The organism is Glaciibacter kafniensis (assembly GCF_039538945.1).
GTDB classification, from domain to species: Bacteria; Actinomycetota; Actinomycetes; order Actinomycetales; family Microbacteriaceae; genus Cryobacterium; species Cryobacterium kafniensis.
Genome location: NZ_BAABCN010000002.1, coordinates 1,532,270 through 1,625,208 on the forward strand (window position 1 = coordinate 1,532,270; position 92,939 = coordinate 1,625,208).

General features: G+C 65.4%; 80 protein-coding genes and 2 tRNA genes (1 of these 82 cut by a window edge). 24 read left to right on the forward strand and 58 right to left on the reverse strand.

Going from position 1 to position 92,939, the window contains the following annotated elements:
- From xseA to ABD791_RS07680, 5 genes are all read left to right on the forward strand, one after another.
- On the forward strand, positions 1–669 hold the 3' portion of the coding sequence (xseA, locus tag ABD791_RS07660) for an exodeoxyribonuclease VII large subunit (protein ID WP_345064182.1). 576 nt of this gene lie to the left of the window's left edge; the window shows 669 of its 1,245 coding nt (coding positions 577–1,245); its start codon lies off the left edge, out of view; the stop codon is at positions 667–669.
- A gap of 9 nt (positions 670–678) precedes the next feature.
- The gene (locus ABD791_RS07665; RefSeq protein ID WP_345064185.1) at positions 679–948 is read left to right on the forward strand and encodes an exodeoxyribonuclease VII small subunit; all 270 of its coding nucleotides are present in this window, start codon (positions 679–681) and stop codon (positions 946–948) included.
- Positions 945–1,595 (forward strand): DUF4245 domain-containing protein, encoded by a 651-nt coding sequence (locus tag ABD791_RS07670; protein ID WP_345064188.1) that lies wholly within the window; start codon positions 945–947, stop codon positions 1,593–1,595. Before ABD791_RS07665 ends, ABD791_RS07670 begins: the two co-directional genes overlap by 4 nt.
- Positions 1,595–2,251, forward strand: coding sequence for a carbonic anhydrase (locus ABD791_RS07675; protein WP_345064191.1), 657 nt, complete (start codon positions 1,595–1,597; stop codon positions 2,249–2,251). Before ABD791_RS07670 ends, ABD791_RS07675 begins: the two co-directional genes overlap by 1 nt.
- A gap of 114 nt (positions 2,252–2,365) precedes the next feature.
- Entirely contained in the window at positions 2,366–3,781 is a 1,416-nt protein-coding gene (locus tag ABD791_RS07680) for a class II fumarate hydratase (RefSeq protein ID WP_345064194.1), read from the forward strand.
- A gap of 203 nt (positions 3,782–3,984) precedes the next feature.
- On the opposite strand, the gene phoH2 is transcribed toward ABD791_RS07680, so the two are convergent.
- The 3 genes from phoH2 to ABD791_RS07695 form a co-directional block, all read right to left on the reverse strand.
- On the reverse strand, positions 3,985–5,283 hold the full coding sequence (gene phoH2 / locus ABD791_RS07685; protein ID WP_345064578.1) for an RNA 5'-3' helicase PhoH2: 1,299 nt from the start codon (positions 5,281–5,283) through the stop codon (positions 3,985–3,987).
- Between the two features lie 357 nt (positions 5,284–5,640).
- Positions 5,641–6,762 carry an aminotransferase class V-fold PLP-dependent enzyme gene (locus ABD791_RS07690; protein ID WP_345064197.1) on the reverse strand — a complete coding sequence of 374 codons (1,122 nt, stop codon included), beginning with the start codon at positions 6,760–6,762 and terminating at the stop codon, positions 5,641–5,643.
- Between the two features lie 12 nt (positions 6,763–6,774).
- Positions 6,775–7,560: an isoprenyl transferase gene (locus tag ABD791_RS07695; RefSeq protein ID WP_345064199.1), complete on the reverse strand. Its 786-nt coding sequence runs from the start codon at positions 7,558–7,560 to the stop codon at positions 6,775–6,777.
- 70 nt (positions 7,561–7,630) lie between these two features.
- Between ABD791_RS07695 and trhA the strand changes: the two genes are divergently transcribed.
- Positions 7,631–8,332 (forward strand): PAQR family membrane homeostasis protein TrhA, encoded by a 702-nt coding sequence (trhA, locus tag ABD791_RS07700; protein ID WP_345064202.1) that lies wholly within the window; start codon positions 7,631–7,633, stop codon positions 8,330–8,332.
- Between the two features lie 8 nt (positions 8,333–8,340).
- On the opposite strand, the gene ABD791_RS07705 is transcribed toward trhA, so the two are convergent.
- Both ABD791_RS07705 and mca read right to left on the reverse strand, forming a co-directional pair.
- Positions 8,341–8,655 carry a hypothetical protein gene (locus ABD791_RS07705; protein WP_345064205.1) on the reverse strand — a complete coding sequence of 105 codons (315 nt, stop codon included), beginning with the start codon at positions 8,653–8,655 and terminating at the stop codon, positions 8,341–8,343.
- Positions 8,652–9,515 carry a mycothiol conjugate amidase Mca gene (gene mca, locus ABD791_RS07710; RefSeq protein ID WP_345064207.1) on the reverse strand — a complete coding sequence of 288 codons (864 nt, stop codon included), beginning with the start codon at positions 9,513–9,515 and terminating at the stop codon, positions 8,652–8,654. The genes ABD791_RS07705 and mca overlap by 4 nt, the downstream gene beginning before the upstream one ends.
- A gap of 72 nt (positions 9,516–9,587) precedes the next feature.
- Between mca and ABD791_RS07715 the strand changes: the two genes are divergently transcribed.
- The gene (locus ABD791_RS07715; RefSeq protein ID WP_345064210.1) at positions 9,588–9,989 is read left to right on the forward strand and encodes a DUF4307 domain-containing protein; all 402 of its coding nucleotides are present in this window, start codon (positions 9,588–9,590) and stop codon (positions 9,987–9,989) included.
- Positions 9,990–10,077: 88 nt separating this feature from the next.
- Positions 10,078–10,569: a transcription elongation factor GreA gene (gene greA, locus ABD791_RS07720; protein WP_345064212.1), complete on the forward strand. Its 492-nt coding sequence runs from the start codon at positions 10,078–10,080 to the stop codon at positions 10,567–10,569.
- A gap of 102 nt (positions 10,570–10,671) precedes the next feature.
- On the opposite strand, the gene ABD791_RS07725 is transcribed toward greA, so the two are convergent.
- The 3 genes from ABD791_RS07725 to ABD791_RS07735 form a co-directional block, all read right to left on the reverse strand.
- Positions 10,672–11,112 (reverse strand): VOC family protein, encoded by a 441-nt coding sequence (locus ABD791_RS07725; RefSeq protein WP_345064216.1) that lies wholly within the window; start codon positions 11,110–11,112, stop codon positions 10,672–10,674.
- Between the two features lie 90 nt (positions 11,113–11,202).
- On the reverse strand, positions 11,203–12,444 hold the full coding sequence (ilvA, locus tag ABD791_RS07730; protein ID WP_345064219.1) for a threonine ammonia-lyase: 1,242 nt from the start codon (positions 12,442–12,444) through the stop codon (positions 11,203–11,205).
- Positions 12,441–13,709, reverse strand: coding sequence for an AI-2E family transporter (locus ABD791_RS07735; protein ID WP_345064222.1), 1,269 nt, complete (start codon positions 13,707–13,709; stop codon positions 12,441–12,443). The genes ilvA and ABD791_RS07735 overlap by 4 nt, the downstream gene beginning before the upstream one ends.
- A 62-nt stretch (positions 13,710–13,771) precedes the next feature.
- Between ABD791_RS07735 and ABD791_RS07740 the strand changes: the two genes are divergently transcribed.
- Positions 13,772–15,010, forward strand: coding sequence for a winged helix-turn-helix domain-containing protein (locus tag ABD791_RS07740; RefSeq protein WP_345064225.1), 1,239 nt, complete (start codon positions 13,772–13,774; stop codon positions 15,008–15,010).
- Between the two features lie 745 nt (positions 15,011–15,755).
- Here the strand turns inward: ABD791_RS07740 and ABD791_RS07745 are convergent.
- Positions 15,756–16,640 (reverse strand): M48 family metallopeptidase, encoded by an 885-nt coding sequence (locus ABD791_RS07745; RefSeq protein ID WP_345064228.1) that lies wholly within the window; start codon positions 16,638–16,640, stop codon positions 15,756–15,758.
- 12 nt (positions 16,641–16,652) lie between these two features.
- Positions 16,653–17,219, reverse strand: a complete 567-nt coding sequence (locus ABD791_RS07750) for a LemA family protein (protein WP_345064231.1) — start codon at positions 17,217–17,219, stop codon at positions 16,653–16,655.
- Positions 17,220–17,382: 163 nt separating this feature from the next.
- Between ABD791_RS07750 and ABD791_RS07755 the strand changes: the two genes are divergently transcribed.
- From ABD791_RS07755 to ABD791_RS07770, 4 genes are all read left to right on the forward strand, one after another.
- Positions 17,383–18,105, forward strand: coding sequence for a TetR/AcrR family transcriptional regulator (locus tag ABD791_RS07755; RefSeq protein WP_345064234.1), 723 nt, complete (start codon positions 17,383–17,385; stop codon positions 18,103–18,105).
- Positions 18,095–18,892 (forward strand): ABC transporter ATP-binding protein, encoded by a 798-nt coding sequence (locus tag ABD791_RS07760; RefSeq protein WP_345064237.1) that lies wholly within the window; start codon positions 18,095–18,097, stop codon positions 18,890–18,892. The genes ABD791_RS07755 and ABD791_RS07760 overlap by 11 nt, the downstream gene beginning before the upstream one ends.
- On the forward strand, positions 18,889–19,623 hold the full coding sequence (locus ABD791_RS07765) for an ABC transporter permease (protein WP_345064240.1): 735 nt from the start codon (positions 18,889–18,891) through the stop codon (positions 19,621–19,623). Before ABD791_RS07760 ends, ABD791_RS07765 begins: the two co-directional genes overlap by 4 nt.
- Positions 19,624–20,084: 461 nt before the next feature.
- The gene (locus ABD791_RS07770; protein WP_345064243.1) at positions 20,085–20,348 is read left to right on the forward strand and encodes a hypothetical protein; all 264 of its coding nucleotides are present in this window, start codon (positions 20,085–20,087) and stop codon (positions 20,346–20,348) included.
- A 109-nt stretch (positions 20,349–20,457) separates the two neighbouring features.
- On the opposite strand, the gene ABD791_RS07775 is transcribed toward ABD791_RS07770, so the two are convergent.
- Genes ABD791_RS07775 through ABD791_RS07795 form a run of 5 tightly spaced genes read right to left on the reverse strand, consistent with a single transcriptional unit; the run spans position 20,458 to position 26,387 of the window.
- Positions 20,458–21,933, reverse strand: a complete 1,476-nt coding sequence (locus tag ABD791_RS07775; protein WP_345064246.1) for a glycoside hydrolase family 1 protein — start codon at positions 21,931–21,933, stop codon at positions 20,458–20,460.
- A complete protein-coding gene (locus ABD791_RS07780; protein ID WP_345064249.1) occupies positions 21,930–23,243 on the reverse strand; it encodes a D-arabinono-1,4-lactone oxidase in 1,314 nt (437 codons plus the stop codon). The genes ABD791_RS07775 and ABD791_RS07780 overlap by 4 nt, the downstream gene beginning before the upstream one ends.
- Positions 23,240–24,475 carry an alanine racemase gene (locus ABD791_RS07785; protein ID WP_345064252.1) on the reverse strand — a complete coding sequence of 412 codons (1,236 nt, stop codon included), beginning with the start codon at positions 24,473–24,475 and terminating at the stop codon, positions 23,240–23,242. The genes ABD791_RS07780 and ABD791_RS07785 overlap by 4 nt, the downstream gene beginning before the upstream one ends.
- Before the next feature lie 2 nt (positions 24,476–24,477).
- The gene (locus ABD791_RS07790; protein ID WP_345064255.1) at positions 24,478–25,791 is read right to left on the reverse strand and encodes an MFS transporter; all 1,314 of its coding nucleotides are present in this window, start codon (positions 25,789–25,791) and stop codon (positions 24,478–24,480) included.
- A complete protein-coding gene (locus tag ABD791_RS07795; RefSeq protein ID WP_345064258.1) occupies positions 25,788–26,387 on the reverse strand; it encodes a TetR/AcrR family transcriptional regulator in 600 nt (199 codons plus the stop codon). The genes ABD791_RS07790 and ABD791_RS07795 overlap by 4 nt, the downstream gene beginning before the upstream one ends.
- A gap of 240 nt (positions 26,388–26,627) precedes the next feature.
- Between ABD791_RS07795 and ABD791_RS07800 the strand changes: the two genes are divergently transcribed.
- Positions 26,628–27,551 (forward strand): Ppx/GppA family phosphatase, encoded by a 924-nt coding sequence (locus ABD791_RS07800; RefSeq protein ID WP_345064261.1) that lies wholly within the window; start codon positions 26,628–26,630, stop codon positions 27,549–27,551.
- 13 nt (positions 27,552–27,564) lie between these two features.
- Here the strand turns inward: ABD791_RS07800 and cls are convergent, their stop codons facing one another.
- The 3 genes from cls to ABD791_RS07815 form a co-directional block, all read right to left on the reverse strand.
- Complete coding sequence (gene cls, locus ABD791_RS07805; protein ID WP_345064264.1) at positions 27,565–29,022, reverse strand: cardiolipin synthase; 1,458 nt, start codon at positions 29,020–29,022, stop codon at positions 27,565–27,567.
- Complete coding sequence (locus ABD791_RS07810; protein ID WP_345064267.1) at positions 29,019–30,578, reverse strand: SLC13 family permease; 1,560 nt, start codon at positions 30,576–30,578, stop codon at positions 29,019–29,021. The genes cls and ABD791_RS07810 overlap by 4 nt, the downstream gene beginning before the upstream one ends.
- Positions 30,579–30,717: 139 nt before the next feature.
- Positions 30,718–31,188 carry an Lrp/AsnC family transcriptional regulator gene (locus ABD791_RS07815; RefSeq protein WP_345064270.1) on the reverse strand — a complete coding sequence of 157 codons (471 nt, stop codon included), beginning with the start codon at positions 31,186–31,188 and terminating at the stop codon, positions 30,718–30,720.
- A gap of 253 nt (positions 31,189–31,441) precedes the next feature.
- On the opposite strand from ABD791_RS07815, the gene ABD791_RS07820 reads away from it, so the two are divergent.
- Positions 31,442–33,844: a transketolase-like TK C-terminal-containing protein gene (locus ABD791_RS07820; RefSeq protein WP_345064273.1), complete on the forward strand. Its 2,403-nt coding sequence runs from the start codon at positions 31,442–31,444 to the stop codon at positions 33,842–33,844.
- Between the two features lie 60 nt (positions 33,845–33,904).
- Here the strand turns inward: ABD791_RS07820 and ABD791_RS07825 are convergent, their stop codons facing one another.
- The 13 genes from ABD791_RS07825 to ABD791_RS07885 all read right to left on the reverse strand — a co-directional run bounded on the left by ABD791_RS07825 (position 33,905) and on the right by ABD791_RS07885 (position 48,222).
- Positions 33,905–34,414, reverse strand: a complete 510-nt coding sequence (locus ABD791_RS07825) for a hypothetical protein (RefSeq protein WP_345064276.1) — start codon at positions 34,412–34,414, stop codon at positions 33,905–33,907.
- 183 nt (positions 34,415–34,597) lie between these two features.
- Positions 34,598–34,674: transfer RNA gene (locus ABD791_RS07830), tRNA-Leu, on the reverse strand.
- A 53-nt stretch (positions 34,675–34,727) separates the two neighbouring features.
- The gene (locus ABD791_RS07835) at positions 34,728–36,314 is read right to left on the reverse strand and encodes an NAD(P)/FAD-dependent oxidoreductase (protein ID WP_345064278.1); all 1,587 of its coding nucleotides are present in this window, start codon (positions 36,312–36,314) and stop codon (positions 34,728–34,730) included.
- A gap of 46 nt (positions 36,315–36,360) precedes the next feature.
- Positions 36,361–37,632, reverse strand: a complete 1,272-nt coding sequence (locus ABD791_RS07840) for a S8 family peptidase (protein ID WP_345064281.1) — start codon at positions 37,630–37,632, stop codon at positions 36,361–36,363.
- Positions 37,629–38,189, reverse strand: a complete 561-nt coding sequence (locus tag ABD791_RS07845; protein ID WP_345064284.1) for a DUF501 domain-containing protein — start codon at positions 38,187–38,189, stop codon at positions 37,629–37,631. The genes ABD791_RS07840 and ABD791_RS07845 overlap by 4 nt, the downstream gene beginning before the upstream one ends.
- On the reverse strand, positions 38,186–38,668 hold the full coding sequence (locus ABD791_RS07850) for an FtsB family cell division protein (RefSeq protein ID WP_345064287.1): 483 nt from the start codon (positions 38,666–38,668) through the stop codon (positions 38,186–38,188). Before ABD791_RS07850 ends, ABD791_RS07845 begins: the two co-directional genes overlap by 4 nt.
- A 147-nt stretch (positions 38,669–38,815) precedes the next feature.
- A complete protein-coding gene (gene eno, locus ABD791_RS07855) occupies positions 38,816–40,096 on the reverse strand; it encodes a phosphopyruvate hydratase (RefSeq protein WP_345064290.1) in 1,281 nt (426 codons plus the stop codon).
- 92 nt (positions 40,097–40,188) lie between these two features.
- The gene (hisS, locus tag ABD791_RS07860; protein WP_345064293.1) at positions 40,189–41,526 is read right to left on the reverse strand and encodes a histidine--tRNA ligase; all 1,338 of its coding nucleotides are present in this window, start codon (positions 41,524–41,526) and stop codon (positions 40,189–40,191) included.
- Positions 41,527–41,723: 197 nt separating this feature from the next.
- Positions 41,724–42,257, reverse strand: coding sequence for a ferritin (locus ABD791_RS07865; protein ID WP_345064295.1), 534 nt, complete (start codon positions 42,255–42,257; stop codon positions 41,724–41,726).
- A gap of 114 nt (positions 42,258–42,371) precedes the next feature.
- Positions 42,372–44,138 (reverse strand): alkaline phosphatase family protein, encoded by a 1,767-nt coding sequence (locus tag ABD791_RS07870; RefSeq protein WP_345064298.1) that lies wholly within the window; start codon positions 44,136–44,138, stop codon positions 42,372–42,374.
- A gap of 66 nt (positions 44,139–44,204) precedes the next feature.
- Entirely contained in the window at positions 44,205–45,749 is a 1,545-nt protein-coding gene (locus tag ABD791_RS07875) for a hydantoinase/oxoprolinase N-terminal domain-containing protein (RefSeq protein ID WP_345064300.1), read from the reverse strand.
- Entirely contained in the window at positions 45,749–46,885 is a 1,137-nt protein-coding gene (locus tag ABD791_RS07880) for an S-methyl thiohydantoin desulfurase family protein (RefSeq protein WP_345064302.1), read from the reverse strand. Before ABD791_RS07880 ends, ABD791_RS07875 begins: the two co-directional genes overlap by 1 nt.
- Positions 46,882–48,222, reverse strand: coding sequence for a cytosine permease (locus ABD791_RS07885; protein ID WP_345064305.1), 1,341 nt, complete (start codon positions 48,220–48,222; stop codon positions 46,882–46,884). Before ABD791_RS07885 ends, ABD791_RS07880 begins: the two co-directional genes overlap by 4 nt.
- A 150-nt stretch (positions 48,223–48,372) precedes the next feature.
- On the opposite strand from ABD791_RS07885, the gene ABD791_RS07890 reads away from it, so the two are divergent.
- Genes ABD791_RS07890 through ABD791_RS07900 form a run of 3 tightly spaced genes read left to right on the forward strand, consistent with a single transcriptional unit; the run spans position 48,373 to position 52,611 of the window.
- Positions 48,373–49,860, forward strand: a complete 1,488-nt coding sequence (locus ABD791_RS07890; protein ID WP_345064308.1) for a PucR family transcriptional regulator — start codon at positions 48,373–48,375, stop codon at positions 49,858–49,860.
- Positions 49,857–50,948: an S-methyl thiohydantoin desulfurase family protein gene (locus tag ABD791_RS07895; RefSeq protein WP_345064311.1), complete on the forward strand. Its 1,092-nt coding sequence runs from the start codon at positions 49,857–49,859 to the stop codon at positions 50,946–50,948. The genes ABD791_RS07890 and ABD791_RS07895 overlap by 4 nt, the downstream gene beginning before the upstream one ends.
- Positions 50,941–52,611 (forward strand): hydantoinase/oxoprolinase family protein, encoded by a 1,671-nt coding sequence (locus tag ABD791_RS07900; RefSeq protein ID WP_345064313.1) that lies wholly within the window; start codon positions 50,941–50,943, stop codon positions 52,609–52,611. Before ABD791_RS07895 ends, ABD791_RS07900 begins: the two co-directional genes overlap by 8 nt.
- 110 nt (positions 52,612–52,721) lie before the next feature.
- Here ABD791_RS07900 and ABD791_RS07905 read toward each other — a convergent pair whose 3' ends face one another.
- Positions 52,722–53,627, reverse strand: a complete 906-nt coding sequence (locus tag ABD791_RS07905; protein ID WP_345064316.1) for a nucleoside triphosphate pyrophosphohydrolase — start codon at positions 53,625–53,627, stop codon at positions 52,722–52,724.
- Positions 53,628–53,784: 157 nt separating this feature from the next.
- Between ABD791_RS07905 and ABD791_RS07910 the strand changes: the two genes are divergently transcribed.
- The gene (locus ABD791_RS07910) at positions 53,785–54,978 is read left to right on the forward strand and encodes a Na+/H+ antiporter NhaA (protein ID WP_345064319.1); all 1,194 of its coding nucleotides are present in this window, start codon (positions 53,785–53,787) and stop codon (positions 54,976–54,978) included.
- Between the two features lie 158 nt (positions 54,979–55,136).
- Here the strand turns inward: ABD791_RS07910 and ABD791_RS07915 are convergent, their stop codons facing one another.
- From ABD791_RS07915 to ABD791_RS07995, 17 genes are all read right to left on the reverse strand, one after another.
- On the reverse strand, positions 55,137–56,279 hold the full coding sequence (locus ABD791_RS07915) for a DUF1648 domain-containing protein (RefSeq protein WP_345064321.1): 1,143 nt from the start codon (positions 56,277–56,279) through the stop codon (positions 55,137–55,139).
- Positions 56,276–56,710 carry a GntR family transcriptional regulator gene (locus ABD791_RS07920; protein WP_345064324.1) on the reverse strand — a complete coding sequence of 145 codons (435 nt, stop codon included), beginning with the start codon at positions 56,708–56,710 and terminating at the stop codon, positions 56,276–56,278. Before ABD791_RS07920 ends, ABD791_RS07915 begins: the two co-directional genes overlap by 4 nt.
- A gap of 93 nt (positions 56,711–56,803) precedes the next feature.
- The gene (gene mfd / locus ABD791_RS07925; protein WP_345064327.1) at positions 56,804–60,457 is read right to left on the reverse strand and encodes a transcription-repair coupling factor; all 3,654 of its coding nucleotides are present in this window, start codon (positions 60,455–60,457) and stop codon (positions 56,804–56,806) included.
- A gap of 165 nt (positions 60,458–60,622) precedes the next feature.
- Positions 60,623–61,333, reverse strand: a complete 711-nt coding sequence (locus tag ABD791_RS07930; RefSeq protein ID WP_345064329.1) for an alpha/beta fold hydrolase — start codon at positions 61,331–61,333, stop codon at positions 60,623–60,625.
- 91 nt (positions 61,334–61,424) lie between these two features.
- Entirely contained in the window at positions 61,425–62,027 is a 603-nt protein-coding gene (locus ABD791_RS07935) for a gluconokinase (protein WP_345064332.1), read from the reverse strand.
- Positions 62,028–62,043: 16 nt separating this feature from the next.
- On the reverse strand, positions 62,044–63,282 hold the full coding sequence (gene manD / locus ABD791_RS07940; protein WP_345064335.1) for a D-mannonate dehydratase ManD: 1,239 nt from the start codon (positions 63,280–63,282) through the stop codon (positions 62,044–62,046).
- A 44-nt stretch (positions 63,283–63,326) separates the two neighbouring features.
- Positions 63,327–64,829, reverse strand: coding sequence for a glucuronide transporter (uidB, locus tag ABD791_RS07945; RefSeq protein WP_345064338.1), 1,503 nt, complete (start codon positions 64,827–64,829; stop codon positions 63,327–63,329).
- 465 nt (positions 64,830–65,294) lie between these two features.
- Complete coding sequence (locus tag ABD791_RS07950; protein ID WP_345064341.1) at positions 65,295–66,833, reverse strand: mannitol dehydrogenase family protein; 1,539 nt, start codon at positions 66,831–66,833, stop codon at positions 65,295–65,297.
- Positions 66,830–68,248 carry a glucuronate isomerase gene (gene uxaC / locus ABD791_RS07955; protein WP_345064344.1) on the reverse strand — a complete coding sequence of 473 codons (1,419 nt, stop codon included), beginning with the start codon at positions 68,246–68,248 and terminating at the stop codon, positions 66,830–66,832. The genes ABD791_RS07950 and uxaC overlap by 4 nt, the downstream gene beginning before the upstream one ends.
- Positions 68,249–68,425: 177 nt before the next feature.
- On the reverse strand, positions 68,426–69,478 hold the full coding sequence (locus ABD791_RS07960) for a LacI family DNA-binding transcriptional regulator (RefSeq protein WP_345064347.1): 1,053 nt from the start codon (positions 69,476–69,478) through the stop codon (positions 68,426–68,428).
- Between the two features lie 77 nt (positions 69,479–69,555).
- Positions 69,556–70,458, reverse strand: coding sequence for an ATP-binding cassette domain-containing protein (locus ABD791_RS07965; protein WP_345064350.1), 903 nt, complete (start codon positions 70,456–70,458; stop codon positions 69,556–69,558).
- The gene (locus ABD791_RS07970) at positions 70,455–72,299 is read right to left on the reverse strand and encodes a dipeptide/oligopeptide/nickel ABC transporter permease/ATP-binding protein (protein WP_345064352.1); all 1,845 of its coding nucleotides are present in this window, start codon (positions 72,297–72,299) and stop codon (positions 70,455–70,457) included. Before ABD791_RS07970 ends, ABD791_RS07965 begins: the two co-directional genes overlap by 4 nt.
- The gene (locus ABD791_RS07975) at positions 72,296–73,237 is read right to left on the reverse strand and encodes an ABC transporter permease (protein ID WP_345064355.1); all 942 of its coding nucleotides are present in this window, start codon (positions 73,235–73,237) and stop codon (positions 72,296–72,298) included. The genes ABD791_RS07970 and ABD791_RS07975 overlap by 4 nt, the downstream gene beginning before the upstream one ends.
- 72 nt (positions 73,238–73,309) lie before the next feature.
- A complete protein-coding gene (locus ABD791_RS07980; RefSeq protein ID WP_345064357.1) occupies positions 73,310–74,851 on the reverse strand; it encodes an ABC transporter substrate-binding protein in 1,542 nt (513 codons plus the stop codon).
- A gap of 492 nt (positions 74,852–75,343) precedes the next feature.
- On the reverse strand, positions 75,344–76,510 hold the full coding sequence (locus tag ABD791_RS07985; protein WP_345064359.1) for a Gfo/Idh/MocA family protein: 1,167 nt from the start codon (positions 76,508–76,510) through the stop codon (positions 75,344–75,346).
- A complete protein-coding gene (locus tag ABD791_RS07990) occupies positions 76,507–77,550 on the reverse strand; it encodes a Gfo/Idh/MocA family protein (RefSeq protein WP_345064362.1) in 1,044 nt (347 codons plus the stop codon). The genes ABD791_RS07985 and ABD791_RS07990 overlap by 4 nt, the downstream gene beginning before the upstream one ends.
- Positions 77,547–78,428, reverse strand: a complete 882-nt coding sequence (locus ABD791_RS07995; RefSeq protein WP_345064365.1) for a sugar phosphate isomerase/epimerase family protein — start codon at positions 78,426–78,428, stop codon at positions 77,547–77,549. Before ABD791_RS07995 ends, ABD791_RS07990 begins: the two co-directional genes overlap by 4 nt.
- A 200-nt stretch (positions 78,429–78,628) precedes the next feature.
- Here ABD791_RS07995 and ABD791_RS08000 point away from each other — a divergent pair, with 200 nt between their 5' ends.
- On the forward strand, positions 78,629–80,365 hold the full coding sequence (locus ABD791_RS08000; protein ID WP_345064366.1) for a glycoside hydrolase family 3 protein: 1,737 nt from the start codon (positions 78,629–78,631) through the stop codon (positions 80,363–80,365).
- Between the two features lie 87 nt (positions 80,366–80,452).
- The gene (locus ABD791_RS08005; RefSeq protein WP_345064368.1) at positions 80,453–81,310 is read left to right on the forward strand and encodes a sugar phosphate isomerase/epimerase family protein; all 858 of its coding nucleotides are present in this window, start codon (positions 80,453–80,455) and stop codon (positions 81,308–81,310) included.
- 67 nt (positions 81,311–81,377) lie between these two features.
- On the opposite strand, the gene pth is transcribed toward ABD791_RS08005, so the two are convergent.
- The gene (gene pth / locus ABD791_RS08010) at positions 81,378–81,959 is read right to left on the reverse strand and encodes an aminoacyl-tRNA hydrolase (protein WP_345064581.1); all 582 of its coding nucleotides are present in this window, start codon (positions 81,957–81,959) and stop codon (positions 81,378–81,380) included.
- 38 nt (positions 81,960–81,997) lie between these two features.
- Positions 81,998–82,573 carry a 50S ribosomal protein L25/general stress protein Ctc gene (locus tag ABD791_RS08015; RefSeq protein ID WP_345064370.1) on the reverse strand — a complete coding sequence of 192 codons (576 nt, stop codon included), beginning with the start codon at positions 82,571–82,573 and terminating at the stop codon, positions 81,998–82,000.
- A gap of 309 nt (positions 82,574–82,882) precedes the next feature.
- On the opposite strand from ABD791_RS08015, the gene ABD791_RS08020 reads away from it, so the two are divergent.
- Positions 82,883–83,599, forward strand: a complete 717-nt coding sequence (locus ABD791_RS08020; RefSeq protein WP_345064373.1) for a FadR/GntR family transcriptional regulator — start codon at positions 82,883–82,885, stop codon at positions 83,597–83,599.
- 45 nt (positions 83,600–83,644) lie between these two features.
- On the opposite strand, the gene ABD791_RS08025 is transcribed toward ABD791_RS08020, so the two are convergent.
- The 4 genes from ABD791_RS08025 to ABD791_RS08040 all read right to left on the reverse strand — a co-directional run bounded on the left by ABD791_RS08025 (position 83,645) and on the right by ABD791_RS08040 (position 87,608).
- A complete protein-coding gene (locus ABD791_RS08025; RefSeq protein WP_345064376.1) occupies positions 83,645–84,685 on the reverse strand; it encodes an L-idonate 5-dehydrogenase in 1,041 nt (346 codons plus the stop codon).
- A 61-nt stretch (positions 84,686–84,746) separates the two neighbouring features.
- Entirely contained in the window at positions 84,747–85,520 is a 774-nt protein-coding gene (locus ABD791_RS08030; RefSeq protein WP_345064378.1) for an SDR family oxidoreductase, read from the reverse strand.
- Positions 85,521–85,695: 175 nt separating this feature from the next.
- On the reverse strand, positions 85,696–87,096 hold the full coding sequence (locus ABD791_RS08035; protein ID WP_345064381.1) for a GntP family permease: 1,401 nt from the start codon (positions 87,094–87,096) through the stop codon (positions 85,696–85,698).
- Positions 87,096–87,608, reverse strand: coding sequence for a gluconokinase (locus ABD791_RS08040; protein WP_345064384.1), 513 nt, complete (start codon positions 87,606–87,608; stop codon positions 87,096–87,098). Before ABD791_RS08040 ends, ABD791_RS08035 begins: the two co-directional genes overlap by 1 nt.
- A 257-nt stretch (positions 87,609–87,865) precedes the next feature.
- Between ABD791_RS08040 and gndA the strand changes: the two genes are divergently transcribed.
- On the forward strand, positions 87,866–89,269 hold the full coding sequence (gene gndA / locus ABD791_RS08045; RefSeq protein WP_425562240.1) for an NADP-dependent phosphogluconate dehydrogenase: 1,404 nt from the start codon (positions 87,866–87,868) through the stop codon (positions 89,267–89,269).
- A gap of 228 nt (positions 89,270–89,497) precedes the next feature.
- Here the strand turns inward: gndA and ABD791_RS08050 are convergent, their stop codons facing one another.
- From ABD791_RS08050 to ABD791_RS08060, 3 genes are all read right to left on the reverse strand, one after another.
- Positions 89,498–90,475: a ribose-phosphate diphosphokinase gene (locus tag ABD791_RS08050; RefSeq protein WP_345064390.1), complete on the reverse strand. Its 978-nt coding sequence runs from the start codon at positions 90,473–90,475 to the stop codon at positions 89,498–89,500.
- Positions 90,475–91,899, reverse strand: a complete 1,425-nt coding sequence (glmU, locus tag ABD791_RS08055; RefSeq protein ID WP_345064392.1) for a bifunctional UDP-N-acetylglucosamine diphosphorylase/glucosamine-1-phosphate N-acetyltransferase GlmU — start codon at positions 91,897–91,899, stop codon at positions 90,475–90,477. The genes ABD791_RS08050 and glmU overlap by 1 nt, the downstream gene beginning before the upstream one ends.
- Positions 91,900–92,055: 156 nt before the next feature.
- Positions 92,056–92,127: transfer RNA gene (locus tag ABD791_RS08060), tRNA-Gln, on the reverse strand.
- A gap of 212 nt (positions 92,128–92,339) precedes the next feature.
- Between ABD791_RS08060 and ABD791_RS08065 the strand changes: the two genes are divergently transcribed.
- Positions 92,340–92,831, forward strand: a complete 492-nt coding sequence (locus ABD791_RS08065; protein ID WP_345064395.1) for a MarR family winged helix-turn-helix transcriptional regulator — start codon at positions 92,340–92,342, stop codon at positions 92,829–92,831.
- Positions 92,832–92,939: the final 108 nt, after the last annotated feature.

The window sequence follows — 92,939 nt, forward strand, 5'->3', positions numbered from 1 at the left end:
ACCGCGGCCATCCAGCGCCTCGACGCCGACCCGGAGGTCGATGTGATCATCGTCGCCCGCGGCGGCGGCGACTTTCAGAACCTGCTCGCGTTCAGCGACGAGTCGCTCGTGCGCGCCGCGGCCGCCTGCAGCACTCCCCTGGTCAGCGCCATCGGCCACGAAGCCGACCGGCCCCTGCTCGACGACGTCGCCGACCTGCGTGCGTCGACGCCGACGGATGCCGCCAAACGGGTGGTTCCCGACGTGTCAGACGAGCTCAACCGGGTGCAGCAGGCCAGGGCGCGCCTGAGCAGCCGGCTCACCGGCATCCTCTCCCACGAGGTGGACCGCATCGGCCAGCTGCGCTCCCGCCCGGTACTCAGCGGAGCGGACTGGATCGTCGACTCGCGTTCGGAAGATCTCACCCGCTCTGTCGCGCGTGGTGTGGAACTCACCGGCCGCCTGCTCGAACGATCGGGCTCACAGCTCGCCGAACTGCGCAGCCAACTGCGCGCGCTCTCGCCCCAGGGCACGCTTGACCGTGGCTATGCCATCGCTCAACTGCCTGGTGGCGCCGTGCTGCGCTCGGCCGCCGACGCTCCCGATGGAACGGCGCTGGTGCTCACGGTGGCCGAGGGCCGTCTCGGCGCCGTGAGCTCGGGTCCCACCGCCACCGCGTCCTCAAAATAGCGAAATAGAATGGACACCATGACGACGCCCGCAAACTCCATTGCCGCCCTCAGCTACGAGCAGGCGCGTGACGAGCTCGTGCGTGTGGTTAACGAACTCGAACAGGGCTCGTCGACGCTCGAAGACTCGTTGGCGCTCTGGGAGCGTGGCGAAGCGTTGGCCAGGCGCTGTGAGGAATGGTTGATCGGGGCCAAGGCCCGCCTCGATGCCGCGCGCGCCGGACACAGTGCCGGCTCCGAACACAGTGCAGGCAACGACCAGGCGGCCACCGCCGAATGAGTCGCGCACCTCGCCCGCCCCGTGTCGTCGCCGAACTCGGTCGGCCCGAAACCCCGCAGGAAACCGCGGACCGCAAGGCCGCGAACTCCCGCAAGTACCGGTCGAGTAAGACAGTCAACAACCTGATCTACTCCCTCCTGGCGACGCTGGCCGTTGTGGTTCTGATGGTGCTGATCGTGCCCCGCAGCGACACCCCGCTCGACCGCACCGTCGACCTGAACCAGGTCGCCACCCAGGCACAGGTCGGTGTTGACCAGAAGCTGGTGAACCCCGAGCTGCCACAGGGTTGGCGCGCCAACGCTGCCACCTGGTCCTCCGGCGGCAGCGACAAGATCCCCTCCTGGTACATCGGCCTGCTCACGCCCTCGAACCAGTTCATCGGCGTCACCCAGGCGATGGATGCGAACCCCACCTGGTTGGCGGCTCAGCTGAAGAATCAGGCGGCCAGTGACACAGTCACTATTGACGGAGTCACCTGGGACGTCTACCGCAACACGGCTCCCGCGAAAGATCGCGGCAACTTCGACTACGCCCTCGCGACGGAGTCCGGCACCAGCACCTATGTGCTGATCGGCACGGCATCCGACGCTGAATTCTCCGACCTCGCCACTTTGCTCGCCCCGCAGATCCAATCGAACGGAAACTGATGAACGGTAGCCAGACAGACCCTCGACCGAGCCCGGCCAAAGCGTGGAGCGAGATGGTGCGCGGCAACGAGCGATTCGTCAACGGCGAACCGCAGCACCCCCGTCAAGACGTTGACCGGCGTGCCGAGCTTGCCGGATCGCAGACCCCACATGCCGCACTGTTCGGCTGCAGCGACTCACGCCTAGCCGCCGAGATCATCTTCGACAAGGGACTCGGCGACCTCTTCGTCATCCGCAACGCCGGCCAGGTCATCTCCTCGTCGGTACTCGGATCCCTCGAGTACGCCGTCGGCGTGTTGAACGTTCCCCTCATCGTCGTGCTCGGGCACGACAAGTGCGGCGCCGTCGCCGCGGCCATCGAATCACAGGCCGCCGACGCTCCTCAGCTGCCGCCGCACATCAATCGACTGATCCAGAAGATCGTGCCCGCCGTGCGCCGGGTCAGCCCCCATGCGGATGCCGCCCCGCTCGACCCGCAGGCCGTCGACGCGTCAGCGGTCGGCCGGGAACACCTGCGCGACACCGTCACCGAGATGCTCGAACGCTCAGAGATGATCAGTGACGCGGTGGCAGCCGGTACCCTGGCTATCGTCGGCGCGAACTACAAGCTGCTTGAAGGGCGCGCCGAACCCGACATTGTCGTTGGGGCTGTCTAACCGCCAGATTTTGCGCACACCGCGCACGCAACACCAGCACGACAACACCAGCACGACACCAATACACAGCACACGCACGTCAACACACTGAACAGAATTGAAAGGGATCACACCGTGGTGGAGAACTCCGCAGAGACCGGCTACCGGATCGAGCACGACACGATGGGCGAGGTACGCGTGCCCATCAATGCGCTGTACAGCGCACAGACCCAGCGAGCCGTCGAGAACTTTCCGATCTCCGGCAGCGTGCTGGAGTCGGCTCAGATCGCTGCTCTCGCCCGGATCAAGAAGTCAGCGGCCCTGGCCAACGCGCGTCTCGGCGTGCTCGACGGCGCCATCGCCAATGCGATCTCCGCTGCCGCCGACGAGGTCATCTCCGGCCGTTACGACTCGCAGTTTCCGATCGACGTCTACCAGACCGGCAGCGGAACCTCCTCGAACATGAACATGAACGAGGTTCTCGCGACCCTCGCCACGCAGAGCCTCGGCTCACCGGTACACCCGAACGACCACGTCAACGCCTCGCAGTCCTCGAACGACGTCTTCCCGACATCCGTTCACATCGCCGTCACCAGCGCGCTCATCGACGACCTCATCCCGGCCCTCGACCACCTGGCCGTCTCGCTCGAGGCCAAGGCGAGCCTGTGGGCCGAGGTCGTCAAGGCCGGCCGCACCCACCTGATGGATGCGACGCCCGTCACGCTCGGCCAGGAGTTCGGCGGCTACGCCCGCCAGATTCGCCTCGGCATCGAGCGCGTGCAGTCGGCTCTCCCCCGCGTCGCCGAGGTTCCGCTCGGCGGCACCGCGGTCGGCACCGGCATCAACACGCCGGCCGGATTCCCGCAGCTCGTCATCGAACTGCTCGTCACCGAGACCGAGCTGCCGATCACCGAAGCCAAGGACCACTTCGAGGCTCAGGCGAACCGTGACGGCCTCGTCGACGCATCCGGTGCGCTGCGCACCATCGCGGTCAGCCTGACCAAGATCTGCAACGACCTGCGCTGGATGGGTTCCGGCCCGAACACCGGCCTCGGCGAACTGTCGATCCCCGACCTGCAGCCGGGCTCCTCGATCATGCCAGGCAAGGTCAACCCGGTCATCCCGGAGGCCGTGCTCATGGTCTGCTCGCGCGTGATCGGCAACGACGCCACCATCGCCTGGTCCGGCGCCTCAGGCTCGTTCGAGCTGAACGTCGCCATCCCGGTGATGGGCACCGCGCTGCTCGAGTCGATCCGCCTGCTCACCAACGCCTCGCGCGTGCTCGCCGACAAGACAGTCGACGGCCTCGAGGCCAACGTCGAGCGTGCCCGCGCGCTGGCCGAGTCGTCGCCGTCGATCGTGACCCCGCTCAACCGAGTCATCGGCTATGAAGCCGCGGCGAAGGTCGCCAAGCACTCGGTCAAGCAGAGCATGACGGTGCGCGAGGCCGTCATCGACCTCGGTTTCGTTGAGCGTGGCGAGGTCACCCTCGAGCAGCTCGACGTCGCGCTCGACGTGCTGAGCATGACGCGTCCGCCGCAGGCCAAGTAGCACCTGCTTCACCTCACGAAACAGCGCCGCGTGTGACCATTGGTCGCACGCGGCGCTGTGTCGTGTGCCGCCCCTGCTTCCCTCCCATTCGACGGAGATTTCACGCTTTTCAGGTCAATCCAGGGCGAAAACACTGTTTTCAGGCAAAATCTCCGTCGAATGGGGAAGTCTATGCAGGCCGATCGTGGGGCGAGGCGCGAACGCTAGGCCAGCTCGTTGCCCTCCAGCATCTCGGTGACGAGGGCCGCGATCGCACTGCGCTCCGAGCGGGTGAGGGTCATGTGGGCGAAGAGCGGATGCCCCTTCAACGTCTCGATCACCGAGGCCACGCCGTCGAAGCGCCCGACCCGCAGGTTGTCACGCTGAGCCACGTCGTGGGTGAGCACGACCCGTGAGTTCTGACCGATGCGGCTGAGCACCGTGAGCAGCACGTTGCGCTCAAGCGACTGCGCCTCGTCGACGATCACAAAGGCATCGTGCAGAGACCGCCCGCGGATGTGAGTCAGCGGCAGCACCTCGAGGAGGCCGCGCTCAATCACCTCCTCGAGCACATTCTCGGAGACGACCGAGCCGAGCGTGTCGAACACGGCCTGCCCCCACGGGTTCATCTTCTCGCCCTGGTCACCGGGCAGGAAGCCGAGTTCTTGGCCGCCGACGGCGTACAGCGGGCGGAACACCATGATCTTGCGATGCTGCTGGCGTTCCAACACGGCTTCCAGACCAGCGCACAGGGCGAGCGCAGACTTCCCCGTCCCGGCTCGACCTCCCAACGACAGGATGCCGATCTCCGGGTCGAGCAGCAGGTCGATCGCCAGGCGCTGTTCGGCCGAACGGCCGCGGAGCCCGAAAACCTCCCGGTCGCCGCGCACCAACTTGAGTTCGCCCCTGGCAACAACCCGACCGAGCGCCGAACCACGCTCGGAGTGGATCACCAGCCCAGTGTTGATCGGCATGTCCTGCACGAGCCGGGTCTGCAGTTTCTCGGCGTCATAGAGTTCATTAATCTGTTGGCCGTTCAGGGTGATCTCGTCCAGCCCGGTCCAGCCGGAGTCGACGGCGAGTTCGTGCCGGTATTCGTCGGCGGCCAGACCGATTGACGACGCCTTGACCCGCAGTGGGAGATCCTTCGACACCACCGTCACGTCCAGCCCATCGCTGGCGAGGTTCATCGCAACGGCCAGGATGCGCGAATCATTGTCGCCGAGCTGCAGGCCGGAGGGCAACGCCGCCATGCTCGAGTGATTCAGTTCCACCCGCAACGTGCCGCCCTCGCCGACCGGAATCGGAAAGTCGAGTCGTTCGTGCTTCACCCGAAGCTCGTCGAGCAGCCGCAGTGCCTGCCTGGCGAAGTATCCGAGCTCCGGGTCGTTGCGTTTGGCCTCGAGCTCCGCGATGACGACGACGGGAAGCACCACTGCATGCTCGGCGAAGCAGAAGATCGCCTTCGGATCAGACAACAGAACCGAGGTGTCGAGCACGTAGGTGCGTTCACCCTGGTGCACCCGCCGGCCGCTGTGTGGGCTGGGGTTCGAGCTGGAACTGACGTTCGTGCTGGAGCCGGAGCTGGCGCTAGCGCTCCCGCCCGAGCTGCCGTCAGTGCTGGCCTGGTTCGAGAACTCATGGCCGGTTCGGTTCAGATTCACGACGACTCCCACCCCGCACCCGCAGGCGCGGATTTGGCTGGCGAGCTGACCACTTCTGGCTTCGGGCCGTCTGAAAGTGGCCGTCCCGATCAGGCGGTGTACCTGATGTGCATGACGCTACGACTCGTCGCCGTGAAAATGGTGCACGACACGCCAGCGTTAACCGGAGCGACTCCCCGCGCGACCTCCGCATGACGTGCGCCGGAGCCGGAGCGCCTAGAACGAGGCGGCGCTTGAATACGAAGTGAAGGCCCCGCGCACCATGTCGAGCGTCTCGGGAGCGAGCGCCGCATGCACGCTCAGGCGAACCGTTCCCTGACGTGTCGTCGAGCTCACGCCGTGGTTGTGCAGCGATGCGGTGAGCAGAGTGAGCTGCTCGACCGGCGGTTCGAGCACGATGATTCCGGCCCGCTCTCGAACGTCGCGCGAGGATGCGACAGGCACGGTGAACTCGTCGGCCAGATCGATCAGCTCGGTCACGTTGTCGGCCACTGCCGCCTCGATCGTCGCCACCCCCACCGCGTCGATGTCCTCTAGCGCGGCGGAGAACCGGGCAAGCGCGATCGCATCGGGGTTGCTCACCTGAAAAGCCCTGGCCGTACCGCTCGGCGCGATCACCTCATCCCAGACCTCGTCCTCGTCGGTGCCGGCGAAGCCGGAGAACACGGGCGTGAGCTGTTCCCTGGCCCGGTCGCTCAGCGCCAGGAACCCGGTTCCCCAGCCGGCACGTGCCCATTTCTGGCCTCCGGAGGCGACAACATCCGCCAGCTCGAACGGGGCGTCGACCACGCCAAAACCCTGGATCGCGTCGACGATGAGCAGACGGTCACCGATCACCTGACGGATGCCTTCCAGGTCGGCCACATACCCGGTGCGGGCGTCGACGAGGCAGACGGCCACAGCGGCCGTGGTGGGAGTGAGCTGCTTCTTGATCTGCCCGGGAGTGACACGGCCGTGATCGGTCTCGAGCCAGACCGGTTTCACGACACGCAGCGCCTCGGCGGCGCGCACCGCCGCGAACGGACCGCTCGGAAAGTCGCCGGGTGAGATCAGCACTCCGCCGGTGAGACCGAACATGGTGTGCATCAGACCCGTCGTGGTGTTCGGCTGGAACACGATCTGGTCGGTGCGAAAGCCGGTGGTCAGCGCGACGGCCTGCTGAAACCGTTCGGTTTGATTGAACAGTGACGCGAGGCTGCCGTAGCGACCACGGGAGAGAAGCTCGGACTGTGCGGCGGATTCGCTGACGACGTTGGCGGAGAGTGGGCCGACACGGGCGAAATCGAGGTAGCCGGGTTCTTCAAGAAAGCCTGCAGCAAACTGCTCAATGGCGCTCATCTGGGCCTCTCCCTATCCGCCGAAGCGGCGCTGTCGTTTGGCGAAGTCACGCAGGGCGCGCAGAAAGTCGACCTGGCGCAGGTCTGGCCCGAGCGCCTCAACGAAATAGAACTCGCTGTGCGCACTCTGCCAGAGCATGAAGTCACTCAGGCGCTGCTCCCCCGAGGTGCGGATGACCAGATCGGGGTCTGGCTGTCCGCCCGTGTAGAGATGTTGGCCGATCAGTTCGGGGGTGAGCGTCTCGGCGAGGTCTTCGAGTGTTCCACCGTGGGCGTGATGCGTGGCAACGATGCTCCGCATGGCGTCGGTGATTTCGGTACGCCCGCCGTAGCCGACGGCGAGGTTGATGTGCAGACCCTTCTTGCCGGCCGTGCGCGCTTCGGCGCCGTTCAGGGCGGCGACGAGCGGTTCGGGCAGCCCGGTCTTCGAGCCCACCTGCTGCACTGTCCAGTCCCGGTAGTGCGACAGCTCCTCGGCCAGGTCGGCGATGATCTCGAAGAGTGCATTGAGCTCTTCGCTGTCGCGCTGGGTGAGATTGTCGGAGGACAGCAGGTAGAGGGTGACCACCGAGATGCCCAGGTCGTCACACCACTCCAGAAACTCGCGCATTTTCGCGGCTCCGGCACGATGACCGTGGGCGGCTGAATCGTAGCCGAGCTGTTTGGCCCAGCGGCGGTTGCCGTCAATGATCATTGCCACGTGGCGCGGAACGACATCCGGCGTCAGCCCTCGGCGAAGTCGGCGCTGGTATACCTGGTAAAGGATGCCGCGCCCCGAAGGAACCTGCCGTTTCTGCACACATTTACGCTAGTCCACTCTTGCTTTGAATCCGATCAGTACAGCGGTGCGCCGGGCGTAGGGTTGCTTCATGGCCACTGCCGACACTCCACCGATTCTGCCTCTTCTCGAGACTGAAACACCGCGCCCCGAAGACCTGAAGCCCACCTGGCGCGGCTGGATTCACGCGGCAACGTTTCCGCTCACGATCATTCTCGGGATCATCCTGCTCGTGCTTGCCGACGGTGCGGCGGCGAAATGGAGTTCGGCTGTTTTCGTGGCGAGTTCCATGCTGTTGTTCGGAATCTCAGCGCTCTACCACCGCTTCAACTGGAAGCCGCGCACGAAGCTCATGCTCAAGCGGTTCGACCACGCCAATATCTTTCTGCTGATCGCCGGATCGTATACGCCGATCTCGGTCTTGGCGCTTCCGCCGAGCAAGTCGGTGTTTCTGCTCTCACTCGTCTGGGGTGGCGCGATTCTCGGTATTGCGTTCCGGGTATTCTGGATCGGCGCGCCGCGCTGGCTCTACGTTCCGCTCTACCTGGCCCTCGGCTGGGGAGCGCTGATGTACATCGTCGACTTCTTCGAGGCGAACGCCGCGATGATGACGCTCATCATGATCGGCGGACTCTGCTACTCGGTCGGCGCCGTCGTCTACGCGCTGAAGAAGCCCAACCCGGTTCCCGGTGTGTTCGGGTTCCATGAGATCTTTCACGCCCTCACCCTGGTGGCGTTCCTCTGCCACTGGACGGCCATCCTGTTGATCGCCACACACCCGCTCTACCCGTAGGGGTTGCGTTACTTCTCCGGAGTACCAGGCTTCTCGCTCGGCTCGACCGACTCAGTCGGTTCGCCCTGCTCGCCCTGCCCGTCCTGCCCGTCGTGCTCAGCCGCCTCAGCCTCGAGACGCTCCCGGATCTGCTCACGGTAGGTGGTGCGACGGATGCGACGCACCAGGTCGAAGCCGAGAAAGACGGTGGCGACGGCAACCGCGAAGATCGCGAAGAATCCGATGACACCGGGAGTGACTAGGTCGTCCGGCGGCGGAGTCTGGTCGTCGGCGGCAGAGAGTACGGTCAACACGGTCAGAACGGTGCTCGCAACTACGCTCATGCCGTGTGCTCCACGCCGGCGAAGAGGTCGGATTCAGGCATGACGGTGTCAACTTTCGATTCAATGAGCTGGAAATCTTCAAACGGCCAGGCCTTGCGAATGAGATCGTTCGGCCAGAAGAAGAAGCTGCTGTTCGGCGACACCTGGCTGGCGTGGGCGCGCAGCGCAGCATCGCGAGCCTCGAGAAACTCACCGACCGGAACGTGCGTCGTCGCCAGGGCCGGGTAATCCTTCATCCATTCGCGGGCCGCGCCGAGTGGTTCGAGCAGGTCGGAATCGGGCTCGGTCACGCTCAGCTCGAGATACATGGCGTCGATGCGTTCGAGGTTGAAGATGCGGTCGTAGTACAGCTTGTCGACCTGCCACGGCTCGCCGGCGTCGGGATATTTGTCGGCATCCGCTGCGTCGCGGAAAGCGGCAATCGACACCTCATGCGTGCGGATGTGGTCTGGGTGCGGGTAGCCGCCCTTTTCGTCATAAGTGACGAGCACGTGCGGGCGAAACTCACGGATCACGCGCACGAGCGGCTCGGCCGAAATCTCGACGGGGATCGAGGCAAAGGAGTTCGGCGGCACGGTGCCGTCTTCATCCATGCCCGAGTCGCGGTAGCCGAGCCAGCGGTGTTCGATGTCGAGGATGCGCTGAGCCGTCTCCATTTCGAGACGCCGGAGGCCCGCCAAATCGCGGTGGGCCATTCCGTTGTCGGCGAGTGCCTCGTTCAGGATGCTGCCGCGTTCGCCGCCTGTGCAGCTCACGACGAGCACCTGGTCGCCCAAACTGCGGTAGTACGCGTAGGTTGCCGCACCCTTGCTCGACTCATCATCAGGATGTGCGTGCACTGCCAGTAGACGCCGTGTCACGAAACTCCTCCAGAATGCCAGATAACCTTAGGTGTAAGCCTAATCGTTGAACCTGAAGTGTGGAGTCGCCCCGTGACCGTGAACCCCGGAATCGACGAACGCTATGGGCGAACCCCCACCCGTCGTCTGCGTGACCGCCGCCTGTTGTGGGTGTTCGGCGGTATTTTCGCCGTCGTGCTGGTCGCCTGGGTGGTCTGGGCCGGATTCGACGCGCCGTCCTCGGTGATTGAAACGCGAGACACGCGTCACGAGATCCTCGATGCGAACAGCGTGAAAGTGACATTTGAGGTGTCGTTGCCGGCCAACACGGCGGCCAGCTGCGCCGTCGAAGCCCTCAACGAGGGATTCACGATCGTCGGCTGGAAAGTCATCGACCTTCCGCCGTCTGACTCCTACACCCGGTCATTCACCGAGGTTGTGCGCACCACCGAGTTGAGCAACACGGGATTGATTTACCGCTGCTGGCTGACCTAGACTGGCGTATTCGCCCCGGTTCTCGCCGGGGCGTCGACTATATCTGCGGGGCACGGGAGACCGGCCTTGGCAATAGAGGAGAGTACCCATGACTACCGACACAACGGTGACCTGGTTGACCCAGGAGGCCTTTGACCGTCTGACGACGGAACTGGGCACCCTCAGCACCACTGGCCGCGAGGAGATCACGAAGAAGATCGAGTCGGCCCGTGAGGAAGGTGACCTCAAGGAGAACAGCGGTTACCACGCTGCGAAAGACGAGCAGGGAAAGATGGAGGCGCGCATCCGCACCCTCACCCAGCTGCTGCGCACCGCCGAGGTCGGCGATGCACCCCAGAGCCACGGCGTCGTTCAGCCCGGAACCGTCATCACCGCGACGATCGCCGGCGATGAGAGTCGATTCTTGATTGGCAGCCGTGAGATCGCCGGCAACAGCGACCTCGACGTCTACAGCGAGCAGAGCCCGCTCGGTGCTGCGATCATCGGTCTCAAGATCGGCGGGTCGACGAGCTATACCGCCCCGAACGGCAAGGAGATCACCGTGCTGATCTCCAAGGTGGAGACCTTCACCGGCAACTAGTGCTGGTCAACACCTCGACGTCATGACCCAAACGGGTCGGGATCCTGCGCTGGAGCAGGATCCCGACCCGTTTGTCATATCGTGAGTCGGCTAGCTTGCCGGCTAGCTCTCGGCCATCCGCTCCATCACGTTTGTGCCATCGGAGAGAACGGGCGAGATCAGCCCGAAGACGTTGCCGTCTGGATCGAGCAAGTAGCCGACCCGGCCGATCCCCTGCATGTCGTCGAGCGGAAGCGCCTCACTCGCGCCCAGCTCCAGTCCCTTCGCGAACAGGGCGTCGATGTCGTCGACTCCGACCACGATGTTGCACCCGTTCACCGGTGCCCCGGTCTCGGGACGCGGGCCTCGACGCTCGGTCAAACCGCCGTTGATCCCGCGCCCTGGCGCACCCGTGTTGTTGATGGATCCCTCACCGGTGTCGATCGACCAATACGGCATCTCGCCGAACTGGCTGAAGGTCCAGCCGAGCAACTCGGAATAGAAGGCGATGAGCTTCGACGGTTCTGAGGCGTGGATTTCGAAGTGGACGACGAGGTTGGCCATGAGTTCCTCCGTTGCTGACGTGGTGACCGCTGAAGCGGATGCGCGCTCAGACTACGCCGCGCATCTCACTCCTTCAAGGCACCGACTGGCCTACTCGGTGTCGATGTGCGGGTCGTAACCAGCTGCGCGCAGCACGTCAACAACCTGCTGGCGGTGCTCCGGCCCCCGGGTCTCGACGCTCACATCGAGCTCAACCTCGCTGATCTGGAGTCCGACGCCGTGCCGGGTGTGCAGCACCTCGATGACGTTGGCGTGTGCTTCGGCGAGAAGCTCTGAGATGCGGGCGAGCTGGCCGGGACGGTCGGGCAGCATGATGCGCAGCGTCAGGTAGCGGCCGGACGCGGCCAGCCCGTGACTGATCACGCGCTGCATCAGCAACGGGTCGATGTTTCCGCCGGAGAGAATGGCGACCGTCGGACCCGATGCGGTGATCTTGCCGGCGAGGATTGCGGCGACCGAGACGGCACCGGCCGGTTCGACGACCAGCTTCGCGCGCTCCAGCAGCACGAGCAGCGCGCGGGCGATGTCGTCTTCGGTGACGGTGACGATCTCGTCGACGAGCTCTTTGATGATCTCGAAGTTCAGCAGGCCGGGCTTCGCGACGGCGATGCCGTCGGCGATGGTCGGCTGGATGACGATCTCGGTCACCTCGCCGGCGGCGATCGACAGCGGGTAGGGCGCGGCGTTGGCCGCCTGCACGCCGATGATGCGGATGCTGCGCCCCTCGCGCGCCGCACGCTGCTTGAGCGCTCCGGCGACACCCGAGATCAGGCCACCGCCGCCGATGGGAACGATGACGGTCTCGACATCCGGAACCTGCTCGGCAATCTCGAGACCGACGGTGCCCTGACCCGTGATCACGTCGACGTGGTCGAACGGCGGGATGAGAATGGCGCCGGTTTCCGCGGCGAACTCGGCCGCAGCCTGCAGGGGCTCAGCCACGGTGTGACCGCGGAGGATCACATGCGCGCCGTAGTCGCGGGTGGCCTGCAGCTTCGGCAATGCGACACCGACGGGCATAAAAATGGTGGCTGCGATGCCGAGCTCGCGGGCAGCGAAGGCGACACCCTGGGCGTGGTTGCCGGCTGATGCGGCGACGACGCCGCGCGCCTTCTCTTCGTCGGTGAGCTGCGACATCCGGTTGTAGGCGCCACGAATCTTGTAGGAGCCGGTGCGTTGCAAGTTCTCGCACTTCAAATGCACGTTCTGGCCCAATACATCGGTGAGATAGCGCGACGTCTCCATCGGAGTCAGTCGAGCTACTCGTGCGACAACCGGCCGTGCTGCTTCGAAATCAGCCAGGCTGGGGCCGACGAGGGTGGTGTCTGTCATTCGTTCTTCTCTTCCAGATTGCGGCGGAATGTGGGGCGGCTCTGCGGAACGGTCTGCCAGAGCGGAGAACTGGGAACCAGACCGGGCGACAGTGGGGATGACCGCCAGACCCCGCTTGAAATGTAGTTCGTCATCACGTTCAGCACCGCGGCGATCGGAACGGCGAACAGGGCGCCGGGGATGCCTGCCACAAGTGATCCGGCCGCGACGACGAGCACGACGGCGAGTGGATGCACCTTCACCGCGCTGCCCATAATCAGCGGTTGCAGCACATGTCCCTCGATCTGTTGAACCAGCAGCACGACGCCGAGCATGATCACGGCAATCAATGGACCGTTGAAGATCAAGGCGATCACGACAGCGACAGCGCCCGTTGCGACCGCACCGACGATGGGGATGAATGAGCCGAGGAACACGAGCACGGCGATCGGGATGGCCATCGGCACTCCGAGCAGGGCGGCACCGACCCCGATGCCGACAGCGTCGATGGAGGCGACGAGAATCTGAACCTTGACGAAGTTGCCCAGCGTCGCCCAACCGGCGATACCCGCGCCGTTCACTGCGGCCCGCGCGCGGCGGGGGAAAATGCGAACGATCCACGACCAGATGCCCTTGCCGTCGATCAGGATGAAAAGCAGGCTGAACAAGGCCAGCAGCACACCGGTGAGGAGATGCCCCAGCGAGCTGCCCACACTCAGTGCACCGCTGACGAAGATCTGAGTGTCGCCTTGAAGTGCCGTCCAGATCTGCTGCATATAGTCGCTGATTTGCGCATCGGTCAGATGCAGCGGCGACATGAGCAGAAACTCTTTCAGATTGCTGTACGACGTCGCCAAGCGCGTGCTGAGCCCCGTCGATCCGTCAATGATCTGGGTGGTAGCGAGCGTAATCAGCCCGCCCACGGCGAGGAGAGCCGCAACCATCGCGGTCGCGACGGCCAGGCCGCGCGGCCAGCGGTGCTTGACCAGAAAAGTGACCACCGGAATGAGCAGCGCCGAGATCAGAACCGCAATCAGCAGAGGAATGACAATGAGCCGCAGCTGCACGATGAGGAAACCGAACAGGGCAATCGCCCCGGCGATCACGAGGATGCGCCACGACCAGGCACCGGCCAGCCGAACGCCGCCGGGAATCGACCTGTCGATGTCGGCCGCCGCCGTCGTCTCTGCAGCACTGGGCGGTGGCGTGAGGAGCTCCGGGTCGACCTGCCGGTTTCGACCGCGAAACAACGTGCCCCAGCCCGATTTCCCCGTGGATTCACTCACGCACTAAGTCTAGGACCGAGCATTGCCCCTCTCTGTCGGTGGCAGGAGTTAGTGTCGACTCGATGACCGATACACTCTCCCCCGCGCTCGCCCGCCGAGTGGCCCTGGCCGCCCAAGGTTTCGGCCGCGCTCCGACGCAGACACAGAGTCCGACGCGGGCACCGGGCATCCGTCAGCTCGACGCACTCGTGAACCGGCTGCAGCTGCTGCAGATCGACTCGGTCAACGTTTTCGAGCGCAGCCACTATCTTCCGGTGTTCAGTCGTCTGGGCGTCTACGACAAAACGGTTCTCGACCGGCTCACTGCGGCGAAGACCGGGCGCTACACCGAGTATTGGGCGCATGAGGCGTCGATTCTGCCGCTGGACACCTGGCCGCTTTTTCGCTGGCGGATGCAGGCCTACCGCGCGCACGCCGACACCGACGCGTCGCATTGGTCGCATGCCAACCGACCCATGCTCGAGTGGCTGCGCGCGGAACTGGCCGAGAAGGGCCCGCTGCCGGCCAGCGAGATCGAGCACGACGCGAACAAGCGCAGCGGCCCGTGGTGGGGCTGGTCAGATGTGAAGACCGGCCTCGAGGTGCTGTTTCGGTGGGGCGAGGTGGTGAGCGGCGGGCGCAGCCGGTTCGAGCGGGTCTATGGCTTGCCGGAGCAGGTGCTGCCCGCCGAGCTTCTCGGGCGCGAGATCAGCCGCACGGATGCCCACCGCGCGTTGATCGCGCGGGCGGCACAGGCGCACGGCGTCGGCACGGTGAAAGACTTCGCCGACTACTTTCGGCTGAAAACCGCCCCTGCCCGTGTGGCAATCCAGGAGCTCGAAGATGCCGGCGAGTTGATTCCCGTCACCGTGCCCGGCTGGGGTTCTGGTGCTGGTTCTGGCGGCGCGGCCGGCGCCGCCTGGCTGCACCGCGATGCCCGGCTCCCCCGCTCAATCGATGCAGCAACCGTTCTGTCGCCCTTCGACCCGGTGGTCTGGGAGCGCGCCCGCGCCCTGCGACTGTTCGATTTTCACTACCGGATCGAGATCTACACGCCGAAGCATCTACGGGTGTTCGGCTACTACGTGCTGCCGGTGTTGGTCGGCGACACCATCGTGGGGCGTGTCGACCTCAAGAACGACAGGCAGGCCGGCGTCCTGCGGGTGCAGGCCGCCTGGGCCGAACCCGGTGCACCGGCCGACACCGCCGCTCGGCTCGCCGCGGTCCTCCGCGATGCCGCCGACTGGCAGGGTCTGGGCGAGATCGTCGTCGCGCCGAACGGCACGCTGGCTGCCGCGTTGGCTGCTGAGCTGCAGAGCTGACCCGAAGCCGAAGAGCGAGCCCGAGCCAGCCCGCACGTCGGGACGTCCGCCGGACGACCCTCGTTCGCAACCCGCGTCAATAAGGTAGATGACCATTCCGTTGGTCGAGGAGCACGCGACGGAGGAGCGCGCTTTTATTAGGTAGATGGGCCATTTCGTTGATCGAGGAGCGCGCGAGCTTGCGAGCACGCGTCTCGAGATCTCGCGAGCCAATCCTTGAACTCGGGTTGCGTTTGAACGTCGGCTCGCGAGGTCTCGAGACACTCGCTGGCGCTCGCTCCTCGACCAACGAAATGGTGATATTCGTCCACCACCATGCCGTGCAGCGGCCCGGAAGCTCGAGACCCCGCGAGCCGATCTCCGGACTTGGGTCTCGTGTGAATATCGGCTCACCTGGTTTCGACAAGCTCAACCAACGAGAACCTGCGCCGCGCGGGTCGGGTGCCGCTGCGCGGGTCAGAGCCCAGCCATGCATTCGTCGCGCGGGCCCGGCGCCGCCACGCGGGCCGGCGCCAACGCGCGCAGCGGCACCCAACCCGCGCAACCCACATCCCGCCCGTCGATGCTACTGTCGCACATCCGTCGCGCGGGTCGGATGCCGTCGCGCGGGTCAGGTGCCGTCGCGCGGGTCGGATGCCGTCGCGCGGGTCAGATGCCGTGGCGCAGGTCAGGTGCCGAGCCGGTTGCACCACGCGGGTCGAAAACGGCCACGCCCGCCGGGTCTCGGCAAGCCCGACCACGGGTCTTAGAAGGTGCGACCCATCGTCTCCAGACGCTCCACCCGTTCGGCGATCGGCGGGTGGGTGCTGAACAGCTTGTTCATCATGCCCGGCTTCAACGGGTTCGAGATCCACAGGTGCGACATCGACGAGTTCTGACGCTGCATCGGACGCCCATAGGCTTCCAGCTTGAGCAGGGCGCTGGCCAGGGCATCGGGGTGCCGAGTTGTCATTGCGCTCGTCGCATCCGCCAGGTATTCGCGCTGACGTGACACGGCAAGCTGCACCATGGTTGCGACCAAGGGGGCCACGAGCATGGCCACCAGGCCGAAGACCATCACAACGGGGTTGCCATTGTTGTTGTTATTGCGGCCGAAGAACGCCATCCGCAAGAACATGTCGGAGATGAAGCCGACGGCGACGACGAGTCCGAAAACGATCATCGAGACACGAATATCGTAGTTCTGCACGTGGCCGAGCTCGTGAGCCATCACGCCTTCGAGCTCCGAGTCATCCATGATGTCGAGCAGTCCGGTCGTTGCGGCGACCATCGCATGCTCTGGATCACGGCCCGTGGCGAACGCGTTCGGCGCCGGGTCGTTGATGATGTAAATCTCGGGCATCGGGGTGCCGGTGGTGATCGACAGGTTCTCGACGGTGTTCCACAGGCGCGGGTGATCGGCCTTGCTGTTGACCCGGATGCCGCCGCTCATGGAGATGGCCTGACGGCCGGCCATGAAGTACTGGAACACGGCGTAGAGCGTCGCGATCACGATCGTCATGATCAGGATCGAGTAGCTGCCCCGCCCGTACACGGCGTTCGCCAACCAGCCGAGCCCACCGATGATGATGAGAAAAAACAGGATGATGAAAACTGTGTTGCGCTTGTTTCGCGCAATCGCGCTATACATTGACGCCTGCCGTTAGAACTGAACGCGCGGCGGCTCCGCAATGGCTGCGGAGTCGGCGACCTCGAAGAATTCACGCTGCGTGAAGCCGAGGTTCTTGGCGATGAGGTTGTTCGGAAAGACCTGAATCTTGGTGTTGAACTCGCGCACGCCGCCGTTGAAGAAACGGCGCGATGCCTGAATCTTGTCTTCGGTGTCAACCAGCTCAGACTGCAGCTGGAGGTAGTTCTGGCTCGCCTGCAGCTGCGGGTAGGCCTCTGCAACGGCAAAGATGCTCTTCAGAGCGGTCTGCATGTGGTTCTCAGCAGCGGATGCCTCGGCCGGGCTCTGTGCAGACAGAGTCTCGGCGCGCGCCTTGGTCACGTTCTCAAAGACGCCACGCTCGTGTGCCGCATATCCCTTGACCGATTCGATCAAGTTGGGGATCAAGTCGGCACGCCGCTTGAGCTGCACCGTGATGTCGCTCCACGCCTCATCAACACGAACCTTCAGCGTGACGAGAGAGTTGTAGGTTGCCCAGAAGTAGATGCCGATAATGACGACAAGTACGACGACGATGAGAACCGGGATGAGCCATTCCATGGCAGCGACTCCTTGTGATTGTGCGGGCAGACACGCCCGTAAATGGTGCAAATCCATACTATCTGCGGCTCTGCCCGCTCCCATGCGCTTCCCATGACTCTCCAAGGTAAGTGGGGGCGCACTCCCACTCCCCCGGCGGCCGAACGGGCCGTATGCTCACTGCATGAGTGAGTCGCCGGAGGTCAGCGCGCAAGGTCGCGGGCGTCCCCGTGGCCGCCCACGCGGGCGTCCCCGTGCGAGTGCGGCAACCGACACGCGCTCGCTCATTCTGCGCGCTGCCGGAGTCGAATTCACCGACAAGGGTTATGAGGCGGCCTCGCTGCGGGCGATTGCCCGCCTGGCGGGCGTCGACCCGGCCCTGGTGCACCACTATTTCGCCGACAAGGCCGATCTCTTCGCCGAGACGATCCAGGCGCCGTTTCGACCAGACATCGTCGTGCCGAGAATTCTCGCCGGCCCGCGCGATCGCATCGGCGAGACCCTCGCCCGGTTCGTGCTGACCGCGCTCTCCTCACCCGCCGCGGAAGCCAAGGCTGTTCTGGTGTTGCGCACCGCGATCGGGCACAACGCAGCAAGCCGAATGCTGCGCGAATTTCTTGTGCGTGAGGTGTTCCACCGCATCGCTGCCGGTGTCGACGCCCCTGACGCGGAGTTACGGGCAGCCCTCGCCGCCTCGCAGGTCGTTGGCACCATCGTGGCCCGGCACGTTCTGAAAATCGAGCCGTTGGCCAGCGCCCCGATCGAGGATGTGGTGGCGCGAATCGGGCCAGTTCTGCAGTGGCATCTGGTCGACTACATGCCAGCGGCAAAGCTCGGATCAGAGGGACAAGCGACCCCCTTGACAGCGCCGGAAGCACAAGCGAATAATTCATCACATGGTGAATAACGAGGGGCCAGCCATCCTCATCGACAACCTCGTGGTACGTCGAGGCCGAAATCCTGTGCTTCACGGGTTGAACCTGGAGATCGCACGCGGTGGGGTCGTCGGCCTGCTCGGCCCCAGCGGATGCGGCAAGACCACGTTGATGCGCGCGATCGTCGGCGTACAGGTGGTGAAGTCCGGCACCGTCACGGTGCTCGGTCAGAGCGCGGGTGCGGCGTCCCTCCGCCGTCGCATCGGCTACGTCACTCAGTCGTCCAGCGTCTATGACGATCTCACCGTGCGACAGAATCTGCAGTATTTTCGCGCGGTGCTGAAGGCTCCGAAATCCGACATCGACCGCGTGCTCGAGCAGACCGATCTCAACGCGCAGGCCGGGCAGCTCGTGTCGTCGCTGTCTGGTGGTCAGCGCAGCCGAGTCTCGCTGGCCGGCGCCCTACTCGGCAGGCCAGAGCTTCTCGTGCTCGATGAGCCGACGGTCGGTCTCGACCCGGTGCTGCGCGTCGAACTCTGGGCTCTCTTTCACCGCTTGGCGGATGCGGGAACGACGCTGCTGGTGTCGAGTCACGTCATGGATGAGGCCACGCGGTGCGACCGGCTGCTTCTGATGCGCGACGGCGAGATTCTGGCGGACGACACCCCGGCCGGACTCCTCACTTCGACCGGGGCTGCCGACACCGAGACGGCATTCCTGACGCTGATCGGGCGGCCTCCCAGCGAGCAGCCGTCGTCGAGCGAGCAGCCGTCGTCGACCGAGCAGCCGTCGTCGACCGATGACCGGAGCGCCTCGTGAACCCGCAGCGCACGCTGGCCACCGCCGGCCGCATCCTCAGTCAGATTCGTCACGACCCGCGCACAATCGGGCTGTTGCTCATCGTGCCTAGCCTGCTGATCGGACTCGTCGCCTGGATCTTCTCGGACACCGACAGCTTTTCGGTGATCGGCCCGTCAATGATCGCGCTATTCCCGTTCATCGTGATGTTTCTGGTCACGAGCATCACCACCCTGCGGGAACGCCGCACCGGTACCCTCGAGCGGCTACTGTCGATGCCGCTCGGCAAAGGCGACCTGATCCTGGGCTACACCCTCGCCTTCGGGCTGCTGGCCGTGCTTCAATCGGCGATCGCCGTTGGCTTCGCGGTCTGGGTCTGCGGGCTCACCATCGAAGGTTCGATCTGGCTCCTGCTCGCGGTCGCGGTGGCCGACGCCATCCTCGGCACCACGCTGGGGTTGCTCGCCAGTGCGTTCGCCAACACCGAGTTTCAGGTTGTGCAGTTCATGCCGGTGATCGTGTTTCCGCAGATTCTGCTCGGCGGCATTTTCATCGCCCGCTCGCAGCTGCCCGACGGGCTGCGTCAAATCAGCGATTGGCTGCCGCTCTCGCATGCGATCGATGCGATGCAGGCGGTGGCGACCAACTCGCACGATGCCGCCTACGTCGGCGGCGAGTTGCTGATTCTCGGCGCCTGGATCGTCGGAGCCATCGTGGTCGGTTCGGTGACGCTGCGACGTCGCACGCCGTAGCTCCCGCCGAACATTGACCCGCCGAACAATTGACCCGCCGAACATTTGACCCGGCGAATGTGGCGCGGTGGGTTGCGCTGCGGCAAAAGGTCCCACTACGGTAATTGATACGCCATCTGACGAAAGGAGCCGCATCGTGATTACTTCAACTCATGCAATCGCATCTCGTACCACCGCCGGCTTCGTCGGCGTCTTCACCGCCTGATCGGCCAGTAGATAGCCCACCGGTCCAGACGGTGGTGACGATTTCGAAGCTCGACCAGGCAGCATCCGCGCAGACGACATCCGCGCAGGCAGCATTCGCGCTGTCGTGTACGCGCCTGTCCTCGGTCATTCACCCCGTATGCGGCGCGCATCTTTGCGCAGCCGTCTCTGCCGCATCTCGCGCGGCCACCACTCTATTCAGCGACCGAATGCTCGTCAGAGCGCCCGGATCGCAGACATCAAAGGAATCAACCACCATGAATACCCACCTGGCTCCCATGCCCGGGCTCCAAGACTGTCCGCCCCAACCCGAGAGCACCCCGGAGGTGCGCCCGCCCGTGCGCCGTGTCGGCCATCTCGATCGTGCCGCCATGTATCTCGGCATCGCGCTCATCCGGTGGAGCCGCCGCCCTGCCCGGGCTGCGAAGCGCCGCGAGCGACCGGTCTTCAACGCCGCAGAACTCGAACGGCGCAGGGAAGCGGACCACAACCTGGCCCTCTCGATGATCCCGTTTCGGTGAATTCGTTGCCGAGTTTGACCTTTCCGGTCGAACTACCCCGCTGTGCCGGGGAAAGTCGACCGGAAGTGTCAAGCTCGGCGGAAGAGGGAGCCGGCGGTGACAGGACGCGTTAGGCGCGGTTAGCGAGCACCTCTTGAAGCCAGCGATACGACGACTTGGGCGTGCGGGTCTGGTCGTCGAATTTCACGTGCACGAGACCCTGCCGCTGCGTGTAGCCGGCCTCCCACTCGAAGCCGTCGAGCAGCGACCAGACGAAGCAGCCGCGCAGGTCAACACCCTGGGCGACTCCCCCGGTTGCGACAGCGTCGAGCGCGACGCTCAAGTGCTCGGCGAGATAGTCGATGCGAAGCGGGTCGTTGACCTCGCCGTAGACATCTGCGGCGTCGGGGTAACCGGCTCCGAGCGCGGTCAAGACGACAGGTGGCAGCGCGTCGCCATAGCGATCACGCAGCTCACGCAGTGCGACACCCAGATACTCGGGTGCGTTCACACGCCCAGAACCGGCGACCGGATGTTCGCGCCAGGCTTCGAGATGGAACGGCAGCTTGGCAGCGGGCTTGCCTGAACCAGCGGCGTCGGCTTCGGCGGCAGTTTCGGCAGCACGGCGAGAACCAACCGGTGCAACGGCGAATCCCGCCGCAACCCGACTCGGCCCGACATAGTTCAGGCCGTAGAAATCAAGCGGCTGGTGGATGGTCGCGAGGTCGTCCGGGTCGGTCTCCGTCAGCATCCGCGCCTCTGAGGCGAACGGCTCAGGCGGGGTCGGGTAGCGACCGAGCAGCACCGCATCGGCCACGAGCCGGTTGTGCAGCAGGTCGTAGAGATCGGCGTAGATGCCGTCTTCTTCGCGGTCGGTCGCCGGCTGCACCGGGGTGTGCGCGCTGATGAGGCCGATTTGGCCACGCACGTCGGCGGCGCGGAGCCCCTGCACGGCCAGACCGTGCCCGAGCAGTTGGTGGTGCGCCGTCGGCAGGGCGTCGAAAAGCAGGGTGTCACCCGGCGCCTGGGTGCCGAGCAGGTAGCCGTTCAGCATCACCGTGGATGGCTCGTTGAGCGTGACCCAGGAGTGGATGCGGTCGCCGAAGACTCCGCCGACCTCGTGGGCGTAGTCGCCGAAGCGGCCGGCCGTGTCGCGATTGCGCCAGCCGCCACGCAGGGTGGCCGGGGTGTCCCAGTGGAACAGGGTCGCCATCGGGGAGATGCCGGCCGCGAGAAGCTCGTCGAGCAGACGGTCGTAGAAGGCGATGCCGGCCCGGTTGAGGGCGCCTCGGCCATCGGGCTGCAGGCGCGGCCAGCCGAAGGAGAACCGGTAGCTGTCGACGCCGAGTTCGGCCAACAGCGTCACGTCTTCGCTCACGCGGTGAAAATGGTCGGCCGACACCGAGGCGTTCGAGCCGTCGACAATGCGGCCGGGCTGGGTGGTGAACCAGTCCCAGACCGATTCGGCGCGCCCGCCGTCGCGGGCGCCGCCCTCGATTTGAAAAGCGGATGTCGCGGTGCCGATCTGGAATCCGGGGGGGAGTCGATCCCCGAGTTCGGCAGCCCGGCGGGGCCATTCGCGGGTGGCCGGGCTGTTGCGTGTCATCGTCCGAGGACTCTTTCCAGATAGGGGTTCGTGAAACGGCGTTGGGGATCCAGCCGGTCACGCACCCGGGCGAACTCGTCGAAGTGCGGGTACACCGTGCGCAGTGACTCGGCGTCTTGGTAGTGCATTTTGCCCCAGTGCGGACGCCCGCCGTGACCGCGCATGATGGCTTCGACGGCGGTGAAATATTCGGTGGGGTTCTCTCGATAGTACCGGTGCACGGCGATGTAGCCGGTGGCCCGGCCGCTTGCGGTCGACAGCCAGAGGTCGTCGGCGGCGGCCGAGCGCACCTCGATCGGAAAGGAGATCGTCCAGCCGCGCTTCTCGATCAGGGCACGCACCTCGCGCAGGGCGTCTGGCACCGCCGCCAGCGGAATCGCATACTCCATCTCCCGAAACTTGACCGTGCGGTTCGTCACGAATACCCGCGGCGACAGGTCGGTGAAGTCACGGCGGCCCGAGAGTTTCTCGGCCATCCGGCTGAAGCCGGGCACCAACGGCGGGATCGCGGTGCCGAGTCCGCAGGTGACCCGGTAGAGCCCGTTGGCGAGCAGCTCGTCATCGACCCAGCGCCCGAAGCGAGGCAGCGGCGCGCGCGCGGCATCCGTCGACAGACGAATGTTGGTCTTGGTCAGCGCGGTCTGGGTGTGCGGAAACCAGTAGAACTCAAAATGGTCGACGGCGGCCGAGCGTTCAAGAAACGTGTCGATGATCTCATCGAGCGGTTCGGCGATTTCGACGGCGTGCAGTAAGAAGGCGGGCACGCACTGCACGGTCACGTCGACGATGATGCCCAGCGCGCCGAGGCCGAGCCGGGCGGCCGGCAGCAGTTCGGCGTTATCCGTCTCGCTGATGTGCAGCAGAGTGCCGTCGCCGGTCACGAGGGTCAGCGCGACGATCTGGGTGGCCAGGCCGCCGAACGCGCCGCCGGTGCCGTGTGTGCCGGTGGAGGTGGCGCCCGACACGCTCTGCCTGTCGATGTCGCCCATGTTCGCCAGGGCCAGTCCGTAGGGGGCGAGCAACGCGGGAAGCTGGTGCAGACGGGTTCCGGCCGCCAGGGTCACCCGGCCGGCCGCCTCGTCGACCGCGATCACACCGCTGAGGTCGTGCAGGTCGAGTTGCACCCCGGTCGCGACGGCGATTCCGGTGAAACTGTGCCCGGCCCCGACGGCCTTGATCCGCATGCCCGCCTTGCCGGCTGCGACGACCGCGCGTTGCACTGCCTCAGCGCTCGTGGGCCGCTCGACACGTTTCGGTCGCACCTTCTCTGTGCGTGCCCAGTTGTGCCAAGTGGCCCCGCTCGCCGTCATAGAAAAGCCTTTCCTTCGCCCCGGTAGGTGGGAACCATATCGACAACTGTGCCCTGATCGACGAGCGCGAACTCGTTGACGTGCTCGCTGAGCTCCCCCGATTTGGTGTGACGCAGCCAGACCCGATCGCCGACGGTGAGGCGCGGGGCGTCGGCACCGGTCAGCGGGGACTGCACCTCCCCTGCCATCTCGCGGGGCACCATCTGCAGCCGCTCCGGCCAGACGATGCGCGGCATCCGGTCGACACCGGGTGGGCCGGATGCGATCCAGCCGCCGCCGAGGAGGGTCGCCATCTCCGGGGTGGGTTTGCGCACAACCGACAGCGCGAAGGCCGCGGCGGGTGCCGGACGGAAGCCCGAATAGTTGTCGAAGAGGTGCCCGCCGAAGAAGCCGCTGCCGGCGGCGATGTCGGTGACGGAGGGGTCGTCGTGGGTGCTCTCCAACGATCCGGTTCCGCCGCCGTTGACGAACTCGAGGTCGGCGACGAGCCGCACCGCTGCGACGGCCGCCGCCCGTCGCTCGGCGAGTTCGGGGATCGATTGTTTGCGCATCCAACTGTTGATGCGGGCGGCGACCGGGTTGCCGGCCGGCTTGTCGCCGACCCCGGCGATCTGCGCCTCGTAGCCCATCATTCCGACGAGGGCGAAGCCGGGCCGCGAGACGATCGCGATGGCCAGGGCGTGCGCGGCCTGGGCCGTGTGCACCGGCGAACGCCAGACACCGAGGTGACCGAGCACCGGGGCATCCCACGACGAGTCGAGTTCGAGGCAGACCCGGATTGTCTCGCGCTCGCTCGGAGAGATGACCGAGTCGATGAAGTCGAGTTGGGCCAGCGAGTCGACCATGACCGTGACCGTGGCGGCGGCCTGCGGCGAGCGACCGAGGCGTTCGATGGCGGAACGGTCGGCGGTCGGGTAGCCGACAACGATGTCGTCGACCGTGTCGGCCAGCCAGAGCGCCTCGGCGAGCGTGTAGGCGAGCACGCCCTGGTAGCCGGGGGTTGCCAGGATCGCCTCGATCACGCTGCGCACCCGAATCGACTTGGTGGCGACTCGAATGGGGGTTCCTTGTGCGCGGGCCAGCATGTCGTGGGTGTTGTGCCGCAGGGCGTCGAGGTGGATGGCGGCGATCGGAGCGTCGAGGTGCGCCGTCGCCACGGTGAGTTCGGGCCAGTATCGCCCCGGGGTGTGCCAGGGGGCGGATGCCGCAAGTCGGGAGAGATCAAGGGTCATGGTCAACGCACCGACTTCACTTTCGCTACCGCCAGGGCGCCCGCGAATGCGAACACCCCAGACAAGATGAACAATCCGAAGAATCCGCCGAGTGCTGCGACGGCTGCGGCGCCGAGCAGCGGGGCAATCGCCTGGGGTACGGCGGTGGCGATGTTCATGATTCCGAGATCCTTGCCCCGCGAGGCCGGGTCGGGCAGCACCTGGGTCGCCAGCGCCTGGTCGACCGACAGGAAGCATCCGTAGCCGAGCCCGAGCAGCCCGGCGGCGATCATCGCAGCAGTCAGATCGGGTACGAAGGCGAGGATGAGGGCCGCGACGCCTTGCAGGGCCGAGGCGACGAACACGAAGATCTTGCGGCGCTCGAGCCTGTCGCTGAGCCGGCCGAGAAAGATCGACGCGATGATCACGAACACCATGTAGATCAGGGTGAGCACGATCAGATCGTCTTCGGCGTTGGTGTCGTTCAAGCCGAACATCAAAAAATAGAGCAACAGGGTGGTGCCGAGGGCGTTGCCGAAGTTGACCAGCACGCGGCTGAGCAGCGTCCAGCCGAAGTCGGGGTGCTCGCGCGGGCTGATCCACAGGCTCTCAATGATGCCGCGGAGCGTCATCGGCTCGCGTTGTTCGGGCGTCAACACCGCGTCGGGCAGCAGCAGAAAGGGAATCACGAGAATCACGAGCAGGATGGCGACGACCGCGTAGCCGGTGAACGTGCCGGTGAACAGCATGGTCACCAACAACAGCCCCAGAATGATGCCGACGGCTTGCGGGGCCGACATCCAGCCCGACACGTAGCCGCGCTGGTTCACCGGAACCTGGTCAGAGATCGTGGCGGTGAGGGCGGCGGTGAGCACGCAGAAACCGGTCAAGGCGAGCGCCCAGAAGACGCCGATTCCGACGAGCGTCTCCTGCACGCCGAGCAGCAGCAGCGCGGCGGCGAACAGCAGCGAGCCGCCGGCGATCCATGGCCGACGGCGACCGAACCGTGAGGTGGTGCGGTCGGAGAGCGCTCCGGTCAGCGGGTAGGCGATGATCGCGCAGATGCCCGCGATTCCCGAAATGATGCCGAACGCGACGACACTGTCGACCCAGTGTTCAGGGTGGAGTTGTTTGTCGATCTGTGCGGGAAGCAACAGCTGCACCGGCGTGAGCTGTGCCATCCAGATGCCGAGCCAGGCCGTCGCGAACGCGGCGATCCACCGGCCGGGCACGCGGCGGGTCGGCTCGGCGAAGACGCCGACGAGGGTGAGTGAATGATCATGGCCGGAGCCGGATCCGACGTGGTGACTGGTGCCCGTGTTGTCGCTGCTGCTCATGCCGGCCTCGCCAATCCTGCGACCGCGTCGGCCGCAAAATCTATGAGGGATGCCGCGGCTGCGTCATCCCGGTTCACCAGCCAGGCGAGCGTCAGGCCGTCGGTGAGCGCGATGAGGATGCGCGCCACCTCCTCGACCGGACGGTCCCAGACCACGTTCGTCGCCTCGGCGCCGGCAGCGAGTGCCGTCGACGCGAGGGCGTAATAGTGCTCGTATTGCATACGGGCGAGATGCTCCCCCGCCGGGGTACGCAACGCATAGTGAGTCAGCTCGAACATTGCCTTCTCGCGTTGCGGATCGGCCTGAATTGAAACTAGATAGCTCTGGATGCTCGCGCGCAAGACTTCGCGCACCGTCGCCCCCTCAGACGGGTGCGGCAACACGACGGAACTCTCCTCCTGCGCGACGATCTCACGGATCAGTTCAGCCATGAGTTCGTCGTGGGAGGCGAACGCGTAGTGAAAGCTGGCAAGCGACATTCCGGCCTCGGCCACGATGGCGCGGGTCGTTGCCGCGGCGACACCGCGCTGGGCAACGACGCGCAGCGCCGCCTGAATCAGCGCATTTCGGCGCTCAGCGGTCGGGATACGTGGCACTCGGCCCCCTCACACTCCAGTGGGTAAGAAGTGGGTCAGATGACCCAGTCGCAAGTATGCACCATGCGCGGTCGATCCTGCACTACCCCCGTTGGAAGCGTGACGAGGTGAACGAGACGAACCGAGCGTGCGGTGGACGTGCACCGCTCAGGACACCGGCACGGACGCTGCGGGTTGCTTCTTTGATGGTGTTGCTCGCTGAAGAGTACCAACTCGTGGTGGAGGCACTATCGTCGTACCGTGCGCTTAGGAGTTCTCGACGTCGGATCCAACACCGTTCACCTTCTGGTGGTCGATGCTCACGAGGGCGCGCCCCCGCTGCCCATGGTTTCGGACAAGGCCGTGCTGCGCCTGATGCGATATCTCACCCCCGATGGCGCCATCACCGAAGAGGGAGTGCAGGCGATCGTCGCCGCCGTGCAGAACGCGGCGAATGTCGCGAAGCAGCACGACATCGACGAATTGCTCCCGTTCGCGACCTCCGCCCTGCGTGAGGCGACGAACGGGCCAGAGCTCCTGGCGCGGGTCGAACGCGAGACCGGGGTGGCCCTGCAGGTGCTGTCGGGTGAAGACGAGTCCCGACTCACCTTTCTGGCCGTTCGACGCTGGTATGGCTGGTCGGCCGGCAACATCCTGCTTTTCGACATCGGCGGTGGCTCACTCGAGATCGCCTCCGGCGCGAATGAGATCCCTGACGTAGCGGTGTCGCTCCCGCTCGGCGCCGGCCGTTCGACCGTCGGCTTCTTGCACAATGACCCTCCCCTGCCCGAGCAGGTCACGGCGTTGCGCGAGCATGCCGCCCGGGTGCTGGCGGCTGCCGTGAGCGCGTTCGCCGGCCAGCCGGAGCCGCATCACATCGTGGGTTCGTCGAAGACGATCAGGTCGCTTGCCCGCCTCGCCGGCTCGACCCAGGACGGCGTCGGCTCGCTCGATCGCATTGTGCTGCGCCGTTCACAGCTCAACGATTGGGTGCCGCGTCTCGCCCGGATTCCCGCGGACGCCCGGCCGGCATTGCCCGGCATCACCGCCGACCGCACCTTTCAGATCGTCGCAGGCGGCATCGTGCTCGGCGAGGCGATGGCCGCCTTCGACGCGACGGTGCTGGAGGTCTCTCCGTGGGCGTTGCGTGAGGGAATCATTTTGCGGTACCTCGACCGTCTCTGACGGACGACGCGTTCTACTGCAACGCCGAGGTCAGCCGCGCGAGACTGTCGCCGATCTTTCCACCGACCGAGCGGTTCTGCCAGGCGACCGGATCGAGCGGTGCGCTGTTGGCGCGGTAGCTGTCCTCGACCAGGCGCATCCGGTCGACGAAATCGCGGCCGTGCACCAGCACCGACACCTCCATGTTGAGGCTGAACGAGCGGATGTCCATGTTGCTTGAGCCGACCACCGCGACGTCGTCGTCGATGGTGAAATGCTTCGAGTGCAGCACGGTGGGCGCCCGGTAGAGGTAGATCTTCACCCCGGCGTCGAGCAGCGCCTGATAGTACGAGCGCTGAGCGTGGTACACGAGCGCCTGGTCGCCGATCTCGGAGACGAACAGTTCGACATCCACCCCGCGGTTCGCTGCCGTCACGATCGCGAGAAGCGTCGATTCTTCTGGCACGAAGTAGGGGCTGGTGATGCTGACGCGCCTGTGGGCGTTGTGGATCATCATGGCGTAGAGCTTGAGGTTGTTGTCGTTGTCGAAGCTCGGGCCGCTCGGCAGCACTTGCGCGTCGAGCAGCGCGGGGTCGTCGCCGAGTACGACGGGGCTCGTGTCGAGCGGCAACAGGATGCCCGATTCGCTGTACCAGTCGGTGACGAAGACGGCGTCAAGTTCTCGCACGACCGGGCCCTGGACGCGCACCATCAGCTCGTGCCAGTGCAGCCCCCGCTCGATGTTCTTCTTCTTGAGATAGCTGGAGTCGATCATGTTCTGCGACCCGGTGAAGCCGGTGCGGCCGTCGACGACGACCAACTTGCGGTGATTGCGCAGGTCAGGACGCTGCCACTGCCCGCGGAGCGGGCGCAGCGGAAGCATCGCGTACCACTCGATGCCGGCATCCGCCAGAAACGCCTGAGTCTCTTTTCGGTTCGGGTACATCAAGCCAGACAAAAAGTCGGAGAGCACTCGCACCGTCACGCCGCGCGCCGCGGCACGGGCGAGTGCGTCGAAGAAACCGGCGGTGGATGCGTCGCGCACGAGCACGTAGAACTCGACATGCACGTAGTTGGTTGCGCTGTCGATCGCGCGAATCATCGCGTCGAAGGAGCCCTGGTAGTCGTCGATGAGTTCGGCGGTGTTGCCGCCGAGCATCGGAAGTGCGCCGAGCTTCTGGTTCAAACGCACGGCGGAGTGCAGCCAGTCGGGCCATTCATCGCCATGGCTGACCAGTTCGAGGCCTTCGGTGCGCGCCATCATCAACGCGTTCACGTCGCGCTGCTTGTCTCTGCGGTGCCGGGGCAGTTTGTTCAGCCCGATGATCAGAAAGACGAATGCGCCGATAAAAGGAATGAACATGATGGCGAGAATCCAGGCGATCGCCGTCGACGGCCGTCGGTTCGCCGAGATGAAGATGGCGGCCACGAAAACGATGAGGATGTGCGCACTGAGCAGAAGAAAGGTGACGAGGTCGAATGTCTCGTTCATGCCTGGAACGGCCAGATGAGCGGAACGAGAAACACTGCGACGAGAAGGAAGAACGCCATCAGCGGCAGCCCGAGCTTCCAATAGTCGCCGAATCGGTAGCCGCCGGGCCCCATCACCATGGTGTTGGCCGGGGTCGCCACCGGCGTGAGGAACGAGGCGGCGGCAGCGACGGCGACGGCCATCAGCAGCGGCATCAGCGAGATGCCGGTCTCGACCGAAATGGCAATCGCGATCGGCGCCACGATGAGGGCGGTCGCCATGTTGCTGATCAGCTGGCCGAGCACGATGGTGACGGCGGCGATGCCGAGCACGAGCAGGTAGGGGCTGGACTCGCCGACCAGGTCGACCAGGCCGTTGGCGAGCAGGTCGGCCAGTCCGCTCGACTGGATGGCCGTGGACAGCGGGATCATGCCACCGACGAGCAGAAGCGTGGTCCAGGAGATCGAGCGGTGTGCCTGCTGCACGCTGAGCACCCGCAGCAGCACCATGGCGCAGGCCGCCAGGAGCGCGGCGACGGCGGGCGGCACGAGCCCGGTGGCGAGAAGGATGACCATTCCCGCGAGCACGATGAGGGCCGACTTGGCGCGGGGTCCCATCGGCACGGCCTGCCGGCGCACGGTCTGTGGGGCGTCGATCACGACGACGTTGGGGTCTGTCGTCTTCTCGTCGAGGGCATCCCACTGGCCGCGCAGCAGCAGCACGTCGCCCTCGGAAAGCTTCGTCTCACCGAGATCTTCGCCCGCGCGTTGGATGGCGACGATCACGAGGTCGCCGCTCGCGGTGACCATGCCGGGAAAGGCGCGGTCGCCGACGAATTCGGAGCGAGGCGGGATGACGACCTCGGTGAGGCCGTAGCGTCGATTGATCAGTTCATCGGAGGAAAGGGAGTATTGGTGGGCGAGCACGCGGGCGTGGTCGCTCAGGTCGCGCGGCATGAAGTCGGCGTCGCGCTTCGGCAGCAGTTTCGGGCCGAAGAACACGACGATGAGGATGGTGCCGATCACCAGCGGGATGCCGACCAGCGCGAACTCGAAGAAACCGATCGGGCGCGCCCCGGCGTTGACGGCCAGTTCGGAGACGAGCACATTCACCGGCGTGCCTGTCATGACCAACAGGGACCCGGCGTGAGCTCCGAAGGCGAGCGGCATCAGCAGCTGCGAGGGAGACTGCGAGGTGCGGATCGCCATCACCACCACCATGGGCAGCAGGGCGGCGACCGCTCCGTTCACGCTGATCAATGCCGTCACGATGGCGACGAGAATCATGATGAATGTGACGATGCGGCGGCGGCTCGTGCCGGCCCGTTCGACGAGTTGGGCACCGGCCCAGGTCGTCACGCCCGTGGCGTCGAGCCCTTCGCTCACGACAAAGAGGGCGGCGATGAAAACGACGACCGGATCGCCGAAACCGGCCAACGCTTGCTCGAAGGACAGCACTCCCGTCGCATAGAGCACGAGGGCGACGCCGATGGCGACCACCCCGACAGGAAGTTTGTTCCACACGAAAACGACCACCGCCACCAGAAGCACGGTCAGGGTAATCACAATGTCGTTCACAGCCCCTGAGGCTACACGGCTTGGGAGTCCTGGCCGGGTTGTGTCGCCCGTTTCCTTCGCCGAACTGTGTCACATGACGTGTTTCAGGCTCGAAAACTCGTCATTTGACACAGTTCGACGGGGCTGAAGCTCGATGAGACTACTTGTGGCCGATCAGCTGAGCGACGCGGTACTCGACGAGCTCGCCCATCACCAGACCGGTCGACGTGCGTTTGACGCCGTCAATGGCCAGGATGCGTCCGGCAATGCGATAGAGGTCGTCGGCGTCACGCGCCACCACGTGAACGAGCAGGTCGGCGACGCCGGAGAGTCCGTGCACCTGTAGCACCTCGGGCACCTCGGCGAGAGTGGACGCCACCGCACCGAGCTTGCGTTGTTTCACAGTGGTAACGATGAAAGCCCGCAACGGGTAGCCCAGGAAGGCCGGGTCGATCCGCCGCTCGAAGGAGCGCAACGACTTCTCGGCGGCGTACCTGGCCAGGCGGGCGCGCACCGTGTTGCGGGCGAGGCCTGTCGACTCGGAGATCGCCAGATTTGTGGCATCGGGATGAGCGACAAGGGCTGTGAGCAGGGCCGCATCGATTGAGTCGGCGGTACGCGAAGTCTCCATTGTGCTCACCATTCTCGGCTCCCGTCTGGACCCATCTGACCATTATGCGCAGTTCAATGAGCATGTATTGCGCAACCCGATTCCTGATGTTCAGATATCTGCAAGCACTGCATAAATTGCCGACCGATTTAGGAACCCTGTCGCGGCAGCGTGCCGAGCGACCTTCTTCACAAGAGAGGCATCGCAGAGCTGTGGAATACGACCAATCGTTCCCGCGCTGCGGCACGCATCCCCTCTCGCGCGAAGGACCCTCATGATTGATTCACTCTCGGTGACACCGATTGACAACACCGCCACGGATGCCCTGGCCGCCCCTGACGCCCTGACCACCCACGCCGTCCCGTCCGCCGCCACCGGCGCATCCGCTGATCTCGTCGTGACACTGCGCGAGATCGAACAGCGCGTGCTCTGGCTCGCCACCTCGATCGTGCACCACGCCAACCGGGTGCGCCCGAACACCTCTGGCGTGAAGGTCGGCGGGCACCAGGCGTCCAGCGCCTCGCTGGCGACCATCATGACCTCACTCTGGTTCGAGCAGCTCGGCGCCGCGGATCGCGTCTCGGTCAAGCCTCACGCCTCCCCCGTGCTGCATGCGATCAACTATCTGCTTGGCACCCTCGACGAGAAATACCTCACGACGCTGCGCGAATTCGGCGGCCTGCAGAGCTACCCGAGCCGCTCGAAGGATCCCGATCCGGCCGACTACTCGACGGGTTCCGTCGGTATCGGCGCGACGGCCCCGCTCTGGGGCGCAATGTCGCGTCGCTACACCGAGACCTTGACGGGCATCCCGAGCCGTGGTCGTCAGTATTCGCTGCTTGGCGACGCTGAGCTCGACGAGGGCGCCATCTGGGAGGCCGTGCTGGACTCCGCCGTGCAGGACCTCGGCGAGATCGTCTGGATCGTCGACCTCAACCGCCAGTCGCTCGACCGGGTCGTGCCGAACATCGCCGCCGGCAAGATCGAGAAGCTCTTCGACGCCGCGGGCTGGCAGGTCATCACCGTGCGGTTCGGCCGGTTGCTCGAAAGCCTGATGGGTCGCACGGGCGGCGATGCCCTGCGCCGACGCATCGTCGACATGCAGAACCCCGAATACCAGCGACTGCTGCGCTGCAACGCCGACGAGCTGCGTGTGCGCCTGCCTGGTGTCGGCGACAGCGGGGCGGCGATCACGACCCTCATCGCCGACGTCGACGACGCCACGCTGCTCGCCGCCATCCGCAACCTCGGCGGGCACGATCTCGACGCCCTGCGTTCCGCCTATGCGCAGATCGACGACACCCGTCCGACGGTCATCCTCGCCTACACGGTCAAGGGGCATGGTCTGCCGATCGAGGGCCACCCGCAGAACCACTCCTCGCTGCTGACCACCCCGCAGTATGAACAGCTCGCGGCCTCTCTCGGCGAGCGGGCGGATGCGCCCTGGTCGCGTTTCGCCCCCACTTCCGCAGCCGGTCAGGTGTGCAGTGCGTCGGCGGCTCGCCTGGCTCGAGACGCTGTTCCCGTGGCCACGCCGCCCGCTGTTCCGACCGACCTCGGCCACACCCCGATCGGAACCGGCACCACCCAGGCCGCCCTCGGCCGCGCCCTGCTCGACCTCACCCGGGTCGCACCGGATGCCGCACGCCGCGTGGTCACGGTCAGCCCCGACGTCAGCTCGAGCACCAACCTCGCCGGCTGGATCAACAAGGTCGGCGTCTGGTCGACCGAGGAGCGCCACGACTGGTTCGACGACGACGCCGAGACGATCATGCACTGGCGCCAGCGGCCATCCGGTCAGCACATCGAGCTCGGCATCGCCGAGGTCAACCTGGTCGGTCTGATCAGCGAACTCGGCTCGACGTGGAGCCGCTGGGGCGAGACCCTGTTTCCGATCGGCACGATCTACGACCCGTTCGTCGAGCGGGCGCTGGAACCGTGGTCGTTCGGGATGTATGCGGGTGGGCAGTCGATCCTCGTCGGCACGCCGTCTGGCGTGACCCTGGCTTCGGAGGGCGGCGCGCACCAGTCGATCAAGACACCGTCAATCGGTCTCGAGCAGCCGGAGTGCATCAGCTACGAACCGGCCTTCGTCGTCGACACGGAGTGGGCACTACTCGCCGCGATGGGCCAGCTCGGACGCCCGGGCGGCAAGTCGGCCTATCTGCGTCTGTCGACCCGACCCGTGGACCAGAAGCTGGCTCAGATTCCCGCTGACCCGGCCGCGCGTGAACGGCGCCGTCGGCAGGTCGTCGCCGGCGCCTACGTGTTGCGCGCGGTCGAGACGCCGGAGCTGTCACTCGTCACGATGGGCGCCCTGGTGCCCGAAGCACTGGCGGCAGCCGAACGACTGGCCGAGCAGGGCGTGCGCGCCGAGGTGATCTGTGTGACGAGTCCTGGGCTGCTCTTCGAAGCGGTGCAGGCTCGCCAGGGCCAGGGTGATGCGCCGACCTGGATTCTCGACCAGGTCTTCCCCGCCGAACGCGCCGTGCCGATGGTCACCGTGCTCGACGGACATCCGCACACGCTGTCGTTTCTCGCTTCAATCAACCGAGTCGCGAGCCGCAACCTCGGCGTCTCACGTTTCGGGCAGGCCGGCGACCTTGAGTCGGTGTACCGCTACCACGGCATCGACACGGATGCGATCGTGCGGGCGGCGCTGGACGTGCGCGCCTAACCGCGTCTCACGTCCAGTGCTCCCCGGTGGTCGAGCCCGCGACAATTGGGAATTGCCCAACTATTGCGTGGGCAGCTCATCCGGGACGCAGGTCACATCGTCGCTGACCCAGCCTGTCGCTGCAAAACTGTCCACCCGATAACCCCCCGCTGGCATCGCGATCACAGTCGCGGTTGCCAGTACCTGCCCGTCGTCCAAGTGGGAAGTGACGGTCATGTCCTCATCTGTGCCAATCGCCTTCTCAGCGGCAGGCACCTCGTCCAGTAGAGATCCAAGCCCGCGTAAGGCGACACGAATCCTCACCGGATCGTCCTCCGAGAACTGCGAACGCGCCGAGTCGCGCGGAAAAAGAGATGCCCGCTCCTCGAAATAGCGCAGCTGGTTTTGAATCGCCCCCGACCTGGTGTCGGGTCCAGGGCTGTCATCCCACTCAAGAACCCATCCAATGGAACAGTTGGACGCAAGCACCTCAGAGGTTCCTCCGACCGCGCGCGCGCCCGCGCAACCAGTCAGAGTGCCGAGAACAAGGAACGTGCAGGCGAGCACCCCAGCTTTGACGATCCTCTTCACGGTTCCTCCTCGAACGCAAAGGAAAGGCTGTTCAGCTCCCACGTGTCGAGTGTCCGCCGAGGGGTACGGCATTGTCCCGATCCAGCGTCAGCTGCCTGGCATCTTAGCCTGGTCGTTCGTAACTGCGCATTTTGCGAGAGTCATCACTGTACTTGGCGCACAGGGATTCAGGGCCGTTCACTGTGGTGCCCCCACTGGGATTCGAACCCAGACTGTGACGATTTTAAGTCGTCTGCCTCTGCCGATTGGGCTACGGGGGCGCGTCCGAGAGACTCGAACGCTTCAAGCGTAGATGGTGCAGTGTGCTGCGTTGCTACTTCGCGGCGACGGCTTCCGCAGTCTTCGCAGCGTCGGCGGCAGCAGTCTTCGACGCAGCCTTGGACGCAGCAGCCTTCGGGGCAGCGGTCTTCGACTCAGTGGTCTTCGACTCGGCAGCCGTCACAGCAGTCTTGCGCGGCGCACGAGGCGCACGCGGCGCCTTCGCAGCCGGAGCAGCAACAACCTCGGCCTTCGGAGCCGGAGCAGCAACCTCGGCCTTCGGAGCCGGAGCAGCAGGTGCAGCAGGAGCAGCAGCTACCGGCGGCTTCGGACGCGAAGCGAACTCCTCGAAGACAGCGCGCGGGGTCTCAACCGCGGCGATTCCGACGATGTCGCGGCCGAGGAAGAAGTTGTTGACCCAGCCCCAGATCACACGGATCTTGCGCTCCCAGCTCGGCATCGCCAGACCGTGGTAGCCACGGTGCGCGAACCAGGCCGGCAGACCCTTGAGGGCGAACTTGCCCGACTGGAACACGCCGTAGCCAACACCGAGGCCGGCAACCGCGCCCATGTTCTTGTGGAAGTAGTCCTTGGGGCCTTCGCCACGCAGCACGGCGACGATGTTCTTCGCGAGCAGCTTGCCCTGGCGCACAGCGTGCTGAGCGTTGGGCACGCAGTTGCCGCCCACGCCGCCGCCGCTGAGATCGGGAACGGCGGTGATGTCACCGGCGCCCCAGGCGTCGACGACGATGTCGTCTTCGGTGCCGACGCGCAGGTCGGCACGAACGCGCAGACGGCCACGCTCTTCGATCGGCAGGTCGGTGTTGCGCACGATGCCCGGGTTGGCCATGACGCCGGCAGTCCAGACGATGAGGTCGGTCTCGAAGCTCTCACCGGTCGACAGCTCGATCTTGCCGTCGACAGCGCTCGTGAGCTGCGTGTCGAGGTGGATCGTGGCGCCACGCTCGTCGAGGTTCTTGATGACCCATTTGCTGGTCTCCAAGGAAACCTCGGGCATGATGCGACCCATTGCCTCGATGAGGTGGAAGTGGGTGTCTTCGAAGTTGATCTGCGGGTAGCTCTTCAGCAGGCTGCTGGCGAACGAACGCAGCTCGGCGAAGACCTCGATGCCGGCGAAGCCGCCACCGACGACCACGAAGGTGAGCAGACGGTCGCGCTCGGGGCCGGCCGGCAGCTGGGATGCCTTGTCGAAGTTCGTCAGAACGCGGTCACGGATGGCGACGGCTTCTTCAACGGTCTTGAGGCCGATGGCTTGGTCGGCAACGCCCGGGATCGGGAAGGTGCGCGACACGGCGCCGGCGGTGACTACGACGATGTCGTAGGTGAACTCGTACGGCTCGCCGACGGGCGGCGTGATCGTCGCGGTCTTCGTGGCGTGGTTCACGTTGGTGACCTTGGCCGTGATGACGTTGGTCTTCTTGAGGTGGCGACGGTGCGCGACAACCGAGTGACGTGCCTCGATCGAACCGGCGGCAACTTCGGGCAGGAACGGCTGGTAGGTCATGTACGGCAGGGGGTCAACCATGGTGACCTCGGCTTCACCGGACCGCAACCACTTCTCAAGCTTCCAGGCGGTGTAGAAACCGGCGTAGCCACCACCGACGATGAGAATTTTGGGCACGATGAAAAGGCCTCCTACAAGATTACGGATACGCGAGATTCTACGACTAGCGACGAATTCGCTTGAAATGCCGTGCGACCCCAATGGCGAACAGCATCACTAGGATACCAAACCCTGCAAGCACAGCGAGCGGCACGCTGACATACGTCAGAGTGAGGGGGTTCGGCAACCAGGCAGCCGACAGATCGGGGCCAGGCGGAACCGGGTCGGCGATGGCCGGAATCGGTGTTTCGACGACCGGGTCAGGCTCGGGTTCTGTCACCGAATTCACCCGGCGGTGCAGGTGAATCCACGCTTTCAACAGGTCGGTGGGGGTTTCGGTCGTCGAATCCGGCACCTTCGCGGTGACGGCCGCCGCCGCATTGATCAGACCGTTTCCGTAGATCGGGCTGGGTACATCATGACCGTTGGGGTTGGCCGTGGCGATCACCCGATCCATCACACCGGCGGCATCCAACTTCGGGTAGGCCGCCCGCACCAGTGCGACAAGCCCCGAGACGATGGGCGCCGCGGCGCTCGTGCCGTCCCACTGCACATGACCGCCACCCGGCACCACTCCGACCAGTTTCTCGCTCGGCGCGGCGACAGAGATGGTGATTCCCTGCGACGACGCGTCGAAACTTGCCTTCTTGGTGCGGTCGACGCCGGCAACGGTGAGCACCCCGGGGATCGTCGCGGGGGCGCCGACCTCGGTCGTGCCACTCCCCCGGTTTCCGGCCGCTGCGACCACGACGACGTCGTGCTCAAAGGCATAGAGAAAAGCGTCGTCCCAGCTTTCAGGCCAATCAAGCGTGTTGCGCGTGAGCGACATGTTGATCACGTCGGCGCCATTGTCGACAGCCCAGCGGATGCCTTGGGCGATCTGATCGTCGTTGCTGACGGGCGACGAGGTGGACCCGAACGCAACAGACACCGCCAGAATCGACGCCTCGGGCGCCACCCCGATCACGCCGGCGTTTGGGCCATTGCCGCGTCCGGCCAGAAGCGACGAGACGAGTGTGCCGTGTTCGCTGCCCTCTCCGACGGGAGTCTGGCCGTTCGACGAACCGATGCCGGAGACATCCGTGCCGCCGACGACGACATCCTTGAGCTCGGCAACACTCGCGTCGACACCGGTGTCGATGACGGCGACGGTGACGCCCTTGCCCTTGGTGGTTTTCCACGCCTGGGTGAAGCCGTAGTCGTTGAGCCAATACTGCAGGTCGCGCACCTGGTCGGCGTGCGCGGGCGACGCATCGACGACGACGGTGCCCATGGCCAGCGCAGCGGCCAGGCCCAGGGTCAGCGCCGCGCCCAGCCGGCGCCCCGGCCGTCTCATGCGGTCGTGGTGTCCGTTGCGGTGGAGTTTGCTGCGGTGGAGTCCTGCGCGGTGTAGTCGATGCAGACGCAGACGTCGGGGCTCCAGTTGGCCCGGGCGAGCGCGAGGTCGCCGATCGGGTTGACACCGGGTCCGGCGGCCAGCGCGTGACCGGCCAGAGCGTGCAGGCACTTCACCCGCTCGGGCATGCCGCCAGAGGAGATGCCGGCGATTTCCGGCACGTCACCGAGCACGGCGCGGTCGGCGAGGAAACTCTCGTGGGCGCGAGCGTACGCAGCACGCACCTCTTCATCGTCGGCGAGGAGCTGGTTGTACTCGTTCATCACCTGGTTCGCCTCGAGAAAAGAAATCGCAGCGGTCGCACCGGGGTGGCACAGGTAGTAGGTCGTCGGGAACGGCGTGCCGTCGGCCAGCCGGGGTGCGGTCGCGACAACGGTCGGGGCTCCGCACACGCACCGTGCGGCGATGCCGACAACGTCGCGGGCCTGACGGCCGAGCTGCGCAGAAACTGTGTCGATGTCCTGCGCGGTGAATGGCTCGAAGGGGGGACGGCTCATTTGGGTGAAGGTTCCTCTGGGGCGAGACCGGCGGTCATGACTGAGGCGAAAACTGACGCCAGCCAGTCGACATCCGTGTCTTGTATTTCGGCGCTGATCGGGGCGATACCAGTGGCACCGGCCGCGGTCTGCGGAAGGTCATTGAGAACCAGGAAATTGATATCGCCTGGCAGCACATAGGACAACCGGTCGCGCGCCTGGGTGGTGACGAATGTTCGGTCGTTCCAGCGTTCGCGTTCGGTTTTCAGTTGTTCGACCGTCGCGTTCTGCTCTGTGACGGCGGCGCCCAACCGGTCAATTTCTTGACGCTGCTCAGCGTAGATGCGCAGACTGGGTGCAAGCACAACGACGGCCAGAATCAGGATGGCCATCATGACCAGTGAGAATCCTGACGAACGGATGCCGCGCAGCCAGCCACCGGTCGGCGTCGCGGTGTCATCGAGGGCGACGGCCTTCTTGTCAGTGCCTTTTCGGGCCATGACACTTCCTTCCGTTGGTTCGCACTGCCGTTCTTACTGCTGGGACATGCGCTGCTGAGACACGTGCTGCTGGGACAGAAAATGGGCCTCCGAAGCGCGGACCGGGATCCGCGCTTCGAAAGCCCTGGCAGTTATGAGACGCAGTAACTAGGCCGTGAAACGCGGGAAAGCGGAGCGGCCGGCGTAGACCGCTGCCTCACCCAGCTCTTCTTCGATCCTCAGCAACTGATTGTACTTAGCGACGCGCTCGCTGCGGGCAGGCGCACCGGTCTTGATCTGACCGGCATCCGTGGCGACGGCGAGGTCGGCGATGGTGGTGTCTTCGGTCTCACCTGAGCGGTGCGACAGAATCGCCGTGTAGCCGGCGCGCTGCGCGAGAGCGACAGCATCGAGCGTCTCGGTCAGGGTGCCGATCTGGTTGACCTTGATCAGGATCGAGTTGCCGGCCTTGAGCGCGAGGCCCTTGGCGAGGCGCTCGGGGTTGGTCACGAACAGGTCGTCGCCGACGATCTGCACCTTGTGGCCGATTTCGGCGGTGAGGTGAACGTAGCCGTCCCAGTCCTCTTCTTCCAGCGGGTCTTCGATCGAGACCAGCGGGTAAGCGTCAACCAGCTCGCCGTAGTACGCGACGAGCTCCTGCGCGGTGAGCGCCTTGCCTTCGAAGTGGTATGCGCCATCCTTGAAGAACTCGGTGGCGGCACAGTCGAGGGCCAGGGCGATGTCCTTGCCTGGCACGTAGCCGGCGATCTGGATGGCTTCGACGATGAGGTCGAGTGCCGCACGGTTGCTCGGCAGGTTCGGAGCGAATCCGCCCTCGTCGCCGAGGCCGGTGGAGAGGCCCTTCGACTGCAGCAGACCCTTGAGCGCGTGGTAGGTCTCAACGCCCCAACGCAGTGCTTCGCTGTAAGTCTCGGCGCCGAGCGGAACGATCATGAACTCCTGGATGTCCACATCGTTGTCGGCGTGCGAGCCACCGTTGATGATGTTCATCAGCGGAACCGGCAGGGTGTGTGCGTTCGGGCCACCGAGGTAGCGGAACAGCGGCAGGCCGCTGGACTTGGCTGACGCCTTGGCGACGGCCAGGCTGACGCCGAGGATGGCGTTGGCGCCGACGCGCTCCTTGTTGGCCGTGCCATCGGTTTCCATCAGAACAGCGTCAACGATGCGCTGGTCGGTCGAGTCGAGGTCTTCGACGGCCGGGCCGAGCTCGTCGAGCACAGCGTCGACGGCCTTGAGCACGCCCTTGCCGAGGTAGCGCGACTTGTCGCCATCGCGCAGCTCGTACGCCTCGAAGGCACCGGTCGATGCGCCCGACGGAACTGCGGCACGGCTGACCGTGCCATCTTCAAGCAAAACCTCGACCTCAACAGTCGGATTGCCTCGGGAGTCAAGAATTTCGCGAGCTACTACAGCCTCAATGAGAGCCACAACTATCTCCTGTGTTTTGGTGCGGATAATTTGGAGAAAACGACGGTGTATTCCGCGTTCAGTCTAGTAAGCCTCAGACGGCCCGAGAAAAGCTAGCTCCCGAGCGGCTTGAACTCGAGCGTCGCAGCGACCGCATGCGCGTCGAACACGGGGACGGATGCCGCGACGGATGCAGCGTCGGATGCAGCGTCGGATGCCTCGCTTGTGCCGGGCGCTGAGGGAACGAACGCGAAGCTTCCGAACCCGTCGGCCTCGGCCCGAGCGAGCAGCGCCTTAAGATTCTTGGTGCGCTGCGTCAGCCGCACCCGCTTGCCCTGACCCACGAGCACGAGCTTCACCGCCACGAGCTGAGCAGGGTCGGCGTCGGCGTCGTGAAGCAACACGACGGCGTTTTCTGCCGCGGCGGCATCCGTTTCAAGCAGGTCGACGATGCGTTCGAATCCGATCGAAAAACCGCACGCGGGCACGTCGGTGCCGAGAAAACGGCCGATCATGCCGTCGTAGCGGCCGCCACCGCCGAGCGAATAGCCGAGATCGGGGTGCGAGATCTCGAAGATGGTGCCGGTGTAGTAGCCCATGCCGCGCACGAGAGTGGGGTCGAAGACCAGTTCAACCTGGGGCAGTGCGGTGCGGAGGGCCAGCAGGTCGGCGTAGGCGGAGGCGTCGAGCCAGGCCGGGGTCGACTCCGGACTCGCGGCCAGGTCCCAGCCGGCCGAGCCGATGGAGGCGAGGGTGTCGGCGATGCCGTCGGTCGCGATGCCGAGGCCACCGAGTTCGGTGACGACGCCGTCGACGCCGATCTTGTCGAGCTTGTCGATGGTGATCAGGGCGCGCTCGGTCAGGTCTGCGCCGATCCCCCAGGTGCCGAGCAGGGTGCTCAGGATGCGGCGGTCGTTGATGCGGATCGAGCAGCCGGTGAGGCCGAGGGCGTCGAGTGCGGCCGAGGTGGCGCTGATCAGCTCGATCTCGGCGAGCGCACTGGCCTCGCCGATTACATCGATGTCGCACTGCATGAACTGGCGGTAGCGCCCCTTCTGCGGGCGTTCCGCGCGCCAGACCGGGGCGATCTGGATCGACCGGAACACGGTCGGCAGGTTGGCGCGGTGCGTGGCGTAGAACCGGGCGAGGGGAACCGTCAGGTCGAAGCGGAGACCGAGATCGGCCAGCGAGAGCAGGTCACCGCTCGCGGCGGCGGCTGCGACATCCGCTTCGCTCAGGCCACGCTTCATGACGGCGAAGGCGAGCTTCTCGTTGTCGCCGCCGAGGCCGGAGTGCAGGCGAGCCGAGTCCTCCATCACGGGAGTCTCAATCTCGTCGAAACCGTGTGCGGCGAAACTCGTGCGAATCACCCCGAGGGCGTGTTCACGAGTGGACTTCTCGTGGGGAAGAAAATCGCGCATGCCGCGGGGCGGGGTCACAGAAGCTGCCATGCCCCAATTCTGTCAGGTCGGCCGCACCGTTCTGAGCGCCGAGCTGCCGTCCCCCGTGCTGCGTCTCCCATTCGACGGAGATTTGTGGCCAGAACGGCTAAATCTCGCTATTTCAGGCGATTTTCGCAAGAATCTCCGTCGAATGGGAGAGCAACGCACTCAGATACGACGTGCGCGAGAAGCTGGACTGCGACGGGTTAGAGCGCCCCACCCGCAGCCGACGGCGCGTCGGAATCGGCACCCGAGTCGCCGACGGTTTCGCGGGCGACGAAGTTCTCGATGTCGAAGAGGTTGTCCTTGGCACGCTCGGCGATGGTCAGCAGGGTCGACATCGAAGCGACCTCCTCGACCTGCTCCTTGAGGAACCAGAGCATGGCCTGCTCGCCGAGAGCGTCGCCATCCGCACGAGCAGCACGGAACAGAGCCTCGATCTGCGTGGTGACCTGCTTCTCCTGGGCGAGCGCCAGGGCGATCGGCTCGACGATGTTCGCGAAGTCGTTCACCACGGCGGGGATGCCCGGAATCTCGATCCCGAGGTCGCGGTCGATGCGGTACTGCACGAGCATCATCGCGTGGTTGCGCTCTTCGATCGACTGGCGATAGAAGTGCGCGGCAAGCTGGGGCAGGTCGTGGTTGTCGAACCAGACGGCGATCGCGATGTATTGCTGCGACGCAGCGAACTCATTGCCGATCTGGCTGGACAGAAGCGCATTGAAGGATGTCTCACTCATGCTCCGACGCTACAGTCCCCACCGGGTCTGCGCGAGAGTGGACAGGCTATCCAAACCTGTTCGGGTGACGGGCCAATTGCTCTGGCCGAGGGGTCAGCTGCTCTGGCCAACACCTCAGTCGAGCGTGCCGAACAGTCCCTGGCCATGCTCGGCCAGGGCGTCGAACGCCTCACCGTAGGTTTTTGGAACCTTCGTGCCGGGCGCGCCATAGCGCGCGACCAGCAGGCCCAGCAGACCGGTGGCCGGCGAGCTGAGCGGCCGATCGCGGGCTTTCTCGTTCGGTTTCGGCACTGCCTCGGGATTCGGCGGCGTGTACTGCGGATGCGTGTCTGGCCAGTCGGATGCCGGGCGCGGCTTGGTGAGGTTCACGAGGCTGAACAGGTCATTGGCTCCGGCGTCCCGGTCGGTCAGTGGGGCCAGCCCGTGCAGGCGGCTGAGCGTGCGGGTGACCGAGGCGTGGTGCATCTCATCGTTGATCACCGTGCCAGCCTTGGTGTAGGCCGAGATGGCGATCGCCGGAACCCGCAACCCCAGCCGATCGAAGGTGAAGCCCATCTCCCCCGGCTCCGCCGTGTCGGTCGGCGGAACCGCGCGCGGCGGGCGCACATGATCGAAGGTGCCGCCGTGCTCGTCGAAGGTGACGAGAAACAGCGTGTTGTTCGCGTTGGATCCCTTCGCCGAGGCACTCGCGCGAATTGACGAGTAGACGTCGTGCAGCAGGGCTTCGCCGGCACGCACATCTGACAAGGCGCCGTTGAAGATGTCGATGCCGTCGACATCCGATTCCTCCAGCCGGCCGATCGGCGGATGCATGTCGTTGTGGTTGAAGGTCATCCGTGGCTCGATGAACGCGTAGGCGGGCAGGTTGCCGCTCTTCACATCGGCGTAGTACTGCTCCATCGTGCGGAAGTTGGTTTTCCAGTACTTCTCGAGCACCGGCGCGTGAATCATGCCCGTGAAGGAGATGAGCTGGGCTTCGTCGTAGTACACCCGCCAGCTGAGTCCCGCATCTTCGAGGCGGTTGAAGATCGTGGGTGCCGGAGCGGCGTCGAGCCATTTCTGGTAGCCGCCGTCGCCGCGGTTGGTGACGTACCCGTGGGAGGTGCTCGCGTGAAAGAACGACCTGTTGCAAAACGTCTGCGAGGGAACGGCGCAGAACCAGGAGTCGAAGACGGTGAAGTTGCGCGCCAACGTCGAGGTGACCGGGAGCATCTGCGGTGAGAACCCGCCCATGGCCACCGCAAGCTGCTCCTTGGTTGGAGCCTTGCCCTTGTTCAGCCGGCGAAAGTTGATGTCGTAGTCGCGCACGAACCCGGAGTTCTTCGGAGTCTGACCGGCAGCGGGCGCGTTGTACGGCGCCTTCCACGAACCTGCGGCGAGGTCGGCATTCGACGCGGGGTCGACCACGTCGAACAGCTGAGTGTTGACGTGCGGGTATTCCTCACCCGGGTCGGGGTTCGGCTGGCTCATGATCGAATCGGTGCTGCCGGTGTACACATGCGCGTCGATGACAGTGCCGTCGGGGGCGGTGTTCTGATAGTTGCCCATCGCCAGGCCGTCGAACTTCTGCCCGGCCGGAACGGTGTCGGGGGTGTACAGCCAGCCCAGCAGGTTGTCGAACGAGCGGTTCTCGAACATCAACACGACGACGTGGTCGAAGCCGGGTTCGTGCCGCGGGTCGAGTGGCGCGGCAATCTCGGGATCGTCCCTCACACTTGCGGCGCCGATCATTGCGCCGGCGACTCCCCCGGTGGCACCGCCGACTGCGAAGCCGGCAGCGGCAATGCCGGCGCCCTTCAGAAACGAGCGTCGGGAGGATTGGGTGGTTCCGACGTCGGCGGTGGCGGGTTTGTCGGCGGCGGGCTGGTCACGCGAAGTCATGCGCAATCATTGCATGCGAAGGTCGAGGAGGCCGCCCGCGGCCTCCTCGACAGCGAGATTTCGCGCTCAGGTGGCGAGCTTACCCACCGCTCGAGCCCGGATGAGCACCTGACCGTCCATGTAGGCCATCGGCAACTCCTCAACCTCGACGACCTCGATGGTCGAAGGGTCTGCCCCGGCCAAGCGGGCCCGCTCGACAGCCTCACCCGCCGCATCCGCTCGGAAGGCGCGACGGTCGCCGTCGGTGCGATAGATCTTCGAGATCTGGCCCGCGATCTCTCCGAGCGCGGCGCCCACCGCGTTGGCAGCCCCGAAGTGGTCAGGTCGCACGAGCACGCCGACGCCTTCGAGCTCGTCGGGGGCGATGATGCTGCCGCCACCCACCAGGATGGCGAGCACCGGAGCTGAGTTGGGCTTCATCCGGTCAATGGAGTCCTCGAGCAGCGTGCGGATCGCCGCCCACGCAGCGGCCCCGGTTGCGCCGTCGATATTCGGCTCTGCGATGCCGTCGATAGCTACGCCGCCGACAGCGAGCGCGACATCCGTCGCCGTCAGCGTCTGCCCACCGAACGCGATCGCCTCAACCGGCAGACGGTAGCCGACGCTGTCTGGTCCGAGTTCGACGCGAGAACCCACAGCACGTTGACGCACGACGGTACCGCCGCCGAGGCCCACTGACAGCACATCGGGCATGCGGAAGTTCGTGCGGATGCCGCCGATCTCGACCGCGTTCGCCGACTGGCGGGGAAAACCGTCGACGAGCACACCGATATCGGTGGTCGTGCCCCCGATATCGACAACGAGGGCGTCGGTTGCGCCCGACAGGTGTGCGGCGCCCCGAATCGAGTTCGTCGGGCCGCACCCGATGGTGAACACCGGAAACTCGAGGGCATACTCCAGCTGCATAAGCGTGCCGTCATTCTGCCCGAAATACGGCGTCGCCGTGATGCCCCGTGTGCGCAGGGCGCTGACGAAACCGTGGGCCATCGACCTGAGCGTCTCGATCAGCGCAGCGTTCAACACTGTCGCGTTCTCGCGTTCGAGCAGACCGAGCGAACCGACGCGCGCCGAGCGGGAAACAGGAACGCCGAGCTCCTCCGCGACGATCACTGCGACGCGTTCTTCCTGGCTCTCATCGATCGGAGCAAACACGCCGACAACGGCCACAGCATCGACCTCGCCACGCATCCGTTGGCACGCCTCACGAATCTCGTTTTCATCGAGGGGTGCCAGAAGTCGCCCGTCGACTTCGAAGCCCCCGGCCACGAGGTAGGCGTGCTCACCGATGGCCGCACGCAGGTCGGCTGGCCAGCCCTCGAGCGGCGGCGCCGCGGTGGTCGCCGGCGCACCGAGTCGCAGGATGCCGACTCTGCCAAGGCCCTTGCGTTGCACGATCGCGTTGGTGCAGTGCGTGGTGCCGAGCATCGCGTAGCGCACGTCTGCCGGAGCGATGCCGGCCGCGTCGAGCACCGCGTCGATCGCCGCAGCGACGCCGTCGGCGGTATCAGCGGTGGTCGGCGACTTGACCGACGCGACAACGGCCAACTGCTCGTCGAGGATCACGGCGTCGGTGTTGGTTCCACCGACATCGATTCCGATTCGGTAGCCCATTACGCGGCCTCCTGCTTCTGCGTCTGCTTGAGGGCAAGCGCCTCGACGGGCGCCCACTCCACGTCGTATCCGAAGTGCGCAGGACCCGCGGTTTCGATGCCGATCGGGGTGCGCCATTTTGCGTGGCACGGCATCCCGATCACGGTCACTCGAGCGCCGTAGCGCAGCGACTCGGTGGTGATCGGGCGACCGGTGGCCAGGTCGAGCACCGCGATGAGGTCGGGGGTCACTGCGGCGAGTTCGCCGTCACGGCGGGCGAGCAGCATCTCGTTCTGAAAGTCGAGACGAAACGCGGAGCCGCGGTAGGCGCCAACGCCGTCGAGCTCGGCGGCGCCCTTGGTGAAGCCGCCCTCGAACTGGCGTTGCAGGTCGGTGACCTTGCCGTCGAAGAGCCGCACGGCGTCGAGTTCAGCGCAGAGAGCGTCGATCCGCTCGTCGTCACGCAATCCCGCGCCAGTCGTTGAACCACGCCCGAGCAGAATCTGCCCGATGCGCTTGGCTGCGGTGAGTGTGCCGGGAATCGCGCATTCTTTGACGACCGAGCCTTCGTAGGCGTAGTCGATCATGGTGGCGGATCCGCCCATCTCGATGACCGCGGCTCGGGCGAGACGCTCAGACCACTCACCGTTGATGGGTCGGGTGACGATCTCGTTTCCGTGGTGGTCAACGAGCACGGTCGTGCCGGGGCCGTAGCCGGCCAGGTGATAGGTCACCATCTGGGCTTCGGGAAATGCCCGGCCCATCGCATCCGCATCGACGATGGGAAGCCCAGTGAGCGCGGCCGTCGCGATCGGAATCATCGAGTTGCCGCCCCCGACCTCGATCGGCATGACGGCGGTGACTTTACGTCCGACCGCACGCTCGATCGCCTCGATCACATGGCTCAGTTCTGACTCGGCGAGGATCCGCTCGATGTTCACCGATGGTGCACCGATGCCGCCGACGGGCACGACGAAGTCGTCGTCGGAGAGCTCGTCGAGGCTGATCATGCGCACCGGCGCGTTGAGACGGATGAGGCGCTGCGCGATGAGCGCACCGACGTGCGGGTCTCCCCCGCCGCCCGTTCCGAGCACGGCAGCGCCCAGGGCGATCTCTTCGACGTCGTTCTCGTCGATCAGGCGACTGTGCGCGGTCATGCGACCACCTCGGCGGCGGGTTCGGCATCGGCCGGTTTCAGCACCGGCGGCACGTACACACCGCGGTTGCGGCGACGGATGAGCGCGATCACGAGGTAGGCCAGGAATCCGACGACGATGCCGTCGAGCGACGGGATCGTCGTCAGCGTGAAGAGTCCGAGACCCAGACCGTCGGCCGGGTTGGCGGCGGCCAGAGCCGTGAGGATACCGAGGATCCAGGCACCGATTGCCCAACCGTGCACGGTCTTGATCGGGGCTCCCGCGTCGAACCGGCCGGTTCGGCGTTCGGTGAAGAACGCAGCCAGGTACACCCCGCCGAACGGGGCAATGATGATACCGATCGCGGAGATGAAGGGAACGAAGTAGTCAGACGCCCCGAGAACGGCGATGACGGTGCCGACGACACCGCCGATGATCGTGAGCGTGCGGCGGTTCAAGCGGCCATTCAGCGACGAGAAACTGAGGGCTGCCGAGTAAATGTTGGTGGTGTTGGTAGTCCACTGCGCGAGGATCAGCACGATGATCGCGATGACGCCGATGCCAAGCATGAAGTAGATCGTGACCAATTCGCTCGCCTCCATGACGCGCGCCAGCACGATCGCGACGACGATGATGATCGAGTTGCCGAAGAAAAAACCGACGAAACCGGCAGCCATCGCGTGCTTCGGCGTCTTCGCCCAGCGCGCCATGTCAGGCGCCAACACGACTCCCATGATGAAGATGCCCATCACGAGCGACACCGCGCTGCCGAATGTGAAGACCACTTCGACCGGCGCATCGAGTCCGGCGGTGCCGCGCGCGACGAAGGCGAGGATAACGCCGAGCAAGAGCAGCGCGAGCAACAGCGGTACGGCGAGCGTCGAGAGCTTCGAGATCGAACGGTAGCCCCACAGCGCGGTCAACACCATCAGGGCACCACCAATCAGGGTGAAGATCCAGCTCGGTGCATCGAATCCGGTCAGCTCGGTCCAGGCCATCTGCGCGTTGGTGCCGAGGAATCCGGCCTGCACGGCGAACCATCCGAGCAGACACACGGCGATCACCAGGGCCAGCACGGACCCGCCGATCTTGCCGAACACGGCGCGGGAGATCATTGCAGACGAGAAACCGGTCGAGACGCCGACGTAGGCGCAGGCCATGGCGAGCAGGCCGAGCAACAGCGAGCCGAGCATCGTCGCACCGATCGACGCCCAGAAGTCCATGCCTCCGGCTAGGGCAATACCGAGGAATGCACCCGAGAGATCAATGCCGATCGCGATCCAGACCGCGGCGATCGAGAGCCATGGCTTTCGTTGGTCAAGAGGAACTACGCCATGTTCGTAATCGTCGGTATTCATCGTGGTCCTTGAGGGTATCGGAGGGATGGGAGAAGTGAAGTGGGGGTGGGGGTCCGACCACGCTTGTGAGCATATTCCGGCAGAAACCCGATGCTTTGTGCCAAGAGCTCAAGGATTGGTACCGAATTGTGCAACCAGTACAATCAGGTCATGATCACGCTGCCCGAGCTGCTCTCCGATACCGAGCTGCAACGCCTGCACCTGCTGGCGGGCGACCCCTCCGACATCGAGATCGAGCAGATCGGCTTCGTCGAAGAGCTGGATTCACTCGAGCCCTCAGACCAGCGCCGACTGCTCGTCGCGGGACACGGCTGCTCACGATCCTTCGCCACCGACGACCTGCTCGATGTGACTTTGCTCGCGCTCTCCTCATACGGCGTCACCGCACTCGTGCTCACCGGAGCGCTTCCGGCCCTGAGGTTGGGGCAGTCGACCCGGCGTCTGGCACACCGGCTCGGCCTCGCCGTGTACACCTCCCCCGAATCGCTCTCAACTCCCGAGCTGCTCGGACGCCTCACCTCGGCCCTCGCCGGCGACGCAGAGCACGCCCTCCTCAGCATCGAAGGCTTCATCAATGCGCTGCAGGTGGATCTCGGGCAAACGGATGCCGAGCTGCCAGAAATCCCCGAACTCCTGGAGATTGCGAGCCGGACACTCAACCGCCCGGTCGAATTCCGCTCCCCCGACCAGGTCGGGCATGGCCGCCCGGTCCACGTCGATGGCCTGATCGTCGGCGTGGTGACGGCACCCTCAGAACCGGGCAATGCCGCGGTCGTGGCTGAGCTGGTCACCACCGTGTTGGCCCTGGTTATTGAACGCACCCTGCACGAACAGGGTCGACGTCAGCGCGGTACGGCGCCCGGTCGGGATGCGGTTCTCAGCGAGCTCCTCGTTGCGACCGACGACCACGCCGTGCGGTTGATCAACCAGGCACGAGAACTCGACGTGCCGATCGATGGCTGGCACCGCGCCTTCATGCTGTTGCCTCCACCCGTCACTGAACCGTGGAGCCCCGAGTTTCTGATCGGTCTCGGTCAGATCGCCGTGCAAGCGACCCGACAGGAGCACCGCTGGCTGCTCGCCCGGTCAGAGGGCGCCCTCATTCTGATCGAAACCTGGGGGCGAGATCCGCGGCCCACCGATTCCGGATTGAGCCAGGCGAATGCGATCCTCGGCGCGCTCGCCATCCATTTCCCTGCCATGGCCCTGCGTTGCGGCATCGGCACCGCACACAATGCGGTGACCGGCCTTCGGGCATCCGTCGCGGAGTGCCGGGTGGCACTCAATCGCTCGCGCGGTCCGCGTATCGCCCAGTACGACGCCGCCGGAATGCGGCCCATCATCGTGGAACTCGCCAACGCCGGCGCCGCCCGCGTCGCGGTGCGCGAGTTGCTGCAACCGCTCATCGCCCTGGGTGGTGCAAAGGCCACCCAGGCGATCTTCACGCTCCAGACGTATCTCGACGAGCACGGTTCGCTGGCTCGCACCGCCGAGCGCCTCAACCTGCATCGCAACTCCGTGGCCTACCGGGTGCGTCAGGCCCGCGACCTGCTCGAGGTCGACATCGGCGACCCTGACCAGCGGCTGGCCCTCCAGCTGGCCTGCCGCGCCTACCTCCTGACGATGGTTCCCGAATGAGCGCCGCACAGATGATGAGCGCACAATCGCTCGAACAGCTTGCCGACGGCTGCGCGGTGTTGGGCGGCGGAGGGGGCGGCAGCATCCGTGAAAGTCTTCTCGCGGCCCAGCAGGCTTTCGAAGACTTCGGACCGGTCACGCTGATTGATCTCGACAGTCTCGACGATGACGCATTGATCATGCCGTGCGGGCTCCTCGGCGCGCCGGCGGTGGCCGAAGAGAAACTCGGCGATGGTCGAGAGGGAGCCTGGTTGCGTGACCGCATCGAGCACCTCACCGGTCGGCGCGTCGCAGCGTTCATGCCGAGCGAGGTTGGCGGTGCCAACGGTGTGAGTCCGTTCGGCTGGGCGGCGTGCGCCGGTGTGCCGATCGTCGATGCGGATGGCATGGGCCGCGCGTTTCCGCATATGCGGCAGGTGACGATGCGTCTGGCCGGCATCGATCCTGGCCCGAGCGTGATGACCGATGAGCGCGGCAATATCAGCGTCTTTCATCCGAACGACGTGGACTGGCTGGAACGCGTTTACCGCATGGCGGCCACGGCCTCCGGCGGTTTGACGGTCACAGCCGAATTTCTCATGTCCGCCGCCGAGGCCCGCGGCGCGGTGATCAGGGGTTCGCTCGGGCGCGCCCTCCGCATCGGTCAGGCCAGACTCTCCTCCGACCCGCTCGCGTCTCTCCTGGGCGCCGCCGACGCGACGACGCTGATTGAAGGACGCATCGTCGAGATCGACTGGGCGGACCGGCGCCCCAGAGCCCGTGGTTCGATCAGCGTCGAGGGGGCTGGTCATGACGAGGGGAGATGGCTTCGACTCGAGTTGCAGGATGAGATTCTGCTCGCTCTCGAGAATGGCCGACCGCTCGCCGTCGTACCCGACATCATCACGGTGCTCGACTCGTTCGACTACCGGGCGATCCCCACCGAGGACCTACGCCTCGGTCAGCGCGTCGTTGTCGTGGCGATGCCCTCGGCCGACGTCTGGATGACGCCGGCCGGGCTGCAGCTTGTCGGCCCGCGGGCCTTCGGATATGACCTCGAGCATCCGCGAAACACGCTTCCGGCCTCGGGACGAGACCGAGATGTCTAAGCTGACTAGGCCGATCCCGGCGGCCACAGTGAACGCGGTGCTCGAACCGAGCGAGCTGACCCACCCGAGCAACTCGACCGCCGAAACCGAAACCGAGTATCGGCTCGGTCTCGACATCGGCAAGACCCACGTTGATGCGGTGCTTCTCGACCCCGATGACACGCTCGTAGCGAAGCTGAAGATCCCAGCGGTCGCCGACGCCACCGATGGCGCCGGCGACGCGATCGTGCGCATCCTGCAGCAGAGCGGCATCCGTGCGGCGCAGGTCACCCGAATCATGATCGGCACGAATCGCCCGATGATGTCGCTGCTCGCTGGCCGCGGTCTTGAGCCGGTGGCCGTCATACGCGTGGGTGACCCCTCGAGCCGCGCCGTGCGGCCACTTTTCGGTTGGCCGACGACGTTGCGCGCGGCGGTCTCGATCGGCGAATGCATCGTCGACGGAGGGTCGGAGATCGACGGCAGGCCAGCCGCCCCGCTCGATGAGTCGGCGCTCGTCGCCTTTCTGCGCGCGCTGCGCACCCCGGCAGGGGTGGCGGTGACTGCGGTGCTCTCAGCGGCTGATCCCGGCCCGGAAATTGCCGTGAAAAATATCGTTCGCCGGGAGCTCGGACCCGACGTCAGCGTCTCGATGAGCCATGAGATCGGCTCCCGCGGGCTGCTGGCGCGGGAGAATGCCACGGTGCTGAATGCGGCGCTCGTGGGAACCATGCGCCGCTTTGCCGACGAGCTCACCGCTGTCCTGCATGCCAACAATCTGGGTCGCGCGTCCGTCTACGTGACCCGCAATGACGGATCGCTGATGTCGCTCGCGCTGGCACAGCATTTTCCGGTGCTCACGATCAACAGCGGCCCGGCGAATGCCCTGCACGGCGCTGCGCGGCTTTCCGGGGTGAACGATGCGCTGGTGCTCGACGTCGGCGGAACGACCACCAACATCGGAATGCTCGTCGGAGGCGAGCCCCAGGGCTCGGCGCTCGGGGCGCAGCTGGCCGGCATCCAGATGAATTTTCGCATGCCCGATATCGCCACCGTGCGGATTGGCGGCAGGACCCCGGTGCGCGCCGACCCGGATGCACCGAACGGGGTGCGGCTCGGCGACGATCCACCTGGCGACCTCGGCGACGTCTCTTCTGGCAGCCAGGGGCTCCCGGCCATCCCGGTGACTGTTCGGCCCACAGCGACGCTCGCCGAAGCCGTCGCCGCTCGTGGGGACGACGCTGCCCCGGCGGCCCTGCGAGATGCCACACGACAGGCGGTGCGAAGCATCCTCACCCTGCATGCGGGCCGGGTTCGCAACGAACGCGGTGTGCTGCCGTTGATTGCGGTCGGCGGTGCCCAAGCGTTGGTTCCCGAACGCCTGTTGAACGCGAGCCATATCATCCGTCCGCTGCATGGCGATGTCGCCAGTGCAATCGGGGCCGCGACGGCCAGTGTCGGCGGCGAGGTTGAAACAATCGTGAACTTGCTGGTCATCTCGCGGGCGCGGGCCATCGAGGATGCCAGCGCGCGCGCTTGCCGGCACGCCGTCCGGGCCGGGGCCGACCCGCGCGCCGTGGCTGTCGTCGCGATAGAGGAGACGCCACTCACCTACGTCGGCGATTCCCTTGTGCGCTTTCGGGTTAGAGCGTCAGGGCCGGCCAGGACCGGCGCTGCCCGATAGCCGTGCAGCTGGGCGCTCGTGCATCCCGGTGGTCGAGACGGTCGAGACGGTCGAGACGGTCGAGACTCGGTGACCCGCTCTCGCGATCTGCTCAGGAGATCTCGACAGACTTAATCACCGTTCGTCGGGGTGCCGATCACTCCGGCGTCGAAGGGGTCGCTGCCGGCGGCCCCCTCGACACCGAGCGCATCGGAGCCGTGCATCTCTGCTTCGGCGCCCCGAATCTCGTCTTGCAGATCGCGCACCGCAGCGCGCAACGCACGTTCGGCATCCAGCCCCTGCGCCTTCGCCGCCGCGACGATCGCCAACAGCAGCGGGCCCAGCTCGTCTTCGCTCCCCAGTGCCATCGACGGCTCGGCCTCAGCGTCGATCAAACCGATCTTCTCCGCCCGGCCCAACACCTTGTCGGCCAGCGCGAGCGCCGGCATCCCCTGCGGAATTCCGTCGAGCACACTGGTGCGGTGGGGCTTCTCCTGCGCCTTGAAGTCGTCCCAAGCCGCGACGACATCGTCGGCGGTGTCCAGCGTCAGGTCGCCGAAAACGTGGGGATGCCGGCCGACCATCTTCTGCGTCATCGCCGCCGCGACATCCTGAATGTCAAAGTCTTCGCCGCTCGTGTGCGCCGCGATGTCGGCATGGAAGAGCACTTGATAGAGCACGTCGCCGAGTTCCTCCAGCATCTCCTCGCGGCTGCCTGACTCGATCGCCTCGATGAGCTCGTGGGTCTCCTCGGTCAGGTATTGCACGAGGGAGGCGTGCGTCTGGTCGGCGTCCCAGGGGCATCCGCCGGGGGCCCGCAGCTGTGCCACCGTGTCGATCAAGGTGTCGAGGGCGCTCGGGGTCGATGCCGGTGCTGCTGATGAGCCGGGCGTCGCAGAGGTGGCGGTTGCGGAGTCAGGGGTTTCGACCGGGGTTGCAACCGGGGTTGCGACCGGGGCTGCGACTGGCTCACGCGCGGGCACGGATGCAGCGGAAGCGGCACTGGCAGGCGGTGCCAAGAAAAGGGGGTTGGTCACGAAGTGCTCCTCTGGGTTGCTTCCATCGTAGGCATGCGAGCGGCTCCAAACGGGGTTTTGCTAAGCTGAACGCGGTGAGCCGGGAAGTCTGGTCGGCGGACGAAGCAATTCGTTCTTACGCTCTTCGACCACCCCCGACGGGGCAGGCAGGACTCCCATGAAAATCATCCGCTCCGAGCGCTACGCCGCCGGACTACTTCTCGCCGCTGCGGCACTCGGCCTGATCCTGGCGAACACGCCCATCGGGCCCGCATTGATCACCGCCCTCGGCACCCACATCGACATGCCGCTTCTCGGCCTCGACCTGTCGACCAAGCACTGGATCAGCGACGGTTTGCTGGCCATCTTCTTCTTTCTCGTCGCCGTCGAGCTGAAGCGTGAACTCGTCATCGGCGATCTGAACAGCTTCAGCAAGGCCGCCCTTCCTGCGATGGCCGCTTTCGGCGGAGTGCTCATCCCGGCCGGCGTCTACCTTCTGATCACGGCCGGCAGCGGGCTCAGCTCGGGTTGGCCCGTGCCGACCGCCACCGACATCGCCTTCGCGCTGGGCGTGCTTGCCGTCTTCGGCCGCGGCATCCCGACCCGCGTGCGCGTGTTTCTACTCGCCCTCGCCGTGCTCGACGACCTCGTCGCGATTCTGATCATCGCCTTCTTCTTCACCCAGGACGCCCAGCTGCAGTACATCGGCTACGCCGCCATCACGGCCACCGTTTTCGGGCTGGTGAGCCGGATGCTGAAGCCCCGGTCGGCATGGGTGCTCTCGCGTCGTGCGGCCTGGCCGCTCGTCATCGTGCTGGTCATTCTCGGAGTGCTCACCTGGTACTTCACGCTGCGTTCCGGGGTTCACGCCACGATCGCCGGCGTCATCCTGGGGCTCGTGATGGCCCGTGTTCCGGCCGGTCGTGCACACCACATCCTCGAGCCGTACTCCAATGGAATCGTGCTGCCCTTGTTCGCGTTCACCGCCGCGATGGTTGCCATTCCGCAGGTGTCGGTCGGTCAACTCAGCCCGGCCTTTTGGGGCATCCTGGTCGCGTTGCCGGTGGGCAAGCTGCTCGGCATCACCGCGGCCGGCGGGCTCGGCAGTCTGATCGCCAGGCGGCGGGACCGGCCGGCGCTGAATCTGCCCGACATCATGATGGTCGCCTGTCTCGGCGGGATCGGCTTCACGGTGTCGCTGCTGATGAGCGAGCTGGCGTTCGCCAGGCAGCCGGAGGTTGCCGATGAGGGAACTCTCGCCGTGCTGCTCGGTTCGGGAATCTCCATCGTTGCCGCGGCCATCTTCGTGAGCGTGCGGGCCAAGCACTATCGCCGCACCGCGCACCACCACGAGGCTGTGGCTGCCGAGTAGTCGTACCCCACCCGTTCCCGCCCGCACAATCGTCTGGTGCGCTTTCCCATTCGACGGAGATTTTGGCAGATTCACGCGATTTCAGCCCGGTTGGGGCGGTTTGCGAACAAATCTCCGTCGAATGGGCGCTGGGCAGTGCGGTACCGGGCTAGTTCGGGCTAGTTCGGGCTGATGGTGGCGAAGATCACAACACCGATGATGATCAGTACCGGAATCGTCATGATCGCGATTCCGCCCGGGTGACCGAGGTTCACCGTCCAGCCGACCCCGAACCGCTTCGGCACCCAGAGCGCCGGATCATCGCGGTTGAGGTAGATCATGCCGCCCTTCCAGAAGCGATCATCGTCGGGGGTGTCGGCACGATGCGCCGTGCTCGGCAGCGAACCGGCCGACGTGCCGGCACCTGACACTCCCGCTGCAGCGACGACGGCCGCACCCTGTCGCACAATCCGGCGCTGACGAACCAGGAAGACCACGATCACCGCAAAAAGCAGCACCGGACCGACGATGCCCACCGCGAGATTCGCCCCGACATTGTGCGGTGCGTACCAGGCCAACAGGCTGAGCGCTGCGAACAGTGCTGCGATCACCAGAGTGATCTGGCCGACGAGCTGCTGCATCAGCTGCTGCATGGCGAGCTGCTGCTCTGCGCCGTAGTCGGCGACTCGGCGCATCGGAATCCGGCCGGTCAGACGGGCGACGACGAAAAGAAACGCGGTCATGCCGAGCCCGATCAGAAGTGGACCGAAAACCGACCAAACGGACTTCGTTGCGAAGCCGTCGGCCACGCCCGCAGCATTCCAGTGGGTGGCCAGGGTCTCGGGCAGCGAGTCGTAGACCGACACTCCCACCGCGGCGACCGCGGTGAGCAACAGGGTGCTTGCGACATACCAACCGATCGGGGTGGAAGCGTGTGTCGACGTGGCGGTGAGCGTTCCGCTCAGCCGCACCGGAACATCCTGATACCAGTGCCCGGCCGCCTTGGCGCGCTGAATGCTCGTGCGCGCCAACCAATAGGAGCTGAACGAGAAGATCAGAAGCACGAAGATCGGCACGATGACTGCCGAGACGGGCGACACCGCCGCGAAGATGAAGGTCAGGGCGACACTCACGGCCAGGGCGATGGCAATGCCAACGCGGTAGCGCCGCACGGCCGCGCCGATGACCGGTTCACCGACACGCTCCTGCGGGATGCTCACACCGAGCGGTAACGTCGGCCGTGTGATCGAGGGCATCAGATACAACATCACGGCTATAAAGATCGTGGTGACGAGCGGAAGAACAAGTGCGAACCAACTCATGCGATTTCAAGACTCTCCGTGTGAGGTGAATGGGGTGCCGCGCTGCGCCGCGCGGCGAAGGACTGCACGATCTGCTCGGTGCGCGCCAGAATCTCGGCGTCGGTGACGCCCTGCACAATCGCTTCGGCAAGCAGCGTCGAGAGTCGCGCCGACCAATCGTCGGCGAAGCTCGGTGCGGCCGCGACGTCGCCGGGGCCGCGAGCGATCACCGAACCTGACTTGTGGTTGGTGCGAATCAGGCCCTCCTGACGCAACGCGTCGTAAGCCTTGCTCACCGTCTGCACATTGATGCCGAATTCGAGGGCGAGCTGGCGCACCGAGGCGAGCTGCTCCCCCGGCACGAGCACGCCGGCGGCGATCGCCTCGACCGTGCGGTCTCTGATCTGCTGATAAATCGGGACTTGTGACTGCGGATCGATTTCAATCTGCATGATTGCCCCTCCAATCTGTTCCGTCTGTACCACTATAGACAGAACAGATGGTCGGGGTCAAGGATGTCCGCGGCCAGCGGCATCCGCCCCGCCCTACGCGGCGGGCGTCACGGGCGCCGCCGGCGGCGGCGGGAAGATCGCGGTCAGCAGGGTGCCGGCCCAGTTGATCAGATCGGCGTCGGCCAGCGGCTCGTCGTTGACCCGCGGCATCGGCACCGTGAGCGAGCCGTTCTGGGTGAAGTAACGCGAGCCGGGATACATCCGCTGCAGGCGCACCTGAATCGAGTCGGCGAGGTCGGCCGGGGCCACCCGCAGGTTCGACCCCATCGCGACGACCTCGCTGAGGCTCGCCTGCTGGGCCTGGCGGCGCAGTCGCGACACCGCGATGAGATTCTGCACCGGCTCCGGAGGCTCACCGTAGCGGTCGGTGAGCTCCTCGAGCACCAGGTCGATCTGCCCGTCGGCCGAGGCAATCGAGCTCGCGCTCGACAGCTTCTGGTAGGCCTCGAGGCGCAAACGCTCGCTGTCGACATAGTCCTCTGGAATGTGCGCGTCGACGGGCAGCTCGAGCCGCAGCTCGGTCTGTCCCTCGGCCACATCGCCGCGGAAGGTGCTGACGGCCTCGCCGATCATCCGCAGGTAGAGGTCGAAGCCGACCCCGGCGATGTGCCCGGCCTGCTCGCCACCGAGCAGGTTGCCGGCTCCTCGAATCTCGAGGTCCTTCAACGCCACCTGCATGCCGGCGCCGAGTTCGTTGTTGGCCGCGATCGTCGCGAGCCGGTCGTGTGCGGTCTCCGACAATGGCTTGTTCTCGTCATAGAGGAAGTAGGCGTAGGCGCGTTCCCGGCCACGGCCGACCCGGCCGCGCAGCTGGTGCAGCTGGCTGAGGCCGAATTTGTCGGCCCGGTCGATGATGATGGTGTTCGCGTTGGCGATGTCGAGGCCGGTCTCGATGATCGTGGTCGACACGAGCACATCGAACTTGCGCTCCCAGAAATCGAGCACGATCTGCTCCAGTTGCGCCTCCGGCAGCTGACCGTGTGCGACGGCGATCCGCGCCTCCGGCACGAGTTCGGCCAGCTGCGCGGCCACCCGGTTGATGCTCGACACCCGGTTGTGCACGAAGAAGATCTGACCCTCGCGCAGCAGCTCACGGCGAATCGCCGCCGCCACCTGCCGTTCGGAATACGGGCCGACGAAGGTGAGAATCGGGTGCCGGTCTTCCGGCGGGGTCGCCAGGGTCGACATTTCACGGATGCCGGTGACCGCCATCTCGAGCGTGCGCGGGATCGGCGTCGCACTCATCGCCAGGATGTCGACGTTGGTCTTCAGCTTCTTCAGCTGGTCTTTGTGCTCGACACCGAAACGCTGCTCCTCGTCGATGATGACCAGACCGAGGTCCTTGAAAATGATCGAGTCGGAGAGCAGGCGGTGGGTGCCGATCACGATGTCGACGGTGCCGTCGAGCAAACCCGCGATCGTCTCGCGGGATTCCTTCTCGGTCTGGAACCGGCTCAGGGCGCGCAGGTGGATCGGGAAACCGGCGAACCGTTCCTGAAAAGTCTCAAGGTGCTGGTTCACCAGCAGGGTCGTCGGCACCAGCATGGCGACCTGCTTGCCGTCCTGGATCGCCTTGAACGCGGCGCGCACGGCCACCTCGGTCTTGCCGAAGCCGACGTCGCCGGAGATCAGGCGGTCCATCGGGATCGGCCGCTCCATGTCGGCCTTGACCTCTTCAATGGTGGTCAGCTGGTCGGGCGTCTCCGCGAAAGGGAATGCCTCTTCGAGCTCGCGCTGCCACGGGGTGTCCGGCCCGAACGCGTGGCCCTTGCTGGCCATCCGCGCCGAGTAGAGCTTGACGAGTTCGACCGCGATGTCGCGTACGGCCTTGCGCGCCTTGGTCTTGGCGGCCGACCAGTCGCTGCCGCCCATCTTGCTCAGGGCCGGCGCTTCGCCGCCGACGTAGCGGCTGACCAGGTCGAGCTGATCGGTGGGCACGAAGAGTTTGTCGCCCGGTTGCCCGCGCTTCGACGGCGAGTACTCGAGCACGAGGTACTCGCGTTTGGTCTTCACCGGGTTGCGCCCGCCGCTCGACACCTCGCGCTGGGTCAGCTCGATGAATCGGCCGATGCCGTGGGTCTGGTGCACGACGTGGTCGCCGGCCTTCAGCTGCAACGGGTCGACGACGTTCTTGCGGCGGCTCGCCAGCTTCTTGATCTGGCGGGCGTCGTAGCCGACGGTGCGACCGTAGAATTCCGACTCGCTCACCAGGGTGAGCTTGGTCTCCGGAATCTCGAAACCATGGTCGATGGATGCCTTCAGCAGGTAGGCGATGCCGGATTCAGGGTCGACCGGAAACTCAGTGACGATGCGGGCCGGCAGCTCGAACTCCGCCAACACGTCGGCGGCCCGTTCGACGAGACCGGCGCCCTGCGCGACGATGCCGACGGTCCAGCCGTCTTTCAGGCGAGTGGCGAGGTGACCGACCGCGCCCTCGACGCTGCCCTGAAAGCTGGGCACGGCATCCGCTTCGATGCGCACGGTGAGCAGGTCGTCGATCTCGCGGTGCTCGGGCAGCACAGCCTCGTCGGTGGGGGCGGCTTGGAAGGAGCTCAGCGTCCACCACGGGTGGTCGGATGCGGGCTGGCCCGGTGCCGAGAACTTGACCGAGTCCTTGAGCCGGCCGAGGGTGAGGAAGTCACCGGATTCGAGGTCGATCGGGGCCTCGGCGCCGGCGGTCGCGGCGTTCCAGGCCGCCGAGAGAAACTCGCGGTTCGTGTCGGCCAGGCTGATCGCGCGGGAGGCGACTCGCTCCGGCGAGATCACGGCGATCGCGGCACCCTCCGGCAGGTAGTGGGTGATCGGAACGAGACGGTCGACAAGCGCGGGAGCGAGGCTCTCCATGCCGTCGACGGGGATTCCCTCTGAGATCTTGGCGAGCATCCCGGCCAGGCTCGGAAACTCGTGCTGCATCTCACGGGCCCGCTGACGCACGGCCGGACTGAGCAGCAGTTCGCGGCTCGGCGGCAGACTGACCGAGTCGATGGGTTCGGGCAGAGAGCGCTGGTCGGCCACCGAGAAGGCGCGAATCTGCTCGACCTCATCGCCGAAGAATTCGATCCGGTACGGATGCGCCGCCACCGGCGGGAACACGTCGAGGATGCCGCCGCGCACCGCGAACTCACCGCGGCGGGTGACCATGTCGACACGGGAATACGCCACCTCGACGAGGTGCGTGCTGATCGCCGAGAGGTCATAGCCGCGCCCTGCCGCGGTGAGTTCGATCGGTTCGAAGTCAGTGAGATTGTCGGCGACCGGCTGCAGGGCAGCGCGCACCGAGGCGACGACCACGAGCGGATGGCGCGTGGCCGGCGGCATCTCCTGCCACTGGCGCATCCGCCGCAGCGCATGCAGGCGCTTGCCGACGATCTCGGCGCTCGGGCTCAGGCGTTCGTGCGGCAGGGTCTCCCAGGCGGGAAAGTCGATGATTTCAGCGGAGTCCGCACCGTCACCGACGGTGAAGCAGCCGAGGTTTTCACGCAGCGACTCGGATTCGCGCCCGGTGGCCGTGATGATGAGCACTGCTTCGGCTTTGCCCAGCTCGCGGCGGCGCCCGATGAGCGCGGCAAGTAAGGGGGCCCGCAACCCTTCGGTGAGCGAAAAGTCGGCGTCTCTGGCAGCGAAGCCGAGGGCCTTTTCGAACGTGGAGGCGCGAGAAAGCGCTGCGATTAAGCCCTGGAGGATCACCGGTCAAGTCTAATCGCGAGCGCGCGAGCGCTGCATGCCTCAACCCGGCCGTCGAGCCATCGTCGCGCGGGTTGGGTGCCGCTGCGCGTGGCGGCCCCCACGCGCGCAGCGGCGCCCAACCCGCGCCGCCGGCCAAAGCTGATTGATGGCGCGCGGAGCGCCGGCTCAGATCCAGCCGTCGAGCGCCTTCATGTAGCCGTCGAAGTCGTCGCGATCGATCGAGTGCCCGGCACCGGCCACCACCCGCACCTCGAAACCTTCGTCTTCGAGGTGCATCCGCACCAGTGGCGGCACCAATCGCGACGGGTCTGCCAACACGGCCAGCGACGGAACCTGAACGCTCGTCGGCGCCCGGAATCCAGCCGAGCGATGCCGCGTGAGATCCATCAGCACGCGCGGATCGAACGCGGCGAGGGTCGCCGCCTCGATCCGCACATCGTCGGCACCCCAGCGCGGATTGCGCGCTGCGATCTGAGCGGATGTCTGCCGTGCCAAGCTGCGAAGCGGAAGGGGAAGCAGCATCCGCTGCCACCACGCCAGCGCCGGCGCCGAAAAACCAGGATCGATGTAGATCGCCCGGTCGGGCAGGATGCGGTCGACGGCCAGACTCGCCGTGAGGCCGCCGAGCGAATGGCCGAGCAGAATCTCCGGACGCCGGGGAACTGAGTCGATCAGGTCATCGGCGAACTGCTCAGGGGTGTAGCGCTTGGATCGGGGACTCTGGCCGTGGCCGGCTTGATCGACCGCTATCACGCGGTAGCCTTCGTCGACCAGAGCGGGTGCGACCCGGTGCCAGGTGCGCGAATCAGACATGACTCCGTGCACCAACACCGCGAGGCGGTCGCCGGTCCCCCACTCACGAGTAAACAGCTGCATGCTCGAACACTAGTGTTCGCGCCGGATCAACGAGCCATAACCGGCCGATTTCACCCCTGGCTTGGGGTGAAATCACCCCGGCTGGGGTTGATTACGAACAGAGCGCCGTCTGCTCAGCGGCGGTGAAATCGCGCAACACCACGTCTGCGGAGGCAACCACCTGTGTGTCAGCGAGGCGTGCGCGGATGCGAGTCACCGCATCCGTCAAGATCACCGCAACACTCGGGCTGATGTCGACGACGACGCCTGGCTCGTCGGCGGCGAGTTCTTCAAGTGTCGCGAGCTGCGAGTCCAGCAATCCGCTGGGCATGAAGTGGCCGCTTCGACCTTGCAGTCGCGCGGAGAGCACCTCCTTCGTGCCGTTCAAGTGCACGAAGAGCACGCCGGGTGCCTCGGCCAGGATTGCCTCGCGATAGCTGCGCTTGAGCGCAGAGCAGGCGACGACCGCACCGGCTCCGGTGCGCCGACCATCGGTGAGCACCTGGCCCACCCTGGCAAGCCAGGGCCAGCGGTCATCGTCGGTCAGCGGGGTTCCCGCGGCCATCTTTGCGACGTTCGAGGTGGGGTGCAGCGAATCGGCGTCGATGAAAGGGAGCGCCAGCCGGTCAGCGATCAAGGCACCGAGTGTCGACTTGCCGCACCCCGAAACGCCCATGACGACGATCAGTGGTGCTTCGGGGTAGGAGCGAGCCATCGTGTTCAACCCACCCTTACCAGTCGTGGACGGTGCCGTCGGCGAGCCGGTTGTACGGCAGGTAGGCGGTCTCGTAGGGGTACTTGCCCGCCTCGTCGACATCGAATTCGACGCCGAGTCCCGGCTTGGAGCCCGGGTGCAGGTAGCCGTCTTCAAAGGTCATCGACTGCTCGAAGACCGCGTTGGTCTTGTCGCCGTGCTGCATGTATTCCTGGATACCGTAGTTGTGAATCGACAGGCCCACGTGCAGCTGTGCGGCGAAACCAACCGGGGAGATGTCGGTCGGGCCGTGGAAGCCCGACTTGATCTGGTACTGCGCCGCGTAGTCCATGACCTTCTTGAGCGGGCTGATGCCGCCGAAGTGGGTGGATGCCGCACGCACATAGTCGATGAGCTGTTCTTTGATGAGCGACTGGAAGTCCCACACCGTGTTGAAGATCTCGCCGATCGCGAGCGGGGTGGTGGTGTGCTGGCGAACCAGGCGCAACGCTTCCTGGTTTTCGGCCGGCGTGCAGTCCTCCAGCCAGAACAGGTCGTACGGTTCGAGCGACTTGCCAAGCTTGGCCGCCTGGATCGGCGTCATACGGTGGTGGCCGTCGTGCAGAAGCGGAAGGTCAGGACCGAACTCATTGCGCACCGCCTCGAAAACGGTCGGAAGGTGTTGCAGGTATGACCGGGTGTCCCAGTCTTCCTGCGCGGGAAGTGCACCGCGCTGCGCCGGCTCGTGGTCGTAGCGCACGCCGTCGTTGCCGGGCAGACCCTTGTTCGAGGCGATGCCGTAGATCGATTCGAGTCCGGGCACTCCGGTCTGCACGCGGATCGAACGGTAGCCGAGTTGCTGGTGGTGACGGATGCTGTCAAACAGTTCGGGCAGTTCCTTGCCAGACGCGTGCCCGTAGGCCATCATCTTGTCGCGGCTTGCCCCGCCGAGCAGATCGTAGACGGGCATGCCTGCGGCCTTGCCCTTGATGTCCCAGAGCGCCATGTCGACGGCGGCGATCGCCGCCATGGTGACCGGGCCACGGCGCCAGTACGAGCTGCGGTACAAGAACTGCCAGGCGTCTTCGATCCGGGAGGCGTCACGGCCGAGCAGCAGAGGCACGACGTGCTCGCCGAGGTAGGCGACCACCGCCAACTCGCGACCGTTCAAGGTCGCGTCTCCGACGCCGGTCAGTCCGTCATCCGTCGTCAGTTTGAGCGTGACGAAGTTGCGGTCTGGGCTGGTGACAATGACTTCTGCCTTGTCGATCTTCATTGCTGTTCCCTACTTACTCAAGTGTGATGGTGTGACTGGTGGAGTTACTCGGTGGGCGGGGTGCCACCCGGGCCGCGTGAGACGGTGAACGACGCCGTGGAGAGGGCCGGGTCGATCGGAACCGCGGTGCCGGTAGCCTCACGGCGCTCGGCGATCTCAGCGACGATCTGCTTGTGCTTCTTGTCGGTCAGCGGGTAGAAGATCATCACGACGGCGGCGACGACGGATGCCACGAGCGGGATCAGTCCGGCACCGGCACGGATTCCCAGCTCGGCGTGGGCCGTCTGCGTCGCAGCACCGCCCACGTAGCCTCCCCAGGCCAGAGCAAACGCGGCAAGTGCGCCGCCGACTGCCTGGCCGGTTTTCCGGGTGAAGGAGAACAGCGCGTAGGTGATGCCCTCGGCGCGAACTCCGGTCTTCCACTCGCCGTATTCGACGGTGTCGGCTTCGAGCGTCCAGACCAGCATGTTGACCAGGACGATACCGACCTGGCAGAGGATGAGGCCGCCGAACCCGACGGCCGGCAGACCGGAGGGGGCGAAAAAGACGATCAGGCCGCCGACCGCCATGACGACTGAGCCGAAGATGTACCCGCTGCGCTTGCCGAACCGGCGCACGATGCGCGGGATAAACGCGGCGATGGCAAAGGTGGCGACAAGCTGCACGATCGAGATGACGGCGTACAACGGCAGCGCGTGCAGCACGTCGCGCAGGTAGAACAACTGCACGGTGGCCAGGGCGAGGTAGCCAGTGAGGAAAACGAACGAGCTAATGCAGAGCATGAGCAGCGGCTTGTTGCCCTTGAGCACTGCGAAACTCTGCTTCAGTGAGACGTGGGGGACGTCGCGGACCACGCGCTCCTTGGCGGTGAACACGGTGAAGAAGTAGAGGGCGGTGCCGACAACGACGAAGCCCAGGGTCATGAACGTGAACATGGTCTGCAGGTCCGCGCCGGGCACGATCATCGGGGCGACGAATATTCCCAGTCCCGCACCCACCAGCATGCCGCCGATCGACCGGGCGCTGGCGAGCTTGGCGCGCTCCCCCGAGTCCTGCGTCATCGCGCCGGCCAACGAGCCGTACGGGATGTTGACCAGGCTGTAGGCCAGGCCGAGTGCCGCATAGGTGAGGTAAGCATAGATAAGCATGCCGCTCTCGCCGATCTGCGGCACCGAGAAAGTCGCCGCCGAAAGCAGGAGGAGCGGGATCGACCCGAACATGATAAACGGGCGGAACTTACCGAACCTCTTGCTGAAGCTGCGATCGACGATGCGTCCGGCGAAGATGTCGGCGAAGGCGTCGAAGACGCGCACGACGAGGAGAAGCGTTCCGGCCGCGGCGGCGGAGATACCGGCGACATCCGTGTAGTAGATCAGCAGGAACATGCTCGCAGTGGTGAAAGCGAGGTTGTTCGCCGCGTCGCCTGCCCCGTAGCCGACGATGCTCAGCTTGCTGAGCTTGTCACTGGCCGGTGTGGTTCCCGGCGCGGTTGCCGGCGCGGCGACTGGTGCCGACTGGCTCGGTGCGATGGTTGACGTTGAGGTCATTGCGGGGGCTCCTTTGCCCGTTATTTCACGCATGCGGGCGACTGGGCGCACCGACCGGCGTGAGCGACAGCGTGAGCGGCGGTGTGGGCGACAGTGTGAGCGGCGGTGTGGCCGAAACGACCACGGATCGTGCGATTCGCCAGTTCCCGAACGGGATGTGACTGCGACTTCAGCATGGTGACCTTCCTACGCTTCATTGCGGAGCGCTTCATTGCGGTTTGTGAGGTGTGAGCCTGGGACAAAAAATCATGCCCCGGTGTTCCTTCGTTCAATTAGTGAAACACGTCCCGGCGCGTTTGGCAAGCGGTTGCCATCATTCCCACTTCGCCCCCAGGTAACAATTTCGTGAGGCTTCGCCCGAGCACGACGCTGAATGCCGTGAGGGGTCGCACATCAACCTTCGTCAGCGCAACGAAGGTCGATGTGCGACCCCTCACAGGTACTGGTCGGGCGTTCGTCGCCGGGCTACGCGCCGGCCGTCTCCTCCAGCACGGCACGGATGCCCGCCATCACGACGCTGTCAGCGGCCAGACGGGGGTCGACCAGGGCCACCAGCTCATCGATTGCCTGTTCACGCGGGCGACCCAGCGCAGCCGCGAGCGCGACAGATTCACCGTCGACCAGTTTGCGTCCGGACAGCACGAGCGCAACCCACGACCCCAGCGCCCGAATACCGGCGGCAGCGTCCCGCCCGTCGGCACGTTCGGCCAGCACGATGGGGGCGATGCGCACCCGCAGCTTCGTGACGCCCTCCGCGGAGATCTGGCTGAGTTTGTGCTCGATCCGGGCGTTGTCGAAACGCTCGACCAGGGCTGCACGGTATTGCTCGAGCGCCAGTCCCGACGCGGGAAGATGGCGCACAGCGGCATCCCAGAACTCATCGACCCAGCCGCGGCAGAGCTCGTCACTCATGGCGGCGGCCACGGTTTCGTACCCGCGGAGCAACCCCGCGTAGGCGAGAAGGCTGTGGGCTCCATTCAGCAGCCACAGCTTGCGACGCTCGAAGGGCTCGATGTCATCGACGAAGCGGGCGCCGGCTTTCTCCCAGGCCGGGCGCCCGGCCGGGAACCTGCCGCTGAGTACCCAGTCCTTGAATGGTTCGGTCACGACAGGGGCGTTGTCCTGCCAGCCGGTGAGCGCGGCCGCAGCGGCCAGGTCGTCCGGCGTGGTCTGGGGCGTGATCCGGTCAACGGATGTCGACACGAACGACACGTTCGCGTCGATCCAGTCGGCGAGTTCCACGCTCGCGGCGCGGGCGAGTGCGGTGACGCCGGTGGCCACAAAAACTCCGTTGTGAGGCATGTTGTCGCAGGGGACGATGGCGATCGGTCCGGCATCCGCCCGACGGCGCGCCTCGAGGCCGAGCAGCAGCCTGCCCAGAGTGGTGGTCGGGCCGACGCCCCCGGCAAGGCCGGCATGGCAGGGAAGACCGGCAAGACCGGCAAGGCCGGCATCGCCGGCATCGCCGGCAAGGCCGGCACGGCCGGCAGCGGCTGGGCCAGCGAGAGAGTCGTCGCGAGCGTTGGCCGCGAATGCCGCCTTCAACCATGCCGCATCGGCCACGACGGCGGGGTCGGCCAGATTCGGCAAGCCGCCGGCGGTGAGCCGGTAGCCGGCCTCCGTGATGGTGGTGGTCACAATGGCCGTCTGCGGTGCGGCGAGCACCTCGATCAGACGCGCCAGGTCGGCGCCGTCGATCGCCTCGACAATGCTTGTGATGACCGTGGCCGAATCGCCGGTCTCCGAGCGCTCGATCAGCGTGAACAGACCGTCCTGGGGACTGAGCTCCAGCGCGGCTTTCGGGTTGCGGCCGGTGAATGCCGCGATCCCCCACTCGGCTTTGTCGTCGACCTGGGCAGTGAACCACGCCTGGTGGGCACGGTGGAAGGCGCCGAGGCCGAGGTGCACGATCCGCACGTCGGGGACTGGCGCTGCGCCTTCACGGAGGCCGAGCGCCTTCCTGGTCAGCGGAACGGTCTGCGCGGTATCAAGTGCTGAGCTCACAGTTTGAAGACCTTTCTGGGCATCGCGTCGACCAAGTCGACGATGATGCGTTCTGCAGTGGGGGTGTCGATGCGCCCCTCACGTACGAGACGGGCAAGGAATGCGGAGTCGAGGCGGCGAGCCATGTCATGACGCGCCGGGATCGAAAGAAACGCGCGCGTGTCGTCGATGAAGCCCGAGCTGCGATAGAAGCCGGCAGTCTCGGTGACGGCCGAACGAAACCGGAGCACGGCATCCGGAGCATCGAGGAACCACCACGGCGCCCCGACATAGACGCTCGGGTAGAAGCCGGCCAGAGGTGCCACCTCGCGCGAGTAGACAGATTCGTCGACGGCGAAGAGCACGAGGTGGAAGTCGGGGATGGTGCCGTACTTCTGCAGCAACGGGCGGATCGAGTCGACGTAGGTCGTCGTCGCCGGGATGTCGTGTCCGGTGTCCGGGCCGAACCGCGTGAAGGTGTCGGTGTGGTGGTTGCGCAGCACGCCGGGGTGCACGGTCATGACGAGTCCATCGTCGACGCTCATCCGGGCCATTTCGAGGAGCATGTGCCCCGCGAATGCCCGCTGTTCGTCGTCGGACAGGGTGCCGGCGAGCGCGCGGTCGAACAGCGCCGCTGCGGCGCTCGGGTCGAGGTCGACGGCCAGCGGCTGGAAGACGCCGTGGTCGGCGGAGACGGCGCCGTGCTCGACGAAGTGACGCCGGCGGCCGGCGAGCGCATCGATGTAGCCGGAGTAGCTGGAGGCGGCGGAACCGTTCCATTCGGCGAGCCGGTGCACATTGTCGGCCCAGCCGGCGGCGGCCGGGTTCAGATAGGCGTCGGGGCGAAAAGTGGGGAGCACGCGTCCGGCAAAGCTGGGGTCCTCGGCCAGCGCGCGGTGCGTCGCGAGGTCGTCCATCGGGTCGTCGGTGGTGGCGAGCACTTCGATGCCGAATTGGCTGAACAGCGCACGCGGGCGGAAGGCATCCGTCGCCAGCGCCGCGTCGATGCGGTCAAAGAGCGCATCGGCGTTGTCGATGGACGGGTGCAGATCAATGCCGAATTGTTCGACGAATGCGTGCTGGAGCCAGTAGCCGGAGGCGGTTCCGGCGTAGAGGTACCAGTGCGCGCAGAAGGTGCGCCAGACCTCGCGCGGCGTCGCCACCGCTGCTCCGGTCGTGCGGTCGGGAATGCCGAGGTCACTCAGCTGCACTCCGGCAGCGTGCATCAGACGCGTGACGTAGTGGTCGTAGCGAATGAACAGCTCTGACGGGTCACCGAAGGGGGTGTTGTCCAGCAGGAGGGCCGGGTCGACATGTCCGTGCGGGGACAGGATCGGAAGATCAGCGACCCGGGAGTAGAGGCCGCTAGCTACGTCGCGGGTGGCCGGATCAGCCGGGAAAAGGCGGTCTGGATCGAGCTGAAGCTTCATTGACATTCCTTAATTGAATAGCGATATGACGATTTTGTCAACCGGTTGCCAAACTGCGACGCACACGGAGAGCGTGGTTCTGACGGACGGCCAGGCAGCCGGTCAAACAGCCGGCTGGGCGGTCGACGGAGACAGCCATCGGTGAGATGGCCGGCCAGTCAGACGCTCGGCTGCGACTGACCGCTAATCGGTGATACGGCCGGTCGATCCCCGAACGACAAGTTCGGTGGGCAGCGGCACGTTGCTGATCCCCCGGGGCACTCCGCCGGAATCCTCGTCGATGAGCTCGAGTGTGCGGCGGATCGCCCGCTCGCCGATCAGTCCGAGCGGTGTGCGAATCGTGCTCAGTTGCGGCGAGGTGAAATCCGAGCCGAAAATGTCATCGAATCCGACGATGCTGAGCTGTCCAGGCACCGTGAGTCCGCTTTCCTGCGCTGCCCGCATCAGGCCGATCGCCATCAGGTCGTTGTAGGCCAGCACCGCGGTGACTCCGGATGCGACGACCCGCGACAGGGTGTCCCTGCCCCCGTCGAGCGTCGGCGAGCCTGGCCCGATCTCGACGATGCTCATCCCCCGCTCCGGCGCGTTGGCGAGCAGGATCTCCCAACGGGCGCAGCTCATCCAGGAATTCGCTGGTCCGGAGAGAAACGCGACCCGGGTGTGACCGAGCTCGGCGAGGTGCGTGAGCGCTTGATTGATACCCGGCTCGAGGTCGGGCACGATGCCGTCCACCCCGTCGACCTCGCGGTTGATGACAACCAGCGGCTTGCGCTCGGCCAGCTCCAGAATCTCCTGATCGACCAGGCGCGTCGTCACGAGCACGAGGCCATCGACAGAGGGCAGGATCCGCTCCGCGGCCTCGGCCTCGCGCTCCCCTGACTCCTGCGATTCGGCGAGGATCAAGGTGTAGCCACCCAGGCTGGCCGCACGTTCCGCGCCGCGCACCACGTTGAAGAACATCGGGTTCGTGATGTCGGCTAGCAACAGCCCCAGTGTGTTGGTGCGCCCGGTTGGGAGCGCCCTGGCCATCGGGTTCAGCCGGTAGTTCAGTTCCTTGGCCGCCGCATGGATGCGCTCTTCGGTCTTGACGTTGATGCGCCCAGGCTTGCTCAAGGCACGCGAGACGGTGGACGGATTCACTCCAGCCAACTTGGCGATGTCATAAATCGTGGCCGGAGACTTGCCGCGCCGGGTGCCGCGTGCGGTCACTGATTCACCGTTCTCTTCAGTACTCACGGTTCACCACCATCCTGGGTATCCGGCCGCAGCGTGTCTGAGGCACCGATGTCATCGTGTCACAGTTGCGCGCGGGCCTAGGCTGCGACACCGGCTCCGCCTGTCAGTTCGCGTTGTTCGTCGATCAGCCGGCGCCGGTCGGTGCGGCGCTGCTGCTGCCGGTCGGGGTCTGGCACCGGGGAGGCGAGAAGGAGCCGCTCGGTGTACGGATGCTGCGGCGTGACGGTGACCTGCGCGGCGAGTCCCTCCTCGACGATCTCGCCGTGGTACATGACTGCGACGCGGTGACTGATGTGGCGCACCACGTCAAGGTCATGCGAGACGAAGAGGTAGGCCACGCCGGTGTCGCGCTGGATCTGCATGAAGAGGTCGAGCACGCGCGCCTGGGTGGTGAGATCAAGCGCAGAAACCGGTTCATCGCACACGATGAGCTTGGGCGAGAGGGCCAGAGCCCTGGCGATGGCGACGCGTTGGCGCTGCCCACCGCTGAATTCGCGCGGCAGTCGGCCGATGGTGTCCTGCGGGAGACCCACCTGGTCGAGCACTTCGCGCACACGCCTCCGGGCATCCGCTCGACTCTTGCCCTGCACAGAGAGCGGTTCGGAGAGAATGTCGCCGACCGTCATCGACGGGTTCAGTGAGGTGTACGGGTCTTGAAAGACGACCTGCAGGTCGCGGCTCAATGCGCGGCGCTTGCTCCGGCCGGCGTGACCGATGTCATCGCCATCGAACAGGATGGCGCCCTCCGTCACCGGGGCCAGGCCGAGCACGGCCCGACCGAGGGTGGTCTTGCCGGAGCCGGACTCGCCGACCAGCCCCAGGGTCTCCCCCGCGCCGATTCGGATTGACACGTTGTCCAGAGCCCGGAACGGCTGGGCTCGAAAACCCTTGCCCGGGTACTCGACGACCAGATTGTCCACACGGAGCAAGTCATCGCCGGTGCTCGAGCTGGTGCCGGCGATGGTGACGGATGCGTTCATGACAGACCAACTTTCACTGCGGAGTCGGAGGCGGGGGTGTCGGAGGCGGGCGGGGCAACGGTGAGCAGGCTCATCGGGGTCTTGCCTTCGAGCATCGCGCTGAGCAGCGTCTGCGTGTAGCGCTCCTGCGGGCTCCGGAGGATGGTACGCACGTCTCCGGATTCGACGACCCGACCGTTCTGCATCACCACGACTCGATCGCAGAGGTCGGCGACGACACCGAAGTTGTGGGTGACCAGCACCACGCCCATGTTGAACCGGGCCTGCAGGTCGCGCAGCAAGTCGAGCACCTCGGCCTGCACCGTGACGTCGAGAGCGGTGGTCGGTTCGTCGGCGATCAACAGGTCAGGGTTACAACTCACGGCCCCCGCGATCAGCACCCGCTGGGCCATTCCGCCGGACACTTCGTGCGGGTAGGCGTTGAAGGTGCGCTGCGGATTCGTGATCCCGACGATGGTCAGCAGCTCCAACGCCCGTTTCTGAGCGTCTTCCTTGGAGAGGCCGAGCACCCGGGTCAGCGGGCGCACCAGCTGGTAGCCGATGGTGAAGTTCGGGTCGAGGTTCGACATCGGTTCCTGCGGGATATACGCAATACGTTTTCCGCGCAGCTCAGACAGTCGCCCCTGCGACAGCTGCCGTCCTTCGGCCGAGACCAGTGGGATGCCGTCGAAGGTGATGCTGCCGCCAGTGATCTCTGCTTCGGCGGGCAGCAGCCCGAGGATCGAGAACGCGGTCTGGGACTTTCCGGAGCCGGACTCGCCGACAATACCGAGCACCTCACCGCGGTCCAGGTGGAAGGACACATCGGAAACGACGGTCTTGGTCGTGCCACCCTCCTGGGGGTACCCCACACCGAGACGGGAGACCGTGAGCAGGTGGTCGGAAGCGGCAAGCTCCACAGCGGTGATGGACTCCGTCTTCGGCGGCGTCAGCTTGATCGACTTGGCCCGCTTGACCTTCGGTGAGTCTTCCAGCGCATCACGGAGGGCATTGCCGAGCACCACGAACGACCCGACGGTGAGCGAGATCGCCACACCGGGCCACACCGCCAGGATCGGCGAGCTGTAGATGTTGATGAATCCTTCGTTGAGCATCACGCCCCAGGTGGGGGTGAGCGGGTCTCCGAGGCCGAGGAACTCGAGCGCCGCCTGGATCGCGATGGCAATGCCGCAGACGATGGAGGTCTGGATGATCAGTGGTGCGCGCACCACGAACAGGATGTGGCGGCCGATGATGCTGGCCGTGCTGAGTCCCGCCACCCGTGCGGCGTCGACGTAGAGCTCGTTGCGCACAGCCTGCACGGAGGTGCGGGTGAGCCGGAAGATCCCGGGAGACATCAGAATGCCGAAGACCGTCATCGAGATCCAGACCGACCGCCCCAGTGCCGCGCTGGCGGCCAGCAGGATGATGATCGCCGGCAGCGACATCAGCACATTGGTGCACCAACTGGCGACCGAGTCGAACCAGCCGCCGAAGTAACCGGCCATCAGGCCGGTCGGAAGGCCGATCGCCACGGCGACGATCGCCGCGAGCGCGGCAGCCAACAGGGTGCTTTGCGCTCCGACCAGCAGTCGGCTGAACACGTCGCGACCGGCGCTGTCCGTGCCGAGCAGGTGCCCTGCCGTACCCGGGCCGGTGAGGGCGTTGACCAGATCGGCTTTGTTCGGGTCGAACGGGGCGATCAGGGGTCCGAAGATCCCGGCCAGAATCACAATCAACAAGATGATCATCGCGACCAGGCCCAGCGGGTTCTTCAGCAGACGCTTGAACACTCCGGAGCGAGCGGCCTGATCCGGCGTCTCGATCGGAACAATGGACTCTTTAGCACCTGTTTCGGTCATGACACACGCGCCTTCGGGTTGAGCCAGCCGACGGCGAGGTCGACGAGCAGGTTGACAACAATGACGATGATGACGATGTACACGACAACGCCCATCAGAACGGGCATATCGCCCTGGGTGGTGGATTGCAGTGCGAGGAACCCCAACCCCGGAAGGGCGAAGATCTGCTCGATCACGACCACTCCGCCCAGCATTCCGATGAATTGCAACGACAACACCGTCAGACCGGCCGGGGCGGCGCCCCGCAACACATGGCGGAACAGAATCTCGCGTGGGGCCAGTCCCCGACTACGCAGAGTGCGCACGTAGTCACGGCTGAGCACAGTGATCACGGCGCTGCGCACCTGCTGGGCGGTCGAGGCGACCGCACCAATGGCGAGAGCGATGATCGGCAGGGTGATCGAGGCGGCCCATCCGCTCACGCTGTCACCGATCGGAACGTAGCCGGTGGCGGGGAGCAAGCGCAATCCGATCGCGAAGACCGTGACCAGCACGATGGCGACCACGAACTGCGGAATAGCGGATGCCCCGATCGAGACGATCTGCAGCAGTCGATCGACCCAGCCGCGGCGCACCGCGGCGGCGACGCCGAAGAGCGTCGCGAGCACAGCGGCGATGACAATGGTCACGAGCACGATCGAGAGGGTGGTGGGGAGCCGTCCGAGGATGCTGTCGACCACCGGCTGGCTGGTGAACCAGGAAGCACCGAAGTTGCCGTGAACCACGTCTCCGAGCCAGCCGAGGTAGCGGGAGAACAGAGGCTGGTCCAGACCAAGCTCGGCCTCCTTGAGGTGAACTTGCGCCTGCGTCGCCGATTCGCCCAGAATGTTGCGGGCGACACTCGTCGCCGAGAAATTCAGTAGGAAGAACGTCAGCGTCGAGACGACGAACAGCACCACCACACCTGAAATCAGGCGTCGGAAGATGAAGGAAACCATTTCTGCTCCATTGTCAGCTGGTTGGTGATGAAGGGGCCCCGCCGCCATGCGGCGGCGGGGCCGAGGGGTTGTCTACTTCGCCGGAGCGTAGGAGTAGATCGAGGGCACGGCCTGCTGCAACTGCGGCTTGGTCGTTGTCTTCTTGTCGGTGAACAGAATCTGGTCCGGACGGTAGAACGGCGCGAACCAGGCCTGCTCGACCACGTACGTGTTCAGAGCCTGGGCGGCGGTCTTCTGCTCGTCAGCCGAGCCGAACTGGATCGCGTGCACGAACTCCTCCACCTGCGGGTCAGTCGTGTGGAACGGGTTGTAGGTGGCATTGGGCGTGATGATCTGGTTGGCCGCGACCCAGGGGGAACCCTGGAAAAGCGAGAACCAGCTCATCGCGTATTTCCCCTGGACCATGCTGGAAACGAAGTCGGTCCCGGCCACGTTCTCCCAGTTGACGGTGATTCCGATATCGGCCAGGTTCTGGCCGATGCCCGCCGTCAGCGCGGGGTCGAAGAAACCGGAGACGGTCGGCATGGTGACGGAGAAGTCTCCGACACCGGCCTCCTTCATCAGCTTCTTGGCCTCGGCCGGGTCGTACGGGTACGCGCTCTCGAGCGACGTGTCGAATGCGTCGGTTCCTTTGCCGAACGGCTGGCTGGTGACGGTGCCGAGTCCCTTGCCGACTTGGGCAAGCAGGGCGTCTTTGTCGATGGCGTAGTTGATTGCCTGTCGCACCTTGACGTTGGCGAGTTCGGGAACCATTGCGCCGGCGCGGTCGAAGATAAGCAGACCCTGCCAATCGGTCGGGTACTGGTACTCGGTGAGGCCGGCGCTCTTGGCCTGGGCCTCAGTCTTCGCGGTCAACAGTGCCGCGTTGAGCTGGCCGGAAACGACCGCATTCACCATGGCGGTGGGGTCGAGGATGGGCTTCACCACGATGGTGTCGTAGACCTGCAGCGAGGGGTCCCAGTAGTCGGGATTCTTCACGAAGGTGTACTGCGAGGCCGCGACGGTCGCTGACTTGTCCAACGTGTACGGCCCGCTGCCGACCGGGTCGGTGGCGAGCTTGCCGCCATCGACAGCCTGCGGGCTGGCGATGAAGCCGTCGGCGTTGCCGAGGTAGTCGAGCAGCGCAGGGTCGGGCGCCGTGAGAGTGATCACGACGGTCGTGGCGTCTGGCGCGGCGACGTCGGAGACCTGAGCAAGTGTTGAGGCGTCGGGTCCGTTGCCGGTGCGGAACCGATCGAGGTTCACCTTCACGGCGTCGGCGTCGAGCTTCGTGCCGTCAGTGAAGGTCACATCGTCGCGCAGCGTGAGCGTGAGTACGGTGTTGTCCGCGTTATATGCCCATTCGGTGGCGAGCATCGGTACCAGCGTGCCGTCTGCTTCGCGACGGAGCAGCGAGTCATAGACCGGCTGGAAGTACTGCAGGTAGTGCCCGATGTGGGCCTGAGCCGGGTCGAACGACTTGACGTCGGCGAGGGCGCCGATGGTCAAAGTCCCTCCGGTCGTTGCCGTACCGGATGCCGAGCTGGCTGCGCCGCCGCTTCCGGAGCAGCCGGTCAGCGCAAGTGCTGCCGCGGCGAGGAGGGCGACAGCTGTCACCCGGGGACGAAACGTCATTGTTTTCTCCTTGATTTCGTACTGCTCAACACTGAGGTGCAATCGGTTGCCATTCCACTCAAAGTGGACGCCGAGCCGATCGTGTGGGTAACGCTATATCAAAGCCCCACAGATTGGCAACCGATTGTCGCAACCGGTTTCCAAACTGTGATGTTCCCGCAATGGGCCGGGTGACCATCTCGCCGGGTCTCTGATCGTTCTTGTCGACCACCGGAACGCCGTTGCGCGGGTCGAAAACAGTGACGCCTGTTGAGTTCACTGGGCGTGGCGGTTCTCAACCCGCGAGGCGCAATTGGGCCCGGCGCCCGACCCGCGGGGCAGATGTGCGGAGAGACCCGAGCGGGCGGACTGCGCATTGCGCGCGTTGGGCGCCGCTACGCTAGCCGGCGCCGACCCGCGTGGCGGCACCGGACCCGCGCAACGGATGCGGTCGGTCTGGCGGAGGCCCGCTGCCTCAACCGGCTACATCGCACGCATCACAGACTCGCGATGCTAGCTGCGCTCGGGAAACTTTCCTTCGGCGCGGATGCGTGAGTTCAACTCGCCGAGGAACTCATCCTCATCGAAGTCCAGCGAGACTTCCTTGCCGGTCCAGCTCGAGAGGTGGATCGCGTTGGCCAGGCGAACGCCCGTGATTCCGTCGGAGCCCGGCGCGAGCAGGGGGGTGCCGTCGAGGATGTTTGCCGCGAAGTTCTCGAGCACCCCGGAGTGCTGCGCGCCCCACGCAGAATCGAACTCGATGGTCTCGGTCGTGTAGAGGTCATCCGCATTGAGCTCCCCCATGAACAACTTCATCACGTCAGCCATGTCCATGCTCTCGCTGAGCTCACGCTCCGGCTTCTTCAACCGCGTGACGGTCGCCGTTTTGCTGCCCTCGACAACGATCTTGCCCTGGTCGCCGAGAATCTCGAACCGGTCGGTTCCGACCAGATCGTGCGTGGCCGTGACGAAGACACCGGTGACGCCGTCACCGAAGTCGACCAGCGCCGTGACCTCATCTTCGACGGCGATGTTGCGCCGGAAGCCATAGGCCACCTTCGAGAACACCGACTTGGGCACCCCACAGATCCACTGCCAGAGGTCGAGCTGGTGGGGCGCCTGGTTCACCAGCACGCCGCCGCCCTCGCCGCCCCAGGTGGCGCGCCATGCGCTCTGGTCGTAATAGCCCTGCGGACGCCACCAGTTGGTGATGATCCAGTTCGAGCGCAGAATGCTGCCGATCTCGCCGTTGTCGACGATCTCTTTGAGACGGATGTAGAGCGGGTTGTTGCGCTGGTTGAACATGATGCCGAAGCTCAGCTCGGGGTGGGCCGCCGCGAATGCGTTGAGCTCTTTCACCTGCTTGGTGTAGACCCCTGCCGGCTTTTCGACCAGCGCGTGCACCCCACGACTGAGCGCATCGATCCCCATTTGCGGGTGGAGGTAGTGCGGCACTGCCGTCACGATTGCGTCGACATCGCCGCTCTCGAGCAACTCGAGATAGTTCTCGTAAAAAGACGCCTCGGGATACTGCGACGCTGCGATCTCCGCCTTCGCCGGATCGATGTCTGAGATCGCGGCGACCTCCATGTTCGGCACGAGGCCGTCTGCGATGAACTTGGCGTACATCGACCCCTGGGTGCCGAGCCCAATGATTCCAAGGCGAACTTTGTCGGTCATGAAACTGAATTCCGTTCTGTTGAGGAGGTGCTGTGTCCTGCCCGCTCCGGGTAGGACTGGTCATAGACGTCCTGGATGATCTCCAGCGTCTTCTGTGCTTCGAGGGGATCGATCCAGAACGGCGCGTGATCGTCGATCCGGTCGTAGAAATCTTGGATCAGGAGTTCGTGGGAGATGCCCCAATACGCCCGGCCTCCGGCGACTGCCTCGCGCTCCGGGACCACCTCCACCCGGCCATCCGCGTGGGTGACCGTGAGGTCGCCACGCAGACTGAGCGTGCCGCGTTCGGCCACGACATCGAGCGTGATGGGGGCGTTGACCGCATTCGCGAGCGTTGCGTAGAACACGCTGCGCGCGCCGTTTGCGTGCGTCAACGCCAGTTCGGCGGTGTCTTCCACCTCAATGACTTCGTCGAGGGCGCGGGTGCTGGCGTTGCCACGCACCGTGGCCACCGGCCCCACCAGCCATTGCAGCAGATCGAGGGTGTGGATCGCCTGGTTCATCAACAGTCCCCCGCCACCGGTCTCCCAGCGTCCACGCCACGGGCGATCCAGGTAGTAGTCGGCCGTGCGATGCCACATGACGGTGGCCGATGCGCCCAGCGTCGCTCCCAACTCGCCAGAGGCCAGCAGCTCATAGGCGGCCTGCACCGGCGCGTTGTACCGATTCTGAAAGCACACCGCGATCTTCGCGTTGCCACGCGCGGCTGCTTCGACGATCCTGTCGCCCTCTTCACGCGTGTGCGCCAGCGGCTTTTCCACGATCACATGGATGCCGCGCTCCAGCGCCTCGATGGCCATTGCGGCATGCAGATGGTGCGGCGTGCAAATATGCACCACGTCGGGGTGCACCGAGTCGAACAGGGCGAGGTAGCTGTCGAATCCTGGCACGTTCTGGTCAGCGGATGCCGCGGCGAGCCGAGCGGGATCGGTGTCACACACGGCGATCAGCTCGGCCTGCGCCATCCCGGCGATCGCGTCGAAATGCACAACTGAAATGTCGCCGCAACCGACCACGGCGACCCGACGTGCGGCACTCACTTCGTCGTCACGCCGATGTCGGCCAGGAGCCCGGCGAATGCGCGGGCGGCCTCACCGAACGCGGTCGGGCCTGAGAAACCGCCGAGGGCGTGCTGGGCGGCCAGGTGCGGCTCCAATGAGGCAAAACCGGAGTAGCCGTCGTCACGCAAGGCGGTGAGAGTTTCGAGGAGCTCGCCATCGCCGCGGCCGGCGGGAACCACCTCGCCGGTGGCGGCGACGGCATCCTTGACCTGCAGGTAGTCGAGATAGGGGCGCAGCATCGCGTAGCCGTCGGTGAACGGGCGCGCGCCGACCTGCACGAAGTTCGCGTTGTCCCACGCCAGCCGGAGTGCCGGCGAACCGACGCTCTCGACGAGGTCGAGCACCCGCTCTGGCGTATCGCCGTAGATGTCTTTCTCGTTCTCGTGCAGCAGCACGATTCCCTCTTTCTCGGCCTCGTCCGCGAGCAGACGCATCCGGAGCATCACGGCGTCACGCGTGCTCTCCACCGAGACGCCCTCGCCGCGGAAGAAGGAGAAGACGCGGATGTTGGGGGTCTCGAGGGCGTGCGCCACCCGGATGATGCGGCGCAGGCGTTCGACCTCGAGCTCAGCGTCGAGCGACACATCAACCTTGCCGATCGGCGAAGCGACGGCCGAGACGGCCATGTTCTGCCCGACCAGAGTGGAGCGGAGCTTCTCAAGCTGGTCGTCGTCGAGGTCGACGACGTTGGTTCCCCAGGCGCTGCGCACCTCGATGAAGGCCGCGCCGAGCGCCTGGAGAACGGCTACCTGAACGGACGGGTCTGGGTCGATTTCGTCGCCGAACCCAGAGAGAGTCCAGGTGACGGGGTGCGTCGCTCTCGTGTGACGAACAGCCGGGATGGAAGTGAGTGACACGATGGGTTTTGCCTCCAGAGACGATCGCTTCGTTGAGAACCCGGCAAGAATGCGCCGGCGTTGCGCCTACTCTAGGTGCACTTCCTGAATTTTGGCAACCGGTTGACAGAATCCGCCGAATAGTGTGACATGGGTCATACGGGCAGTACTGCGCGTACTCGTTTCCCGCTTTCCCTCGCTCTCACACACAAGGACGTGGCATGGTCGACCTCACCGCGAAGCCGTTCAATCTCGACGCCGAGGCACTCGATTGGGTGCACCGCACCATCGATTCGCTCAGCCTCGAGGAGAAGATCGGGCAGCTCTTCATCAACTTGAACACGAGCTTCACACCCGAGTACCTCGACAACATCCTGACCAACTACCACGTGGGCGGCATGCGCTACATGGGCGCCGATTCCGCCACCGTGCAGGAGCACATCCGTTACGCACAGTCGAAGACGAAGGTCCCGCTGCTGATCGCGTCGAACCCGGAGATGGGTGGATTCGGCAGCGCCGACGACGGCACCCTGGTTTCGACGCACCTGCAAGCCGGCTCCCACCCTGACTCATCGATCGCCCGCGAGATGGGCCGAGTGGCCGGGGTCGAGACCGCTGCGATGGGCTGCAACTGGGCCTTCGCGCCGATCGTGGACATCCACTACAACTGGCGCAACACCGTGATCAGCACCCGCTCGTTCGGCAACACCCCCGACGTCGTCATCGAACGGGCGAAAGAGTACTTCGACGGCCTGTCCGAGTCGAACACCGTCGCCGCGATGAAGCACTTCCCCGGCGACGGCATGGACGAGCGCGACCAGCACGTGGTCACCAGCTACAACACGCTCGGAGTCGACGAGTGGGAGGCCAGCTACGGCCGGGTCTACCGCGAATTAATCGACCACGGCGTGCAATCGATCATGATCGGACACATCGGCGCCCCCGAACTCTCCCGCAAATTCAGGCCAGGCATCGCCGACAGCGAGATCATGCCGGCCACACTCGCGCCCGAACTGCTGCAGGACTTGCTCCGCGGCGAGCTCGGCTTCAACGGACTGATTCTGACGGATGCGTCGATGATGGTCGGCATGACCCAGGCGATGAAGCGCGCGGATCTCGTGCCAGCGGCTATCGCCGCCGGTTGCGACATGTTCCTTTTCTTCCGTGATCCGGCCGAAGACTTCGAGTTCATGCTCGACGGATACCGTACCGGCGTCATCACAGAGGCCCGCCTGCAGGAGGCGCTCGAGCGCATCCTCGGCCTGAAGGCTCTGCTCGGCCTGCACACGACGCCGCGTGCGGCGATCGTGCCCACGGCAGAAGCGCTCTCGGTGATCGGCAGCGCCGCGCACCATGCCGTCGCCGCCGACATCGCCGACAAAACCGTGACACTCATCAAAGACACGCAGGGCAACCTGCCGCTGCGCCCCGCTACGCACAAGCGCATCAGGCTTTACGGCATCTCAGGGCAGGCGGACTTCACCGGCGTCGACCCGAGCGGCTACCTGGCCATTGCCCGAGACGAATTGGAGAAGGCCGGTTTCGAGGTGCACGTGTTCAAGGACGCCGCGCAGCGCAAGGCCGAGGGTGAGGAAGGCGTCTACTTCCACACCGTGATGGCCGATGAGGCCAACGCCGCGTATCCCGAGAAGTACGACGCCGCGATCGTGTTCGCGAACGTCGCCGGCTTCGCGCAGGAGGCGAGCGTGCGCATCCGTTGGTCGACGCCGATGGCGGCCGAGATCCCCTGGTATGTGACCGAGGTTCCGACCGTGTTCGTGTCGCTGAACCAGCCGAACCACCTGATCGATGTGCCGATGGTCAAGACCGTGGTGCACGCGCACAACCCGAGCCGCGAAGCGATTCATGCGGCCGTCGAGAAGATCACCGGGGCCTCGGAGTTTCAGGGCACCTTCAACGAGAACGTCTGGTGCAACACCTGGGGCACCCGGCTGTAGTCGGCCCACCGGGCACACGTGCACCTGAATGGCCTGGAATGGCAACCGCCTTCCAGACACTGAACCCAGCTCAAGGAGAACGAAGCAATGGCGAAAATCGGCGTACAAGCAATGATGCTCAAGGACAACTTCGCGAAGGTGGGCCCCTTCGAAACACTCCGGCAGGTGAGCGAAATCGGCTACCACGCCGTGGAGATCTCGCAGATCCCGATGACGCCGGAGAACGTGGCTGAGCTTACACGCGCCCGCGACGAACTCGGCATGGACATCGCTTCCCTCTCCGCCGGGCTGAAGCCGGGCCCAATGGGCGGCGAATCCCTCACCGGCGACTTCGACAAGATCGTCGCCGACGCGAAAACACTCGACGCAACGATGATCCGCATCGGCATGCTGCCGTTCGACGCGATGGGGTCCCTCGACGCAGTATTCGAGTTCTGTGACGCGAGCAACGAGATGGCGGCACGCCTGAACGAACAGGGCATCGGCCTGTATTACCACAACCACCACATCGAGTTCGCGAAGTATGACGGCAGGTATCTGCTCGACATCATCGCCGATCGCGCCCCGCTGATGGGTCTCGAGATCGACGTGCACTGGGTGCAGCGCGGCGGGCTCGACCCGGTCGCCACCCTGAAGAAGTACAACGACCGCGTTGCCATGGTGCACCTCAAGGACTACCGCATCGGCCAGATCGCCCCCGCGGGCTTCGAGGCGCTGACCAAGGGCGACTTCCCCGCATTCATGGCGGCGTTCAAGGATGTAGTGCAGTTCGCCGAGGTCGGCGAGGGCAATCTCGACTTCGTCTCGATCATCGAGACAAGCAAGGAGATCGGCGCTCAGTACCTCTTGGTCGAGCAGGACGAGCAGTACGGCCGCACCCCGCTGGAGTGCTTGCAAACCTCATACGACAACCTGGTCGCACTGGGCTACGCCGACCTCTTCTAGCGCGCGAGCTTATCGAGCACGAGCCCGGCTGGGCAGAACCCAGCTGGGCTCGAGCACACGACCCGAGTTACGGGCTGTGCACCTTCTGCTGCGCGGCGGCGAGCCCCTCGACGGCCACCAGCTCCACGGCATCCGCCGCTTCATCGATGATCGACGGCAGAACGGCGCGCTCGGCCGCGGTGAAGTCACGCAGCACGAAGTCAGCGGCGTCTTGACGGCCGGGAGGGCGACCGACGCCGACTCGCAAGCGAATGAAATCGCCGGTGCCGGTGGACGCGATGATGTCGCGCAGCCCGTTGTGACCGCCGTGACCGCCGCCGATCTTCAGCTTGAGGCTGTCGAAGGGCAGGTCGAGCTCGTCGTGAATGACGATCAGCCGGCTGGGCGGAATCGAATAGAAGCGCAGCAACGCGGAAACGGGCTTGCCCGACACGTTCATGAACGAGTTCGGCTTGGCCAGCACGAGCTTGGGCCCGCCGGGAGCAGTGCGCCCCTCAGCGACCTGCGCGTTGGCTTTGTGGTTCTTGAAATTCGCCTGCATGCGATGTGCAAGCTCGGCCAGAACCATCTGACCGACATTGTGTCTGTGGCCGGCGTAGCCGGGCCCGGGGTTACCGAGCCCGACTACGAGCCAGAGATTCGTATCCAGGGGATTCCTCCGCTTAGAACGAAACCAGGTGAAAATGATTACTCGGCGGCAGGTGCAGCGACTTCTTCTTCTTCGCCACGCGGGGTGTAGACGTTGAGGATGAGCTGGTCGGCGTCAGTGATGAGCGAAGCGCCGGCGGGCAGCGGGACATCCTTGGCGTGAACCTGGGTGCCGTCTTCGAGGCCGGTGACGTCGATGACGACGTTCTCGGGGATGTGGGTTGCTTCGACCTCGAGCAGGAGGGTCTTGGTCTCCAGGTCGACGTTGTTGCCGGAAGCAACGTCACCAACGGTGTGAACAGCAACTTCAACCTGAACCTTTTCACCCTTGACGACGACGATGAGGTCGAGGTGCTCGATGATCTGGCGAACGGGGTCGCGCTGAACGTCCTTGACGAGGGCGAGGTGGGTGGTGCCGGCGAGGTCGATCTCGAGGACCTGGTTCGCCTTGCGCAGCAGGAGGGTCATCTCGTGTGCGGGAAGTGCAACGTGCACCGGGTCGGTGCCGTGGCCGTAGATCACGGCGGGGATCTTGCCGTCAACGCGCAGGCGACGGGCGAAGCCCTTGCCGAACTTTTCGCGCAGGTCTGCGGAAACCTTGTTGTCGTTAGCCATGATGGTTCTCCTTGCGGGCTTCTTCAGCCCAGTTCGTTGTCGCGAGATTTCGCGATGCGAGAATCGCAGTGCGAGATTCGCGGTGGATACTGGTTCAACTCGAACGCATGTCAGCGTGAGGAAAAGCCGAAGGCCTTTTCGCCGCGTCGATTACGGAAACTGCTCCCTGTTGCCAGGAGGCGGCGTCCCTCGCCGAAGTTCAAAGGTCAACTTTACCTGATTGCGACCCCCGCTGCCGACATGCCCTCGTTTTGCCCCGCCCAGCGAGGCACCCGCACCCGGCGGCGCCGACGCGGTACATTTGCACCCATGCCGCTCAGCCTCCACAACCGTGTCATCGACGAGCTGGGGCGCGCAGTCATCGACGGCCGCTCCCCCGCCGGCACAGTGCTGCACTCGGACGATATTGCTCAGACCCAGGGCGTGAGCCGCTCCGTCGTGCGTGAGGCCATCCGCGTGCTCGCCGCGATGGGACTCGTCGAGTCGGTGCGGCGCATCGGTATCCGTGTACTGCCGCAGGAACGCTGGAACGCGTACGACCCCACCGTCATTCGCTGGCGCCTCGAGGGCGAGGGCAAGGGCGCCCAGCTGCGCTCGCTGAGCGAGCTGCGTTCCGCCGTCGAGCCGATGGCCGCCGAACTTGCCGCGCAACACTGCCCTGAGGAGCTTTCGGCTCAGCTGATGGCGGTTGCCGCGCAGATGCGCACCGTCGGGAGAGCGGGCGACCTGAACCGTTTTCTTGAGTTGGACATCCTGTTTCACCGCTTGGTTCTGCACGGCTCGGGCAATGAGATGTTTGCGAGCCTCGATGAGCCGATCGGTGCCGTGCTCTCCGGACGCACCGATCTGGGCTTGATGCCGGCGCGGCCGCATGAGACGGCGCTGCAGTGGCACGTCGACGTCGCCGACGCGATTCAGGGCGGGCACCCGGAGAAAGCGCGTGCGGCCATGGAGTTGATCATGCGGCGCACGATCGCCGAGGTGGAGCCGACCTGGGCAGACACGCCGCGGCCGTATTTCGCCTGAGCGCACTTCGCTGGTCGAGTTTGTCGAGATTACGATCACCGGCGCCTAGAAGCGCAACAGCACCTTGCCGGAGCGCGACGAGTCACGGGCCAGGTCGAACGCCTCGAGGGCGTCGGCGGCGGCGAACTCGTGGGTGACGACGGGATCGATGACGAGGGATCCGTCGGCGAGGGCCGCGAGCACCTCGTCGATCTCGTCGTTGAACCGGAACGACCCGACGAGCTCGAGCTCACGGGTGATCGCCAGCGAGATCAGCGCGGGCTGCTCGCCGGAGGGAAGCAGACCCACCATGACGACGCGGCCACCGCGCACGGCACCGCGCACGGCCGAGGCCAGTCCGCGCGGGCTGCCTGACGACTCGAAGACGACGTCGGCCGAGACGGCGGCGATCGCGTCCGCATCCGTCGCGGTGAGCGTGCCGGTTGCGCCCAGACGCACGGCGTTCTCCAGCGGCAGCTCGTGCATATCGGTGGCAATGATTTCGGATGCGCCGGCACGCTTGGCGACGGCGACGATGAGCGAGCCGATGGGTCCGGCGCCGATCACGAGCACGCGCTTGCCCGTCAGGTCGCCAGCCCGCGAGACGGCGTGCCAGGCGACACTGGCCGGTTCGGTGAGCGCTGCATCACGCAGCGACAGGCCGGCAGGAAGCGCGCGCAACATGTGCGTCGGCAGGGCTGCATACTTCGCGAAGGCACCTTCGGTGTGCGGAAAGCGTGCGGCGCTCCCCAGGTAGGTGCAACCCGGCGAGAGGTTCGGGCGCTCGGCCGGGTAGGCCGAGCCGTCGCCGGCGCCGGGAGTGGCGGGGTGCACGGCGACCAGGGTGCCGACTGCGGGGCCGGTGCCATCGGCGGCCTGCTGCACCACGGTTCCGACGATCTCGTGACCGAGAACCATCGGCGCCTTGAGAATCGACTCCCCCGCTGCGCCGTGCTGCCAGTAGTGCAGGTCGGAGCCGCAGATTCCGCCGTAGGCGATCTCGACGAGCGCTTCACCATTCGACGGCTGCGCGACCGCAATGGTGTCGACGCGCAGGTCGCCTGCGGCGTGGGCGACGACGGCGAGGGTTTCGGTGGGAAGTGACATGGCTACTCCTGCGTAGTGATCGTGCGGCGGTTGAAAAGAGCGGTTGAGACGAGGGGACGGATCAGACGACGACGGTCATGCCGCCGTCGATGAAGACGACCTGCCCGTTGACGAACTTCGAACCGTCGCCGGCGAGCCAGAGGGCCGGGCCGACGAGATCTTCGATGGTGCCCCAGCGGTGCGCGGGGGTGCGGCCGAGAATCCAGGAGTTGAATTTCTCGTCGTCGACGAGGTTCTGAGTCATCTCGGTGTGGATGTAGCCGGGCGCGATGGCGTTGATCTGCAGGCCGTGCTCGGCCCATTCGGCAGTCATCGCGCGCGTGAGGTTGCGGATGCCGCCCTTCGAGACCGTGTACGGGGCGATCGTCGGGCGCGCGAGGTCGGTCTGCACTGAGGCGATGTTGATGATCTTGCCTTCGCCGCGCGGAATCATGTGGCGTGCCGCCTCGCGTCCGACCAGGAATGCGCTGGTGAGGTTGGTCTTCAGCACGCGCTCCCAGTCGGCGACGTCGAGGTCGAGCATCGGCACGCGGTGCTGCACGCCCGCGTTGTTGACCAGGATGCGCAGCGGACCGACGGTCTCTTCAACCCAGGCGATCCCGGCTGCCACCGCATCGGCATCCGTCACATCGAAGGCGCGCGCGAAAACGCGGTCGGCGCCGAACCGGGCGACGAAGTCGGCGTGGGTCTCGGCGAGACGCTCTGCGTTGACGCCGTTCAGCACGACGATCGCGCCGGCTTCGGCGAGGCCGTCGGCGATGGCTCGCCCGATTCCACGGCTGGATCCGGTCACGAGCGCGACGCGCCCATCGATGTCGAAGAGTGTGGATGCCATGAGGCACCGCCTTTCAGCACAGGTAAAACGAAAAATCTCGGTGAAACGGATGATGCGGGTCACCCAAGTGAAACGGGTGCGTCTGGACGACTGATGAACACCCCTCGTGAACACCCGCCAGTGCAGCTGAGGGAGGAGAAGTTGCGTTCCCCTCCCTCAGCCGTCGAGCCGTGGCTTAGAGCAGCCCGGCGACGAGAAAGATCGTCAGCGCGAACGCGAAGCCGATGACCGCGATGAGTGCCTGACCGACGGTCCACGTCTTCAGAGTGGTCTTGGTGTCCATCTCGAAGAAGCGGCTGACCAGCCAGAACCCGGAATCATTGACGTGACCGGCGAAGACCGAGCCCGCAGCGAGGCTCAGCACGATTGCGGCGAGCTGCACCGGGCTGAAGTCCGGGTTGCCGAGCACGACCGGCTGCACGAGCGCAGCGGCAGTGGTGAGCGCGACCGTGGCCGAACCCTGGGCGATGCGCACGACGGCGGCGATCACGAAGCCGGCGACGATGACCGGCAGGCCGATCGCATCGAGGGAGTCGGCGATCGCGTTTCCGATGCCGCTGGCACGCAGAACGCCACCGAACATGCCACCGGCACCGGTGATCAGGATGACCGAGCAGACCGGGCCGAGCGCGCTGTCGACGACAGCCTCGATCAGGCTCGACGACTTGCGCTTCTTCCATCCGAGCAGAATCATGCCGAGGAAGACGGTGATCAGCAGCGCAACCGGGGTCTCACCGAGCGTGCGCAGGATCTGTACCCAGGTGTTGTCGAGCGAGACGAGGCCGGCCGTGGCTGCCATGTTGAGGCCGGTGTTCATAAAAATCAGAATGAGCGGCAGCAGCAGCAGGGTGAGGATGGTGCCGAGCTTCGGAGCAGAGGCGAAGTCAACGAAGTCGTTGGTCGTGCCACGCATGATCGACGGAACCGCAATGTTGTACTTGTTGCCGATGTAGCGGCCGAAGAGGTGTCCGACGAAGTACCAGGTGGGCAGCGCAACGATCAGACCGAAGATCAGCACGAGACCGACGTCGGCGCCGAGCAGTCCGGTTGCCGCAACGGGGCCAGGGTGCGGCGGAACGAAGATGTGCATGACCGAGAACGCCACCGCAGAGGGGAAGGCGTAGAGCAGGAACGATCCGCCGAGGCGACGAGCCACCGAGTAGATGATCGGCAGCATGACGACCAGGCCGGCATCGAAGAAGATCGGGAATCCGAACATCAGCGAAGCAACGGCGAGAGCGAGCGGGGCCCGCTTCTCACCGAACTTGCGGATGAGGGCATCCGTCAGCACCTGCGCGCCGCCACTGGTTTCAAGCATCCGGCCGAGCATGGCGCCGAGACCCACGAGCAGAGCCACGGTGGCCAGCGTGCCGCCGAACCCGTCGGTCAGCACCTTGACCAGGCTGGCGGTCGGGATGCCGGTGGCCACAGCGGTCAGCATGCTCACCAGGATCAGCGCCAGGAACGCGTGAACCTTGAACTTCATGATCAGCACGAGCAGCAGGCCGATCGCTCCGGCGGCAATGCCCAGAAGCGCGGGTGTCGACAACACCCAGTTCATCTCTAGATCGGTCATCAGTGTCCTATCTCTTTCATAATTTCCACGACGATTTCATCGGGGGTGAGCGTGAGCGAAACGCGCGTTCCCGCCTCATCGGTAGCCAGGGGCTCCAACGTGGCGAACTGCGAATCGAGAAGTGTGGGGGGCATGTACTCGTGGTTGCGGTGCGAGAGGCGCTCGGCGATCAACGCCTGGCTGCCTTCGAGCTGTGCGAAATACAACGTCGGTGCGGTCTCACGCATGAGGTCGCGGTAGCTGCGCTTGAGGGCGGAACAGGCGACGACGATGGGCTCACCGTGGGAGGCGGCATCCGCGATGACCACGGCGATGCGCGTGAGCCAGGGCAGGCGGTCTTCGTCGGTCAGCGGATGTCCGGAGGCCATCTTGGCTTTGGCCTCGACGCTGTGCAGGTCGTCGCCATCGAAGAAGCGAAGTCCGAGGGCTGTGGCGAGAGACCGCCCGATGGTGGACTTTCCGCTTCCCTGGACGCCCATTACGCAGATGGGGTACTGGGTTTCATCACTCATTGACGCTCCGCTACTTAACTTCAGATGCTTCTTCGGATCTGCTTATTTCGCGTTCGGCGAGCAATAAATCAGATTTCAATCTCAAACGCTAACATTGACATCTGCTCTGTCAAAATCACTGGAGAGTGACTGCGGGCCGCGCCCACTCGATTCACGCAGTAGCCTTGAACTGGTCTCAAAACCAGCAACCTGAAGGAGCGAACGTGGCCGAAACCGGCGCAGCACAGGCAAACATTGGCGTAGTAGGACTGGCGGTGATGGGCTCGAACCTCGCCCGCAACCTGGCCAGCCGCGAGGGCAACACCGTCGCCGTGTACAACCGTTCCCCCGAACGCACCCGCCTGCTCACTACTGAGCACCCCGAGGCAGGCTTCGTGCCTTCCGAAACCATCGAGGACTTCGTCGCCTCGCTCGCCCGCCCGCGCACCGCCATCATCATGGTGCAGGCCGGCAAGGGCACCGACGCCGTCATTGACCAGCTCACCGCGCTCTTCGAGCCAGGCGACATCATCGTCGACGGTGGCAATGCCGACTTCCACGACACCATCCGTCGCGAGCAGACGGTGCGCGCCACTGGCGTGAACTTCGTCGGCGCCGGCATCTCCGGTGGCGAAGAGGGCGCACTCAAGGGCCCGAGCATCATGCCCGGCGGCTCAGTCGAGGCCTACAAGACCCTCGGCCCGATCCTCGAGTCGATCGCAGCCGTCGTCGACGGTGTCCCCTGCGTCACGCACGTGGGCACGGATGGCGCCGGTCACTTCGTCAAGATGATCCACAACGGCATCGAATATGCCGACATGCAGCTCATCGCCGAGGCCTACGACCTGCTCCGCCAGGTCGGTGGACACTCCCCCGCCGCGATCGCCGACATTTTCGCCGAGTGGAACACGGGCGAACTTGAGAGCTACCTGATCGAGATCACCGCAGAGGTTCTGCGTCAGGTCGACGCCAAGACCGGCAAGCCGTTCGTCGACATCGTGCTCGACGAAGCAGGCTCCAAGGGAACCGGCGTCTGGACCGTGCAGAACGCCCTCGACCTCGGCGTTCCCGTCGGCGGCATCGCCGAAGCCGTGTTCGCCCGTGCCGTGTCCAGCCACCCCGAACAGCGTGGACCGGTTCGCGCCACGATCACCGCCCGCCCGGAGATCGCCGTCGTCGGCCACACCTTCCAGGACGACGTGCGCGCAGCGCTCTACGCCTCGAAGATCGTGGCATACGCGCAGGGCTTCGACGCCATCATCGCCGGTGCCGAGAAGTACGACTGGAACATCGACAAGGGCGCCATCGCCACGATCTGGCGCGGCGGCTGCATCATCCGCGCCCAGTTCTTGAACCGCATCAAGGATGCCTACGCGAACGACGCCACGATCACGAGCCTGCTCGTCGACCCGTACTTCGCTCAGGCTGTTGCCGACGGCGAGTCGGCCTGGCGCCGCATCGTCTCGACCGCCGCACTGTCGGGCATCCCGGTTCCCGGCTTCGCCTCGGCGCTCAGCTACTTCGACTCGCTGGCCAGCCCGCGCCTGCCCGCCGCCCTCGTGCAGGGACAGCGCGACTTCTTCGGTGCGCACACCTACAAGCGCGTCGACATGCCGGGCACGTTCCACACGCTGTGGTCGGGCGACCGCACCGAGATCGAGTCGGCGGGTTCGTCGCACTAGTCAGCACCACCCCTTTCGCCGAGTTTGACATTTCCGGTCGAGTTCCCCTGGCACACCAGAGGGTCTCGACCGGAAGTGTCAAGCTCGGCGTTTGTGTACCCGGGTGAGGTTGAGCATCACGGATGTGTGCGCTCGCGCACTCGAGCGGCAGCGGCATCCGCACGCAGAAACGAAAACGCCCGCGACTCGATGAACTCGAGGCACGGGCGTTCTGTGTACGTTGTGTGACTAAGCGGCGCCGTCGAACATCGACGTGACCGAACCGTCTTCGAAGACCTCGCGGATGGCGCGAGCCAGCAGCGGTGCGATCGGCAGCACGGTCAGGGTCGGGAAGCGCTTCTCCTCCGGCACGGGGAGGGTGTCAGTGACGACGACAGAGGAGATCGCCTCGCTCTGCAGGAGTTCGATGGCTGGGTCGCTGAAAACGGCGTGAGTGGCCGCGACGACGACTCCGAGGGCGCCGGCCGCCTTGAGGGCCTCCGCCGCCTTGACGATCGTGCGGCCGGTGTCGATGAGATCATCGACGAGCAGGCAGACGCGGCCTTCGACCTGACCGACGATCTCGTGCACCGAGACCTGGTTCGGAACCAGCGGGTCGCGACGCTTGTGGATGATGGCCAACGGAACCCCGAGCTTGTCGCTCCAGATGTCAGCGACGCGCACGCGGCCCATGTCGGGTGAGACGACGGTCAGCGTCGTCGGGTCGAGCTGTTCGCGCATGTGCTTGAGCAGCACCGGCATCGCGAAGAGGTGGTCGACAGGGCCGTCGAAGAAGCCCTGGATCTGCGCGGCGTGCAGGTCGATCGACATGATGCGGTCTGCACCGGCGACCTTGAACAGGTCGGCGACGAGGCGTGCCGAGATCGGCTCGCGACCGCGACCCTTCTTGTCCTGGCGAGCGTAGGGATAGAACGGGGCGACGACGGTGATGCGCTTCGCCGAGGCACGCTTCAATGCGTCGACCATGATGAGCTGTTCCATCAGCCATTCGTTGATCGGAGCGGTGTGCGACTGGATGACGAAGGCGTCAGTTCCGCGCACGCTCTCGTCGAACCGAGCGTAGATTTCACCGTTTGCAAAGGTGCGCGCGTCGGTGGGTACGAGTTCGCAACCAAGTTCTTCTGCGATTTCGATGGCCAGCTGGGGGTGAGCTCGCCCCGAAACCAGTACTAGTCGCTTTTCGCCCTTGGTCTTGATCTCCGACACTAGTCTCCGCTTTCTGATGCAGCTTGAGCTGCGTCTGTTCCCGGGCGGTTGGCCTGTACCCAGCCGTCCATGTTGCGCTGTGGAGCCACGTTGATCGCAAGTGAACCAGCCGGCACATCTTTTCGCACGACTGTTCCTGCTCCGGTGTAGGCTCCGTCACCAATTCTAACCGGGGCGACGAACACGTTGTGCGATCCGGTGCGAACGTGAGAGCCGACGACAGTCTTGTGCTTGTTCACCCCGTCGTAGTTCGCCGTGATCGTGCCCGCTCCGACGTTCGAGCCGACGCCGACCACGGTGTCACCGATGTAGCTGAGGTGCGGAACCTTGCTTCCCTCGCCGATCGTGGCGTTCTTGGTCTCGACGAAGGTTCCGATCTTGCCATTTTCACCCAGAACAGTGCCGGGTCGAAGATAGGCGAACGGTCCAACGGATGCGCCGGCGCCGATCACTGCGAGAGTCGCGTCTGTGCGCTTCACGACTGCGTTCTCGCCGATTTCACAGTCGAGCAAGGTGGTGTCCGGCCCGACGATCGCGCCGGTGGCGACAACGGTCGCCCCCTGGATCTGCGTGCCAGGAAGCAGCGTCACATCCGGAGCCAGCTGTGCGTGAAGGTCGATCCAGGTTGTTGCCGGGTCGACGATTGTCACGCCGGCCAGCTGCCAGCCACGCACGATGAGCGCGTTCAGGCGGAGGGCTGCTTCGCTGAGCTGGGCGCGGTCATTGATGCCGGCAACGAGCCACGAGTGCACAACGGGAACGGCGCTGACATCGGAACCGGCCGCGCGGAGCAGACCGATCACATCCGTCAAGTACTTCTCGCCCTGCGCGTTGTCGGTGCCGAGGTGCGCCAGCTGATCGCGCAGTTCGGCTGCGGCGAAGATGTAGACGCCTGCATTGATCTCGTCGACGGCGCGCTCGGCCTCCGTCGCGTCTTTCTGCTCGACAATGCGGTCGAAACTGCCGGACTCCGAGCGGATGATGCGGCCGTAACCGGTCGCATCGTCGAAGTGGGCGGAGAGTACGGTTGCCGACGTGTCACCGGCGCGGTGCGCGGCGATGAACTCGGCGAGCGTGTCGGCGTCGAGAAGCGGAACGTCGCCATTCACGACGAGGATGTCACCGTCGAAGTCGTCGGGAAGCGCGGCAACGGCCTGCTCGACGGCACGACCGGTGCCGGGGATCTCGTCTTGGTCGACGATCAGGCTGGCCGGGAGCTGCTCGGTGATCACTGCGGCCACGCTGTCACGTTCGTGACGCACGACCGAGACGATATGTGCGGCATCGAGAGTCTGCACGGTGGCCAGCACGTGGCCAACGATCGGCATCCCGGCGAGGGGGTGGAGCAGCTTCGGAAGCGCGGACTTCATGCGAGTGCCCTGCCCAGCGGCGAGAACGATGATTGCGAGTTTCTGGTCTGTCATATCGTTTCCTTGAGTTCTGCAGGTGCTGGTCCGCGTCATCGGGGCTGTGAATGCTGCAGGTGCTGGAGCAGGTGATGCTGTTCGCTGCGGTAAAAACTAGGGTGTCGCTGAGGGTGTCACTGAGGGTGTCGCTAAGGGTGTCACTGAGAAAAACTGCTCCGCCGCCAGGACTCGAACCTAGACCTAACAGCTCCAAAGGCTGTCGTGCTGCCATTACACCACGGCGGATGACGCCGGCCGGGGCCGGTATCGCGTTCAAGTCTGCCAGATCCGAGAGGCTTGTCGCGCCGCGTACGCGAGTTATCCCAGGAGTTTGCCCGCTGATTCGCATCAGCTTGCGCGTGGATTCGCGTCAGTTTGCACGCGAATTCGCCCACACGAGCGGGGGCGCACGCCGCAGCCTCGCCGGAGTTTCCCGCCGAAGCGGCGATAATAGACGGATGCCTGCCAGTGATGAAGTCGACCGTATCGTTGACGCCTGGCTGCGCGAACGGCCAGATCTGAACTTTGCGCCGTTGCAGGTGCTTTCCCGAGTCGGTCGCCTCTCGAAGCACCTCGACCGGGCACGGCGCACCGCGTTCTCGCGCTCCGAGCTGGAGTCGTGGGAGTTCGACGTGCTGTCGGCGCTTCGCCGCGCGGGACATCCCTATGAACTCAGCCCGAAGATGTTGCTGCTGCAGACGCTCGTGTCGAGCGGAACCATGACGAATCGCATCGACCGGCTCGTCGAGCGGGGCCTCGTCACCCGGCGCACCGACCCGAACGATGGGCGTGGCATCCTGGTCGGCATGACCTCTGGCGGGCTTACGCGCGTCGATGCCGCGATCACTCGCCTCGTCGATGCCGAGGCCGAGCTGCTCGCCACGTTGTCAGCGGCGGACCAGGAGCGTCTCGCGGGGCTCTTGCGCAAGCTCTCGCTCGACTTCGACTGACGACCTCGGTGATTGAGGAGCGCGCGAGCTTGCGAGCACGCGTCTATTAGGTAAATGAAATGGCTTATGCTGCCTCCGATGGTGTGAGGGTGACGTCGAAGCCGAGGT

Excerpts from the sequence above, each read along its gene's own strand:
- ABD791_RS07705 (WP_345064205.1), bottom strand. The coding sequence starts at position 8,655 with ATGAGCGTAGTTGCGAGCACCGTTCTGACCGTGTTGACCGTACTCTCT.
- ABD791_RS08030 (WP_345064378.1), bottom strand. The coding sequence starts at position 85,520 with ATGGCATCCACACTCTTCGACATCGATGGGCGCGTCGCGCTCGTGACC.
- ABD791_RS08040 (WP_345064384.1), bottom strand. The coding sequence starts at position 87,608 with ATGAGTGATGAAACCCAGTACCCCATCTGCGTAATGGGCGTCCAGGGA.
- ABD791_RS07915 (WP_345064321.1), bottom strand. The coding sequence starts at position 56,279 with ATGAGTTGGTTCGCACTTGTTCTTCCGCTCGTCACCACGATCTTTATA.
- ABD791_RS07880 (WP_345064302.1), bottom strand. The coding sequence starts at position 46,885 with ATGACCGCGCACAGTCGCCTGATCGACGAGAACGACGTCGAAGAGATC.
- ABD791_RS07850 (WP_345064287.1), bottom strand. The coding sequence starts at position 38,668 with ATGGCCCGAAAAGGCACTGACAAGAAGGCCGTCGCCCTCGATGACACC.
- ABD791_RS07725 (WP_345064216.1), bottom strand. The coding sequence starts at position 11,112 with ATGGCCAACCTCGTCGTCCACTTCGAAATCCACGCCTCAGAACCGTCG.
- uidB (WP_345064338.1), bottom strand. The coding sequence starts at position 64,829 with ATGACCTCAACGTCAACCATCGCACCGAGCCAGTCGGCACCAGTCGCC.
- ABD791_RS07930 (WP_345064329.1), bottom strand. The coding sequence starts at position 61,333 with ATGCAGCTGTTTACTCGTGAGTGGGGGACCGGCGACCGCCTCGCGGTG.
- ABD791_RS07665 (WP_345064185.1), top strand. The coding sequence starts at position 679 with ATGGACACCATGACGACGCCCGCAAACTCCATTGCCGCCCTCAGCTAC.
- ABD791_RS07910 (WP_345064319.1), top strand. The coding sequence starts at position 53,785 with ATGAAAATCATCCGCTCCGAGCGCTACGCCGCCGGACTACTTCTCGCC.
- ABD791_RS07890 (WP_345064308.1), top strand. The coding sequence starts at position 48,373 with ATGATCACGCTGCCCGAGCTGCTCTCCGATACCGAGCTGCAACGCCTG.
- uxaC (WP_345064344.1), bottom strand. The coding sequence starts at position 68,248 with ATGTCAATGAAGCTTCAGCTCGATCCAGACCGCCTTTTCCCGGCTGAT.
- ABD791_RS07865 (WP_345064295.1), bottom strand. The coding sequence starts at position 42,257 with ATGAGTGAGACATCCTTCAATGCGCTTCTGTCCAGCCAGATCGGCAAT.
- ABD791_RS07895 (WP_345064311.1), top strand. The coding sequence starts at position 49,857 with ATGAGCGCCGCACAGATGATGAGCGCACAATCGCTCGAACAGCTTGCC.
- ABD791_RS07965 (WP_345064350.1), bottom strand. The coding sequence starts at position 70,458 with ATGAACGCATCCGTCACCATCGCCGGCACCAGCTCGAGCACCGGCGAT.
- ABD791_RS08015 (WP_345064370.1), bottom strand. The coding sequence starts at position 82,573 with ATGGCTAACGACAACAAGGTTTCCGCAGACCTGCGCGAAAAGTTCGGC.
- ABD791_RS08065 (WP_345064395.1), top strand. The coding sequence starts at position 92,340 with ATGCCTGCCAGTGATGAAGTCGACCGTATCGTTGACGCCTGGCTGCGC.
- ABD791_RS07975 (WP_345064355.1), bottom strand. The coding sequence starts at position 73,237 with ATGGTTTCCTTCATCTTCCGACGCCTGATTTCAGGTGTGGTGGTGCTG.
- ABD791_RS07840 (WP_345064281.1), bottom strand. The coding sequence starts at position 37,632 with ATGAGACGGCCGGGGCGCCGGCTGGGCGCGGCGCTGACCCTGGGCCTG.
- ABD791_RS07920 (WP_345064324.1), bottom strand. The coding sequence starts at position 56,710 with ATGCAGATTGAAATCGATCCGCAGTCACAAGTCCCGATTTATCAGCAG.
- ABD791_RS07820 (WP_345064273.1), top strand. The coding sequence starts at position 31,442 with ATGATTGATTCACTCTCGGTGACACCGATTGACAACACCGCCACGGAT.
- ABD791_RS08000 (WP_345064366.1), top strand. The coding sequence starts at position 78,629 with ATGGTCGACCTCACCGCGAAGCCGTTCAATCTCGACGCCGAGGCACTC.
- ABD791_RS07900 (WP_345064313.1), top strand. The coding sequence starts at position 50,941 with ATGTCTAAGCTGACTAGGCCGATCCCGGCGGCCACAGTGAACGCGGTG.
- ABD791_RS07985 (WP_345064359.1), bottom strand. The coding sequence starts at position 76,510 with ATGACCGACAAAGTTCGCCTTGGAATCATTGGGCTCGGCACCCAGGGG.
- ABD791_RS08025 (WP_345064376.1), bottom strand. The coding sequence starts at position 84,685 with ATGTCACTTCCCACCGAAACCCTCGCCGTCGTCGCCCACGCCGCAGGC.
- ABD791_RS07770 (WP_345064243.1), top strand. The coding sequence starts at position 20,085 with ATGAATACCCACCTGGCTCCCATGCCCGGGCTCCAAGACTGTCCGCCC.
- cls (WP_345064264.1), bottom strand. The coding sequence starts at position 29,022 with ATGAACGAGACATTCGACCTCGTCACCTTTCTTCTGCTCAGTGCGCAC.
- ABD791_RS07755 (WP_345064234.1), top strand. The coding sequence starts at position 17,383 with ATGAGTGAGTCGCCGGAGGTCAGCGCGCAAGGTCGCGGGCGTCCCCGT.
- ABD791_RS07970 (WP_345064352.1), bottom strand. The coding sequence starts at position 72,299 with ATGACCGAAACAGGTGCTAAAGAGTCCATTGTTCCGATCGAGACGCCG.
- ABD791_RS08035 (WP_345064381.1), bottom strand. The coding sequence starts at position 87,096 with ATGACCGATCTAGAGATGAACTGGGTGTTGTCGACACCCGCGCTTCTG.
- ABD791_RS07745 (WP_345064228.1), bottom strand. The coding sequence starts at position 16,640 with ATGTATAGCGCGATTGCGCGAAACAAGCGCAACACAGTTTTCATCATC.
- ABD791_RS07870 (WP_345064298.1), bottom strand. The coding sequence starts at position 44,138 with ATGACTTCGCGTGACCAGCCCGCCGCCGACAAACCCGCCACCGCCGAC.
- ABD791_RS07785 (WP_345064252.1), bottom strand. The coding sequence starts at position 24,475 with ATGACCCTTGATCTCTCCCGACTTGCGGCATCCGCCCCCTGGCACACC.
- ABD791_RS07775 (WP_345064246.1), bottom strand. The coding sequence starts at position 21,933 with ATGACACGCAACAGCCCGGCCACCCGCGAATGGCCCCGCCGGGCTGCC.
- ABD791_RS07790 (WP_345064255.1), bottom strand. The coding sequence starts at position 25,791 with ATGAGCAGCAGCGACAACACGGGCACCAGTCACCACGTCGGATCCGGC.
- ABD791_RS07815 (WP_345064270.1), bottom strand. The coding sequence starts at position 31,188 with ATGGAGACTTCGCGTACCGCCGACTCAATCGATGCGGCCCTGCTCACA.
- ABD791_RS07675 (WP_345064191.1), top strand. The coding sequence starts at position 1,595 with ATGAACGGTAGCCAGACAGACCCTCGACCGAGCCCGGCCAAAGCGTGG.
- ABD791_RS07780 (WP_345064249.1), bottom strand. The coding sequence starts at position 23,243 with ATGACGGCGAGCGGGGCCACTTGGCACAACTGGGCACGCACAGAGAAG.
- ilvA (WP_345064219.1), bottom strand. The coding sequence starts at position 12,444 with ATGACAGACACCACCCTCGTCGGCCCCAGCCTGGCTGATTTCGAAGCA.
- ABD791_RS07670 (WP_345064188.1), top strand. The coding sequence starts at position 945 with ATGAGTCGCGCACCTCGCCCGCCCCGTGTCGTCGCCGAACTCGGTCGG.
- glmU (WP_345064392.1), bottom strand. The coding sequence starts at position 91,899 with ATGACAGACCAGAAACTCGCAATCATCGTTCTCGCCGCTGGGCAGGGC.
- ABD791_RS07885 (WP_345064305.1), bottom strand. The coding sequence starts at position 48,222 with ATGAATACCGACGATTACGAACATGGCGTAGTTCCTCTTGACCAACGA.
- ABD791_RS07875 (WP_345064300.1), bottom strand. The coding sequence starts at position 45,749 with ATGGGCTACCGAATCGGAATCGATGTCGGTGGAACCAACACCGACGCC.
- ABD791_RS08005 (WP_345064368.1), top strand. The coding sequence starts at position 80,453 with ATGGCGAAAATCGGCGTACAAGCAATGATGCTCAAGGACAACTTCGCG.
- ABD791_RS07690 (WP_345064197.1), bottom strand. The coding sequence starts at position 6,762 with ATGAGCGCCATTGAGCAGTTTGCTGCAGGCTTTCTTGAAGAACCCGGC.
- ABD791_RS07760 (WP_345064237.1), top strand. The coding sequence starts at position 18,095 with ATGGTGAATAACGAGGGGCCAGCCATCCTCATCGACAACCTCGTGGTA.
- ABD791_RS07980 (WP_345064357.1), bottom strand. The coding sequence starts at position 74,851 with ATGACGTTTCGTCCCCGGGTGACAGCTGTCGCCCTCCTCGCCGCGGCA.
- trhA (WP_345064202.1), top strand. The coding sequence starts at position 7,631 with ATGGCCACTGCCGACACTCCACCGATTCTGCCTCTTCTCGAGACTGAA.
- greA (WP_345064212.1), top strand. The coding sequence starts at position 10,078 with ATGACTACCGACACAACGGTGACCTGGTTGACCCAGGAGGCCTTTGAC.
- gndA (WP_425562240.1), top strand. The coding sequence starts at position 87,866 with ATGGGCTCGAACCTCGCCCGCAACCTGGCCAGCCGCGAGGGCAACACC.
- hisS (WP_345064293.1), bottom strand. The coding sequence starts at position 41,526 with ATGGCAGCTTCTGTGACCCCGCCCCGCGGCATGCGCGATTTTCTTCCC.
- ABD791_RS08020 (WP_345064373.1), top strand. The coding sequence starts at position 82,883 with ATGCCGCTCAGCCTCCACAACCGTGTCATCGACGAGCTGGGGCGCGCA.
- ABD791_RS07750 (WP_345064231.1), bottom strand. The coding sequence starts at position 17,219 with ATGGAATGGCTCATCCCGGTTCTCATCGTCGTCGTACTTGTCGTCATT.
- ABD791_RS07740 (WP_345064225.1), top strand. The coding sequence starts at position 13,772 with ATGACCGATACACTCTCCCCCGCGCTCGCCCGCCGAGTGGCCCTGGCC.
- ABD791_RS07845 (WP_345064284.1), bottom strand. The coding sequence starts at position 38,189 with ATGAGCCGTCCCCCCTTCGAGCCATTCACCGCGCAGGACATCGACACA.
- ABD791_RS07935 (WP_345064332.1), bottom strand. The coding sequence starts at position 62,027 with ATGGCTCGCTCCTACCCCGAAGCACCACTGATCGTCGTCATGGGCGTT.
- manD (WP_345064335.1), bottom strand. The coding sequence starts at position 63,282 with ATGAAGATCGACAAGGCAGAAGTCATTGTCACCAGCCCAGACCGCAAC.